We start from the raw sequence: 115343 nt of genomic DNA, 5'->3' as shown, positions 1-115343 counted from the left end.
AATTTAAAGCAATTGCTGACCGTACCGTAAATAATTTATGGAAAACTGGTCAAATGGACGCTTTATATAAGAAATGGTTCTTATCACCAATCCCACCAAAAAATACTAATTTGAACATGCAACCAAGTTCATCTTACAAAAAACTTAAAGCTCACCCAACAGATGCAGGAATCTAACCAGATCCTTTTGTCCTAAATTTACTTGTGCAAGTGTAAAACTTCATTTGCACAAGTGGTCTATTTTCTAAGATATTCATTTAAGGGGCAAACATGTCAGTCGGCTCGCTAAACTGGACTATATTCTGTGCGGAGTCTAATGAATATGGTGTCGATAAAGCCGCATGGGCAGAATCAGTTTGTAAAGTCATTGGTAGCTCTAGCTACAATGCCTATTCTGAGGCGCCCACATGGTTACAAATGTTAGGTTCTGGTGTCTTTACTATGGTATGGACTGCCGTTGTAGCCTTTCTTATCGCATTTTTATTAGGTTCTCTCCTCGGGGTAATTCGTACTTTACCCAATAAACCGCTTGCTTTTATCGGCAACTGTTATGTCGAAATATTCCGTAATATTCCTTTAATTGTACAGTTATTCTTCTGGGCTTTTGTATTCCCAGAGTTCTTACCAGATAGTTTAAGTGCCGGAAGTGGGGACGTCGTAGCAGGTGGTTGGTGGAAAAATATTTTAAATCATCATCCTGCTGTTATTGGTGTTTTTGCTTTGGGTTTATATACCGCAGCACGTGTTTCTGAGCATGTAAGAGCGGGGATTAACACGGTTTCTCGTGGACAAAAATTTGCAGCTTCTGCAATGGGTTTCACAACAGCGCAAAGTTATCGTTATGTGATTTTACCAGTTGCATACCGTACGGTATGGCCAACCATTACTTCAGAAGCAATGAACGTCTTCAAGAACTCGGCAGTTCTATATGCACTAAGCGTTTTGAACTTCTTTGCTTATACTAAAACCATGCGAGAAGAAACTTCTCAGGACATTATTATTCTTATTCTGTCTACACCGGTTTATTTAATCATTACCTACACAATTAAATTTGTGATGGCATGGATTGAAAAACGCATGGCTGTACCAGGTTTAGGTTCGGGAGGAAAATAAATATGGATTTTTCTCTATTACATAACCCTGATGTTATTGCTGCATTAAAAGAAGGTTTTATCTTCACGCTTACAGTAACGGTGCTTGCGATGATGGGGGGGATCCTGATTGGAACTCCATTAGCAATGATGCGTTTATCTAACAGCACCATTGCAAGTAACTTTGCGAAATTTTATGTCGATCTGTTTCGTGGTATCCCATTAATTCAGGTCATCTTTATTTTCTATTTTTTGTTGCCGAAAATATTTGAGTTTCAATCTGATACTTATTGGGGGCCATTATTTTCGAGTGTAGTGACTTTTGCTATTTTTGAAGCTGCATTTTTCTCGGAAATTGTACGTTCCGGTATTCAGTCTATTTCAAAAGGTCAAGTCAATGCAGGCTACGCTTTAGGGTTTACCTATGGGCAATCCATGCGTTATGTGGTGTTACCGCAGGCCTTCCGTAATATGCTCCCAGTATTACTCACTCAAACTATTATTCTCTTTCAAGACGTGTCATTAGTTTATGTGATTAGTGCACCAGACTTCTTAGGTCGTGCAGATACATTGGCTAATACCTATGGTCCTGAAACGAAAGCAACATTCTATTTAATCGTCGCTGTGGTGTATTTCTGTAGCTCGTTTGTGCTATCGCAATTAGTCAAACGTTTACAGAAAAAAATTGCCATCATTCGCTAATTGGAGATTTTAAATGCCAATGATAGACATCCAACATATCTCTAAATGGTATGGTGATTTTCAGGTTTTAACAGATTGCACGACGAGTATTGAAAAAGGTGATGTCGTTGTTGTTTGTGGGCCATCTGGTTCAGGAAAATCAACACTCATTAAAACAGTAAATGCGTTAGAACCATTTCAACAAGGCGATATTATTGTTGATGGAGTTTCTCTGAAAGATCCCAAAACGGATCTTGCTAAATTCCGTTCACGTGTAGGAATGGTATTCCAGCATTTTGAACTTTTCCCACACATGACTGTTTTGGAAAATCTAACCATTGCTCAAGTTAAAGTGTTAAAGCGTTCAGTTGCTGAAGCGCGTGAAAAGGGGCTTAAGTATTTAGAACGCGTTGGGTTACTTGCTCATAAAGATAAATTCCCAGGTCAACTCTCTGGTGGGCAGCAGCAACGCGTTGCAATTGCTCGCGGATTATCGATGGACCCAGTCTGTATGTTGTTTGATGAACCTACTTCGGCACTCGACCCTGAAATGGTAGGTGAAGTTCTTGAAGTTATGGTGCAACTTGCTCATGAAGGTATGACCATGATGTGTGTGACCCATGAAATGGGCTTTGCTAAACGCGTATCTAACCGCTTAATTTTCATGGATGAAGGGAAAATTCTTGAAGATTGTCCAACCAATGAATTTTTTGATAATTTAGAGGCTCGTCATGAGCGCGCTAAACTTTTCTTACAGAAAATTCAAGCCATGCACTAATACCATTAATAAAAAAAGAGCCTTTTGAAAGGCTCTTTTTTTACATCCAGATTTTAGAAACTATATTTTGCTAATAAATTTATGCGGGAGTAATCACCTTTATCATCTGCAAATGTTTTGCGCTGGCCATAAGTATATTCTGCACCTAAGTCAATGTTCTTAACAGGGTTCCAAATTAGGTTAACCAGTGCATTATAAATTTCTTTGTTATAGCTGGTGTTGGTTAAATTGCTATTTGCATAGATGCTATCATCTTTATATTGAATACCGCCTATTGCAAAGGTAGAGCGGAGGATAGGGCTCCATTTACGTTGATAGCCGATAACTGCACTATCAAATTCAGCTAAATTAATATCCTGAGTTGTTGTGTCATAGGCATAAGCTGAGTTGCTATAAAGTAAATAGCGGCCATCTCCTTTAACATGATAGTAATTAGCAACCAAGCTATCTTGAGGCGTTAAATCATATTTACCACCTATACCGACACCCCAACCAAATTTTTCTTCAGAAGTGCTATCTTTGGGAGCTACACGGTTTTCATGAGCAAGACCATGTAATTGTAATAGGCCTTTATTATCTGTAGTTTTAAAATCATATCGTGCTGTTAAAGCAGGAAAGCGGCTTCCACCAGCAGCGTTACCAGCTTTTTCAACATCGCCGCCTTCTAAAGCAACTAATATTTTTTGTTGTGCATCAATCGGCTGAGTATAACGGACTTGTACAGTACGTGTTGTTCCTGTACCAATAGCACCATTAAAATCTACTGTTTCTGGTGATGTATCTGTATTTACAAAAGGTGAGGTCGTTTGACCAGCTAACCATTTTCCTAAAGACATATAAGCATGGCGAACACGGAAGGTACCATTACCATTATCGCCATTTCCACCCATGAAATCGGCTTCAATTTTTCCAGTTAAATCTCCGTACTGAGTAGGTCGAGTGATGTCTAGACCAATTCTTGAAGTTGCAGCAGATACATTTAGTGAGTCTTGTTTCGGATCATCTTTATTTAATGGATAGTTAGCGCCATTTGAAATGCTGCTATTTGAACCTTTAAAGTCATAGGTTGCATCTGCGCGGACACTACCATAAAGCTTAACTTGGGTTTGTCCATCCGTCATTGCCATCCAACCTGGTTTTGATACAGGAGGAGTAGCTGGTGCTACGGGAGTTGTTGCTGGAGCACTAACCGATAAAACTGTTTTTTGTTGATCAGATAGTTTCTGGACGAGTTGTTTCAACTCCTTTACTTCATCACGTAAAGCATTAACTTCTGCATCAGTAGCCGCGTGAGCAGGCATAACTACACCTGTTAGGCTGACAGTACTCATCGCAAGAACTAAAGTTTTGATTTTTTTCACAAGCATTCCCCACATCGGATAAAGTTTTCCCATATGTGCATAACAAAAACAGTGCCAACTTTTTAAAATTATATAAAGTTATTGATTTTATTAAAGAAACTGTAGGGTTTCTAAGATGCGATGGTCTTTCTTTGAGGCGGTAAGGAAAATGTTGAAGAGATATAAGGCGATAAACGATTGCAAATGCGCTATAAACGTCATACCACTGCACAGTTAACAGGCACAGTGTTGACTCAAGATATTGAAGTAAAGCTTAATTCTTTTTTTAATTGAGTTTGATTTTTAAAGTAGACTTAGCTTTAGGATATACTGTTAACCTAAAAGAGAGCTGATTGGAGAAAAGAATGGAGTTAGACCGTTTTGATAAACAAATTCTGGAAATTTTGTCTCATGAAGACCTGAATTTGAATGAGCTCTCAGAACGGATTAATCTTTCAGTTAGCTCTGTTCATCGCCGCATTAAGCATTTGATTGAAGCTAATGTCATGGGGCAGCTTAAAAGAGAAATTAACTTTAGCAAATTGGGTTTTACCTTGCATATTTTGCTACAAGTCTCTTTAAGTAAACATGATAGTGAGACCTTCGATAAATTTCTTTCTGAAATTGAAGCGATTCCTGAAGTTACAAATGCATTTTTAGTGACGGGTCAAAGTGCTGATTTTATTCTTGAATTAGTGGCACGTAATATGGATGACTACAGCGAAATTTTATTAAGACGTATTGGTAAAATTGACAATGTGGTTGCTCTACATTCGAGTTTTGTCATTAAAGAGTACAATGTGTTTAACTGTTATAACTTATTAAATAAACTATAAAAAAACGCACCAATCGGTGCGTTTTTTAATTTCAATGTTTGGTTTAAGCATCTAATTGAGCTAAAACTTCATCTGAGAATTCAACATTTGTATAAACGTTTTGTACATCATCAAGATCTTCAAACATATCGATCATTTTAAGAATTTGTTTTGCTTGGTCAATATCTGTAATTTCAGCTTTTGTTGATGGGCTCATTACAACTTCTGCGTTATCAGATTTTAAACCTGCAGCAGCAAGAGCATCTTGAACTTCACCAAAAGTTTCTGGTGAGGTGATAACTAAAATTTCATCTTCTGAAACTTCAATATCTTCTGCACCTGCTTCCAAAGCAACTTCCATGATTTTGTCTTCTAAAGACACATCTTCAAAAGTAATTTCGCCACGTTTAGTAAATAGGTAAGATACAGAACCCGCAGTTCCTAAGTTACCATTGGTTTTACTAAAGCAGTGACGTACATCTGGAACTGTACGGTTAAGGTTATCTGTCATTGTTTCAATAAGGACAGCAACACCACCAACACCATAACCTTCGTAAGTTACTTCTTTTAAATCGTCATTGTCTTCACCACCAACACCGCGTTGGATTGCACGGTTAATGGTGTCACGTGTCATGTTGACAGAAAGTGCTTTTTCGACAACAGCACGAAGGCGAGGGTTGCTAGCAGCATCTCCACCACCAAGTCTGGCAGCAGTCACAATTTCACGAATATATTTAGTAAAAACTTTACCGCGACTTGCATCTTGTTTAGCTTTACGATGCTTAATATTGGCCCATTTAGAATGACCCGCCATGGAAGTGAACTCCAAAAATTAAAAAATGCAAAAGTGACAGAATATTATCATAGGCATGGTTTTCTTGAAAACTGTTGTCCTATGTTTTGTTAACCAATTAAGTAAGCTTAGAAGTCCTAAATTTAAATAAAAAATAGTCCCTAAAGTTGTTACAGAACAAATTAGTTAATCTTCACATCAATATCATATTGCGCGTAAAGTTCTTTAATTGTTTCAAGATCTTTTTGCAAATCGGAAGGGTAAATCTTACCTAAAATACCACCTTTCTTTGTTCTTGCATTTGCATACATAAGTACAATTGGAACATTCGCAGCTTTTGCAATATGCCAGAAACCTGTACGAATAGGCTTACGCTCAGATCCATCTTTTGCACGAGTTGCTTCGGGGGCAATCACTAAATTAAAAGTATCATTATTTTGAAATTTCTCGACCATTTGAGACACAATATCTTTGCTTGCTTTACGGTCTACCGGAATACCACCTAGTTTTTCAAGTATGGGCTTCATTGGCCCTTTAAAAAGCTCTTTTTTAATTAGCGTATGAATTTTTAAATCTAATATTTGAAACATAGCGATTGATAAGATCGCATCTAGGTTAGAAGTATGCTCAAACCCAATAATAACTTGTTTTTTCTCAAGAATTGTAGGATCTACATCATAGGTCCAACCAACTGCTTTGAAGATAGAATTGCCTAAAAACTTTTTCATAGAGACGTGGGAGACAATAAGGTTGCGGAATTCTAATATGAGTTGGTCTAAAAAGGTAGAAAATTATCAACATGTTAAACTTTATTTATTTTAATTTTTAAATTGAAATATTTAATAAAATTTATATTTATTAATATTATATTTTAACTCCGTAATAGAAAAATATATAATGAATCAATTCAAAGTAATCTTTTATATATTAAGAATACTATGAATTTTCGGTTTTAATTAAATACTCGATATATCTCCATTTTTTTACAGGATCAATCAATTCTTTATCAATGGTTCCATCAATAATAATCCCATCAATAATCGAGATGATGATATGAGTAAGCGGAGTAGGGTCTTTAATATCTAACTCTACTAATAAACTATTGAGTAAATTGATAAGCCAATTTGTATATTCTTGAAATGGTTCACGAATTGAGGTGTATTGTTTAGATACTTCAATAAATGCCTTCTTAAACAAGCAACCATTAAAGTTTTCGCTATTAATCCAGTCAATATACCAGTTAAAAATAAGATGTATTTTTTCAAGCGGCTCAGCATCTGGATGTAAATTTAATTTTTCATAAATTGAATTTTGTATATTAATATTTCGATGATGTAGACATTCCATGATTAAACTTTCTTTGGAAGGAAAGTATTTATAGAAAGTCATCTTCGCGACGTTTGATTCAGCAATAATTTTATCTACGCCTGTAGCGTTATAACCGATTTGGTTAAAAAGATCTAAAGCAGTATTTATAATATCTTCTTTTTTTGACATTACTGTTCCATATAGTTAAAACTAATTATTACTTTACATAGATTTTAAATTTTTAATCAAATTGATCATAATCAAAAACATAATTTGATTCAAGTTAATATTATAAAAATAATAAGCATTATTTTTAACTTTTTTTAAATATTCTATTTGATTTCGTATGATTTTAATTCTAATATGGATTTTTGATAAAAGGAGTTTTATTTTTGGTATAACTCTTTGTTTTTAAAATAAAATATGGAAAACCAAAGAACTTTAATAAGTTTAACGAGCGTGGATTATGCCTAAAAAATTTGAGAACTTTAATAATCCTAGGAAAAAGGCACTCGCAGGGATGAAACAAAGCATTTCAGCTGAACTTTGGGATAAAAATCTTAACTTTTTAACTCAATTAAGAGCGAAGATTGCGCAGCATCCGGTATCTCATCATCCTGCAATTGAAACTTTAAATAATGGAGAGATTAATAAAGAAAATTTAAAGCGTATTCATTTGGAATATCGCCATGCAATCGTACAAACATTCACAGATGCTTTATTAATGGCTCAGTATCAAACAAAGCAATTAGAGCCTAGATTGCATGCAGGGGCAAAAATGTTCCCACGTTTTCTTTTAAGTCTGAATATATTTGATGAGTTTGGATTTAGACCCGGAGCTGACCGAGATGGTTACTATCAGGGAAACCCTGAATATGCTCATTATCCATTATTCGAAGATGTGCTTAATGATTTTGGGGTAACTGAGGAAGAGCGCCGAAGTTATAAACCAACCAGCATTGCACATCAAGTAAGAGAATTTTTAGAAAACTCTTATAACGACTATAAAGCTGTTTCCGCTTTACTGGCAGTAGCCGAAGAAGAAGTTATTTTATATAGTCCGCCTTTGCGAAGAGCAACCAGTGCTGTTGGTATAGAGGTTGAGGGCGGTGGGTATTACCATGTTCATGGTGTATCCGAAGATGAAACTGCTGAGGCAGCAGATGATGATCATGAAGAAGATTTATGGTTTATTTTGATGCAAGCTTGTACAGAAGAAGACTATGTTCATTTAGAAAACTTATGTCTTGAATATTGTGATTTATGGGAAAAGTTTTGGGATATTCAAATGGAAAACTCGAAATCAATTCCTAAACAGAATCTGGCTTAAGAATATATTAAATAATTAACTCAATAATTTATAACAATCATAAATACTAAAGGGAATGTTTAAAAATATGGAAATAGGAAAAGATCTTTTAAAGTTTAAGCGACCAATTTTTGAATAATGTAGTGATATTCAGCAGTAATTTAAGATGCGTAAAATTAAAGAACCCCAAAAACTATAGGTTTTTGGGGTTTGTATTTGGTGGGCCCACACAGACTTGAACTGTGGACCAACGGATTATGAGCGGAGACAGTTTCTTTCATTTTTATTATACAAAACAATTGTTTGTATTTCATGGAAATGATTGAAGCGAATAGAGGCAAAGAGACCGCAAATAAATTTGAAAGTGTAAGAAAATTAAGGCTTTTGGCTTTTCTAAAACGAAGATGAGCCAAATGTGAGTTTTTCTACGTATAGAATAATAAGCTATTTTTTATGTAAAGAACTCACGAAAACCTCAAAAAGACCGTTGTCTACTACCGTCCCGCAAAGATAGACCGCAGAAATGCAAAGATTTTTTATAGACCGCAAAGATCCTAGTCATTTGATTTAGCTACAAGAGTATGTTGGCGGCAATCAACTTAAACCACTACGAATAAGTAAGCACATAAAAAAGCCTGTTCTAGGGTTAGAAACAGGCCAGTCTCTTGATAACTTTACAACTAATTATATTGGCTCTATGGTATAGGTGGTGGAAATATCGCTGGAATTATATGTGATTCCACCACTTATTCCTTTTGACGTAAATTAATGAATAATAGTACTGCAAAATAAAAAGAGCAGATAACTACTTCCTTTGAGCAATAAAAACACCAATAATAATTCGCTTAAAAATTCTTTCCTACTTGAGAAATTAAAATGAATACAACAAATCAAAGAGCTTTAATTGTTATGGGTGCAGGTGCATCCGTTGAATATGGCATTCCCATTACCAGTGCATTTACCAATGATATCACTGACAAAATCAACAATAATGATTACTTCAAAAAACAAGGTATCACCGAAGTTTATAACTACGTAAAAGATACACTTGTAAGATATTATCAAAATGAAGGTGATGCACACTTTGAACGTATTTATCATGCATTGCATGAGCTGAATGCACATCATTACTTTGAAGGGGCCATAGCCAAATTTTCGCCAGTCATGGCTCCATTCTTTGAAACACAACACACATTTAGTCAAATACAAATCTTAGGCGCAACAAAAGCGATTATTGAAATTATTTACACCCAAGCGTCTATGGTATGTGACACTAACACGATTGATTTAGCACCTCTTAAAAACTTTTTTGACAAAGTTCAGCAACAGTATGTCCCCCGAGTTTATACCACCAATTATGACAACTTTATCCATAAAGCAACTGAAGGGAAGTACTTCACAGGTTTTACTCGAAAACTTGGTGATTTGAATTTATTTGATGGAAAATCATTTTTTGAACACTGGAATGATCCAAGTCTTTTTTACTTACACGGTTCAGTTCATATGGGCTTTCCTCCTCCTTTCACCCCTGAAATTGAAATTGGTGATATCACATGGTTTGAAGATACCAGTGAAGCATTAAGGCATGCTTTTATTACCGCTTCAGGCGTACCGCGTATGGATGGCTCAACGATTGAACGAACCTCTATCATTACAGGTTTAGAAAAACTGGGGCGATTACAACAAACCCCATATGCTTATTATTATTCTGAATTCTCAAGAGATGCGATGGCAGCAGATGTTATTTTCGTAATAGGTTCAGGTCTTGCGGATCTACATATCAATAAATGGATTCTTGAAGCGCGACTTGCTAATCCAGAAACACCTATTGTTTTTGTGGGTTATTGGAAAGATGGTGAAATGGGGACTGGTAGTGATTTAGAAATCTCATTAACTCATGATTTACGTATCGAAGTGTTTGGATGCCCATCTGACCAACAAGAGTGGAATGATTGGACCATCTTTAAAAAGAATAATGCAGCAGTTTGGAAACGCGGGTTTCAATCTTTTCTAAATCAAAATGATGATTTTAATGATCTACTCAACCAGATCAAATTAAACTAATCTACTTATTGGTTAAGAATATTTTAAATTTCAGACAATAAATTCCTAGATTTAAATCACCTCAAAAAGATTCATATTGAATTAATTAAATATGAATCTTTTAAATTATTTAAGTCATTCATATATCCTATGTGTATAAATACCAATATTGTAACCGTATGCTTGAGACTTTTAATTTAACTTTATGGTCGAATAAAAGTTTGAACTATTAAACTATCAGTATCTTTATTCAAATCAACCTCGAGCCCTCTAGGATTATTTATACGCCCTTCAGGATCATATACAAAACAAATCAATGCATCACAATCAGGATGGGTTTGATATCTATGAATATCCTCAATAAGCTGGCTACCGATCTCTTTTGAGCCAAGTCCTCTACGAGTTTTTTTAATTTCCACTACAATTCGTTCAGACTTTAGAAGAAAATCTACTCTTGTTGACTTCCCAGCATTACTTGGTGCCCATTCTTCAGGGCGTATATCTTCAAAATTTAAATGAAGTAAAGCATGAAAGAGATCTTGAACATCATATTCATCTTGGATATCAATAGTCTCTCTATCACTATAACGTGTACGTAATTGTCTAGCTACTAGATGAAAACGATCACATATATTTCGAATTATCTGAATTGGACTTATAGTATCAGACGCTGTACTAATATCACCTGATTCTATTTCTTCTCTCACAGCTTCAAGTACACCTATTCCAGTACTAATTGAGCCTCTATGTGGTCGTTGTACCTTATCTTGAAACTCTATGTAATAAGGACTTGTTGATGAAAACTGACGTTCTAGAAATGATAAAGATTGTGTTTTCCAAGTTGTGAATAGACCTGTATCACAAGTTGGAAAACCTATAACATTTGGAGGATTAGGCTTATGCGATGCTAATACTCCTTTACCTTTTTCAATTAAATGAGATACTTTTTCTGAAACTCTCATAGATACTCCAACATATTTTTAATGCTCCTGAATTATTTGATTATAGTTATTTTCAAAAAGATATGAGGGGTATTTTTTATACTGCTCAATCACTGGTAGACACTCGCTCAGTTATTGTAGATAAGGCTATAAGTGATTTAAAATGAGTTAGGTTCTATTCATAAATATTAAAAAATTAGGAGATTTTGAAATGAAAGTTAGTGAGATAGTTAAAGATTGGGGCGGATTTGAAAAATTAATACAAGATATACATCAACGTGAAGATCTAAAGGTTCAACATAACGTTACTTTGACTGGGCAATCAGGTGCTACAAGACAAATTGATGTTTTATTGGAGCATTCACATGGTCCATATCACTATAAAACATTAGTCGAATGCAAGCTTTGGAATAAAAAAGTTGAACGAGCAAATATTGATGTTTTATATGCAGGGATGCTGGATTTAAATGCTTCAAAAGGGGTTTTTTTTTACAACAAAAGGATATCAGAAAGGAGCTGAAATCTATGCTCAATCAAAAGGTATAAATATATTTGTTGTTAAAGAGGTAAGTGATGAGGCATGGGGAAATCCTGGTAGAATAATTAATCTAAACCTCCAAATTATTCAAAAGGCAATTGATACTGTTGAACCGAAAGGAACTCAGGCTGTCTTTTTAAAAGAAAGTCAGAAAGAGTTAAATTTAGAAATTCATATTGATTCTGATTCACAAGAAAAACATAGTCAAATTCTTTCAAAACATAAGGAAAAATTTAAAACTCTTGAAGAATTATTAAATTTTTATACTGAAGATGCTTTAGCTAAATATCAAGATAATCCTCTTTTAATAAATAATGGAGAGGAATGTACTAGATATGTTAGAACAGTTCTTAATTTGAAATTTCAGAACCATTAGAAGTACTTAAAGATGATGTAATTCTTTTAATTCCTGAGATAGTCCTCACAGTTTCACTAAAAATAAATCAGTCACCACTTCTTATAGATAGAAGTAATAATTACTTATATGCATTGTCTGTAGTTGATTATGTGAATGACCAAAGTTTTTTAGTTTCAAAATTAAAAGAAGCAGAATATCCTGAATGGCAAACAGTAAAAGAAAAAAATCCTTCTGATGAAAAGCTATTAAAAAATGGAGCTATCTTAACCGTTGGAATGCATGGTTTTTTTGATATAGCAGAGACATATCAACTAGAACGGATATAAACCACTTTATTAAACAAAGTGCGATACTTTGAGGCAGGATAATCATCGCGTTCCTCCCATTTAGATAAATACAAGAGCAACAGTACAAAGCTTTGTTGGTAGATCATCATTACAGACTCGAATCGCTTTGGCTATAGATTTGCATTGAGGGTAGGGAAGAACTTCAATGACTTGAGATAAAATATCTAGTTTTGGAGAGTATTTTTTCATGGTCACTCCTTTATTGGTTAAAGACCATGAAAATAATATTTCCTTAAAATTATTCTAAATACAGTCGATACTAATTTTAGAAAATTTTGTTTTTAAGTTTCTGATAAAATTTATATTAAAGATCATCTAGACGGAAGAAATAATGCAACGAATAATTGATAAAGCTGTGAAAGATTTGATAGAGATTATCAATAATAAAGAATCCCCAAAAGATGTTGCATGGCAATTTATATTAGAAGAATTAGAGGCGGCCAGAAACTCTCCTGTAGATTTCGTTCATCAACGAATTTCTACTTTCTATATAGAACATCATGAATATAAAGATGCAATGAAAAGAAGTTGGAGTGATGTTGATGGACCTGGTGGACCACAACAATATTTAGTCAATATATGTCTAGCTTTATTAAGTCAAAAAATAAATAGTGAAGTTATAGCCTCATTACGTATTTCAATAGTTGAGTATATTTTAGCTCACTATAAATTTGGTCGATATTTTACTAATGATCTAACTGATAAAAACTCTTGTTACATAGACTTATTTTTTCCAGAAATTAACGGGATAGAAAAAAACCCAAATTTCGTAGCACTTTTAGATGATAAATATTGTGCTGTTAGAAAGGTTATAAACAAATGGGCTATTGGATTTATAGATAGAGATAATAAATTTAAAAAAGAGTTTCAAAGTACGTTTAATTCTACATTCTGGGAGTTATATCTTTTTCAGGCCTTTAGAGATTTTGGAATGCAGATTGATTTTTCTGAACAAAGTCCAGATTTTACAGTAAAAACGATTACAGGGCGTACTCTAAATATAGAGGCAGTTACTGCTAATAAGGCAGATAATACAGAGCCCGAGTGGAGCAGTAAGAGAAATTTAAAGAACCGTTCGAACTTTCTAAATTTTTCATGTATTCGTATATTAAATTCATTGAATTCTAAGCATAAAAGATATCTTAATTATTATTCTTCACTATCACATGTAGAAGGAAATCCGTACATTATTGCTTTAGCACCATTTGAACAACCGAATTTTTTCATACAAAATAATGAAGCTATAATTCGTGTACTATATGGGCAAGGAGTGCGGCGTACTAGAAATCAGTTTGGTGAGTTAGTGTGTGAAGTAGAATTTACACCCACTATTTCAAAAGAAAATGGGGCAATACTAGAACTTGGTATTTTTACGAATCAAAAGTATAAAGAAATTAGTGCTATTATATTTTCGACTACTGCGACCGTTTCTAAGGCAATTGTACAATCAAACATGGAAGGAACAGTCAGAGTAAGTCGTTTTGATTCTAAACAAGGGCTAAGAACTGATTTAGTTCCAAATGATAAACATGTCGAGACTCATCTAGATGGTTTACAAATTTACCATAACCCCTTTGCGGAAAATCCTTTAAATCCTGAGGACTTTTCTAAATATGAAGTTTCTCATTATTTTTATGATCTTGATAAAAAAGTAATTGATAATAGGCAGAGAAATTATACGATAGTTTCACGAATATTTTTTAATGATTGATTCCAATTTATTAAGTAGTTATTAATAACGATATACCTAGTATGATCTCTGCATAAACTATTTTCGAGCAAAACTCACCACACCTTAATCAGAAACACGCTATGTAGAGAAGAGAAATCAGGTAAACAGCAGAAACTCCAAATTCCCCCAAGCCTCTTCATTTTCCACATGCTTTACGCCTAGATGACCTAGATAAATCATCTTCATCGTAAATCGAGTGGAAAGACGAAGAGCTTGAAAACGATAATTGGGGAATGCATTTACATGTTGAAGATAGACCAACGGACTATCGAACGGATGGACCACAAAATAGGCCGAAAAATCTAATGTTCTGAAAATAGAAGACATTAAAAAACCTCATAACTCAAAGAATTACGAGGTTCGAATTTGGTGGGCCCACACAGACTTGAACTGTGGACCAACGGATTATGAGTCCGCTGCTCTAACCAACTGAGCTATAGGCCCTATAAGTAAGAAAAGCTTTTAATCTCAAGGCTTTTCAGTGCTTGCAATACTAATCAATTTTTTTATTAAACACAAGTATTTTTCAAAAGTAGGCGCAGTAGACCTGAAAAATATTTTGCTATATTGTTAATTATCACAAGCGATAGGGATTCTAGCTTATGAGCACTTCACGAGTAAAGCTAACTAAGCCATTTATCGATCAACTTAAACTCATTCCAGCAATTTATCGCGACAGTGAGATTATTGGCTTTGCTATTCGTGTAAATAATTCCTATAAAACCTATATTGTAGAGAAGAAAGTAAAAGGTAGATCAATACGTTGTAAATTAGGAGACTACGAAAACATTACACTCGAAGAAGCACGTATACTTGCCCAGCAAAAGTTAAAAGATTTATCTGATCCCAAACATTCAACTATCAAGAATAATAAAATATTAAAAAATAATTTAGATAAGAAAAATTATCAGCCCGACTTAAATGAAGCTTTCCAGACTTATATAAATCACCATAACCTAAAAGAAAGGACATTAGTTGACTATAAAGAAGTCATAGAAAAATACTTAGTAGACTGGGGGGAGCTTAAACTAATTCATATTACTGAACAGATGATTGAAGATAAGTATGTCCAGTTATCTAAAAGTAGTTATGCAAAAGCGAATCTATCTATGCGGGTATTGAGAGCTGTTTATTGTTTTTCGGTTAAATATTATCAAGATAAAAATAAAGAAACAGTCATACCTATGATGAACCCAGTTACTTTTTTAAATTCGAAACAACTTTGGCAAGCGGTTCCACCTCGAAATAATTATATTGATAGAGAAAATTTAACAAAATGGGTCCATGCAATTATTGAATATCAAGGTCGGGGCCAAGAAAATGAAACAAATAAGGACTTTTTATTAACACTTGTTTTAACAGGGCTCTTTAGAAATGAGTGTGAATGTTTACGTTGGGAAGATCTAGACTTGGACGAAGGTAGCCTCTCTTTTATAAATACTTATAATAATGAGCGCTATAAAATTTATATGGGTGATTTCCTTTGGCATTTAATGAAAAAACGTAAAATGAAAATTAGGGAAGAATGGGTGTTCCCATCTGTGAAGTCTAAAACAGGACATATTGTTAATATTTCAAAATTCCGAAAAAAAATAGAGGAGCAGTGTAATATCACTTTTACTTTTCAAGATTTACGTAGAACATTTAATTTTGTTGTAGATCACTTAAGTGATAAACCACTATTTATTAGAAAGGCAGATGAGAAAGAGAAAATGCCAGAATCTATCAATGTGGCTCACGATATGCGCAATAGAATGAATAGGGTAGAACAAGTTGTTCTTGGCACCTATAGAGATGAATTTATTAAATCTATCACTACCCATCTATAAAAATTTTGAACTTTCTAAACTAAAAATGAGAAGACTTTCTCTTTTAAAATTAGTGTAATTTTATAGTAAGTTTTGTCTGTAAAACACAGAATGATTATTCTTTCACACTTCCTACAACTATTTGTAATTGATGAATTTTATACTTGACTAAAACACTTGGAATTTATACAGTAGTGGAGTATTTTTGATAATTATTATTATTGCTTAGTCCTGAAATACAGTAAGAAGCCTATTCGCTATGAATAGGCTTTTTGCTTTGTTTTTAAATGATAACTAAAGTCTAAATCTCTTAAAAAATTAATTTAATAAAATCAATTAAATAGTTTTTAGGTGTTTTTTTAATAAATTGAAAAAAATTGACACGTAAATTTTCATTATGAACAAAACTGATTTAAATAGTAGTCAAAGTGAAACATACCTAAATGCTAAGTTTAATTTTCACTAAACGAGGCATAGGAGTGTCATCATGTTAAAAGCAATGTTTTTCTTCAGTGCAGGTGCAATGTTTGGCTATTGTTATAAATATAAGAATGATAAAGCCGAAGCTGATAAATCTAAATAAGCACTGAAAAACCGCCTATATGGCGGTTTTTAATGAGCAGCATTAGATAAGTTTGCTTGAATAATTTGTACAAGCTCTCTTGCTGCTTTTGATAAGGGTTTATCTTGGAGCCAGATGAGATAGATAGATAGAGGTAAATGATTTTTTGTATTTTTAAAATCTAGTTGAACTAAATGTCCTTGCTCAATTTTTTCTTTTATTAAAGATAAAGGAAAATTTCCCCATCCCAAACCAGCCTCGACCATATGAATGGCAGTTTGTAAACTGTTGGTTTTCCAATACATGGCCCCAACGATGGAACGTGAGTCCTGCATATTTAATTCACTACTTGCAACCACAATTTGCCGAACATTAATTAATTCTTCGATAGAGATTAACTTATTCTTTTGTTCTAAAAGTGGATGATGAGCAGAAATTGTGGCGACTAGAGTTTCATTCATCACCAATTGCAAACTTTCACGCATTTTTATATTGAGATCTGAACCTGCAAGGCAAAGACTAATATTTTCTGTATAGAGCAAATTTAGAATATCGTCTTGTGGAGCTGTAATAATCTCTATGTTAAGTAAGGGAAATTTGTCAGCCAGTTTCTTTATGGCTTTAAAAAGTAAATCGGTATTCGCATCTGAAACAACACCAATTTTTAGTTTACTTTCAAGCCCTAATGAAAGTTCATAGGCATGGGTGCCTAATAGCCTAAGTTGCTCAGCAATAATTCTTGCTTGAGGCTCTAATGCTAAAGCTGCCGAAGTAGGAATAACTTTACGGTGAGTACGTTCAAACAGGGGGTAACCAAGTTCTGCCTCGATATTGGCAACAGCCATGCTCACTGCTGATGGTACTCGATTTAACTTACGCGCCGCTGCCGAAAAAGATCCTGTATCTAATACAGTTAAGAAAAGCTCTATATTTTCGCTATTAAAATTCATTTTGATATCAGTAGAACTGAAAGCTGTTAACTTTATGTGTGATTTTAACTGAAACTAAAATAAAAAGAAGTAAGAAAAGATGATTGGTTATGCAAGGTTTAAAGCGTCGTATTGTTTATGTGTCCTCATATGAAATTATTGGAATGGTGATTTCATCAGTTGGTTTAGCTCTTCTCGCTGGCGATAGTGTAGAGCATACTGGTCCGCTCTCAGTCATGATTACGACCATTGCGGTAACATGGAACTTTATTTACAACATTCTTTACGAAAAATGGGAAGCCCGCCAAGAAAATAAGTCACGTACGGTTAAACGTAGAATCGTACACGCGATCGGATTTCAAATCACTTTAGTGATATTCTTAATTCCGCTTATTGCATGGTGGATGGATATTTCTCTCGTTGCAGCATTCTGGCTAGATGTTGCCTTTATTATCATCATTCCAATTTATACATTTATATTTAACTGGACCTTCGATAAATTATTCGGATTACCTGTTTCTGCACAGATTAAGCCTATTCAAGAATAGACAAAATTTCAAAGAGATATCAAAGTATTGATCTATTAACTTTGATATCTCACCTGAAATTATTTAATTTGTTCAAGCTCAAGATTTTTTGAAACTTTTATTTGAGCTCTTTTTGCTAGTACATAATATAAAATTGCAGTCGATAACAATCCAACTAACCATGATAAATCAATACCACCTAATATCTCAGCAATTTGTCCTTTGTATAATTTACTGTCAATAAAGGGAAGCTGAAGTAATATTCCAAGAAAATAGCAACTAATACCAATGGTGTTCCAGCGGCCATATTTTCCATTCGGGTCATATAGTGCGTCTACATCACATTCTTCTTTAGAAATAAAATAATAATCAACTAAATTAATTGCACTCCAAGGAATGAAGAATGTCAGAAGAAATAAAATAAAAGCTTTGAATGCACTTAAGAAAGTATGTTCACCTACAACTGCAATTAACGTCGAGATTAAAACCATTGCAAGAACAATGATAAGTCGGGTTAGTTTTGAAATTTGTCCAGTTGGTTTAAAGCTATTCCAAATAGTCGCTATACACATAAAACTGCCATAAGCATTGAGTGTCGATAAAGTGACCTTCCCAAAAGCAATACTAAAATATAAGAAAGTAATGATGAGAGCGATGGGATTCATACCTACAACATACTGAACTTCATTACCAACAAAACTACCATTTGAGACCTGAGCAATTAATACACCAAGTGTCATGGAAATTTGTGAACCGATCAAAGAGCCAAGACCAACTGCCCAAAATACCCGAGTTGAAGAGGTTTTTGTTGGTAAATAACGCGAGTAGTCGGCAACATAAGGCCCGAATGAAATTTGCCAAGAAGCCGAAAGAGAAACTGCTAATAGAAATGATGACCAGCTAAAGTGGCGTACAGCAAGCAATTCTGAAAAATTCGAGAGGGCCAAAATTTGAGTAAGAATAATAACAAAAGCAATTAAACCGATAATGCTTGCTACTTTTCCTACCCAATGAATTAACCGATAGCCAATCGTTGCAAATGTAATAATGAAACAAGCATAAATTAAAATACCTGTTGTATTACTGACTTGTGTAAGGTGTGCAAGTGCTTTGCCTGCGAGTACTTCACCAGTTGCGGTAAAGCCAATATACATCAGGCAAACCAGAATAATAGGAATACATGCGCCATAGACTCCAAATTGCACCCGACTCGAAATCATTTGGGGAAGGCCAAGTTTTGGTCCCTGAGCTGCATGCAAAGCCATAACAGCCGCACCAAAGCATTGTCCAATAAATAGTCCAATGATTGACCAAAACACATCACCGCCTAATACGACGGCTAAAGCACCCGTGACAATCGCTGTAATCTGTAAATTAGCACCAAACCAAAGGGTAAATTGGGCGAATATACTGCCGTGTCTTTCATTTTCAGGAATAAAGTCAATACTGCGGTTTTCAACAAACCTATTTTTAGATGTTCCTGTTGCTGAATCCATATAACACTCTCCTTATCCTTTAAGAGCTTTTCTTTTATTTGAGTCTATTTTGTACAAACAAATACAAACATGTATATACAAGTAATTCTAGAAAGAAGCAATGGGTCAGTGAAATCACTCTTATAAAATTTTTACGTCTATAAGTTTAAATACAATGGAAAATTCAACGGGGCTATAATCATTTTTATAAGTATGAAAATGTTTAATCAAAAAGTTAATTTCATAAAAAAGCCCTCCAATGAGGGCAGATAGTCAGACTTCAGCATCAAGAATGGTCTGAAAAAATTCAGGTAGTTCTGAAAATTGAACTAATTGAGTTTTATCATCATGCTTATAATAGTATTGATAATGCGGTGTTTCAAAAGCACTATCGAGATATTGAGTTGCATCGGAAAATTGGGCTTTCGCAACAGGTTTGTCTTTTTTAAATTTAACAATAATAGGATTTACAGAGTTTAATTTAACGGGTACACCATTTTCAAACTTGGCAGTTTCAATGAGTAAAGAGATTTTAAAGTCACCAAATACAGCACAAAATTGGCCTCCTTTTTCTGTTTTAATTTCACGATCGTGAAACAGTTCTTTAAATAAATCTTTTAACGATTCTCTGTGCTTGTCTAAGGCTAATTGAAAATCATGATCTTGCTGTTCTAGTTTCTCTTGCTCTTCTTTTAGCAATTTGGCCTGTTTTTCGATTGTTGTAAAATCCAAATTCATCTTAATTTCTCCTTGTTGTGTTTTTAAAACTATATATGGCAACCAATTGTTAAGTTTTAAAGAAACATACATTCTTTGTTACAACGCAATAATTAAGATGAATTTGTGTGATCACTATTTCGTACAAGGCTTAGCCATAAGTGTCGGACGCTTGATTTGAATAAATCCTCCACTACTTAGCACGCCTAGCATGACTAAAGCAGTCCCTATAAGTTGCCAGATATTAAGAGCTTGACCAGCCAACAGTGCCACCAACATACTAAAAACTGGAACAAAATTAAAAAAGATTGATGCTCGGCCTGCGCCTAGTTTTTGAATGCCATTAAACCAAAATAAATAAGCAATCATGGTAGAGCAGATAATGACGTAACCCATTGCCAAGTGTGCAGTAATAGGTGCCATAACAACTGCTTTAAATGGATGTTCGAAAATTAGACTTAATATGATTAAAGTCAAAGCACCGAACAACATAGAGAAAGTGGTAGTTTCTAAAGGCGTAGCATTTTTTACATAACGGCGTGATAACACGTTGGCTAAACAAAAACTGATACCACCGAGTAAGATGAATAAGTCACCGATTGCTATTTTTAAATGAAGTAGCGTTGAAATATGTCCATGACTAATAACAAAAAGGACACCACTTAAACCAAATACAACACCAATAGATTTAGGAAGTGTTAATTTTTCTCCATCAAGCAAAATTGCTAACAGTAGAGTAATCAATGGCGTAGTTGCCATGATTAAAGCACCATTGACTGCTGATGTTGTCTGTAAGCCATAGAAGCAGCCTATATTAAAACCAGCAATACCTATAATTCCAATAAGCAGATAGATAAATAAATTCTGTCGTAAAACGTTCCAACGCAATTTTCCCATGGCCGCAAAAACAATAAATAAGCCAAGACTTGCAAGCGTAAAACGTTCAGCTGCTGCTGAAAGAGGAGGCATCGATTGGATAATATAAGACATCGCATTAAATGCTGAGCCCCAAAAAAGCATCGTTATTACAACACCTGTGTAGGCATAAACCATCGTTTTATTCATGATAGGGCTCCGAAAAAGAATGTCTCTATTCTGAGTAATCACTTAAAGGTGTACAATTCCATATTAATTCATCTCTGATGTGAAAATTTGCACAATGATAGATTGGGAAAATTTACATTACTTTTCAGTTTTTTCTGAAGAAAAATCACTTTCAGCTGCGGCAAGAAAGTTAGGGGTTGACCATGCCACTGTTGCAAGAAGAATCGCTCAGTTAGAACAGAATTTAAAATTAAAATTAGTCGATCGTAGACCTCGCACTTACGTTTTAACATCGGAAGGCGAGCGGCTTGCCCAAGTAGTGGCACGTATGATGGAAGAGACGTTTTCTATTGAGCGGCTTGCTCTGGCTGGACAGCAGGAGGTTACGGGGACTGTTTCTATTAGTATGCCTCCATTAACGGCTGCTCATCTAATCATGCCTCATCTCGGAAAGTTTTATCGTCATTATCCTCAATTAAAACTGCGTGTACTTGGAGATGTTCATTATGTATCTTTGCAGCATAGAGAGGCTGATATTGCAGTAAGGTTTGGGCGACCTAAAGATGAATATTTAGTTGCTCGTAAAGTCGGAGAAATCCCTTTTGGAATATATGCTACTCCAAGTTATTTGGCTTCAACGAACCAAGAAAATTATGAGTGGATTAGTGTGGAGGTCGGTGGTGTACATGGACAGAAACAACAAAAATTAAAAGAGAAATTGAATAATAAAGATCCGCTCATGGTTACTAATCATCCTGAGTTGCAATGGAGAGCAGCATGTGGGGGAGTAGGTTTAGCTGTGCTACCTGACTTTTTAGGTCAACAAGGCAATTTGATAAAATTACCCGATAATGATCCGATGAGCGCTGAAATTTGGTTGGTCATACACGAAGATCTACGGAGTAGTCCTGTGGTAAGGGTAGTGATGGATTTTCTTTTAAATTGTTTTGAACCATTTAGAGTTTAATTTTAAATTTTCTTTAACTCTGTTTTTCCTTATGTATCTATCAAATAAAAAGATTCTTTATTCGTCGGGAAAAATCCCTGCATCTTCTCGTGCTTGTTTTAAAGCTAGAAAAAAGCATAGTAGAAAAAGTAATCCAATAAAAAATAAGAAAAAATCTAAATGACTAATACCTATACCAATTCCGAAAGCCCCTAAACTTAATAATAAAATACAAAAGATTTTCCAAAAAATAAGCATGCGGTTTTATAGTAAAAACTTGAAGTTAGGCTGTAATTGAAGAATATTTCTAGATTTGTTTATGTTTTTTTTCTTATAGGTTATGTAAAGCTTTATAATTTATGGAGTTACATACTATGAAGGTTTGCTTTTATGTCAAACTATCTACTTGAGAGATTTTTTAATTATATTTCACATTAATCTCTATAAAATTCATATTTTCTTAATTAATAGAATGATAATTCTTTAGAAAGCCTGTAGAATAGGAAGTCTAAATTTTATTTTCAATTAATTTTTGTTTAAAATTAACCGGTTAAATGGTTTTATCAAACTTTTGTTAAAAAAAAGACTTGATATTTAAGCTAAATTTTGAAATTATAGTCATGCAAATTGTGATCTATTTCCCACAATTTGTATTTCAGGTTAAGTGGTTATCACTAATGCTCATGAGCTTTATTCGCTTATGAGCATTTTTTTAGCTTATTTATTAGTAAAATTTAAAAAACAATTCATATTAAAATTTATTTTTTTAGTATTAATTAAAAATTATTCCTACAATTTTTTAATTCAATATATCTAACTATGTTCCGGTCAGAGTCATTACTTAGAATGTACCAAAACTATTCTAATCATATTGAATCGTGACTGTGGCATTAGCTTTGACTTCTCCAGCGGTGACATTGGCAGCAGTTTGGTAGTAACGTGCAGTTAAGGGGACATCATATTGAACGGTTTGGTTAGAGCCTACAGTACCAATCCCTAGTTTATTTCCTTTTTGAATCGTGTTGTTTGCACCGTTCATATTCCATAGAAGCTCTACACCAACGCCGTTTGCTTTAGTTGATTCAGCAGCGCTGTTGTTAATGACCTGACTGTTTGAAGTGTCAGAATTATAGTCAAAGCTTAAACTTAATGTGTTACTTGTAGGTACACCCGAGTTATTTTCGCCACCATTACACAGAATGGATAGGTTAAAGTTTTTCTCGCCTTGAGTTGATCCGATAGCTCTAAAGCTTGATTTTGTCACAGTAGGAAGTTCGACAACCGTATCTACGCCATTTTGGATTTCACAAGATGATGATGCAATGAGAATAGGTGCACTTCCTAATACTGTGGTTGTTAAGAACGGGCGATTTTGTTGTCCTGTTACATAATAAGTACTATAACGACCAGCCACTAATGCTCCAGAACCTGTAGTGGCAGCGGTTTTAATTACTTCCAAGACAATATAACCTGGAGAAAGTGTATATGTTGTATGAGGCGTCAATGTAAGTTTATAAGGGTAATAGCCAGAAGCGTTTGAAGAGTCTGTTACTTCACGGTAAATTCGAATGCCTATACCCGGAATATTTGTAGCATAAACATTATTGCCTATAGGACTAATTGGATAATTTAGAGGTAGAGCCGCTGTAATTTGGTCACCGGGGCGGTTACACGTTGCAGTAGAATTATTGGGTGAAATGGTAAAAGTATTCTTTTGTAGAACTGTCCCGATTGGATCGGTCGGACGAACTACAATAGTACCAATCGTTATTGGAATATCCACTGTGGTAAAACCTTTACTTAAAGTACAGTTTGCATAGGCTTGGTTATAAATAAAGAAACTCGTGATTAATAAGCCACTCTGTATAAGCATTTTTTTCATTTGCAGATTGCCTCTGTCATAATAATTGATTGTTTTTCCTGTGAGATTTTTGATTGAATGTCATATTCAAGTTGACATTCTTCGGTATTACTTTCTCCCCATTTCACATAAAGATGATCATGGGTCAGAGGAGTACGTAAATAAATGCGACTACCTTGAGCTACCATTCCAACCACTTCATTATTCTGGTTAAAAACTTGTGCCGCGAATGGCAGATGACCACCATTAGGCGTTTGGGTATTAATAAAGAGTGCGTACCCCGTTTTTGTTGAGAAATCGACTTTGGTTATTGATCCTGCATAAGGTGCAATACGGTGACTTGTTTCTGAAAGTTCAACATTTGATGGCATTCCTTGAGGGTCAAGGCTAATGTCATTCAAACGATACGGGGTAACATAAGGAATAACTGCATAACCTTGTTTATTAATGCTTAGACCAGACGTGTTGCCGACTCGCGCACCGGTGGCTTCGGGTGCATAGACCAATACCATGGTTTGCACTTGATCTGGTCCAAATAAAAGACCTTTAGAATGGGCAACTACACTTCCGTTTAAATTGACCATTTCCTGTTGATATGCGTCGGATTGACTAAATGATGCACCTACAGTTGTGTAGTTGGTCCGGTAGGTACCATTAATATTTGCGCTGGTTTGACCTTGATCTTGATATGAAATGGATGAGCCATATTCAAAACGGTTTCCGATATAACCGCTCATCCCTAAAGTCTTACTATCTTCTGAAATAGAACTATTAAAGTTAATTGTGTTTTTCTTAATTTTAAGTGGAAAAGATAGGGACAATAAATATTGCGTTTCATGACCTGACCGTTGATTTTCTAAGTCTAGCTCATGAGTCATTGCGGAAATACTGTAGGTTAAATCTCTAAATTGATTGCTATATCCAAATTGAAATTGTTGATTACGATGAGGTTGATTCCAGTAACTAATCCATGAACCTACCAAATAAAAATTGCCCCATTGATGTGGAAGACTTTGATTTAATGTGACCTGAAATTCACTTTTTTGTTTACCTACAGAAAAACTATCGATATTTCGTTGTTGTAAATCTTGAATTAAAATTGAATCTCTTAATTTTAAATAATTTTCGGTTGAGTATCTGTAGGTTGCCAAAGTTAAATTTGTATTCGTTGGCGTAAATAATCGATTATAACTTAAACGGTAACTTTGCCCTTTAAGTGTAGGCTTTTGGTCAAAATCAGCATTCGATTGAGTTGCATCAAATGCAATTGCACCAATTGGAGTTGCAAATGCGCTACCTATGAGAAAAGACTGGTAGTGCTCGGTTGCCTGAAACCCTGCATAACTTGTTAAATAGTTATTAATGCCTCTTTGATATTTCCCTTGTACCAGCCATGGATTTAAATTGATATTGGCATCTCTAAACTGTCCCAGAGTAAAAGAATAACGGCTCATCTTTGGGCGTAGCATCTCTACTACAGAAGCGTAGGGAATAGAGAACTTTTGAATCTCTCCATTGGTCTCGTATATAGAAACTTGTAGTTCACCACCAAAACCTGTCGGGTAAAGATCGTTAATTTCAAAACTTCCGGGTGTAACAGTAGCTTGATAAATTAAATTTCCCTGTTGGCGTACTTCAACTTTCGCATTGGTCTTTGCATAACCCCGAATTTGTGGAGCATATCCAAGCATACTGTTAGGCAGCATGCGGTCATCACTTGATATGTTAATTCCACGATAAGGTAGGGCATCAAAAAAATTACTATTGGTAAAGTAATCACCTAAAGTAACAACACTATTAAGCTTAGGAAATGCTTTTTGGGCATAAGTATTATTTGATGTATAGGAAGAAGTCTTTTCTGAGATTTCGTTATGATCTTGCCATTTCCACTGCCCAGTATGGCGTAACTGCCAGTCATAGAGATTTATCCCGACATTTGTACCCATAAAAGCATGATTTGTTTCATGGTCATTACTTACAATACGGTAGGCAGAAGCATTGTATGCAAAAAAAGCAGCGTTTATACCACGATCCCATAAACGTGGGTCGACGTATCCTTGAGCATTTTTTTGTAAAGCAACTTGAGGGATCGAAATATCAAGTCTTAAACGAGAAGTATCAAATTGATAAAAAGCATCGTTGACCCATTTTTCTAAATCACTACAGGTAGGTAAATTATTTGCTTCCCGATGAAGAATTTCTGATTTAACCCCATATTCTAAAAGCATATCTGCGGTAAAACAGGTTTTTGCATTTTCATTGGAACTTGTAGTTTTAAAAACAAACTTTCTTTTACCTAACCATTGTCCATTAATATATACATCAAGACTATATTCGCCCGGTAAAATAGGATTGCCGTATTTAAATCGACCAATGTCGATTTTCTGTGCATTTCCTACTAAAAAGTTAGTATCAAAGTCTGCTTTTAGTATATTTTGCCCACTCATATTATCTGATGCATATGCGACTAAGGGCACATTAATCGCTATGCTTAATACTAGATAATAACTAGTGCGCTTTTTAAAGCATGTGCTGAGCATGAACCATTCTGACATAGTCTTTATGCCTATTCATAAATAGGTGTTTAAGTTTTTAAAAAGATAGATAGGTTTAGAACTTTATTGTTTTTTCAATTCGCCCGCCGTAATCATTTATATAAACAAAGCTCATATTCGTTATATTGCTATTTTTAAGTTTTATCTGATCTTCTGAAAATGGAGCAATCATCAGACCTTGTTTTAATAAGTCTGTTTTTTGATGATTCTGTTCTTGAAAAATTGAGCTTATTGTAATGTAAAAGGGAGTAGGGTTTTTAATAAACAATGTTTCCCCGTTTTTTACCCACTGGATTTTTTCACTAAAAGTATCAATATTTTCTTTTAAATTTACTGGTCGATAAAAGAATTTAATTCGTGAACGAATCGCTAATTGAAGAAAATTATTAGGTAATGCTTCATTATTTTCTTGTTTTTTCCCTTCTGGTCTTGGGGGAATATCTAATACATTAAGCCAGAAAACACTTTCTTTATTTTGGTTTAATTGAGACGCATTGGGTAGCGCAGTAATTCGTAAAGTTTGACCTTTAGATGGTTCGATGCGTGAAATAGGAGGTGTAATAATAAAGGGTACATTCGACTCATCGGGAGTCGATTTAGCATTTCCGTCATCAATCCAAGCTTGAACAAGAGAAGGAGCTGTACCATTATTGCTGAGCTGTAAGCTGACTTCTCGGGCGTCCGATGGGTATATTACACGTGTACCATGAAGTACTATTTCAGCATGTCCTGTAGTAGCAATTACGGCTTGAAGACAAGCCATTCCCCAAAAAAATTTACGACCACGAAAAAGCATGAGTCATATTCTCAATAACAAATAATAGATGAGATATAGCTTCTATTTAATAATAGAAGCTGGTTTTAAATTATTGATAAATAATCGTGTATTTTACTTGTGAAGTTACAGTACCAGCAGTAGATGCACCAGTCGCATAATATTCAGCATAATAATTAAGATCAGCATTACCACCAGCAGAAACATTTACCCATTGAGAGTTATCCTGTGCACCTGAAATTCCTTTAGCAAGTACAGGAATTACTGCATTATTGCTCCCTAATAGTTGAATATTGACATTAGCAGCTGCACCAGAGGTAGCTTGGTTTAATAAGCGGCCAGTATTAAAATCGACAGTTGCGCCTGGTTCAAAATAAGTCGCAACTTTTCCAGCTGAAGCACAATTGGTTAAATTGATTTGAAAAGGAGTGCGACCAGCAACATCACCTGCATTTTTTAAAGATTGAGATGATACTGTAGGTAAATTCACAGTAAGGTTTTTATCACCTGTATCAATTGTACAAGTATTATCAGTTACTAAACCATTAATAGTAATTGTACCGTCCGCTGCTTGTGCTGCTGTAATATTAAAAAGCGTAGCTGTCGCTATAAAAATAAATTTTTTCATGAAATCCCCGAAATATCCTATAAGTATAGATTGCTTACTTTTCAGTGCTTTTATTCTGATCAAGTAGTGCGGTGGAAATATAGCACCTTTCAATTAAAAAACAAGAATAACATTATATTTTTATATATTTTTATTGATTATTTTTTAATAAATAAGTTTATTTTAATTGTGATTTATACCATTTGGTAAAATACATTAAATTTATTTTATTTAAAATAAATTGATAATGAGTTTAATTTAAGTTGTTGAATTTAATTAATTTAAGTTTTTCTTTAAAAAGAAATATAAAATGTATGTTTCCTTATTTATTTAAGTAATTGTTTTTTAATGATAAAATTGTTTTGTTTATATTGCTTAAAGATATTTATTTTTTTAAGAATTTTTTAAGGTTTAATTCCTAGTGTTTTAGTTGTAATTCAATAAAAGATCGTCTGGAGTTTGTTTCCATGAACAGCATGAAATACAGTTATAAACCAAATTATTTTTTCTTTGCTCATAAATTAGTCTTATTTTTAAAAGACTATTTACTTAAACATCCTACAGAACAGAATACGACGTTTAACTTACAAACAATTTATGATGTCTTTAGCCATGACTTGGCATCTAGTACAACGAATTTAGAAGGCATTTTAAATATTGTTGATGAGTATGTTCTAGAAACTGAAGAAGGGCTGTTGCCACTGATTAGCAGACACTCAATCAACTTAAAAAGTCATGTACTTTCTTTAGAGTTTTCACCTAAGGCGTTAACTAGCTTGTTGTCAGGTCACTCATTGGTAAACCCTAAAGCTGCCTAAGGAAATTTCTTTTAAGCTCTGAATATCTCGGATAAAATTTACTTGGTTTTTTTATTAGAGTTATTCATGAGCAAAGACTATAAAGCTTTGACTTATATCGCGGATGAAAATATTTCAGATACCATTCTATGGCTTTTAAACCACCAAGATGTTTTTGAATCTTTTCAGTTTGATGTATTGAGCCAAGAATTATCGGTTACACATGCGGCAGGTAGGGATATTATTCGAGTTGGAACCTTTCTGAATGCTACTTATGGAATATTAGTCACTTCTGTATAAATGGAAAAGCCCTGAATGATCAGGGCTTTTCTATTCTTGATGCTGTTAAGCACTCATTGCATCTACTGATAGGTCAGAAACAGTTGGTTTTGGCTTTTCAGCAGTTAAACCAAGTTTGTTAAATAATGCTTGGTCTTTACCTTCACCTGCATTTGGAGTGGTAAGCAATTTATCACCCGAGAACAGAGAGTTCGCACCAGCCATAAATGCTAAAGCTTGATCTGAATCACTTAAGGATTCACGACCTGCTGATAAACGGATATAGCTATGTGGCATAACAATACGTGCTACAGCAATTGTACGAATCCACTCAATGACATCTAGTTTTTCAACATCAGCTAGTGGTGTACCTTCAATTGGAACTAGCATGTTAATTGGCACAGATTCTGGATGAATAGGTAAGGTCGCTAGTTCATGCAATAGGCCGATACGATCTTCACGGCTTTCACCTAAACCAACAATACCACCACTACATACTTTCATACCTGCTTGACGCACATAGTCCAAAGTATTTAAACGGTCATCAAAAGTACGAGTACTAATAATGTGAGAATAGTACTCACGAGAAGTATCAAGGTTGTGGTTGTAATAATCTAGACCAGCATCTTTTAGGCGTTCTGCTTGTGATTGGTTAAGCATACCTAAAGTCATACAGGTTTCCATACCTAATGCTTTAACTTCACGTACCATTTCTAAAACATACGGCATATCGCGTTCATGTGGGTTACGCCAAGCAGCGCCCATACAAAAACGAGAAGAACCTGAATCTTTTGCAGCTTTTGCTTCGCTAATTACTTTTTCAACAGCAATACGTTTTTCTGCTTCTAATTTTGAATCGTAATGTGCAGATTGAGAGCAATATTTGCAATCTTCAGGACATTTACCCGTTTTAATCGATAAAAGGGTGCTGACCTGAATTGTATTGGCAGTGAAGTGCTCACGGTGTACTTGTTGAGCCTTAAAAACTAAATCCAAAAAAGGTTGTTCATATAGAGCTTGGATTTCTTCACGAGTCCAATCATTACGTAGAGTCATTGTCATATCCATGATGATGGCATTAATTCACTGTACATAATCATACAGAATTCGTATTAAAGCTATAGGGCAAAAAACATCATTTTTTTAATTTGATAGCTGAAGTTGATTAAGTTGCTGCTCAATTGCCCAATCAATATGCACATTGACGATTTCGTCATGTAAATTTTTGCCTTTGTGTAGTTGATCTACAATTTCTTCTGAATATGGCGCATTACCCATTCCAATAGCGATATTGCGTTTAAATGATTGATAACCTGTGCGACGTATTGGACTACCTTCGGTATTGGCTAAAAAAGTAGCTTCATCCCACTGCCAAATCTCGAGCAGACTAATGTTATCTAAACCATGTCTAGGGTCGAAATCGGTAATAGAAGCTTTTTTTGCAAAGCTATTCCAAGGGCAGATTAACTGACAGTCATCACAACCAAAAATTCGGTTACCAATACCTGCACGCAGTTCTTCAGCAATAATTCCTTTATATTCGATAGTTAGGTATGCAATACAACGTCTAGCATCGAGCATATAAGGTTCGACAATCGCCTGCGTTGGACAAATGTCGATACACGCGCTACAAGAGCCACAATGTGCTGTTGCAGGTTCGTCAAAAGGTAGGTCGAGTGATGTAAACAATTCACCTAAAACGAAAAAAGAACCCGACTTTTTATGAATGAGCAAAGTATGTTTACCCGTCCAACCCATTCCAGCACTTTCAGCTAGTGATTTTTCAAATATAGGCGCCGAGTCAGCAAAAGGGCGTGACTCAAAATCTCCTACTTTTTCACGAATTCGTGTTGCTAAAGTTTTCAATCTACCACGCATCACCTTATGGTAATCACGGCCACGTGCATATCGGGCGATAATGGCTGAGTTCGGTTCAAGTGGTACATATCGTGGCTTTGGCGATTCCACCAAATAATTCATACGTACGCAAATAATACTTTTTGTGCCCGGAACTAATAAGGTCGGATCAGCTCGCTTTTCTAGGTTTTCTTCTAGATAAGTCATATCTGCATGATAACCACGTTCAAGATACTCTAAAAAACGTGGCATTTGCTCTTGAGCATCTGGTTTTGCGATGACACAATCAGCAAAACCCAAGTCTAATGCTTGAGCTTTGATCCATGCTTTTAATTCATGAGGATCAAGTTGTTGCACTGCAATGCGTGATGTGTCGGAAGATGTCATAAACCAAAATGCAAGAGGATAATAATATGCAGGCGGTAGTTTACCATAGCGATGATATTCGAGCATGGGAGCAGCGCTGGTTTGCTGCACAAAACTCATCATTAGGCTTAATGCAGCAGGCAGCTTGGTCAATCACTCAACAGCTCATCGCAATTTTTGAAAACCAAAATCTTAAGAATATTGCCGTCTGGTGCGGACAGGGTAATAACGCAGGTGATGGCTATTTTATAGCAAGTTATTTAAAACAAGCTGGATTTCATGTAGAGATATTTGCGGCTGAGTCGGGCGACTCAACTGATTTACAACATGCCGTCGATTTTGCGAAGGAAAATGATGTTCAGGTTCACCAAAGTTTCGAGGTGAGTAAAACCTTTGATTGCCATATTGACGCATTATTTGGGATTGGTTTAAACCGTCAGTTAAATGATGATTGGCAAAATGCTATTCAACAATTTAATGAACAAGTTGGACTAAAAATCTCGATTGATATACCAAGTGGTTTGCATGCAAATACAGGACGTGTCTTACCTTCAGCAATAAAAGCTGACCATACTTTTGCTGTTTTAGGTCTTAAGGCAGGATTATTTACTGGGCAAGGTAAAGAGTACGTAGGGCAAGTTCATTTAATTAATTTGATTCCGGTAGATCAAGAGCTAAAACCTTTAGCTTATTTAACACCTATAAGTATTAAACTTCCTAAACGTATGGCTTTTGGGCATAAAGGAAGTTATGGACATGTTTTGGTGATCGGTGGGCATGAGCAAATGGGTGGCGCTGTCATTATGGCTGCTGAAGCTGCTTTTCATGCGGGGGCAGGTAAAGTGACTGTGATTTGTCATCGCAACCACCATCAGGCCATTTTGTCACGAGCTCCTAATATTATGCTCCGTGATATTAATGAGCTCGAAGAAAAGGACATCAAAGATATTTTGTCTCAAGTCGATGCAGTATGTTTTGGAATGGGACTGGGCCGTGATGAATGGGCACAGCAAATTTATCAGCAATGGTTTAATTTATTAAATCAGAGTACACATCTAGAAACTGTTTTAGATGCAGATGCTTTATGGTTTCTTGCCAAGCAGCCTGAAAAATTGGGTGCACACGTTTATGCGACGCCTCATCCAGGAGAAGCTGCTACCTTACTGGGTTCTTCTACAGCGGAAATTGAAAATGACCGAATTGCTGCAATTTATGCGTTGCAACAAAAATATATGGGTCAATGGGTGCTTAAAGGGGCTGGTAGCTTAATTTTAGAGAATAACTTGTACATGTGTACCCAAGGTAATGCTGGTATGGGAACTGGTGGAATGGGGGATGTATTAGCAGGTATGATCGCGAGCTTAAAAGCCCAGTTCCACAAAGGTATTGCATTACATGAGATAGTGACTCTGCATGCCCAAGCAGGTGATGAACTTGCAAAACACGGCATGCGTGGTTTACAAGCTTATGAAATGAATCAGGCAATTACTCAAGTCGTGAATCAATAAAGCTTTAACGTCTACGGCTACTCGAGCGGCTCCGTCCACGTGCCATACCACCTAAAGCATTTAAGACCGAAAGCTTACTCATACTTCCCGATGCATGAGCATGGCAAATGGCAGCCGCAAGGGCATCGGCTGCATCGGATTGCGGTTTAATGGTCAGATTAAGTAATCGCATAACCATCATTTGTACTTGTTCTTTATCTGCGGCGCCATAACCCACTACAGATTGTTTAATTTGACGAGCAGTATATTCTGCAACCTGTAAATCTAAATTAACTAATGCGGCTATGGCTGCACCACGGGCTTGTCCTAGTTTTAAGGCAGAGTCTGGGTTTTGGGCCATAAAAACTTGTTCAACAGCAGCTTCTGTTGGGCCATGAAATTTCACAATTCGCTCAACGCCAGCGAAAATACGCTTTAAGCGCTCTGGCATTTCTTGAGTTTCTGTTCGGATTGTACCGGCATCGACAAAACGCAGTTTACTACCATCTTTTTCAATGATTCCATAACCTGTTAAGCGTGAACCTGGGTCAATTCCAATAATCAATGCCATATGAAGACTTGTATAAATAGTTTAGAGAGTATTGTTACATAGCCAAAACGGTTCTGCATGGGTAATTTAAAGAATGCTGTGATGAACGGTTATTTTTCGGTTTTTATCGTACCAATTTATATTTTTAAAATCATTTGATGTAATTCTATTTTAGTGGAATACTTATCTATAATTGTGGAATAGAGTCTGATGAATGGACGATATTAATATACGAATTGCACATCGTATACGAGAGTTACGTTTAGCCCGTGGGTATACTTTAGACGTACTTGCAGCCCGATGCCAAGTCAGTCGTTCAGCTATTTCTTTAATTGAAAGAGGGGAAACGAGTCCAACAGCAGTCGTGCTTGAAAAACTAGCCAATGGACTTGAAGTACCCTTAACTCAAATTTTCACGAACGAAGCAACTAGTTCATCTCCTCAACCATTTATTCACCGAAATGAACAAGCTGAGTGGCGAGATCCGGAAACTGGGTATGTTCGCCGTACCGTATCACCACCAAATTTAAAACTACCATTTCAAATTGTTGAAATTGAATTCCCGCCTCATTCTCGAATTACGTATGAAATGAGTGAAAGCTCTAAAGTAGTACAACAGCAACTTTGGATAGTTGAAGGGCAAATTGATATTCAATTAGGTGAAAATTCTTACGCATTAGGTCAAGGGGATTGCTTGGCTATGCAATTAGATCAACCTGTTATATACAGCAATAATTCATCACAAGTCGCGCGCTATATTTTAGTCGTCTCTAATCAACTCGTGTCTGCTCTTAAGGAAGCTTTATGAACTATTTCCTCGATTCTAATTTTCGCTTAATTGACTGTAATGAGGCAGAACATGCAGCAGCAATATTAGAGATTCTCAATGAGGCAATTATTAACTCTACTGCCCTATATGACTATGTACCGCGCTCGCTTGCTTCAATGCAAACCTGGTTTTCTGTAAAGAGAGAAAATGATTTCCCTATCATTGGGGTTATAAATGAATCGGGTAAATTATTAGGATTTGCTAGTTGGGGAACTTTCAGAGCTTTTCCAGCTTATAAGTATACAGTTGAGCATAGTATCTATATTCATCATGAACATCGTGGCTGTGGGTTGAGTAAAGTTTTAATGCAAGCGTTAATTCAGCGAGCTCAAGAAGCCCAGCTTCATGTACTCATTGGTTGTATTGATGCGACAAATCAAGCCAGTATAGGCCTCCATGAAAAAATGGGATTCACACATGCGGGTACTTTTAAACAGGTAGGTTTTAAGTTTGGACAATGGTTAGACGCTGCTTTTTATCAGTTAATTTTAAATACACCATTTGAACCTGTTGATGGGTAAATTATCAAATTTTTTGTTAGACAATGGCCCAGTTCAATATAAGAAAAACTGAACTGGGGCATAGCGTAGGTTTATAAAATACCTAATTGTTCTAAGCTTTTATAAGTAATCTCTTTTCGAACAGAGCTAGGTATTCCTTTTTTCATTTCTAAATTGAGAGAGAACGCTACAATATTCCCTTTAGGTTGGATCACCCAGCCAGTTAACCAACCCACTTGTGGGTCTACATCCCATCCCCAGCCACTTTTTGCGTATATTTTATTTCCATTTTTTTCTTCTATGAAAAGCATGGATTGAACTTGTTCTTGTACATTTTGACTAAATGAAAGGGTTTTGTTAGCTAACCTATAGGCAAATTGTGCTTCTTGTTGAGGTGTAATTTTTAAAGGGCCGACAAGCCAAAAATTATCGACTTGGGTGCCAATATTAGTATTGCCATAATCTACACGTTTTACCTCAGCAGACATGAGCTCAAGTCCAATACGACGAGCTAAATCTTGATAAACTGGAATAGCAGAAGCCTTCATAGCATCGCCTAGTGTCATATCCTTTTCCCATTCAGGAAAGAGTCGCTTTTTTCCATCCCATTTGAATATTTCTGTTGTGGTTACCTTATGGTGCTCAAGGCCGATTAAAGCATTAAGCATTTTAAAGGTTGAAGCTGGTACGTACTCTGTTGAAGCTCGAGTAAGATCGTTACCATAGCTTTGTTGTGTTTGACCTTGTTGAATAACTAAAACACCAGTTGTATGTGCTTCTTCAAAGATGTCTTTAATTTTCTGCGCTTTTTCATCTGCTTTTAAAGCACTATTATTTGGATTTGCGGTCACTATATAATGCGAGCAGGCAGAAATAAGAAGAGCGCTTGTTACCAATAAGATAGCTTTAATATTCATGCGATTTATAAAATTAAATTTAAAGTTTAGCTAATTAATGTAACTTGAGTGGATCAAATATTAGATATCAAAAATGTAAGTTAGATTTTAGAAAAATGTCGATAATAGATAAAAAAACGGCTAATTTTTGAAAAAATGCAATCTTGTAGAAAAAACACTTGATAAAGTCGTTATAGCACTCATTAATAATAAAGTATGGCTATTTTATTAATTTAGAATCAGTCTTATTGATAGTATTGCAGAATGTTGGTTTAGCGGTGATTTGAAGTTACAAGAAAACATTGTCTAAGCTTTACAGCCTTTTTAATCCTATTTTCAACTGAAAATGGTTTATGGGTTAGATGGTGACACCTGCAATGAATTTTCTTTTTGAGATAGATAAAGTTTTACATGAATTTACTTCTTATTGTGGTTCTGGGCGCGATTGTTGAAATTGCCGTATGGATTGGCGTAGCACAGTTCATCAGTGGATGGTATGTGTTTTTCTGGTTCATTATTGCTTTCTTTATTGGTCTAACGCTTATTCGTAAAAGTACGGCTGGTATTATGCCGCAATTACAACAAATGCAGATGACTGGGCAATTAGGCAGTGATCCAACTGTGACTAAAAAACTAGCATATGCTTTTGCAGGTTTTTTATTGATGGTGCCTGGATTGGTATCAGACGTTTTAGCGCTCTTAATTCTAATTCCGGGCGTACAAACTGCGTTCCGTAATATCGCAATGAGAACACTCGCAAAGCGTCAGCAAGCTATGATGGAAAAAATGATGGGTGGCATGGGCGGTGCTGGCGCTGGTCAAAATCCATTTGCTGATTTAATGCGTCAAATGCAGGACATGCAAGGTCAACAAGGTGGTGGTCAATATCGTGGCGATTCAAGTATTATTGATGGTGAAGCACGAGAAGTTACCCCAGACCATAAGAAAATTGAACATAAAAATAAGGATTAATTAATTCCTTATATAAAAGATAAAAGGCCTAAATCTTAAATGTTTAGGCCTTTTTTAATGTTATATGCGTTATTCATCTGAAGTTTTAGGAGTATCCATGTCAGCTGGTGCTGCTACAGTTTGATTTTCTTCTGACTTGGTTTGAGGTTGATACTTGTTTGAAGGCAGACTTGCTTGCTTGTTTTCAGACTGTTGATATTTCCGGCTTCTATTGGCTCTTTCACGAAAGCCACCTTTATTAATGAGCTGTGTGTGTGACATAGATTGGCCTAGAAAAATAAACTATTTATGCATTTTAGCAAATTCAGCAAAATATCAAAATAAGAAAAATAGTACAGAAAAAATAATATTTAATTTATCTCTTTGTATAATCTAAATTTTTTAAAAATGAACGCATTGTTCATTCAGATTGAATTCTCTTTTCATTTCACATAGGATAAATATAAAGGATGTATAAATTAAAAATTGTAGCAAACCTATTAAAACAACAACGGTTGAAGTGAGGGAAGGAGGGTTACCTATGCTATATCAATATCATTGTGCATGTTGTGACAAAGTCGTGGCATCAACAGATAAATCATGTCCGTATTGTGGTTCACACCATATTCGAAGCCCGTATGGGTTATGGATGTTTTGTGTGATGGCTTGTCTAGCTGTAGTCGTTGTATTCAAAGTTGTCCATGTTTATATCCAGAATCATCAAGATACGCCTACGCAATCGACTTTGTTGGATGTACTAAATGAAGGTGATAAAACTACGAAACAGTAGTAGTGCTTAATTTGCTACATACTTATTCAATAATGTGTGTTGGTTGGCTTATTGCTTAGTTTTAACAATATATAAAAATAATAAAAAAGCCCGCATTGAGCGGGCTTTTAATATATGGGACTTAGAGGCCCGCAGCATCTTTAAGTACTTTAACTTTGTCAGTTTTTTCCCACGTAAATGCAGAGTCTGAACCTTCACGACCAAAGTGACCATAAGCAGCTGTTTGCTTATACATTGGTTGAATTAAGTTAAGCATACGAGTAATACCAAATGGACGTAAATCAAAATGTTCACGTACTAATTGAATAATTAACTCATCAGAAACTTTTGCAGTACCGAAAGTATTGATTGAAATAGAAGTCGGCTCTGCAACACCAATTGCATAACTCACCTGAATTTCACATTTGTCAGCAAGACCAGCCGCAACAATATTTTTAGCAACATAACGACCAGCATATGCAGCTGAACGGTCTACTTTAGATGGATCTTTACCAGAGAATGCACCGCCGCCGTGACGAGCCATACCACCGTAAGTATCAACGATGATTTTACGACCTGTTAAACCACAGTCACCTACTGGACCACCGATAACAAACATACCAGTCGGGTTAATGTGGAATTTAGTAGCAGCATGGAACATTTCAGCAGGAATGATCGGTTTGATAATTTCTTCAATTACAGCTTCTTTAAGCTGAGTTTGACTAATTTCAGGATCATGTTGAGTAGAAAGTACTACTGCATCTAAACGTACAGGTTTGCCATTTTCATAAGCAAAAGTTACCTGACTTTTTGCATCTGGACGTAACCATGGTAATGCACCTGAACGACGAAGTTCAGCTTGACGCTCCATTAAACGGTGAGCGTAAGAAATAGGAGCTGGCATAAGCACGTCAGTTTCACGACTTGCGTAACCAAACATTAAACCTTGGTCACCGGCACCTTGATCTTCAGGTTTTTGGCGATCTACACCTTGTGCAATTTCTGGTGATTGTTTACCAATCATGTTGATGACTGCACAAGTTGAACCATCAAAGCCTAGATCTGAATGGTGATAGCCGATACCGTTAACAGTTTGGCGAACAACAGCTTCTACATCAATATTCGCAGTAGTTGTGATTTCACCTGCAAGTACAACAGCGCCTGTTTTTACCAGTGTTTCACAAGCAACACGTGCGTATGGGTCTTCTTTTAAGATTGCATCCAAAATAGCGTCGCTAATTTGGTCGGCCATTTTATCGGGATGACCTTCGCTTACAGATTCCGAGGTAAAAACAGCGTACTCGCGCATGAAAGTCCTATCTTGGTTATTTCAAAAAGACATAATATGTTACATCGACTTGAGCTTGAGGACCAGTTCATACTGACTAAAAAGCATGAATTTATTTCATTTCTACTATGTTTTAATTGATAAGTGTATCAGTAAAATTGATATAGTCATCTGATAATTAAATATTTTTATAATAGACGACGCTCATAACGCATAAATTTTAAGCATTTGATTTTGCGAAAAATTAATCAACAAAATTTAAACTGTGAAGTGAAATAGTATAAATAAGAAAGATAAATTCATCTTTATAGGCTTTTTATAAACATCAAATGCCTACAACAGTTCATTAGAGAATAGCGATAAAACGTATTGTTTTATGCAACTTAAGAATCTAAATGTTTTTTGAGTAACCAAGAAATAGTTAAAAATAAAGAAATATACAGTGTTGGGGTTTACCCCTAGGCGTTTTTTTAAGACAATATAGCGGCATTGAATGGTTATTCATCTTCTTCTTTTCATCAATCTATTAAAATTGGATTCTGATCTATGACGACCCCTTTAAACGAACGTCGTATTGCAAACGCAATTCGTGTATTGGCAATGGATGCTGTGCAACAGGCAAACTCAGGGCATCCAGGTGCTCCAATGGGGATGGCAGATATTGCTGATGTCGTCTGGCGCGAGTTTTTAAATCACAACCCAACTAATCCACAATGGGCAAACCGTGACCGTTTTGTTTTGTCAAATGGCCATGGCTCAATGTTGCAATATGCTTTGCTTCATTTAACAGGTTATGATCTTTCAATTGAAGATTTAAAACAATTCCGTCAATTGCACTCAAAAACTCCTGGTCACCCTGAATATGGTTATGCACCAGGCATTGAAACAACGACTGGTCCTTTAGGTCAAGGTATTGCAAACGCTGTTGGTTTTGCGTTGGCAGAAAAGACTTTAGCTGCTCAGTTCAATAAAGATGACTTAAAAGTAGTTGATCACTTCACTTATTGTTTCTTGGGTGATGGCTGTCTAATGGAAGGTATTTCTCACGAAGTATGTTCATTGGCAGGTACTTTACAGCTTGGTAAATTGATTGCTTATTATGATGACAACGGCATTTCAATTGATGGTGAAGTAGAAGGTTGGTTCAGTGATGACACTGAAGAGCGTTTCAAAGCTTATGGTTGGCAAGTTCTTCGTGTAGATGGCCATGATGCTGATGCTATTCGTCAAGCAACAGTTGAAGCTAAAGCAGAAACTCAAAAACCAACGATCATTATTTGTAAAACAATTATTGGTTTAGGTTCTCCAAACAAACAAGGTAAAGAAGACTGTCACGGTGCGCCATTAGGTAAAGATGAAATTACCTTGACTCGTGAAGCTTTAGGCTGGACTGAAGAAGCATTTGTTATTCCTGCTGATGTATATGCTGCATGGGATGCTAAAGCAAAAGGTAACGAAGCTGAAGCAGCTTGGAATGAAGTATTCGCTCAATACCAAGCAAAATATCCAATAGAAGCAGCTGAGTTACTTCGTCGTATTAGCGGTGATTTACCAGCAGAGTTTTCAGCTCAAGCAGATGCATTTATTCGCGAAACAAATGCTAAAGCTGAGACTGTAGCAACTCGTAAAGCAAGCCAAAACACATTACAAGCATTTGGTCCTTTATTACCTGAATTATTAGGTGGTTCTGCGGACTTAGCTGGTTCTAACTTAACACTTTGGAAAGGTTGCCAAGGTGTTCAAGAAAATCCAGCTGGTAACTACGTGTACTATGGTGTACGTGAGTTCGGTATGACTGCAATCGCGAATGGTGTTGCATTACATGGCGGCTTCATTCCTTACGTTGCAACATTCTTAATGTTTATGGAATATGCACGTAACGCAGTGCGTATGTCTGCATTGATGAAACAACGCGTGATTCATGTTTATACACATGACTCAATCGGTTTAGGTGAAGATGGTCCAACACATCAACCAATTGAACAAATTGCTTCTTTACGTGGTACACCAAACTTAAATACTTGGCGTCCTGCTGATACTGTAGAAACAGCAATTGCATGGAAATCTGCTTTAGAGCGTAAAGACGGTCCTACAGCACTTATTTTCTCTCGTCAAAACTTGCCATTCCAAACGCGTACTGAAGAACAAATTCAGAATGCAGCAAAAGGTGGTTATGTTCTTGCTCAAGAGAAAGGTGAGTTGAAAGCAATTATTATTGCTACTGGTTCTGAAGTTTCTTTAGCAATGGAAGCTTATGCTCAACTTGAAGGTGTTCGTGTTGTTTCTATGCCATGTGCTGAAGAGTTCATGAAACAAGATGCTGCATACCGTGAAGCTGTATTGCCAGCTCATATCCGTGCACGTGTAGCTGTAGAAGCTGCTCACGTTGACTACTGGTGGAAGTTTGTTGGTCTTGATGGCAAAGTAATTGGTATGACAACTTATGGTGAATCTGCACCAGCAAAAGATTTGTTCCAATTCTTTGGTATTACAACTGAAGCTGTAGTAGCTGCGGTAAAAGAATTAACCGCTTAATGATTTAACTGAGCAGAAGAAAAAAGCGTCCTAACTAGGGCGCTTTTTTTTATAAATCTTAAATATTAAGCTCAGTTTGAATCGAAATATTAGAAGTTAAAAGCTTATGAATTGGGCAGCTTTCAGCAACTTTTAAAAGACGTTTATGTTGATCTTCAGTAAATTCACCCTTTAAAGTAATTTTACGTTTAATGTTATTTTGACCTGCTTCCGGATCAACATTTGGATTTAAGGCTAAATCGACTTGTACATGCTCAAGCTTAATCCCTTTGTGACTTGCATACATTTCTAATGTAATTGTAGTGCAAGCACCTAAAGCTGATAATAAAAGCTGAACAGGGTTCGGAGCTGTATCTTGTCCACCTTTATCAGTTGGTTCATCTCCAAACCATTGATGACCAGATGGATCGGTAAGTGTTACTCGGTAAGGAGTAGAAGTGCTTTGTGCTTGAACAGTGTTAACCATGTTTTACCTTGTTATTTATCAATAAAATCGAAGTAAAAACCAATAAATCTGAAAGTTTCGAATAGAAAAATATCTATACTTTATAATATGGGTTTTGAATAACAACTGTAACGCTTTTATTGTTGCATGGATGAAACATATCGTTTTATAAAGAATAGTGAATTTAATTACTTGATGTATACACTAACGACTATATCAATAAAGGATACGAAAAATGCATCTTAAGACATTAAGCTTCGGTTTGGCAGTGGCATTGGCAAGTACAGTTACATTAGCTGCACCAGTGGACTATAAAATTGATCCAACGCATACAGCGACTGTTTTCTCATGGAATCACTTTGGTTTTTCAACACCAAGCGCTAACTTCTCGGACATCCAAGGTGTAATTAAAGTTGATAATGCTAAACCAGCAAATTCTTCTGTAAATGTGACAATTCCTTTAAGCAGCGTAAATACAAACGTACCTGCTTTAGATAAAGAATTCCAACAAGAAGCTTGGTTTAATGCAGCTAAATACCCAAATATCACTTTCAAAAGTACAAAAGTAGAAACTAAAGACAAAAAGCACTTCAAAATTACTGGTGACTTAACTGTTAAAGGTGTAACTAAGCCAGTTGTACTTGATGCTGTTTTAAACAAACAGGGTGAACACCCAATGGCAAAAGTTCCAGCGATTGGTTTCAACGCGACAACTTCATTCAATCGTTCTGAGTTCGGTCTAGGCAGCTATGTGCCAAACGTGGGCGATAAGATCACTGTAAACATTACGACTGAAGCAACGGCAGCTAGTGCAGCTAAAAAATAAGTTGTAAGTTTTCTAAAAAAGTCCTCAATGATGAGGACTTTTTTAATTAGATTGGTTCTTTTTTATCTGGTTCTATAAAAACTAAAGGTTGAGAAGGATCTACATTTCTTTTTTCGGCTTTTTCTCTTAAAAATTGATAAGTTGGTACTTTCATTTTTGCCTGATCACGTAATTTCTTTTTAATATAAAGAACAAGAGCAAAGCAGGTAGTTGCAACGGTCAACATCATGCCATTCATATAACTCATAATTGAACTTACATAGCCTATTGTGGTTAGACGATGCATCATACGTTCAACTTGGGTACTGCTTTCTATACCCGTAATTGCCCAACTACATAAATGTTCGCAATTATTAATGATCAGATGATAATGGTTTTCGTGCATGCGTGAGCGCATACGCCGTACAACAACTTTTCCTTTGTAACGTGGAGCATCGTAAGAACGTACATGAATTTTTTTGCCATGGGAAAAGGCATCTATTGATGTGATTTCAATAGGACGTTTTTTGATGAAATGTGCTAGGCCCGAATAATGAATAACTCGACCTCTCCCAGCGTAAATACCATGATGGCTATAGCCGAGATGTTTTACAATAAGATGAGCCCCTAAAGGGTAGCGTTTATTTGTTTGTTGCATATTCACGCTGATCCAATAAAGTTTTGATCACTTTTATTAAAAGCTGTTCACATTATAACGAATATGGTTGTGTTCTAGTGTATTGATTAGGTGGAATAAGCGACTTTCGGGTATACATCACATAAAAGCATTTTTACTTAATAAAGTGTTCTTATGAACAGAAAATGACATATGAGGTTTGTCATTAATGAAAATATTAATACTGTGTATTATGAACTTTATAGTTTTTGTGCAATATGCTTTAGCTGTAGAGTATCAACAAATTGAAAATGCTGCCGATGATCAATTTGAAGTCATTGAAATTTCTAATTTAAATCAACTACGTCTGTTTTTGAAGAATCCACAGACTAATCAATATTATAAAAGCTTCGACAATATTCGGCACCAACTCAAATCATGTGAACAGCTTACTTTTGCAATGAATGCAGGAATGTTTCATTCCAACTTTTCTCCGGTAGGGTTGTATATTGAACAAGGGAACGTTATTCAAGCATTAAATGAAGACAAAGGATGGGGAAACTTTTTTTTGCAGCCTAATGGGGTTTTAGCATGGAATAAAAGACAAGCTGTTATATGGACAACTGAACAATATAAAGCAAAGGCTTTTCAACCGGATTATGCGACACAATCTGGGCCTATGTTAGTAATGAACGGGAAAATAAATCCCTTATTTCTAGCAAATAGCGATTCAAAGAAAATACGTAATGGAGTAGGTATAAAAAATAATAAGCTATATTTTGTAATATCTAAAAATAGAGTGAATTTTTATAATTTCGCTGAATTTTTCCAAAAGAATTTAAAAGTAGAACAAGCTCTTTATCTTGATGGTTCTATCTCTAGTCTCTATCTGCAAAAGAATAACCGTAATGATAGAAAATTTTATATGGGACCTATTATTGGTTTAGTCAGTCATGCAATTTGTGCAGTCAAATAAAATGCAAAAAAGCCAGTACAGGACTGGCTTTATAATTAATGAATAGATGGTTTTTGAATGAGTTCATTTAACTCTTTTCGGCTATACCCACGGGAAATAAGAACTTTTTTTATTCCCATAATGACATCTTCATCTGTTGCTTGTGCGAGCGCACTTAGAAGTTGTTCATTAGTTTTACATGAGCAGTCATTTTCAACACAAGCAGTTTGATTCTTATGCTCGTTATGCTGTTGATCTGCTAAGAACAGCTTTTGCCAAAAACTCATAGAGCCTTCATATACAACCTAACATAGATCGAAATATAGCCAATTTAAATTAAAATACAAGTCTCTATAAGTGATAAATCCACCAGTTGAACTAGAGAATTTTCGATAGTAATGGTTGAGTTAAACGAAATTATGACGAATAGATGACTTGATATTTTTTTTAAATTTAAATACTTAATGAAAAAATGTTGAAAAATAAGGAGATATTTAATCTCCTTATAAAATAGTGTTACATTGAAAAATTTTGTTTAAATCTTCTCAAGTAATACACCTGACTCAACATGATGCGTATAAGGGAACTGATCAAATAAAGCAAACTTAGTCACTCGATGAGTTTTTGTCAGCGTTTTTAAATTTTCATATAAAGTGTCAGGATTACATGAAATGTAGATGATACGCTCAAAACCTTGTAAAAGTTTTAAAGTTTCATCATCAATTCCTGCACGCGGAGGGTCTACAAATACGGTATCAAAGTCATAACTTTGAATATCAATATTTGCTTCTTGCAGACGGCGGAATTCGCGCTCACCCTGATAGGCTTGAGTAAACTCTTCAGCTGAAAGACGAGCTACTTGAATATTATCGATCTGGTTTTGTTCAATATTCCATTGAGCCGCATAAACTGATGATTTAGCAAGTTCGGTAGCAAGTACGCGTTCGAATTTTAGTGATAATGGAAGGGTAAAGTTACCGTTACCACAATAAAGTTCTAGCAAGTGTTTTTTCGAACCCTCAGCTGCATCACATGCCCATTGCAGCATTTTTTTGCAAACTTGTGCATTCGGCTGGGTAAAACTGCTTTCAATTTGTTTGTATTTGAATGTACGGTTTAAAAGTTCAAACTCTTCTACAACAAAGTCATCGCCAATAACAACTTTCTGACCTCGGCTACGGCCCATAATTTTAATATTTAGTTTTTCAGCAAGTGCTTTAGCTGCTTGTTCCCACTCCTGATTAAGTTTACGGTGATAAATCAGGGTAACTAGCATTTCTCCACTAAGTGTTGCGAGAAAATCAACTTCAAATAAACGCTGTGAAAGTAAAGGTTCTGCTTTGAGCTCTGCTAAAAGGCGAGGCATTAAATCATTAATGCTTTTGTCTGCAATAGGAAACTCGTCTATGCGAACAACTGTTTTTTGTTTGTCTTCATCGTTACGTTCAAACATGGCATAGAACATATCATTTTCTGTATGCCAGATCCGAAACTCAGCACGCATACGGAAATGTTGTTCAGGTGATTCAAACACTTCTAATGTAGGTGGTGTAAATTCAGAAAATTGAGTAGTAATGCGATCAATTTTAGCTTGAAGTTGTTGACGATAAGAAGAGGTCATAGACAAAGAAAATTTAGACAGAATCAAATAGTGAATGGTATCAAAAAAATCGCGCTTGCAGGAGCCAATTTTAGTCAGATATTCATAAAGAAATAGGGCACTTAAATTAGAGATGATTTAAGACGCGGTTAATAAAATCTGATTTTATTTTTCTATATTGATCATGGTCTAAATGGCTACACTCCAATTTTAATTGATTATATTCTTTCACCAAGAGTGGTGAGTCTATAAGCTTATTTCTAAATATTAAGAAAAATGTGAATACTGAATTGGTTACTACAATTTGAAATGCAACATCATCGTTGTTGAGTGATTCGAGCATACAAAGCTCGTGTGTTCTAAGCGTATTTTGTTTCTCTATAAAATTAAGTGTTTTTAACTGGTTTATTGCGAATTCAAATTGGTCAGGCATAACTTCAATATAAATATCTAGATCACCTTTGGAAATTGCATTAGGTATTGCAGAAGAACCTATATGCTCAACTTTGGCAAATGGGAGAAGTGTGGAAATATCTTTTTTATACGAATTAAAAAGTTGAATACATTTTTGTTGATATTGCTCTGATTCTAAAAAGATCATTATGAAATTCTCTAATCGATAACATTTATATATTTAAAAATAGATTACTTCATTAAACAAAAAAGCCCAAATGCTGAGATTTGGGCTTTTTTAGATAAATTTAGGTGTTAGTCAGACATAGTCATTAAGCTTGCATTGCCACCAGCTGCAGCTGTATTCACACTAATTGCACGTTCAATCACTAAACGTTCAAGTGGAATTGACTCGTTTGATTCAACATGTGTAATGCCAACAATTGCGCCAGAGCGGCTAGCAATTTCTTGTTGTAATGAAAGAACCTCTTCACGACTACCATGGTGTAAAACAGCATCAAAATTATCTGATGTGATGTTTTTAACTGTAGTAATTGCATCAAGAACATCTTTTGGCAACGTTTGTTTATGTTTTGCCAACAATGGACTATTTGGCATTACCGCAGCTTGGCTACCCACTGCAAAAATTGCGAGTAATTGATGTAATTGATTTTGTTCAGTGTCTGCAATTGAAAGCACACGGTGACGCGGCAGAATAATATATTGGTTACTTTCCCCAGTAGGGCCTTGTAACTCATAAAACTTACCTACACCAAATGGTTCAATATCACGATTTGCTTGTGGTAAATGCTGTTTTGCCCAGTTTTGTAAGCTCTGATAAACCTCTCGGTTAAAGCCTTCATATGCAGTTTGTTCATTTTTCATAGCGAATGGTGTTGCCAATACTTTATTTGAACAATTTTGCATTAAGCGATACATGTAAAGCGGACCACCAGCTTTCGGACCTGTACCCGATAAACCTTCACCACCAAATGGTTGAACACCAACAACAGCACCAACAATATTGCGGTTGATATAAAGGTTACCCACTTCAGCATGTTGAATAACGGTTTGGATAGTTTCATCAATACGGGTATGCAGACCCATTGTTAAACCATAACCTTTGGCATTAATACGTGAGATGAGTTGTTCAAGTTCGCCGTATTTATAGGTAATGATGTGTAAAACAGGACCAAAAACTTCGCGTTGTAAGTCATCGAGGTTAGGTAACTCAATTGCTGTTGGTACAACAAAAGTACCTTTGCTCAATTCATTTTGACTAGTTGCACCAAACATCAATTGATGTACTGGATAGCCTTTAGACTTCATTTTTTGGATATGCTGATCAATTGTCTGTTTTGCTTCTTCATCAATAACAGGACCAATATCCGTTTTTAAAATAGCAGGGTTACCTACGATTAACTGCTGCATTGCACCTTTAAGCATTTTAATAACGCTTGCCGCACTATCTTCTTGTACACATAAAATACGTAAAGCAGAGCAGCGTTGACCTGCGCTATCAAATGCAGAACTTACAACATCTAGTACAACTTGTTCAGTTAATGCAGATGAGTCCACAATCATTGCATTCTGACCACCAGTTTCTGCAATGAGAGGAATAGATTGGCCATTAGCAGCCAAACGTTTTGCAACTGTTTTCTGCAAAATTTTTGCAACTTCAGTTGAGCCAGTAAACATGATGCCATCAATGCGTCGATCTTGGCTAAGCTGAGCACCTACTGTTTCACCACGGCCAGGTAATAATTGTACAGCGCCATGTGGAATACCAGCTTCCCATAAAATTTGCACTGCTTGAGCCGCGATTAAAGGTGTTTGTTCGGCAGGTTTTGCAATAACACAGTTACCACTGACTAATGCTGCAGCAATTTGACCAGAGAAAATTGCAAGAGGGAAGTTCCATGGACTAATACAAAGTACAGTACCAAGTGGCTGAATAGTTGTATTTGCGGGAAGATTCTCAACTTGAGTTGCGTAGTAACGTAAGAAATCTACAGCTTCACGAACTTCTGCAATTGCATTGGCATAAGTTTTACCACTTTCACGGCAAAGTAATACCATTAACTCTTGAATACGACTTTCCATAAGGTCAGCTGCACGTTTTAAATATTGTGCGCGTTGATCTTTAGGTGTATTTGCCCATTCAATTTGTATCTGTTCAGCTGCATTCAATGCAATTTCTACATCATTAAGATCAGCTTCTTGTACATACCCAACAATTTCATCATTTTGTGCTGGGTTTGTAATTGCAACAGAATGACCTTGTTCTGTTGAAGCGTTATTTCCTAGTAATGGACGGCTTTGCCAAACACGATTACGTAGTTGTTGAGCTGTGCTATCTAAAGCTTCAAGCGGAGTATCGTTTGCTAAGTCATATCCTTTAGAGTTTTTACGGAGTGTGCCGTACATATCTAAAGGAAGAGGAATTGATGGGTGTTTTAAACCAATTGAACCTTCAAGTTTAGCTGCATTGCGTATATCGTAAATTGGAGACTGAATGAGGTCTTCAACCTTAAGTGTTTTATCGGCAATACGGTTAACAAATGAAGTATTTGCACCATTTTCAAGTAAACGACGAACCAGATAAGCTAACAAAGTTTCATGGTTACCAACTGGAGCATAAATACGGCATGGCACGCCTAATTTATTTTGCTCGCGTGGACCAACAACTTGTTCATAAAGTGGTTCACCCATGCCATGTAAGCATTGGAACTCATATTGACCAGCATAATATTTGCTTGGATCAGCTAAATGATAAATTGTTGCCAATGTCTGAGCGTTATGAGTCGCAAATTGCGGATAGATATATTCTGGCGCTGCAAGTAATTTTTTAGCACAAGCAATATAAGATAAATCTGTATGTACTTTACGTGTGAAGACAGGGTAGTCATCCATACCTTCGATTTGTGCTTTCTTGATTTCGCTATCCCAATATGCGCCTTTTACAAGACGAATCATGAGGCGTTTTTGGCTGCGTTTAGCAAGGTCAATAATATAATCAACTACAAAGAAGCAGCGTTTTTGATAAGCTTGAATAACGAATCCAATGCCTTTCCAGTTCGCTAATTCCGGCTCGAAACAAAGACGTTCGAGTAACTCAAGCGAAATTTCTAAACGCTCTGATTCTTCAGCATCGATATTTAAACCAATATTGTAGTGTTTGGCTAAACGAGCAAGTTCAAATACTTTGCCGTAAAGTTCTTGATGAACACGTTCAATTTGCGCACGTTGATAACGAGGGTGTAAGGCAGAAAGCTTAATTGAAATACCCGGGCCATCATAAACGCCTTTACCATTAGATGCCTTACCAATGGCATGGATAGCTTGCGTATAATCGTTAAAGTAGCGTTCAGCGTCATGGTCAGTTAAAGCTGCTTCACCTAACATGTCATAAGAATAACGAAATCCCTTATCTTCAAGTACTTTCGCATGGTCTACAGCTTCTTCAATGGTTTCCCCAGTTACAAACTGTTCACCCATCATACGCATTGCAACATCAACTGCTTTACGAATAATGCCACGTCCACTACGTGCTAAAAGGCCAGTAAGTACACTTGAAAGACTGGTTTGCTTTGGTGTTTCCATAAGCTTACCAGTTAACATGAGGCCCCATGCTGCAGCATTGACAAACATTAAACTGCTTTGGCCAACGTGTTCTTTCCAGTTACCTTGGTTGATTTTATCTCGAATCAGTAAGTCACGTGTTGCTGTGTCTGGAATACGAAGCAAAGCTTCGGCAAGGCACATTAAGGCCACACCTTCTTGTGAAGACAGAGAGAACTCTTGTAATAACCCTTGAACAATACCTGCTTTCCCAGAAGAGGTCTTACGTTCACGTAAATTATGGGCAAGGTTAAATGCAAGGTCATAAATTTTATGATCTAAATCATCAGATACCGCAGCAGCTTGTAATAACTCTTCTACAGCTTCAGGTTCGGCACGTCGCCAAGCTGTATTAATGCGCTGTTCAAACTCACTTTTATCGTTGAATTCGGTGATATAGCCTTGGTGAGATTTATCCATTTGATGAAAAGTATCCATTGTGTTCATATCTATTTCCGACAACCGACTCTCATAAACTCATCTTGAGTAGAGAGGTTTAGATAATTTATGATTACAGAAGAAACACCGAATAACTCACTATATTTAGCCTATTTTTTAGAGGAAAATTCAGATGAATGGCCCATTATTAAGCCTTGATCGCACTGATTTAAAAATTTTGGATATTCTTCAAACAGATGGGCGAATTTCTAATAGTAAATTAGCCGAAATGGTGAACTTATCTCCAACCGCTGTTATGGCTCGAGTGCAGAAGCTAACAAAAGATGAATTTATCTTGGGCTATGAAGCCAAATTGAATCCAATCAAACTGAATGCAAATTTTTTGGTGTTTGTAGAGGTCTTACTTGATAAAACAACACCTAACGTTTTAGACGAGTTTATTGATGCAGTCGTGCATTATCCAGAAATCGTTGAATGCCATATGGTCAGTGGAGGATTTGATTTTTTAATTAAATTACGAAGTGGCAGTATGGAGGAGTTTAGACGTATTGCTGGGCAGGTACTATGGCAATTACCTGGTGTGAAAGAAACCCGTAGCTACCCTGTGATGCAAGTTGTAAAAGATACTTCAAAAATTAAAATCAAAACGAAAAATAAATAAAAAGGGGCCGAAGCCCCTTTTTATTTTATTCATTTTTATACACTTTCTTTGTAGAGTTTGTCGCCTTGTTCAAAACGATCAGTCACATCAGAGTTTGGCGCTTTTGAAATTAAGCTCACTACAATGATGCTGATAAACGCACAGATAAAGCCAGGAATAATCTCGTAAACCCCAGTGCCTGCGAAAAGATTTTTCCAACCAATCACAACAACAGCACCTACGATCATGCCCGCTAAAGCACCTTCTAAAGTCATACGTTTCCAGAACAATGACAAGATGATGAGTGGACCAAATGCAGCGCCAAAGCCAGCCCATGCGTAAGCAACAAGACCAAGAACTTTACTGTCAGGATTACCTGCTAGCACAATTGCAAGAACTGCAATTGCAAGAACCATGACTCGACCAACCCATACAAGTTCTTTTTGAGATGCGTTTTTACGGATGAAACCTTTGTACAAATCTTCAGTTAGCGCACTTGAACATACTAAAAGCTGACAGCTTAATGTACTCATAACAGCAGCCAAGATAGCAGCTAGAATGATACCCACAATCCATGGATTGAATAAAATTTTAGTCAATTCCATAAATACAGTTTCAGGGTTTTTGCTTACAACTGCTGCAAGTTCAGGGTGTTGCTGGAAATATGCAATACCGAAGAAACCAGCACCAACAGCACCAACTAAACATAAAATCATCCAAGTCATACCAATACGGCGAGCAGCAGGAATTGATTTTACAGAGTCAGCAGCCATGAAACGTACAAGAATGTGCGGTTGGCCAAAATAGCCTAAACCCCAAGCCATTGAAGATAAAACGGCTACCACACTTAAATCTGAAACGATGTTAAATGCATGTGGGCGAGCAGTTTCAATAAGCGTTACAAACTGAGTTGTGTCGCCAATTGCAAGGTAAGTTACGATTGGGGTGAGTAAAAGGGCAAAAATCATTAAGCCAGCTTGGAAAGTATCAGTCCAGCTAATTGCCAAGAATCCACCAATACAAACATAACTGATTGTTGCAATAGCACTTAACCAGATTGCGGTGGTATATGACATACCAAATAAATTTTCAAATAAACGAGCGCCAGCTACCATACCTGAGGCACAGTAAATTGCGAAGAAAACCAAGATAATAACGGCAGAGAAAATACGAAGAATCTTTTTCTTGTCATCAAATCGACTTGTAAAATAGTCGGGCAGAGTGAGTGCATTATTTTGGATTTCAGTATGAACGCGTAATCGACCAGCAACCAGTAACCAGTTAAGCCAAGCACCGATAATTAGACCAATTGCAATCCACGCTTCAGATAAACCAGAAAGATAAATTGCTCCTGGTAAGCCCATGAGTAACCAACCACTCATGTCTGATGCGCCTGCGGATAATGCAGTAACAAAACTGCCTAAACTACGACCACCAAGAATATAATCAGAGAAGTCGCTTGTAGCACGGTAGGCGAATAAGCCAATAAGTACCATTGCTACGATGTACACCATAAACATGATGAGGGTGGGATCAAAATAACTCATAATGGATGTGTGTCCTTATATCCATAATCCGTGATTGTAACCTAATCCAGGTCGCTGTTTTCTTGTACGGCATTTCAAGAGGTTGAGATTCAACCACAAAAGAATTTTTTTGCTCTGTTATCTTTGTGATGTATTTTATGTATTTTTATGTAAACCAATGTAATTCTGGTTACATTATAAATTAAATCAATTTTAATCAATATCTTATAGGGCATGCATAATTCTTATAAACTTTCAAAAATTATAGAAATGGTAAATTTTGAGAATAAAATAGCATGTTTGGTTACAAAATTAGCAATGACAATATATTCACTACAAGAAAAATTGATATGAGTTGAGTATTTTTAAATCAATTTTAGATGAAGAGACTACTCTAAAGACGAAATCTGCAGCAAAAACTATGAAAATATCAGTTCGTCAACTGATGAAATAGCTCTTTCATACCTTCTGTGGCCGTCATATTTAATAGTTTATATTGAGATGGAACACGAGAATGATCTGCTTGGGGATCTATATAGTAGGCTTCAGTGTAATTAGGAATTTCATGAACTAAAGCAGCAACAGGATAAACACTTAAGGTTGAACCAATAACAATGAAAATATTTGCTTTCTGTACTTGCTTTATGGCTTCTTCAAATGCTGGAACTGCTTCACCAAACCAAACTACATGAGGACGAAGTGGATAGCCATTGGGGCAAAAGTCATGTTCTAAGTCTAACTTCCAACCATTAATTTCATAAAATTCAGTTGTATATTGTGCATCTGGTCCCGAGCTTTTTGCTAGTCGAATATTGCCATGTAGATGCAAGACATTGTGGCTACCAGCGCGCTCATGTAAATCATCAATATTTTGAGTAATAACTTGTACATCGAAATGATCTTGTAGTTTGGCAATGTACTGATGAGCTTCATTTGGCTGAGCTTCTAAAATATTTTTACGGCGTTCGTTATAAAACCGCTGGACTAAGGCAGCGTCTTTATTCCAAGCTTCTGGAGTGGCAACTTGTTGTATATCATAATTTTCCCATAGGCCATTACTGTCACGAAAAGTACTAATTCCACTTTCTGCACTCATGCCTGCACCAGAAAATACAACAAGTCTTGTCATGTCAGTGATCCTATTCATCCAGTTTTTAGAGCTGATTTATACATATATAAAAAAACCAGTTTAAAAGTAAACTGGTTTTTATTAAATATTGAAAGCGATGCTATCTTTTATAAGCCTGCTTCATATTCTGCATTTGTTAAAAGTTTTTCAACATCTGCCATGTTGTCTGGCTTGATTTTATAAATCCAGCCTTTCCCGTATGGGTCTTCATTTACAAAATCTGGATCATCTTCAAGGTCTGTATTTACTTCCACTACAGTACCAGAAACAGGAGCGTGGATATCAGAAGCAGTCTTAACTGATTCAACTACTCCAGCTTGTTCCCCAGCTGTTACTTTGCTGCCAACTTCAGGAGTCTCAACATAGACCAAGTCTCCAAGTTCATCTTGTGCATGGTCGGTAATTCCTGTAATAACAAGATCACCTTCAATTTTTACCCACTCATGTGTACGTGCATACTTCAATTCTGAAGGGTGGTTCATGACAACTCCTTAAGCTTGTGTCCAATATTTTAATAACATTATAAATAGGGGTCTTTGCGCCAGTTACTCGGACTACGGCCACTCCAGCGTTTGAATGCACGGCTGAAATTTGCGACATCGGAGTAACCAAGTTCATCTGCAATTTGTTCAAGGCTATAATCTGTACGTGAAAGTAAAGAAGTCGCATGACGATATCGGACTTCATCTACTAATGTTGAAAATGAAGTCCCTTCAGCTGCCAACTGTCGTTTTAAAGTACGATCTGACATATGTAGGTATTCTGCTACATTTTCTATGCTTAAGTAATGTTGTTCAGAATTACTTAAAATATCACGTACGCGCATTGCCAAACGGCGGCGTTCACCCAAAGCAGATAGTTCAGCTTCACATTGGTTAATGGCAATTTGACTGGCGATTGGGTCTGAATTAATTAATTTAAGACCTAAATATTTTTTATCAAAACTAGAAATTAAATGAGGTTGATTAAAGCGAATAGTACTGCTGAGTTTGTTCTTATATTTATCAAAACCTGCTGGTTCTGGAAAATCTAGGTCGACATCACCTGCTAAATCTTCGATACCTGTCATTGCTTTTGCCATTGTCATGATGCCAATGGTTAAGCCTAAAACAATTTCGGTACGAAGTGGTTCTAACTCAATATCACACTGTAATTGTAATGTGGCTTTGGGACCGAATGTAGAAAAATAAAGTTGTAAAAAGGGTAAGCGTAACTGGATAAAACGAGCAGCAAGAGCAATCGCTTCGGTAATATCTTTTGCTGTCATTATCGCGTAGCCAATAAACCCATGAATTGAAATACGCATTTGAGTGCCAATATGGAAACCCAATGTACTTTCACCAGTGAGATTTAAGGCATGTTTAACCAGCTCATTTGCTACAGGTGTTGAAATACGATATTCAGGATCGGCTAATTGCTCACTCGTAAGATGAAAAGGGGCAAATAATGTTTCATCGTTGTATCCCCAACGTGAAACAACATCTAATAGCAATAAGCCATAGACTCCTGGAATACCTTGATCTTGACGAGCTGAGGTAATTTTCATATGCGTTCCGTTGCTCTCATCAATTTTCTACGTGCATTTCTTACACATCTTGTCATGAAATATAATTTGAGTTTATAAAAACTGTTAGACAATCATATCAACGATTCGTTAAACATTCTTTTTAAAGACAACGATTTTTGTCGTTGAAATAAGTAAAACATCCCCATGCTGATTTAAGGCTTGCGTAACGTAACTTACAATACCACGATCCAATTTTGTTTTGGATGGTGTAATCGCGGAAATTTCAGCTTCAACATGAATGCGGTCACCTGGGCGGGTTGGGCGAGGCCAACGTAGACTAGACTCCGAACCCACTAGTCCACCATGAATTGGCATACATTCAGTCCATAAGCGCATCGTAATTGCAGAGGTGTGCCATCCACTGGCAGCAATACCTTTAAAAATGGGATCTTCTTTGGCTAGCTCTTCATCTGTATGGAAAGGCTGAGGGTCATAGTGGCTTGCAAATTGTTTGATTTCATCTAGTGTAATTTCATATTCACGACTGATAAAACGATCACCAATTTTTAAATCTTCTAAATAAAGCATTAATCTTGAACCTGTACTACTTTTTGCTCAATAAGAAAACCGCCAGTTTGACGTTTCCATAATTGTGCATATATACCATCTTTGGCAATTAATTCTTCATGGGTGCCTTGCTCTGCAATTTTACCTTCATCAAGAACAATTAAACGGTCCATTTGAGCAATGGTAGACAAACGGTGAGCAATTGCAATAACTGTTTTATCTACCATCAGGTCATTTAAACTAGACTGAATAGCTGCTTCAACTTCTGAGTCTAATGCACTTGTTGCTTCATCTAATATTAAAATTGGTGCATCTTTTAAGAAAACACGTGCAATAGCGATACGTTGTCTTTGACCGCCTGAAAGTTTAACACCACGCTCACCAACCTGTGCGTCATAGCCAGAACGGCCTTTTAAGTCGACAAGTTGGGGAATAAACTCGGCTGCCTTTGCTTTATGCACAGCACTTTGCATGTCCAGATCAGTTGCATCCGGGCGGCCATATTTAATATTTTCAGCAACTGAGCGATGTAGTAGAGAAGTATCTTGAGTAACTAAAGCAATATTCGCTCTCAAACTATCTTGTGTAACATCTTCAATATTTTGCCCATCAATTAAAATTGCACCTTCTTTAAGATGGTAAAAGTGTAAAAGTAATTGAATGAGGGTAGATTTTCCTGCACCTGAACGGCCAACGATACCAATCTTTTCACCTGCTTTAATATGTAGGTTAAAATGATCAATAACATTTTTATTGTTATAGGCAAAGGTAACATCTTTAAATACGATTTCACCTTGCTTTACTGCAAGTGGTTTTGCATCTGGTTTGTCTTGAATATTGATTTTCTTACCAAGAGTTTGCATACCATCTTGAATGGTCCCAACATTCTCAAATAAAGCTGACATATGCCACATCATAAACTCAGCCATGCTATTCAGTTTTAAAATCATGGCGGTAGTCGCCGCAATTACACCTAATGCTGCTAAGCCTTGCGTCCATAGCCAGACTGCAGTACCAATTACACCTACAAATAAAACAGCAGAGAGTAAATTAATGCTGACTTCAAAAAGAGTACCTAAACGCATTTGCGCATAGACTGTTGACATAAACTCTTTCATTGATGCTTTTGCATACTGGCTTTCACGACCAGCATGGGCAAATAGTTTAACTGTTTGAATATTTGTATAAGCATCGGTTACACGACCAGTCATCACGGCACGAGCGTCAGCTTGTTGCTGTGAAACTTTGCTTAAACGTGGAATAAAGAACCAAGCACTTAATAAAAATAGTCCTAACCAAACCATAAGGGGAATAAGTAAAGTTGGTGAAATCGCACCCAGAACAATACTAACGGTAATAAAGTAAATGCTGACGTAAGCCAACATATCACCCAAAATTATCCAAAACTCGCGTATAGCTAATGCTGTTTGCATGACCTTTGCTGAAAGGCGTCCCGCAAAATCATTATGGAAAAAGTCTAGGCTTTGCTTTAATAAAAGGTTGTGGAAGCGCCAGCGTAAGCGCATTGGGAAAGTACTATATAAAATTTGGTGTTTTATAACAGATTGAATATTAACAAATAAAATATTGGCGAATAAAACACTAATTAAAATAAGGATATTTGATGCATGCTGGCTTAAAAAACTTTCAGGTTGGCTATTACTAAGCCAATCTACTAATTGTCCAATTTTTGAAAAAAGTAAGGCTTCAAAGCTAGCCGCACCAGCTGTACAAATAATCAGTAATAATAAGTATGGGCGTACACCCTCAGTAGCTTGCCAAACAAATGGGAAAAAGCGAGTTGGTAAGGGCTCATCCAGACCTTTGGTTGGATAAGGATCTACAAGTTTTTCAAACCACTTCAGCATGAATGACTACCTTTATACATCAGCTACTTTATTAAAATTTCGCAATTTAATTTGCAATAAAGTCATTTAGATCAAACTCGATAAAGATGTTGATCTGTTGGGTGTGTGGATACACGTCAAAGTCTATGTTGTATATCTTTGGCTAAAACTGACATGATTTAGACAAGACATAAATTTGGAATCGGGAAAAGCCTAAAAGGCATGGTAAAGACAAAAAATGTTTCATTCATTATATCGATAATAATAGATGAAGTGGTGAATGAATTTGGCCAGAATGTAATTTTTATAATATTTTTTAATAAATGATAAAATATTGATATTTACTCTAAGCAGCATGAGCCTTTATCTCATATTGATAAAGGCTCTCATAATAATTACCACATTAAGTCATCTGGAATTACATATGCTGCATATGGATCTTCTTCGTCAGTAGTTTGTTCATTTTTCTCTGCATTATTAATTAAAATAAAGCCTTGCATTTTTTGATCAATTTTTTCAGCCAAAGCCTTTGGAAGATACGCGTATTGATCTTGATCTTTTGCAATGACTAAACTACCTGTTACAAGTGCGTTGTAGACTTGCTGAGATAGGTATACTTTTTTAATTTTATTTTCATCAATAAATTGATATGCAACATCTCCAGCAAAATCTGCAATTTTATGTTGCTTAATCATTTGAATGATTGAAGCCTTTAATGCTTTTTCTTCGAGTTGCTGTTGCTTTTCTAGATTCAAAGCTTGGTCTTTTGCTTGCTTCTCTTTTTGAGCTTTTTCAATATTTGCTTTGATTTCTGCTTCATTACTTTGACCAGTACGCTGTTCATGCTGAGCTTGCTTGGTGAGTTTTTTTGCTTTTTTATTGTCAACTAAACCGGCTTTGAGTAACTGAGCTTGTAAGGCATTTTTAACCATGACTTAATCCGAATCTGAAGAGGAAGAACTATGAAAATAAACGGCCCAATACGAAATACTGAGAGTTAGGCTTAAAATTGCTGGAAGCAAAAATGATTGCAATTTTAAGTAGGGGTGAACTGAAGCAGCAATTATACCACCAATAAGAAAACCTGAAAAAATAAGTAGATGTAAAATTATACGACGGTTTTCAACTTTTAAACCACGTGCCATATAACCAAGCGCAAGACCAAGGTCTGTTAAGACACCCGATAAATGAGTGGTTCTGATAATGGTTCCTTTATAATGGCTAACCATGGCATTTTGTAACCCCATAGCGACACAGGCCCATAATAATCCATATTTAGGAAAATAAGGCAGTAATAACCAGCAAAGGAAAATGAAGAGAGCAACGAGGCTTAAAGGAAGGCCATATCGACGGCCTAATTTAAAATGGCTATTACCTAAAATAAAGCCGCTATAAAATGATCCACATACGTAACACAGTATAACAAGTACTAAATATATGATGTGTTCAAATTGCCAGTTTACCAAACTCATAGCTAGCATACTGACATTACCTGTCATATGCGAAACTGACTGATGTAAAAGGGTGATTAGCCCTAATACATTAATCATTCCGGCATTTATAGCCAGTAAAAAGGCACCAACTTGGAACCAGTTTGGTAAACGTTGAAATGGCATGTTCTCTAAGATTTTTGTTTTGAGCGAATATCAACTGCGGCTGTAAATAAAACATCGGTAGATGAGTTAAGAGCCGTTTCCGTTGAATCTTGTAATACACTAATAATCATACCCACTGCAACAACTTGCATCGCAATTTCTGATGAAATACCAAATAAACTACAAGCGACTGGAATTAAAAGTAATGAACCACCTGCAACCCCAGATGCTCCACATGCCGAAACTGTAGCGACTACAGATAAAATAATCATAGTTGCTAAATCAACATGAATTCCTAAAGTATGGACAGTTGCCAAGGTAAGCACAGTAATCGTAACAGCTGCACCAGCCATGTTAACAGTAGCACCTAAAGGAATAGAAACGCTTGCAGTAGATGGGTTAACACCTAAACGTTCAGCTAAATCGAGATTAACTGGAATGTTAGCTGCTGAGCTGCGGGTGAAGAATGCGGTAATACCACTTTCTTTTAAGCATTTAAAAACAAGTGGGTATGGGTTACCACGAATTGTTAAACCCACCAAAATTGGATTAACTACAAGGGCAACAAAAAGCATTGTTCCTAGTAGAACAGCTAATAATTGTGCATAGCTTTCAAGCGTTGCTAAACCAGCATCGGCAAAAGTTACTGCCACTAAACCAAAAATACCCACCGGAGCAAATGCAATCACTTTATGAATAATCGCGCTCACTGCATGTGAAACATCATGCATCACTTGTTTAGTGGTATCTGAGCTGTGGCGCATTGCTAAACCGAGACCAATCGCCCATGCAAGAATACCAATAAAGTTTGCTTCGCTAATCGCTTGTACTGGGTTTGCAATAAAACTTAAAAGCAAGTTTTTTAATATATCAGCGAGACTACCTGGCGCTTGTAAGTTGTTATGCGAAACAGTATTGAGAAATAAGGTGCTTGGAAAAGATAAGCTTGCTACAACAGCACTAAAAGCGGCTAATAACATACCTACTACATATAATAGTAAGACTGGACGTAAATTTGCACTGTGACCAACCTGAAAGTTGGCAATCGATGAGAGAACTAGGACAAAGACTAAAATAGGGGCAACCGATTTCAATGCTTTAATGAACAGTTCACCAAACAAGCTTAGGTAGGGCGTAACGTTTGGAAATAAGAGAGCAACGCCTATCCCTAAAATAATGGCGATAATAATTTTGGTGACTAAGCTTAATCGAGAAAAGAATTCAAGCATATAAAGGCCTTATTAACCTATTCGTGGCTAAAGGTTGAACAAGCGGAGTATTTTATACTTAAGTGATGTGAATCTTAAGCTTTTTTATACTCACTAATCATATTTATAAAAAATGGTAATATTAAGTATTTGTTTTTAAAATAGTAAAATTTGAATGCTAGAGTAATTAAAATAATGTTTTGCTTATATTACAGACAATAATGGAAATAAGTAAACTTAATTATTGAGGGTTAAGACGAGTTAAGGGAGATATAAAAAGAAATAGAGAGATTATTTTTGTTTTCAATAGATTTGAATGTTAGAAAAACTACGCGAATTTTCAGTCCTCTTTGCTTGGATCATTACCAGCTACCAAGTTGAAAAATCGCATATTTCAGGAATACATTAATATTATTATAATTTTATAAGTTCAGCGCAGTTATTCTATACAGTATAACTGATAAAGCGTATTTAAAATGGAGTGCATCTTATCATCCTTTATGGAGTAGAAAATTTGTTTGCCATCACGACGTGTTGAAACGACATCACTTTTACGTAGCATCATCAATTGTTGTGAAAGGGTGGGTTGGGTGATTTGTGTTTTCTCTTCGATTTGAGAGACATTCAACTCCTCATGAGCTAAGTGACATAAAATTAATAAACGGTCAGTGTTAGCTAAAGACTTTAATGTTCCTACGACTGAATCAGCCGCATTTTTCATTTCTTCAATTTGGAGTCCATCTTTCATACTTTATACCTATATCAATATGGCCGGCATAGTATAGATTGATCTTATGAAAATGAATGTAGCAAAACTAATCAATCCAATTGTTTTTGTTGAAAAGGTTTATAAGTGTAATTGATAAATATATAGCATTATTAAGGTATAACAATAATTTGTAGTTGTTTTGTGTCAAAAGTGTTGCATTGTGTGAGAAGCGTAATTGTTAAGTATAAATGAAACAATGTCAAAGAAAATAAATCCTCTTTTTTGCTCTATCAATAGTTAATTCTGATTTATGTTTAAAAGGGGAATAAAAAAAGATTGAATTTTTACTTTTTAAGGATATAATCGATCCTGTACAGACAGGTCTGTATATTCTAGTTTGGGATGTATAGTCCAAAAAAAACGTCTAACTCTAGACTAGAATGACTTTCAGACGCAGCGTGATGAATAAGAAGAAGATTCAACAATATAAGAAGAATAATATCACGCTTTATTTTTTAGTGTGCAACTTTTTCAAATTCAATAAGTTTCTCTACACGCTTCCAATAGTCATAAATTTTTACTGAGCCATGTTCGACCTGAGCTTGAATGGTCATGCCTTCTAATATATTGACTAATAACAATGCCAGAGGACGAGACTCTTTAATTTCATGCTGGACGAGAAGGTCTTGCATGAGTTGCGTTAACCATATTTTATATAAAGTCGCTGGTTGATGTGTTGAAGGGTATTGTTTTAATACTTCTTCTAAAGCTTTTTGAAACATACAGCCATTAAAGTCTTCGCTATTAAACCAATCTGAATACCATAAGAAAATTGCTTTGATACGACTCAACGGGTCGTTTTCATCTTCTTTAGATATAGCAGCAGTCAGAGAATTCTGTAAAAGTGAGTTTCTTAATAATAAACACTCTTCAATAAGTTTCTCTTTTGAAGGGAAGTATTTATAAAATGTCATTTTTGCTACACCAGACTCACTGATGATACGATCAACCCCTATAGAGTTATAACTATATGAGTTAAAAAGTCTTAAAGCAGTGGTAATGATGTCATCTTTTTTTGACATATTTTAGTAGCCTCACACAAAAAAATTGCTCTTAGCCTAAATGGTCGAGTGTATAAATAAAAAGCACGAACGCACAATTTTACATTGTATTGATTGTTATTGATAGGAAAAAATGGGTTTTTTAAAAGCAATAGAAGTTCAAAGCATAATGCTCTAGATGTGAATTTTATATTTATTGAAAAAATTTCTATGTCTTAATCAGACGTATTAACTAGATAATTTTTTGATGTAGAAAAATAAATTTATACCATAGACATACAGCCATAAAATAGATTTAAAGAATGGTATATTTAAGCATGTATTTATAAAAGAAAAAAGGAGAAATTTTATAAATTCCTCCTTTTAATGTATTTAGGCGATATTATTCTGCAGGTGGCAGTAACATAAGAATTGAATCATTCAATAATTGAACAATATTCTCTAAAATATCTAAACTGCTCAGCTGGTAGTTGAAAGGGATGCTTTCTCCATCTGCAATTGCTTTGAGTTGAGTGGCAAAAGATTCCACAATTGGTAAATCTTCTCCATTACCCCAAAACTTTAAAGCACCATTTTGTTCTGTATAAAGTAGACGAGAAGCTGGTTCAAGCAATAGTTCATAACCTTCTGACAAAATAGCATTGAGATCTTCAATTTCGATTTCGTCTGGTTCAGGAATGTTATCTGGATATTTAGGCTCAGTCATATACGCCATGATGGCAGCATCAAGTACTGATGAGTTTTGCAACTGAGCTAAAACTAAGTCTCTTAAATAAGCCAATTCTTCTTTATTAATTTCACCAACTTGAGGAAGGTTCTTTCTAGCAATATCTACAACTGGATTCTGTAGTAATTCATCAGTCGCAAATTGATCGCTAATTCTATCGATCATGCCTGAAACATTAGGCATACGGAAACCAAATGAGAAAGTTAAACAATCATCTTCGGCAACGCCATAATGTGATAATCCTGGTGGGACATATAATAAGTCACCAGGTGCTAAAACTTCATCAAAATGAACATCGATTTCTGGCAATAGCTTTAATGGTTGATTAGGAACAAGTTCAGTGCTTGCATCACACATTTGGCCTAATTGCCAACGACGGTGGCCATGTCCTTGAACAAGAAATACATCATAAAAGTCAAAATGTTTTCCAACTGAACCGCCTTTAGGGGCATAAGAAACCATGATGTCATCACGACGCCATTGGGGAATGAAAGGAAATTTCTTCCATAAACCCGCTAAATCAAATGAGTAATGATCAACCGCTTGTACCAAGAGTGTCCATAACTTTGGTAATTTTTGAAAGTCACCTTTGGTTAGAGGAGAGGACTTTACATGCCATTCATTTGGATTTTTGTCTTTCTGACGGATAAGACGCGCACTAACATGATCTTCTAAAGCGAACTCTCTCACATCATTTGGCTCCAACATGCCAATGATTTCAGGCATGGCATTACGCACAAGTAATGGTTTTTTCTGCCAATATTCTGTTAAAAACTGTTCAGCAGTAATGCCGCCTAGAACGGTTAAAGGTTCTGTCATAGAGATAACCTATAAATAAGCTAAAAAATATTAAGGAATTTGAAGTTCAAGCTGTCTTAGAATCTGACAAAGTTGAATCATGGGTAAACCCATTAGGGTGGTTTGATCTTGGCCTATCATTTTCTCAAATAGACTAATGCCAAGACTTTCACACTTAAAACTTCCAGCACAATGAAGGGGTTGGTCTAAATCGACATATCTCTCGATTTCAAGACGAGTTAAATTGCGAAATTTAACTTGATAATGTTCAACTAGAGTATGTTCAAAGTTTTTTTCAAGACATTGGACGCTTAAGGCTGTACTAAAAAAAACTGTTCTGGCTGAGTTTGCTGCTAACTGGGCTTTAGCATTTTCAATCGTTAATGGTTTGCCAATAAAATCATGAGGTGCATGTTCTCGCCATGCGACTTGATCTGATCCAATTACAATCGCTTGAGGATTTTTCTGAGCAATCACCTGAGCTTTAGTAAATGCTAGTCTTTTCGCTAAATCATCAGCATGAGTCTCACCACGAGGACTCTCATCAATATCTGGACTAATACAGATATATTCGATTCCCAAACGATTCATCAAATCCTTACGTGTTTGACTACTCGATGCCAAAATAATTTGGGGGTGTTTCATTACACTGCATATTCCATTAATACATCTAATGGGACATAGCTTAATACTGCTTGATGGCAGGCATGAAGTTTGACAGGTGGTGCTTGACCAGCTTGATATGCTTCTACCCAACGAGTTACGCAAATGCACCAGAAGTCACCTGGTTGTAGACCTGGAAAACCAGCTTCAGGTAGAGGCGTAATGAGATCGTTGCCAACTTTTTGCGAAAAATTTAAAAAGTCAGATGTCATTTGAGCACATACGGTATGTTGCCCAAGATCTGTTACAGCTGTATGGCAAAAACCATTTCGAAAATAACCCGTAATAGGGTCAAAACAGCAGCTTGCTAAAGGTTCACCTAAAACATTTAAACGATTGATTTGTGGATCTGGATGAATAGACATAATGGATGAAATATTAAATTACTACCTCTATCATAATCAAAACTTTGGCTTTCTACAGCTTTTATGCAAAAAAACTAACCTTTTTTGATGTAATCATTTAAAATTGGCGCGTTTTTAAAATCATAAAGAGAGCTTTACATGAATTTTCAGCGTATGACTGACCTTAACTTAGCAGGTAAACGTGTACTTATTCGTGAAGATTTAAACGTTCCTGTTAAAAATGGTGTGATTACCAGCGATGCTCGTTTACGTGCAGCACTTCCAACAATAAAAGCTGCTTTAGAAAAAGGCGCTGCTGTAATGGTATTTTCGCATTTAGGTCGTCCTGTTGAAGGTGAACCAAAGCCTGAGCAGTCGCTTGCACCAGTTGCAGCATATTTAACTGAAGCACTAGGCCAAGAAGTTAAATTATTTACTGATTATCTTGATGGTGTAGAAGTTCAAGCAGGCCAAGTAGTTTTGCTTGAAAATGTTCGTTTTAATGCGGGTGAAAAGAAAAATAATCCGGAGCTTGCACAAAAGTATGCTGCTTTATGTGATGTATTTGTGATGGATGCATTCGGTACTGCTCACCGTGCAGAAGCTTCTACAGAAGGCGTGGCACGTTTTGCTCCTATTGCAGCTGCTGGTCCATTATTAGCTGCTGAATTAGACGCACTTGGCCGTGCAATGCAAACACCTGAAAAACCAATGGTGGCTATTGTTGCTGGCTCTAAAGTTTCAACAAAACTTGATGTCTTAAACTCATTGTCTACTATTTGCGATCAACTTATTGTTGGTGGTGGTATTGCAAATACTTTCCTCGCAGCTGCAGGTTACAACGTTGGTAAATCTTTATACGAAGCTGACTTGATTGAAACGGCAAAACAAATCGCTGCTAAAGTAAGTGTTCCACTTCCTACAGATGTTATTGTTGCTGATGCATCTCAAATTAATTTTGAAGATTTCTTAGGTTCTTTAGCAGCAGCACAAGCAGTTGTTAAAAAAGTTGAAGATGTAACAGCAAATGACATGATTTTAGATGTTGGTCCTGAAACAGCTAAAGCATTTGCAAATATTTTAACAACATCAAAAACGATTCTTTGGAATGGTCCTGTTGGCGTATTTGAAGTTGATCAATTTGGTGAAGGTACTAAAGCACTTTCTCTTGCAGTTGCTCAATCTGACGCATTCTCGATTGCTGGCGGTGGCGATACTCTAGCTGCGATTGATAAATATGATGTTGCTGACCAAATTGGCTATATTTCAACTGGTGGTGGTGCATTCCTTGAGTTTGTTGAAGGTAAAACTTTGCCGGCAGTTGCAGTTTTATTAGAACGTGCATAATACATATATGTAAAAATAAGAAGGGGTTGGGTTCAACCCCTTTTTCATGGATAAGTCATTAAATTGTCATATTTCTGAAATAAAATAATGAGCACTAAATCACCAATTGTGGAAAATAGTGATGAATTTAAAACTTACCTTAGCTGCTTTGTTAATTGTTCCAGTGATGTTGACTGCTTGTGCTAAAAAAGAAGAGTCTTCTAAAGCAGGGCAAGATGCTGCTTCTACAGCAGTTGCTGATAAAGTAACTCCTGAACAGCAAGCTACAATTGATTCGCTTGATAAGCCAGTTTTAGATGAAAAGAATACCGATGTGGTTGAAGGTGGCGCGTCTAGTGAGCCGGCTGCTTCAGAAACTCATTAATTTGTTGTATTTTGTTAAAAAGTCCCTGCAAATGCAGGGATTTTTTTTGAAATACTGTGATTTGTTGCTGAATTGAAATAAATGACAAGGTAGAATAAGCCGCACTACCTGGGAGGATATTATGGCACTCATTTCAATGCGCCAGCTCTTGGATCACGCTGCAGAACATAACTACGGCGTACCAGCATTTAACGTAAATAACTTAGAACAAATGCGTGCAATTATGCTTGCCGCGGATGCAACCAATTCACCTGTAATTGTTCAGGCATCAGCTGGAGCTCGCAAATATGCAGGCGCTCCATTCTTGCGCCATCTTATTTTGGCTGCAATTGAAGAATGGCCGCACATTCCAGTGGTAATGCACCAAGACCATGGTACAAGCCCTGATATCTGTCAACGTTCAATTCAGCTTGGTTTTAGCTCTGTAATGATGGACGGTTCATTAGGTACAGATGGTAAAACACCTACATCTTATGAATACAATGTTGATGTAACTCGTAATGTTGTTGCTTTGGCACATGCATGTGGTGTTTCTGTTGAAGGTGAGATTGGCTGTTTAGGTAGCCTTGAAACCGGTATGGCAGGCGAAGAAGACGGTGTTGGTGCTGAAGGTGTACTTGATCACTCACAACTTCTTACTTCTGTTGAAGAAGCGACTCAATTTGTTGCTGATACCAATGTAGATGCATTAGCGATTGCTGTGGGTACTTCACATGGTGCTTACAAATTCACTCGTCCACCTACAGGCGATATCTTGGCAATTGACCGTATTAAAGAAATTCATGCGGCATTACCAAATACTCACCTTGTTATGCACGGTTCAAGCTCTGTACCACAAGAATGGTTGAAAGTAATCAATGAGTTCGGTGGTGATATTAAAGAGACTTATGGTGTACCTGTTGAACAGCTTGTAGAAGCAATTAAACATGGTGTACGTAAGATCAATATCGATACAGACTTACGTTTAGCATCTACTGGTGCAATTCGTCAGTTTATGGCTGAAAACCCAGCTGAATTTGATCCACGTAAATACTTTGCTAAAACTGTAGATTCAATGAAGCAAATTTGTATTGATCGTTATGAAGCATTTGGTACAGCTGGAAATGCTGATAAGATCCGCCCAATTTCTTTAGAGAAAATGGTTGATCGTTATAAATAATTCCCGTTAGGGTTTGATTTATAGAAACCGGTTATGTAAATAACCGGTTTTTTATTAGCCAGATTTTATTCGTAAAAAAACCTGTGATAAACACAGGTTTTAATAGCGGCAAAAAGAACTTACTTTTGTAGATTCTTTTTGTCGAGACTAGGGTCTTTAATCTCTACATATGCATTAGCACGTACTTCTCGTAACCAGCTATCAACTTCGGTATTGAATTGACGCTCACCTAAAATTTGACGTGCCATACGCTCTTGATATTCATGAGTCATATCTTTTTCGCGTTTATCTGTCACTTGTAGAATATGCCAGCCAAATTGAGTTTGGAAAGGTTCACTAATTTGACCTACAGGAATTTCCTGCATTTTTTTGTCAAACTCAGGAACCATCATGCCTGGTGTAACCCAACCTAAACTACCACCATCACGTGCTGAACCTGTATCATTTGAATAGGTTGCAGCAAGCGTAGCGAAATCTTGTCCCGCCTTTAATCGTTTGTAAATGCTGTCAATAATTTGTTTCGCATTTTCAGGACTTACCACTTCAGATGGTTGAATAAGAATGTGACGAGTTTGATATTGCGGTACTAATGCTTTTTGTTCATTTTGCTTACGTTCTAAGAGTTTTAGAACATGTACACCATCACGTACAGAGATTAGATCAGTTGTTTGACCATCTTGGAGTGGAGTAATACGAGCAGCAAGCTCAGCTGGAATATCAGAAAGAGGGCGGAATCCCATATCTGCACCTTCAACTTTTACAGTCGCAGTTGAAAGCTTTTTGAGAGCATTTATGTCATTGCTTTGAGCAAGCTTTGAACGGACTTCCTTAGCTACATTCTGAACTTCTTGAGGGTTGTCTCCAGCAATTCGCATATGAATCACGTGAGCCTGATTACCTAGAGCAGCTTGTCCTTGTGGAGACTTTAAAAAATTGTCGACATCTTGGTCACTAATTTTAATACGAGACATCACTTGTTGCTGACGTAGGCGATTAATTGCTAAATCTTCAGCAATACGGCCTCGTAAGTTTTCATATGTTCCTGGAGCAATTGCATCTAGCTTTTGTTGAAAGGCTTCTAGATTTTTACTGCCAGATTGACTTGCTACTTTTAGTACTGCCTCATTTAGGCTTTTCTCATCAGGTTTAATGCCATAACGTTTTACTTGTTCAAGTTGAGCTTGACGTAAGATGAGTTGATCTAAAACCTGAAATTGTAGGTATTGTTGAGGGGGTACTTCTTTTTTTTGTGCTTGCAATTCGTGAGCAGCTTCAGCCATTCCTTGTTCAAGGTCACTTTTTAAAATTACGCTATTGTCCACAATCGCCACAACTTCATCAGTGGGTTGGGCAAAACTATGCATTGATGAAGATATTAATACAGCAAGGGTTGTTGCTTTAAAAAACTGTTTAAGATGCTTTGCCTTCATTAACGTTGTGTCCAAGATTGATTAATTTTATTAAAACCTAAAACGCGATTTTCAAGTATAGACGCGAGTTTATTGTTTAAACCACCTAAACCTTTAAGCGTAATTTCAGCCATAATCGCGCGTTTCTCGTTAACATTAGGAGATTTTGGATCATCTAAGTCGTTATAGTAAGAACGGCCATAGACTGAGATACCCCAGCAACATGATTCATAGTTAACACCTAATAACAGCTCACGAGCCACATCATTGTCCATGTCATATTGAACAAGACCCATAATACGCCAGTTGTCTTTAATTGGTTGTATAAAGGATGCAACAACTTGATCATAAGTTTCTTGACGACCAGGAATATTTTTGCGATAGAAGTAACCTAAGTTGTATAGGTTGCCTTTGTCACCTGTATAGTAAACTTGGAAGTCTCGCTGAGCGTTATCACCGTTTGACATCCATGCTGAATTTGCTCCAATAGTAAAGTTCTGGTTGAGTTGGCTTGTTAAGCTTACAACTGGTCCTGTATTGCGCTCAGTATCAAATGCATCGGGTTGATTTTGTAGAGTTACACGTCGATCTTCAAAATAATAGCTTTGGCCTACACTTGCACGTAAACGTTCTAAGCCCACCGTATCAAATAAACTATAACTTACACCCAATGATAAGAAATTGTTGTCTTCAAGGCGGTCATGTCCATAGAAGCGGTAAGGGTTAAATAATTGATCGTAATTAACCGATGCTGAAGTTGAGTCAAAGTTTGGATAACTGTTCTGATTTTTATAAGGAGCATAAGCGTAAAAAGCACGAGGTGTAATGGTTTGGAGATATTTACCATCGCGCTCAAATGTCAGACCTGTATCTAAAGTAAACTGGGGTACAACAACTGATTTGGATTCTGAACTAGCATCTAAGTCTTGTGAGGCAATACTGTCTTTGTCATAGAAAGTCTGAATAGAACGTACAGACACTTCAGGGATAACGAAAGCCGCTGGTGTACGATAGTTATAACGTGTTGCGAACTGGTTATAAATACGCGTACCACTACTTTCCTGAGCAGAACCATCATTAATTGATTTTTTGAAGTATGCCGTATCGTTATTAAATTCGTATTGTAAACCTTGTGGGTTACCTGTGACATAGTTTAATAAGAACTGTGGTAAACGGGCATAAGGTTTGTTTGCATCCAAAACTGAAGGGTCTAGCGTTTGGAAATCTTCAACTTTAAGCTGAGCTTTTAAACCTGGAATGCCATGCTGATAGTTTAATTCCCAAGCTCTTCGTAGATTTACATCAGTTTTAGAGTTCGGACTGCTGTCTAAGTCTGCAAAATAATCTTTATCAGATGCATAGTGATATTCAAGGTTGGTAGACCATTGATCATTAATATTCCAATTGTGGAGGAAATTAAAATCTTTACGGTCTTTATCGTTATATTCTTTATCAGATGGAAGAATACCGCCTGATATTACCCCTGCACCAAATCCATCCGTTAAATAGCGAAATTCACCTTTGAGCATAGCTCCACGTTCTGATAGATATCGTGGAGTAATCGTTGCATCATAATTAGGTGCAAGATTTAAATAAATTGGAACAGAAAGTTCACCGCCACCACCACTATTTGAGAAACCCGAGAAACCAAACTGAGGGTTAAGAATACCTGTAGTTCGACGGTCATCAATTGGGAAGTTAAAGTATGGGACTGCTATAACTGGAACATCTTTAACATAGATCTTTGCATTGCGAGTGACGCCTCGACCAGTTTCCTGATTCAGCTCAATTTTATTAGCCTGAATTTTCCAAGCAGGTTTTTGACCTGGTGGACAAGTGGTATAGCTTGCATCATTAAGAACCATTACATTTGGAGATGTTCTTTCGATTTTTCCAGCGTGACCATGTGCATGCTGCTGTTCAGAAATATAAAAACTATTATTTAAATCGCCAGTTTGAGTCTTTAAATTGTAATTAATTTCATCACTTTGAGAGAGTAAGCCGCCTTGGGCTAACTGAACTCGACCTTGTGCATGAGCAAATGTTTGAGTTTTATCGATGGTAACTTTATCGGCACGAACAGTACGACCTTCTTGGTCTATTACTACGTTTCCTTCTAGCTCAGAGTCGCCAGCAGGGTTGTAATGACCGTAATCGGCAGTTACAACCGATGTAGCCTTATCTGCATCTAATGCTTTAGTTTCAGGATTGATTGGTGTAATCCAAGTTCCTTGGCAAAATGCCGAACTCAAATATTTATTATTGCGCAACTGCGCCTCAGGTGCAGATTTATCAACATAATATTGTTGAAAGAATTCCTGCCCTGGATAGGCTTCCTTAATACTCGCCTTAAGTTGATTATTGTCTATGTTGGAGACAACACCAGCTGACTCAGCATAACTTGATTGTATGGAGCCACATAAGAGCGTAAAAATAGCGGTCGCTAAAGGATTAAATTTAAACTGATGCTTCATTGTCTCATTAACCAAGTATGCTAATTCACAATTAATTATTGTCGCATCATAGAGAAAAAGTTTATAAGTGGCTACACTTAACCCTTCAAAAATCTCAGCTTGTTTTAGATTTTATTGCAAATGAATACACAACGTGAACAATTGATACATACATGGCTTACATCTGTTCTTGAAAATGATCAATTTCAGATCGCTTATTTAGCAGGGGATGCCAGCTTTCGTCGTTATGCTCGCATCCAGTTACAAAATAAAACGTATATGCTTATGGATGCGCCTCCTGAAAAAGAAGACTGTGTTCCGTTTGTAACGATTGACGAATTTTTTGCGGGTCATGGGGTTCGAGTACCTCAGATTGTTGCAAAAGATTTAACTCAAGGTTTTCTGTTGTTAGAAGACTTTGGTGATGTACTGTTGTCGACATTATTGAATGATGCAACAGTTGATCAATATTATGAACAAAGCTTTAAGCAGCTCACTCATTTGCAATCGATTAATGGTACTGATCATTTCCCGGTTTATTCTTATGAAAAGCTTGTATCTGAAATGCAGCTGCTAACAGATTGGATGTTGCCATCACTTGGGATTCATCCAACGGCTGAGCAAAAGAAAACTATTGATGATGCATTTCATTTTTTAGCTCATGCTGCATTGGCTCAGCCTCAAGTTATTGTGCATCGTGATTTTCATAGTCGTAATTTAATGAAAATTACCAATGAAGAGGAATTGGGAGTAATCGACTTCCAAGATGCAGTTATTGGTGCTGATACTTATGATTTAATCTCGATTACACGTGATGCATATGTGCAGTGGAACGCTGAGCGTGTTTATCAATGGTTTAAAGTTTTCTATGAACTTTTACCAGCATCGGCTAAACAAAACCGAACTTTTGAGCAATTTAAGCGTGATGCCGATTTAATGGCAATTCAACGCCATATCAAAATTTTGGGTATTTTTGTTCGCTTGTTTGAGAGAGATGGTAAGTCTGGTTATTTAAAAGACTTGCCGCGAGTCATGTGGTATTTACTTGAAGAGAGCTGTGGTTACGCTGAACTTGACGAGTTTATGATATTTATAAATAACATAGTAATGCCTAAATTTATCGAGAAATATGGTCCCTATGAGGTAGCCGCATAATGAAAGCAATGATTCTTGCTGCTGGCTTGGGCAATCGTATGCGTCCACTCACGCTATATACACCAAAGCCTCTGCTTGAGGTGGGCGGTAAGCCACTTATTGTGTGGCATATTGAAAAACTTAAGAATATGGGTGTGACCGAAATAGTCATCAATTCTGCGTGGTTAGCAGACAAACTAATCAGTAGCTTAGGAGATGGCTCTCAATTTGGTGTGGACATCCGTTGGACACGAGAAGAAGAAGGACTAGAAACAGCTGGCGGAATTATTAATGCTTTGCCACTGCTTGGAACAGATCCGTTTATTCTAGTGAATGGAGATGTATGGACCACAATGGATTTTGAAGCTCTACGCGATATTAAGCTAAATGATGATTTGGCTCATCTCGTGTTAGTTGATAATCCTAAACAGCATCCTGAAGGCGACTTTACATTATTGGATGGGCGTGCTTTTGCATTCGATCAAGATGTGAAGGGTGAGAACCTCACTTTTAGTGGTGTATCTGTTATCCATCCTAAGCTTTTTGATGGATTGGAACCTGGTAAACGTCCTTTAGCTCCACTATTAAAGCAAGCGATGCAAAATCAAAAGGTATCTGCTGAAAAGCTTAAGGGTGCATGGGTAGATGTGGGGACGCCAGAGCGCTTAATGGAGCTAGATTTGCAAATTCGTGAAGGCTTCTACGATTAACTGCGTAATCGCTAATCGTTAAATAGTGTTCCACGATGCATAAATGGGTATACTTTGTTTTAAATTTTACTTAGATGTTATCTGTTTATGCATCCATTTTTTCAAGAGTTACAACAGGGTAGTCAAAAATTAGGTTTGTCGCTTAGCGATGAAGCTTTGACATTATTGTTGAAGTATCAAGATGCTTTGGTACTTTGGAACAAAGCTTATAATCTAACAGCGATTCGTGATCCGAAAGAAATGTTAGTGAAGCATTTGTTAGATAGCCTAAGTATTTTGAAAGATTTGCCAGCAGGCCGTTTACTCGATGTAGGTACAGGTGGCGGTATGCCAGGCATGATCATTGCATTATGTCAGCCGGAACGCTCATGTGTATTGCTTGATTCAAATGGTAAGAAAATTCGTTTTTTGAAACAGTTTATTGCTGACCTTAAGCTTAAAAACGTAGTAGCAGTGCAAACACGCGTTGAAAATCAAGATACAATTGATGAGCTTGGCCAATTTGATGTGATTACAAGTCGTGCATTTGCATCGTTAACTGATTTTGTTGATGCTGCGCGTCCATATTTGCATGAGCAGAGTATAATTGCTGCGATGAAAGGACTGATTCCAGTTGAAGAAATGGAAGAGCTTAAGCAGGAATTTTCATGTAAAGTGATTGAACTGCATGTACCAAGACTTGATGAACAACGTCATTTACTTTTACTTCAACGAATTTAAATAAAAAGTATTAGGGTTACCATGGCTCAAATTATTGCGATTGCAAACCAAAAGGGTGGTGTTGGTAAAACAACGACTGCAGTAAATCTTGCAGCATCACTTGCTGTATTGAAAAAACGTGTATTACTTGTTGATATAGATTCACAAGGTAATGCCACGATGGGGTCTGGTATTCAAAAGAATGATCTACTTTACTCAATCACTGATGTTTTATTGGGTGAAGTGCCAATTGAAACTGCAATTCAAAAGGCAGAGGTTGGATATAAAGTTTTGGGTTCAAACCGTGAGCTTTCAGGTGTTGAACTGGCAATTGCCGAACAAGAAGGTCGTGAGTTTATTTTAAAGAATGCTCTGAACGAAATTAGAAATTCTTTTGACTACATTATTGTTGACTGTGCCCCTAGCTTAAGTTTAATTACGGTAAATGCCTTAGCTGCCGTAGATAGTGTAATCATTCCTATGCAATGTGAGTACTATGCATTAGAAGGTTTGGCTGATTTAACCCAAACAATTGATCGTATTCAAAAAGCATTAAACCCTGATTTAGAAATTATTGGTGTTTTACGTACGATGTACGACGCACGTAATGCTTTAACTCGCGATGTATCAGCTGAGTTAGAACAGTATTTTGGTAAAAAGCTTTATGACACCGTGATTCCTCGTAACGTTCGATTGGCTGAAGCGCCTGCACACGGTTTGCCAGTTATTTATTTTGAAAAGAGTTCAAAGGGTGCAGTTGCATACTTAAATCTTGCAGCTGAGATGTTAAAGAAAAGTAAAGTGAAGAAAGGAAGTAAAGTATGAGCATCAAAAAACGCGGATTGGCGAAAGGGCGTGGTTTAGATGCATTACTTGGTTCAATTCAAAAAGAAAAATTACAACTAGAAGCTCAAGCACTTGATCACGGGCAGTTAAAGCAAATTGATGTGAATTTGTTGAAACGAGGTGAATATCAGCCACGTCGTTTTATTCATGAGCATGATTTGCAAGAGTTGGCATCTTCTATTGAAAAACATGGGGTGATGCAACCAATCGTTATTCGTCCTGTAGATGATGAAGCTCATCCTTACGAAATTATTGCAGGTGAGCGTCGTTGGCGTGCAGCACAAATTGCTGGTTTAACTGAAATTCCAGCAATTGTTCGTGATTTAAATGACCAAGTCGCGATTGCTTTAGCGCTTATTGAGAATATCCAACGTCAAGATTTAAACCCAATTGATCAAGCCTTGGCATTGCAACGTTTTCATGATGAGTTTGGTTTAAGTCATCAGGAAATTGCCGATACTGTAGGTAAGGCGAGAACAACGGTGAGTAATTTACTGCGTTTATTAAGCTTGGCTGATGATATTAAAGAGTTTATGCAACAGGGCCAGCTTGATATGGGGCATGCTCGTGCCATTTTGACTTTAAAAGGCAAAGAGCAGCTTGAAGTTGCCCAAATTGTTATCGAAAAAGGATTATCTGTTCGTCAGACTGAACAGTTAGTGCGCGATTGGAATGAGCCTAAACAGGAAAAAGAAAAAACTCCTGTTGCACCAGACATTGAGCAATTAACGCAAAAATTATCTGAGCGATTTGGTGCCAATGTTAAAATTGATCATAACCAGAAAGGTAAAGGTAAGCTTGTTATTCATTATCATTCACTCGATGAGTTAGATGGTATTTTGAATATTTGTTTGCCAGAGTAATTCTAAGTTAGGTCATATATTTCTAATTTATATTCTTGGGGAAGAAAATATGTGGGAACTTGTGAAAGCGGGCGGCTGGTTAATGCTGCCTTTAATTTTGTGTTCAATTTTAACGGTCGCTATTAGTATTGAGCGTTTTATACGTTTAAGACGTTCACAAGTTTTGCCCAAATTACTGATGAGTGATGGTAGTGCAGATGTTTCTCATATCATCACAAATTTGGAGCAGGATACTGCTGCTCAAAACACAGCATTAGGAAATATTCTAAAAGCTGGTTTTGAGCATCAGGAGCATGGAGAGCAATTTGCTCGGGCTCAAATGGAAGCAATGGCTTCTCAAGAAATTTCTTATTTAGAAAAAAATATTAACTTCTTGGGAACTTTAAGTGCTATTGCACCTTTACTTGGGTTACTTGGAACGGTTGTAGGGATTATTGAGTCTTTTCTTGTGATTGATTTTGGTTCGGCAGGTAGCCCAAGCTTAATGATTCCTGGTATTTCAAAAGCCTTGATCACGACAGCGGTTGGAATGCTTATTGCAATTCCTGCTCTTATTTCATATCGCTATTTTCAAAGAGTGGTGCAAAATTACATTGCGGAGTTAGAACAGCAATCTACACTCTTTCATGCATCGTTGTTTTACAAACGTTCTTCAGTTACGCAAGAACATCGCCGTGTTGGTTGATGGGTAGGGAACAAATATGAAGTTTAAACGTTCTCAAGTTGAAGACATTCATATCAATCTAACGCCTATGATTGATTGTTTACTGTTCATTCTGGTGTTTTTATTGTTATCTACCACTTTTAATCAGCCAAGTCGCATCAATTTAACTTTACCAGATGCCCAAGGTGTCCCACCAAAACAGTACGATCATAAAATTGAAGTCGTGGTAGACTCTAGCGGTCATTACGCTGTCAACGGCCAGGCATTATCTAGCAAAGATGTGGCTGATTTGAGCACTGCAATTAAGCAAATTGCTCAAGAGCGCCGTGATTTTATGTTTATCATCGCTGCTGATGCAAAAGCGTCTCATCAGGATGTTATTCGTGTTATGGATGTAGCAGGACAACTCGGTTTTGTTAACATCAATATTAGTACCAAAGTTCCTTCTAGAGGTTTTTCTGAGTGAATCAAGATTTTAAGGTTTATTTGCGTCTCATATCTTATTTAAAACCTTATTGGGGCGTGGCCTTATTAGTTCTTATCGGATTCGGTATGAACTCAGCAACAGAGGTTTCTGTTGCTAAGCTCATTAAATTTATTATTGATGCAATTCAAAATGCGAGTAGAGCGGATCTGGATTGGTTCCCTTTATTAATCATTTTATTGGTATTTTTCCGTGGCCTAGGCCTATTTATGGGTGGCTACTATACTGCTGTTATCTCACGTAGTTTAGTTTTTAGCATTCGCCAAGAAGTTTATGCAAAACTTTTAAGACTACCAGCTCAATATTATCTCGATAACTCTTCGGGACATATCACAGCCAAAATTATGTATAACGTCGAGCAACTGACAGCTGCTTCATCGGAGTCATTAAAAACCATCGTTCGAGATGGCATGATTACGTTAGGATTGTTAGGTTATTTGTTTTATACAAATTGGCGCTTGACCCTTTGTATTATGGTGTTCTTACCTATTATTGGTGTTTTGGTGCGTAGAGCCTCAAAAAGAATGCGTAAACTTTCACTGCAAGTTCAGGACACTATGGGTGATGTTAACCATGTAGTGCAAGAAAGTATTAGTGGTAGTGCAGTTGTTAAAAGTTTCGCTGGTGAAGAGTCAGAACAAGAGCGTTTTTATAAGTCATCTGAAGAGAACTTAAAACGCGGCTTAAAAATGGTGATTGTGCAAAACCTAAATAGCCCAGTTGTTCAAGTGGTCATGGCTTGTGCAATGGCTCTTATTGTATGGTTAGCCTTAAGACCACAAATTTTAGGTAATACAAGTGCGGGTGAGTTTGTTGCATATATTACGGCAGCTGGTCTTCTTTCTAAACCTGTTAAAAACTTAACTGATATTAATGAGAAGTTGCAGCGTGGTTTAGCGGCAGCACATTCAGTTTTTGAATTATTAGATTTACCTGAAGAAGAAAATAGTGGTCAGCTTAAACCTCAGTTGCAAGGTGCAATTCGTTTTGACCATGTTGTACTTAACTATGCTGATGGCACTCAGGCGATTAAAGATTTTTCTTTAGATATTCGTCCAGGTGAAACTGTTGCATTGGTAGGGCGCTCTGGTGCTGGTAAAACCTCTTTAGTGAACATGTTGGTACGTTTCCAAGAAGTCTCAAGTGGTCAAATTTATTTAGATGACTTGCCAATACGTGATATTGAGCTTTCAAGTTTACGTACACAAATTGCGATGGTAAATCAGCAAGTTGTTTTGTTTAACCGAACTGTACGTGAAAATATTGCTTATGGTCAGCTACACGATGCGAGCGATGAAGAAGTTATCGCAGCGGCAAAGGCTGCTTATGCCCATGACTTTATTATGAATTTACCAAATGGTTATGATACTGTCCTAGGTGCTCAAGGGCTAAATCTGTCGGGTGGCCAACGTCAACGTATAGCAATCGCTCGTGCAATTTTGAAAAATGCGCCTATTCTCGTTTTAGATGAAGCTACAAGTGCGCTTGATAACGAATCTGAACATTTTATTCAGCAAGCATTTGATGAGGCGATGCAAGACCGTACAACGATTGTGATTGCTCATCGTTTATCTACAATTGAAAATGCAGACCGTATTGTCGTATTAGATCGTGGACAAATTGTTGAACAAGGTACTCATCAAGAATTACTTGCTAAGCATGGTGCTTATTATCAATTACATCAGCGTAATTTTGAGGACAACTAAGCATGTCTTTAGCCCAGCTGATACAAAATGCATGGAATAAGCAATCAAATTGGTTGGTTGTTTTGCGTCCATTATCATGTTTGTATCGTGCTGGGTTTTTATTGAATCGTCATTTTTATAATTCAGGTTTTAAAAAGGTCTATGACGCGCCTGTACCGGTTATGGTGATTGGAAATATTACAGTGGGTGGTAGTGGCAAAACCCCATTATTAATAGAGCTGGTTAATTACTTAAAACAACATAACGTAAAAGTAGGTGTAATTAGTCGGGGCTATGGTGGAGTTGGTCCTTTTCCTATGTTGGTAACATCGGCCAGTCAGGCAGCTGAAGCAGGAGATGAACCTGCTTTGATTGTACAGTCAACTGGCGTACCTATGGCAGTAGGACCCAATAGACAAGCGGCAATCGAATTATTATTAGCATCGATGAAACTAGATTTAATTATTAGTGATGATGGATTGCAACATTGGGCATTAGGTCGTCAAATAGAATGGATCGTGCTTGATCAAAATCGTGGCCTTGGAAATAGAAAGTTATTACCAGAAGGCTATTTGCGTGAACCTGCTGAACGTTTAAAAACGGGTACAGTAATCGAACATGCATTTGCCCCATCAACAGCAATCCATATGCATCTGGATGCTGGACAACCTTACTTATTGAATCCTTCTTCAGCAACTGAATTATCATTCAATACTCAAAATAATTACCATGCAGTAGTTGGTATTGGTTTTCCTCAGCGCTTTTACCAAACACTTAAAGGTTTAGGTGTAAACCAATTTCAAGAGCATGCTTTTCGTGATCATCATGATTATGTTATTGATGACCTTTTATTTAATGATGACCAACCTATCATTACGACTGAAAAAGATGCGGTTAAGTTGTTGCCTTTACTTGAAAAGCGTCCAGAATTTAAACGGCCTATTTGGGTCGTACCTGTTAAAGCTGTTTTGTCTGAAGAGTGCTATCAGGTTTTAAATCAGCAATTGCAAAAGCTTGATATTCAAATATCTTAGGAAGAAAAAATGAAACACATCGTTATTCCAGCACGCTTCTCAAGTTCGCGTTTGCCAGGTAAGCCATTGTTACTTATTCATGACCGACCTATGATTTTACGCGTAGTAGATCAGGCAAAGAAAGTTGAAGGTTTCGATGATCTGTGTGTAGCAACCGATGATGAACGTATTGCTGAAATATGCCGTGCAGAGGGTGTTGATGTTGTTTTAACAAGTGCTGACCATCCATCGGGAACTGACCGTTTGAGTGAAGTTGCTTGTATTAAGGGGTGGGATGCGGATGACATTATTGTAAATGTACAAGGTGATGAGCCTTTACTGCCAGCTCAACTTGTTCAGCAGGTTGCGAAGCTTCTAGTTGAAAAACCAAATTGCTCAATGTCTACATTATGTGAGCCTATTCATGCTTTAGATGAGTTTCAGCGTGATAGCATTGTGAAAGTGGTTATGTCTAATCAAAATGAAGCTTTGTACTTTAGTCGTGCAACTATTCCTTATGATCGAGATGGTGCTAAACAAGCTGAACCAACTTTACATACCCAAGCATTTCGTCATTTAGGTTTATATGCTTATCGTGTGAACTTGTTACAAGAATATGTTACATGGGATATGGGTAAACTTGAAAAGCTAGAGAGTCTTGAGCAATTACGTGTTTTAGAAAACGGGCATCGTATTGCTATTGCTGTAGCAGAAGCGAATTTACCGCCAGGTGTTGACACCCAAGCAGATCTTGACCGTCTAAATAATATGCCTGTTGAGTCTTTTGAGTAAGTGTTAATTTAATGAATCAGAATGTGACTTCTAAGGTTTATCCGTGGCAACAGACAATGTGGGAAACGTTAACAACACGTTTTCCTAATATTGGGCATGGCTTATTATTTTATGGTAAACAAGGTTGTGGTAAGCATGCTTTTGCCAAGCATTTTTTAGCATGGGTACTTTGTTTAAATAAGCAGCCTCAGGGGGCTTGTGGAGAATGTAGTAGCTGTCAATGGTTAAAATCAGACACGCACCCGAACTATGTTCATATCACGACTGATGAAGAAAATAAAAAACAGAATGCAAAAATTAAAATAGAAAAAATTCGAGATTTATTGCCATTTGTACAGCAAACTGGTGAAGGATGGCGTGTTATTGTCATTGAACCAGCTGAAGCTTTAAATCTTGCATCATCAAATGCACTGTTAAAAACTTTAGAAGAACCCGGTGAGCGCGTTGTTTTAATTTTGTTGGCTGATCACTATTTGAAATTACCAGCTACCATTCGAAGTCGCTTACAGCATTTTGCTTTAGACCGTATTTCATATAAGCAGGCAACATCTTATCTAAATGAGCATTTGGCTGAAATCGCGGCAGTACCACCTGAATTATTGTTAGGTCTTTCTAATGATATGCCTTTGCAAGCAGTCGAAATTGCTACTAGTGATTGGTTTGCGAAAAGACAAACATTTTTAGAAGACTGGACTAAGGTAGTTAACCAAAAAAATATGCCTTTATTTTATTCAGCTAAGTGGCAGAAAGAGCTCAACTTTAGCGATTTTATGATGCTTCTTGAATACTTGTTAGGGGATTTAATTTGTGTCAAGCTGAACCAACCACAGAAAAATATTGATTTACAATTTGATCAATTGGCACAAAACTATAATTTAGAAAGCTTATTCAGTCTTTATGAGGAATTACAGCAATCTAAAAGATTGGTTGAACAAAATGTACAAACACAACTCATCACAGATCAACTTTTTATAAAATTAATGAACGTTTAAGGGGAAACTATAATGCAACCACAAATGGGTGGAATTATTCAGGTCAATATTCCTGATAGAGCAACCTTACAAGCAAGCTATATGGGGTATGTGCAAGGTGGGGGCTTATTTGTGCCATCGAAGCAAAAAGTGAAGATGGGCCAAGAAATTTTTATTTTAGCTACGTTACCAGAACAATCACAAAAAATTCCTTTAACTGGTAAAGTAGTGTGGATTTCACATAAGCAAAGTGGATTTAAACCGCAAGGTTTCGCAATTCAATTGAGTGGTGATAAAGGAATTTACTATAAAGCTGAAGCTGAGCGGATTTTAGCTGGTAGTATGTCTTTAGATCGTCCAAGTTATACCATGTAAGCAGATAGGAAAGTACAGTGTTTGTTGATACCCATTGCCATTTAACAATGTTAGATTTAACGCCTTATAACGGTGATTTAGATCTTACACTTGCTGCTGCACGAGCAGAAGGTGTCTCTAAGTTTATGGCAATTTCAGTTGACCTTGATGATCATGTTGCTTTAGCTGAAATCGCAAAGCGTCATGAAGATGTTGGGTATACGGTGGGTGTGCATCCTTGTGAGGATGTAGATACTATGGCTCGAGCAACGACTGAGTATTTGACTGAGTTAGCTCAATCAGAAAAAGTGTGGGCTTTAGGCGAAACAGGTTTAGATTATTACCACAGTACTGACTTTATTAATGAGCAAAAGGCTTGTTTTGCTCGGCATATTCAAGCCTCTAAAAATGTCAAAAAGCCAGTAGTTGTTCATACACGTTCAGCAAAACATGATACGGTGGATATTATTCGAGCTGAACAATCTTCGCATGGTATTTTGCATTGTTTTACTGAAGACTGGGAAACAGCAAAAGCCGTATTGGACTGTGGTTACTATATTTCCTTTTCAGGGATTGTTTCATTTAAAAATGCTCAAGATTTACGTGATGTTGCCAAGCAAGTACCTTTAGATCGACTCTTAATTGAAACAGATAGTCCTTATTTGGCTCCAGTGCCATATCGTGGTAAAACAAATGAACCAAAATACGTACCCTATGTAGCGAAAGCACTTAGTGATGTATATGATAAATCGATTGAGGAAATTGCAAGAATCACCTCGCAAAATTTCGAAAATTTACTCAAAGCGATTTAACTTATAGAAACTATATAAAGAGAGTAATTGCGTGAAGATGGACCGTCAAGCTCAGTTCCGAGCAAGAGAAGCATTAATATTTCAAGTTGCGGAACAGTTGTTGTTAGAAAATGGCGAAGCCGGAATGACACTTGATGTGCTGGCTGCTGAGCTTGATTTGGCAAAAGGCACCTTGTACAAACATTTTCAAAGCAAAGATGAATTGTACATGCTGTTAATTATTCGTAATGAGCGCATGTTACTTGAAATGGTCCAAGACACTGAAAAGGCTTTTCCAGAACATTTGGCTTTCTTTATGTTGCACCATTTGCACCATCCGGAACGAACAGTATTGTTTCATCAAATTGAAGAAAAGCTTTCGATTACTGCTCAAGGTGTACACCATCTTTTTAATGAACTCTATCAAGTGAGAAAGCAGCGCCTACGTATTATTATTCGTATGACTGATCATTATTTAGAGTCAATCCAGAGTCATATGACTACACGAGATTACTTAGCTTCAATCTGGTCGCTCACTCATGGGGCTGCTGCAATTCTGAATTCAAGTTTTTACCAACGTTATTTGGGTTCAAGAGATACTTTAAGAGTAGCTTATATTGATCAGGCATTGGCCTTACCGAAACAAGCAGTTGAGCAATATGCTTAATAGGTCGATATGAAATCGAAATCATTTCAATCACAAAAAGGCTTTACTCTTATAGAAGTGATGGTGGTCATTGTGATTATGACAATTATGACCTCACTTGTTGTCTTGAATATCGGTGGTATAGACCAAAAGAAGGCAATGCAGGCAAGAGAGTTATTTCTACTTGATTTGCAAAAAATTAATAAAGAATCACTAGATCAATCACGTGTATTAGCTTTAGAAACTCATGGTGAGACAGATGTCTCACCATTTTCTTATGAATTATATGAATATCACGATCAAAGTACCTTGCAAGTACAAGATATAAAAAACCAATGGCAGAAATACACTGAATTTAAAACACGGCAACTTCCTACGCATGTGTCTTTTTCTGTAGAACCCTTGGATGGCCAGAATTATTCTAAGGCTAAAAATACCGATTTAGTGGGGGAAAAAACACCTCAACTCATCTGGTTTGGTAATGGTGAAGCCAAGACCGTTAAAATACAATTTTATCTAGAACAAAAACCGATTGGTTCGGAAATACAAATAGATCACTTGGGTAAAATAAATGAAATCTAAAGGCTTTACCCTCTTAGAAGTTATGGTTGCTTTGGCAATCTTTGCTGTAGCAGCTGTCGCTTTAACTAAAGTGGCTATGCAGTACACTCAGTCTACCTCTAATGCGATTTTACGAACCAAAGCTCAATTTGTGGCAATGAATGAAATTGCTATGATGGAGATTAATCAAGAGTGGTTGCAGGGTACTCAAAGTAAGCAAGTAACCTCTCAAGGTGAGACTTGGCAGATTGATAAATCAGCTGAATCGACTGTTAGCCCTAATGTTCAAAAAATTGATGTACAAATTAGCTTATATGATCCGGATAAGGGAAAAGTACAAAACGGTATTACTCATATGGTCTTTTTTAATTATCCAGTGAAAGCAAAATAATGATAAAAAATAAATATTTTCACTATCGTAGCACAGCTGCGCATCTTGCGGCACGATCAGGAGTTGTGTCGACTGGCTATTCAGAGCATAGCTCTTCGTTTTGCGCTCAGACAAAGTGTAGCTTTAAAGACCCTCACACTCGAAACATGGTTTCTCGTCTTGCGGCGCGATCGAGCAGTGTTCGATTAACTCGCGCCTCAGGATTTACGTTGGTTGAGTTGTTGGTTGCTATAGCTATCTTTGCGGTTTTATCTTTATTAGGGTGGAAAATTTTCGATTATCTACTCAAGGTTCGTGATCGCAACGCTGTACATGAAGTGCATTTATTTGAGTTACAAGACGCTTATCAACAAATCCTTCGTGATACTTTGCAAATTATTCCTCTATCGGCAAATCAGGGTGGACAACTTCATCCAGCTTTAGAAATCGATAATCAAATTTTGCGTTTTAGCAAAGCAGGGGTAACTGATCCTTTAAAACAAGGGCTCTCACCGTTTGAACGAATTGAGTATCGTTATGATGCGGAACAAAAAAAACTATATCGTCTTAAATATACCAATTTAAATACTTCGAATAGGGAGCAGCCTTTATCGAGTACCTTGTTAAGTCAAGTTGATCAATACCAAATTATGGTTTTGACTCCGCAAGAGGTAACAAAATGGCCCGAGGTTAATATTGATCCAACAAAGCCTAACGAGTTAAAAAAATTACCGAAAGGAATAAAAATCCAACTTACGGTAGCGGGAGTAAGTTATGAATGGATCTATAGCTTAAATCAAGGCAACTTGGCCCTTTCTCAGCAAGGTGGTTCATAATGGCTACTTATAAACACCAACGGGGTGTTGCTTTACTGACAATACTCATTATGGTCGCCTTAGCTACAATTTTAGCTGCTTCAATTGCTAAGCATCAAAATAATACTATGGAAAATACGGCTTACTTAATGCGTCAAAATCAGTCTCTACTCTATGCGAAAAGTGCAGAAGCATTTTTCTCGGAATTATTAATTCAAGATGCAAATAATGCAGGTGGAGTGGATCATTTAAAGGAGACATGGGCTCAACCTATGCCGCCGTTTCCAGTAGAAGATGGTTCTGTCTCTGGGCGTTTACTTGATGAATCGGGTAAATTTAATTTAAATAATTTGACCAACGGGGAAGGTGCCGTAAATGAAGACGCTAAAAGTTGGTTCGAGCGTTTGCTCGTAAGAGTGGGTTTACCTGCTGAGTTAAGTCAAGCTGTAATTGATTGGCAAGATCCAAATGATGAACCGGCTGGACCAATGGGAGCAGAAAGTAGTTATTATCAAGGTTTAGATCCAAGCTATATGGCTTCAAATGCTAAATTTCATCGTATTGAAGAGTTAAAACTAGTTAGAGGCTTTGATGGGAAAAAATATGATCTGATCGCCCCATATATTTCTGCTTTACCAGAAAATACAAAGTTAAATATTAATACTGCTTCACCATTGGTTTTAGCAAGTATTGATGAAAAATTAGATGTTGGGGCGATCGAAAAAGAATTGCAGGTACGACAGCAAAATTTGAAGTTCTTCCAAAATGTTGATGAATTATGGCAATTGAGTGCTTTTTCAGCGGTTGATAGCCAAAAGAAAAAGCAGGCAAGTGGTCTTATTGATGTTAAATCCAACTTCTTTCAAGCTCAAATTGAAGTTGTTCTAAATAATAGGAAGCGTCAGTTTACTAGTGCTTTAATGCGAAAAGATAAGCAAGTATATGTCTATTCAAGAAGTTTGGCTCCATTTAACTAAATAAATTTATTGATATTTTTTTTGAGTCTGTAATACTTGAAACTTATTAATAAAAGGGATGGGGTCATATTTCTGTATAGACAGTATTTAAAGTAAAAATCAATATCTTCAAAATTCCTTCACATCTCTTATCATACTTTTTGCTAATTGTTTCTATTTGAAAAGTGGTGCGAAGTTTTTATCTTTTGCTTTATAATAATGTTCTTAGAAGGAATGATCGATTTGGCACATGTTAATTCGTAAGTTATTTAAGTTTGAAAATGCACATATAGTACGTAACTGTACATCGGATCGTTGTAAGCGATCGATTCATGGGCATAGTTATAAAGTCGAGTTATTACTTAAAGCTTCGAAATTAGATCATGGACAAATGGTATATGATTTTGGACTATTAAAAGGTGTCATTAAGGACCTTTTTGATAGTTTTGATCATGCGATTTGTTTCTGGGAAAAAGATGATCCGCAATATATCGATGCTTGTAAAACTTTTAGTGCACGTTGGATTTCTTTACCGGTGTCGCCATCAGCCGAGCAATTTTCTCGTATCTTCTTCTATCTAGCTCAGCAAGTATTAAAATCAACCGTCACCCAAAACGGGGAAGGCGATGTTGAAGTTTATTCAGTGATTGTTCATGAAACCGATACGGGGTATGCCCAAAGTTTCCTTGAAGATATTCAAAATGAACAAATGGGGTTATTAAACCTTGAAGGAATTGTTTTTTCAGAACAAGTTCAATCTGAATGGACTGATCCACAAATGTATGAAAATTTAAAACAAGGGATTAAGTTTCAGAATCCACATGTTAACTTACAAGTAGAAGTGTAAGTTAACTTACTTTTGTTTTAGAAATGAAAATTGATCTAGGATGACATTAATGCAATTAACTGAGCAACAGCAAGACAAACTCAGTAAAGTTCAATTAGAAGAAAGCTGGAAAAGATCATTAACTCCATTTTTGCTGAGTCCTTATATGGATAGTTTGCGAGACTTTCTGTTTCAGCAGAAGCAGGCTCAAAAAACAATATATCCACCAAGTAAACAAATTTTTAGTGCTTTAAATATTACGCCGTTAGACCATGTGAAAGTCGTTATTTTAGGTCAAGATCCATATCATGGACCTAATCAGGCAAATGGCTTAAGTTTCTCTGTGCAAAGAGGTGTTGCATTACCTCCATCTTTGCGTAATATTTTTCATGAGTTAAATACAGATTTAGGTGTACCAGTTTCACGCCATGGTGATTTAACCAAATGGGCCGAGCAAGGTGTACTTTTATTAAACAGTGTACTTACTGTAGAAGCAGGACAGCCCACATCACATCAAAAACAAGGTTGGGAAGAGTTTACTGACGCAGTAATTGATGTTTTAAATGAACAACGCGAACACATAGTTTTTATTTTATGGGGTGCTTATGCACAACGTAAAGGACAACGTATAAATAGAGAAAAACACTTAGTTTTAACTGCTGCACATCCATCACCACTTGCGGCTAATCGTGGTGGTTTCTTTGGATGTAAAGTGTTTTCAAAAACAAATCAATATTTGAAACAACATGGCATTGAGCCCATAGACTGGCAATTGGACGCATGATGAACTCTCCCAATGTAAATAGCTATCATCCGGATTTGGTAGTTGAAGAAGCGAAAAATGGTTGGCGTATCGTACGTTTGAATCGACCTAAATCATTACATGCTTTAGATGAATCAATCGTAACGGCTTTATTACGAGTATTTGAAGACTTCCGTGATGATGAGCGAGTAAAAGCAATTTGGTTGGATTCGACAACACCAAAAGCTTTTTGTGCAGGCGGAGATGTACGTAAATTACGTCAGCTGGTCATTAATCAAGAAGTAGAAGCAGCAAATAAGTTTTTCCAGCAAGAATATGCTTTGGATTTACTTTTGCATAACTATGCTAAACCTGTTGTTGTATGGGGCGAAGGTTATGTAATGGGTGGTGGGCTAGGCTTGTTCATGGCAGCACCATTCCGTTTGGTTACGCCATACTCGCGTTTAGCAATGCCTGAAATTAACATTGGTCTGTATCCGGATGTTGGAGCCAGCCGTTTCCTTGCTGACCGTGGTCAAATTGGTTTATTTACTGGTTTGACAGGTTCTATTATGACGGCTGCTGGGGCATATAGTATTGGTTGGGCGACACATATTTGTGAAGCACAACGTGATAATGTTCTGCAAAAAGTACTCAATATTAATTGGGCTCACTATCCTGCAGGTGATTTCCGTGCGATTGATGATACTTTAAATAGTTTGCATCGTCCTGTGGCAGCTGGACCTTTGCAAAATTCATTAGATGTTATTCATAGCGTTTGTCGTGGTTCAAGTTTTGAACAAGACTATCAAGCCATCGTAAGCTTACGCGATGCAAGCAGTGATTGGTTGCGTCAAGCCAGTGAAAACTTACAAAAGGGTTCACCGAGCACAGCGGCTATTACTTGGTTGTTATGGCAATGGGGTAAACAAGTACATTCTTGGGACGAAGTTTTTGATCTAGAAGCGCAAATCTCTGAATGGAAAATTCGTCACCCTGATTTTGTGGAAGGTGTACGTGCTCGCTTAGTTGATAAAGATTTATCACCAGAATGGAAAGCTTGTGAAGACCTTACATTAAGAGGTATTTTGGCTGATGATCCGCCAATAACGACTATTGATAGTTGGAATGCTTTACTTAGACAATATGGTGTAGTTTCATAATAAATAAATGTCTAAATTTAGTGATGAGTACTGGATGCAGCTTGCTTACGAGCAAGCTGAATTGGCAGCCAAGCAGGGGGAAATTCCTGTTGGGGCTGTAATCGTAAGTCAAAATAAATTAATTGGAGCAGGGTTTAATGCTCCAATTGGTTTGTCTGATCCTACTGCCCATGCGGAAATTCAAGCTATTCGTTCGGCTTGTGAGTCATTGAAAAATTATCGTTTACCCGAAGATGCGACTTTGTATGTTACGCTTGAGCCATGCACGATGTGCGTAGGGGCTTTAGTACATGCAAGGATTAAACACGTTGTATTTGGGACAACAGAGCCTAAAGCTGGTTCACTCGTGAGTACACGTCAATTATTAGAACATGGTTATTACAACCATAAATTTACTTTTGAGCATGGATGTTTACATGAAAAATGTGCTCAACAGTTAAGTCTTTTTTTTAAGCAAAGACGTGAACAAAAGAAACAAGAGAAGCAACAAAAAACGTCCTTAAATGATTAAAAAATGTCATAGGGTTATGGCAAACTAGCGCCGTTTCATTGACATGATTTATTTAAATAAGGAACTTTCATGCGTAATGTAATTACTATACAAAAAGAATTTAATGCTCCTCTTAGTGATGTATTTAACCTGCTTTCTAAACATGCAACTTACAACAAGGCATTTGCTCCACTACAAGTTGTACGTGTGAAAGACTCGGCAGATCCTGAAAGACCAGATGGAGTGGGATCTGTTCGTCGTATGGGGTTTGGTGCGATTAAACCGCTTAAAGAAGAAATCACTCATCTCGAAGAAAACAAGCGTATTGAATATAAATTGATTGATAATCCTTTAGTTAAACACCATTTAGGTCGTATCGAGTTTTCTGAAATTACTCCTTATATTACTTTGGTTACTTATCGTATCGAATTAACGGCAAAAGCCCCCGTTGTAAGTAAATTAATTCTTGCACAGCTAAAACTAGCGATTACACTAGGCTTTTCGAGATTAGCTAAAGCATTTGCTTCTTAGTGAGAGTTCAATGACAGTTCAAATTATTACTATTGATGGTCCGAGTGGTTCGGGTAAAGGAACATTAGCGGCAAAACTTGCTGCATATTATCAATTTCATTTACTTGACTCTGGCGCCTTGTATCGTTTGTTAGGGTTGTCATTACATAAACATGATTTATTGGAAAAATTAGATAGCCATTTAGATGAGTGTGTGAACTATGCTCGTCAGCTTAATATCAAGTTTGAAACTTCAGCAGAGGGAACATTGGTTTTCCTTGATGGAGAGGATGTATCGCAAACCATTCGTACAGAGCGAGTTGGTGAATATGCATCTAAAGTTGCTGCAATCCCTGAGCTAAGACAAGCACTCTTTGATCGTCAAAGAGCATTTGCACAAACTCCAGGTTTAGTTGCAGATGGCCGAGATATGGCAACATCAATTTTCCCGGAAGCCAATGCAAAAATTTACCTAACAGCTTCGGCTGAGTCTCGTGCTGAGCGAAGAGTAAAACAGTTGCAGGGCATGGGGCTAGATGCTAAAATAAACGACATTTTAGCTAATATACAAGCGCGTGACAAAAGAGATATGGAGCGAGAAGTTGCTCCTCTCAAGCCAGCCGCAGATGCTTATATTATTGATAGTTCGGAATTAACGATCGATCAAGTATTTAAGTTAATGGTTGACTATGTCAATAGCCGTACTGTTAGCAACTAAGATTATCAGTTGACGCATAGCTTGATCAGTCTATAAAGACTATGTTGATACTTAACTAAACCGGCCTTGTCTGATCCAAGACCGCTGAATTTATCAGGTATATCATGACCGAATCTTTTGCAGCCCTCTTTGAAGAAAGTGAATTAAACCTCAACGTTGAAAAGGGTGCAGTCATCCAAGGTGTTGTTGTAAACATCGATAGCGACTGGGTTACTGTTGACACTGGCCTTAAATCAGAAGGCATTGTTGATCGTGCTGAATTTTTAAATGAACAACGTGAACTTGAAGTTCAGGTTGGCGATACTGTTGACGTAGTTGTTGAAGCTCTTGACAACGGTATGGGTCAAACAGTTTTATCACGTGAAAAAGCTAAACGTGCTGAAACTTGGACTAAACTTGAAAAAATCTTTGAAGATGGCGAAATCGTTACTGGTGTTATCTCTGGTAAAGTTAAAGGCGGTTTCACTGTTGACATCGGTCCTGTTCGTGCGTTCTTACCAGGTTCATTAGTTGACACTCGTCCTATCCGTGACACTACTCACCTTGAAGGTAAAGAGTTAGAGTTTAAAGTAATCAAACTTGATGCTAAACGTAACAACGTTGTTGTATCTCGTCGTGCTGTTATGGAAGCTGAATCTTCTGCTGACCGTGAAGCATTACTTGCTCAACTTGAAGAAGGTCAAACAGTTACAGGTACTATCAAGAACCTTACTGATTACGGTGCATTCGTTGATCTTGGCGGTATTGATGGTCTTCTTCATATCACAGATATGGCTTGGAAGCGTATCAAGCACCCTTCAGAAGTTGTTGAAGTTGGTCAAGAAGTTACTGTTAAAGTACTTAAATTTGACCGTGAGCGTAACCGCGTATCTTTAGGCCTTAAACAATTAGGCGAAGATCCATGGTTAGCGATCATGAGCCGTTACCCTAAAGGTTCTATCGTTAAAGCACGTGTTACTAACTTAACTGACTACGGTTGTTTCGCTGAAATCGCTGAAGGCGTTGAAGGTTTAGTACACGTTTCTGAAATGGACCACACTAACAAAAACATCCACCCATCTAAAGTTGTTCAGATCGGTGACGAAGTTGATGTTATGGTTCTTGAAGTTGACGAAGAACGTCGTCGTATCAGCCTTGGTATCAAACAAACTCGTGCTAACCCATGGGAAGAGTTTGCTAAGTCTCATGAGAAAGGCGAAAAAGTTTCAGGCACAATCAAGTCTATCACTGACTTTGGTATCTTCATTGGTTTAAATGGCGGTATCGACGGTCTAGTTCACTTGTCTGATATTTCTTGGAACGAGCAAGGCGAAGAAGCTATCCGTCGTTACAAGAAAGGTGACACTGTTGAAGCAGTTATCTTGTCTGTAGACGCTGAAGGTAACCGTATCAGCCTTGGTATCAAGCAATTGAACAGCGATCCGTTCAATGATTTCTTAGCTGCTAACGAACGTGGTGCTTTAGTTAAAGGTACTGTGACTGCAGTTGATGCTCGTGGCGCAACTGTTAAGTTAGCTGACGAAGTAGAAGCTACTCTTAAAGCTTCTGAAATCAACCGTGACCGCGTTGAAGATGCGACTAAATTCTTAGAAGTTGGTCAAGAAGTTGAAGCGAAAATCATCAACGTTGATCGTAAATCTCGCTCTATCAACTTGTCTATCAAAGCGAAAGACGAAGCTGAAGAGAAAGAAGCAGTTGCTAACTTACGTACAGCATCAGCTTCTCAAGAAAATGGTCCTAAGACTATTGGTGACTTGATCAAAGCACAAATGAAGTAATAAGGTAACAAAGTACAGTTTCATGTAACGAAATTGTACTTTTTATACAAATTACTGTAAACGGTAGCGTAGTATTCAACATACTGCGCTACCGTTTTGTATTTAAACAGGTTATTATCAAACGACTTAGAGTAGTAATAAATAACGAGGTCGTAGATGACTACTGAAGCTCTTAATAAGTCTGATTTGATTGAACGCATTGCGCTAAAAAATCCACACTTGGCTGAACCATTAGTGGAAGAAGCGGTTAAAATCATGATTGATCAAATGATCGAAGCTCTTTCGACTGACAATCGTATTGAAATCCGTGGTTTTGGTAGCTTTGCTTTACACCACCGTGAACCTAGAGTTGGTCGCAACCCAAAAACAGGTAAGTCAGTAGATGTTGCAGCGAAGGCTGTTCCACATTTTAAACCAGGTAAAGCACTCCGTGATGCAGTGAATGAATCTGGAAAATAAATAAAACTCATAAGTGGGGTGCCTATGCGTTATATTCTAATTGCATTACTCATTATTGTATTTGGCTATTCTTTAGCACTTGTTTTGCAGAACCCAACAGAACTTCCTGTTGATTTATTATTTACTCAAGTTCCTGCAATGCGTTTAGGTTTATTATTGCTGCTTACCTTGGCGCTTGGAATTGTAGTTGGACTTTTATTGGGTGTACAAGTTTTCCGCGTTTTTCAAAAAGGTTGGGAAATTAAGCGCCTTAGAAAAGATATTGACCATTTGAGAAAAGAACAAATTCAAAGTGCTCAATTGGCAGCAGCAGAAGCAGCTGCAAATGTAAGACATGAAAAAACTGTGGTAGATATTTATCCCCAAGATAAAAACTCTACTCCGTTATAATTATTCTTGGTACTACTCTTTATCTAGGTATAAAGAGTAGTATTTTGCTTCCTATATTTCCTCATTATCTATCAAATTTAAAATCAATATTTTCTTATTCAAAAACTTGTCTCAATAGATTTCTTTATTAGTAGCTGACTTGTCTATTATAATAGCCCTGATTTTATATGATGGAAGAAAGTCTCTTGAGTATCATTGTTGCGTTGGATGCTAAAAGCCAATATGACGCTTTAAAAATTGTTGAACAACTTGATCCTACGTTATGTCGCGTAAAAGTAGGTAAAGAGCTTTTTACTCATGAAGGCCCATCTGTTGTAAAAAAACTTCAAGAAGAGAATTTCGAAGTTTTCCTAGATTTAAAATTCCATGATATTCCTAATACTACTGCTCAAGCTGTATGTGCTGCGGCAGATTTGGGTGTATGGATGGTGAACGTACATGCATCAGGTGGCCGTAAAATGATGGAAACCTGTGTAGAGCGTTTAAAGGCTGGTAATTATCAAACTCAGTTAATTGCAGTAACAGTTTTAACTTCAATGGGTCGTGAAGACTTAAAAGATATTGGATTGGATATTGAACCTGTAGAGCAAGTTAAAAGATTAGCTAAACTGACTAAAGATAGTGGTTTAGATGGTGTAGTTTGTTCTGCTCAAGAAGCTAAAATTCTCCGTGAATTAATTGGGCAAGATTTCTCTTTAGTTACTCCTGGAATACGTCCAGAGGGTAGCAATGCAGATGACCAAAAACGTATTGTGACTCCAAAACAAGCAATGCTTGATGGTTCTACTCATTTAGTTATTGGTCGCCCGATTACTAAAGCAGAAGACCCAACTCAAATGTTGAAATCAATTCTTGCTTCAATTGCTTAAACGTTTAAAAACACAGTAATTAAAAGTGGAGCGAGCAGGCTTAGAAGTAAGCCACTCATCATGGCATGTGGTACATAATGTGTGCCACATGACTGTTTTACCATAGCTAATGTTACATCCATCGAGGTGGCGCCAGCGCTTGAAATTGCTGGACGTGGAAAACGCCATCCCATTGTGTACATCAGCAATATTGCCACTATTTCTCTAAATAGGTCTGTGAGTAAGGCAATCCCACCTAACTCAGCTGAATGTAATTGTGTAAATAAAATACCTGACATTGAATACCAACCATAGCCTTGGGCTAAAGCCAGCATTTCATTAAGTGTAAAGTGATCGCCTAGTAAGAAATAGTTGAGAAAACCTGCTATGCATGAACCTATAAAGGCAGCCAAAGGTACAATAAGAATTTTCCAACTTAACCATGTACGGTTGAAATGAGTAAAAGCAAGTTCGATTCCGATTAAAAAAATAAAAAGTAATAGTAAATACCAGCTATTAAATGGAATATGAACATTTAACCGAGTAAAAAGAACACCTAAAATTACGCCGACAGTTAAAGCTAGAAATGCCTTGGCAATATTTTTTAGAGCATTTATAAAAAGCTGAAGTGAAATTTTTCCTTTAACGCTTTCTTTATCAAATATTGTATAGGCAATTAAACAAGTAAAAAAAGAACCGAGAGAGGTGGTAAGTGCAATTAATAGAGCAGGTGGGAGTATAGTAGAAGGATTTTCAATTTGATCAAGTGCAAGTGTTAATTCTAAAGCGACACTTGCTAATAAAATATAAGAGAAATAAGGCAGAATTTTAAAAATAAACTGCCGAATATTTAATGAAAGTTTAGGACCTAGAAAATAACCAAAAGCTAATACAAGAAAAATTTGAATAATGAGGCTAACAGATTGCATATAATAATAAATAGATTGTTATCAACCCATCTATTATGTATCGAACATATTATGCTGCATAGCTCTTAGAGCATTTATTTAATAGCAAATAATCTTTGGGATTCACTTTACGGGTTTCTAACCAATATTTCCAAGTATAAGTTGGCCATAAAGAGAAGTTCTTCCCATCGGCAGCCTGATACCAACTATTACAGCCACCTGCTTGCCATACAGTACCTTGAAGTTGTTTCTGTATTCTTTCATTGAAGCTATCTTGAACTTCCGGTTTAATTTCTATCGCATGTTGACCAGATTTATCGACAAGTTCAATCAGTTGTAAAATATAATTAACTTGTGACTCGATCATAAAAATAACTGAGTTATGACCTAAAACAGTATTTGGTCCGACGAGTTGGAATAGGTTAGGAAAATTCTTGGTCATAATTCCATAATAACTTTCTGCACCATCTTTCCAAGCCTGTTTTAATTCAATTTGATTAAGACCAACACAAGTAAAATGTTTTAAGTAAATGCGTGGATCTGTAATAAAGCCAGTTCCATAAATCAGACAATCAATAGGTCTTTCTTTTCCATCTTTTGTGATAATGCTGTGCTCTTTAATTTCTTGAATACCATCCGTCACTAATTCAACATTTTTACGGTTAAATGTCGGGAAGTATTTATTTGAAATGAGAATGCGTTTACAACCCATCACAAAGTCTGGTGTGAGTTTCTTAGCTAATTCTTTATCTTTGACTTGGAAACGTATGAAAGCCTCAGCTAATTTTTGCCCATATTTCATGATTTGCGGCTGAACTATAGGAACAACACGTGATTCATTACTCCAATAAAGGCGGCTGCGATGAATTTTTCTGTAAAGATTAGATGTTTTAAATAGAGTTTTACTCAAACTGGAGTATTTACGTTCATCTCGTGGAATAACCCATGCGGCTGTTCTTTGAAAGACATATAGTTGTTTAACATCTTTGGCTATTTCAGGAATATATTGAATTGCGCTACCACCTGTACCAATAGATGCGACTGACTTTCCGTTTAAGTCATAGTCATGTTCCCATTGTGATGAGTGAAAGACTTTACCTTTAAACTTTTCGATACCACGAATATGAGGGATTTGTGGAATATGTAAGGGTCCAGAGGCAAATACTAAAAATTGTGCTTCGAGAGAAGGTTGGTTTGTAAAATCTAACGTCCATACATGGCGCGTTTCATCATACTGAACATGATTAACTTCATGATTAAATTTACAGTAGTTTTTAATTTGATATTTTTTGGTTATATCTTGAATATAATCAAAAATTTCCGGTGCTTCCGCATAACGTTTTGACCAGTCCGTTTTAGGTGCAAAAGATAGAGAGTACATATGTGACTGGACGTCACATGCAGCTCCCGGATATCGATTTTCTCGCCATGTTCCACCAACGTCATTAGATTTTTCTAAAATAAGAAAATCTGTTTGTTGATTCTGTAATAGACGAATAGCCATTGCAAGGCCACCGAATCCAGCACCAATAATTGCGATTTTAGTTTTTTGAATAGCGTTTTGTTTTGCACTGAGCATTGTAAACCCTGCATATGCTGTAAAGAGGATTGTAAGCAAGCCTAACGTTTTTTGATCAGTTTAAACATGATTGTATCGACGTGAAAATTGATAGATTCGGCAATTAATTTTATTACTTCTTTATAGTAAAACATTTCAGTCTAGAGAAATTGATTGAAGAATGAAACGATCGGCACTTGGTTTAATCTATTTAATTCAAGGAATGCGCAATGCGGGCATTGATGTCGACTCACGTTTGGCAGATATCGGTATTAAAGTAGATTCCTTGGACCCCAGTTCAACAATTCATGACAGTTTAGAATGGGATATTCAACAAATTATTAGTGAAAATGTTGATCCTGAAAAAGGATTATTCATTGGTCAGCACTATGCATTAGCAGGTTATGGCCCTTTGTTAATGCTACTTGTAACAAGTCAAGATATACAAACCGCCTTAGAAAAAGGCATAAAGTATCAAAAACTTACTCATTTATTTGGTACTTTGAGCTTACAAGAAACTGAAAATCATATTATTTTGAACTATTTACCTGTCGATTTAAAAACAGAAATCGGTTTGCTTCGTGCCCAATGTGAAATTTCGGGGACCTATAAGTTTATTCAGGATATTTATACCATGATGGGCTTAACCATGCCTCATATGCGGATAGATGTACCGTTTCCCAAACCAAATAATACAGATACCGTTGCTCAATATTTCTCATATTATGGAGATGATCTGCATTTTAATTCTACACATGCAGCATTTAGCCTAAGTAAGAATGTGCTTGGAATAAAAATTCCTTCGGCAGATATCATTACTCATCGTATCTATGAAGCTAAATGTATTAAAGAAATAAAACGATTAAATGAGCAAGATCATCAAATACCACCCATTATTCAATATGTGCAAGATTATCTAGAGCTACAACAAGGAATTATCCCGAGCATGGCGGAAACCGCTTTTGCTTTAAAAATGCCTGAAAGGACATTAAGGCATCAATTGCAGCAGCTTAATACGAGTTATAAACAAATTCGTGAACAGATTATTAAGAATAAGGCGCTTAAACTTATGGAATATAAAGAATATTCAATAGAGGTTATTGCTGAATCGCTTGGCTATTCTGAACCTGCAGCTTTTAATCATGCATTTAAAAGATGGTTTGGGCAGAGCCCTCGGCAATATGGAAAGGAGTTTTACTGAGCATAACTCTTGATGCTAAAAGCTAATGTGGTCGGACAAAATGTTCGTTATACTCTCTTCAGTTAAAATTGAAATAAAATGATATGTTAAATTTAAAATCTTCTCATAGTACTGCATTTACCCCTTCTTCCCCAGCAGAGCGCTATGCTGAGGCATTGGCTTCAGGCCAATTCATGGCAGATGAAGCACAAGCACAGGCAGTGCAAGAATTAGATCGTGTATGGAAAGAACTTTTAAATCGTTATAAGGCCTCTAAAAAAGCTTTCCGTCGTTTCCGTCGTCAAACCTCACCAAAGGGTGTATATATGTGGGGCGGTGTAGGGCGTGGCAAAACTTGGCTTATGGATCAATTTTACGAATCTGTGCCGTTTCGCCGTAAAACACGTATGCATTTCCACCACTTTATGCAACACGTTCATAAAGAATTAAATAAACTTTCTGGCCAACGTAATCCACTCGATATCGTGGCTGATCAAATCTATAAAGATGCTGTTGTTATTTGTTTCGATGAGTTCTTCGTTTCAAACGTAACAGATGCAATGATCTTGAGTGATTTATTCCAGAAGTTATTTGTTCGCGGTGTGACGCTCATTGCAACTTCAAACATTGCACCAGACGGTTTGTATAAAAACGGGATTCATCGTGATCGTTTTATTCCTACAATTGAAATGGTTAAAAAGAACTGTGTCGTTTTAAATGTAGACGCAGGTGTGGATTATCGTTTACGTGTTTTAAAACAGGCTCAATTGTTTAAATCACCACTGGGCAATGAAGCTCAAAACTGGATATCAGAGCGTTATACAGCTTTAACTCATACTCAAACGAATTCTCATGAGCCGATTGTGATCAATAACCGTGTTGTTGAAACGCTAGGTCACACAGAAGATGTTTTATGGTGTGAGTTCTCTGAACTTTGTTTAAAGCCGCGTAGTCCTGCAGACTTTATTGAAATTGCCAATATCTATAATACTGTTCTAGTGAGTAATGTTCCGCACTTAACTGACTTCTTGTCAGAAGGTACACGTCGTTTTATTTATCTAGTCGATGAATTTTATGATCGTGGCGTGAAGTTACTTTTAACTTCTCAAGACAGCATTATTGATATCTATCAAGGCGAGAAATTGGCTTTTGAAATTGAGCGTACTCGTTCTCGTTTGTTAGAAATGCAATCAGATGAGTATTTGCATTCTGAGCATCGTCATATTGATGCTAATAAAACTTCTTAAGAAATAAGATATAAAAGAGCGCTCTAAATAGGGCGCTTTTTTTACAACAAAAATAGATAAATTTAGCTAAATAATACTTTTTCATTGTGCAAAGTTTGATATAACTAAATACGCTTTAGAAAAAATAAGATAGTGAAACTTTTTGTATGTTAACAAAAAGTCTAGTTTCAGTATCTTTCAATATTGAATAAATTGTTGGGAAACCTAGTTAGAATTTTAATATTTTCCTATATAGAAAAATTTATCTTTGTCAATAGTTTTGCAAGGGAAAATGCTTACTATTTAGGAATGTGATATTAGTATTCAGCTTAATTTAAATCGGTATACTAGGTTTCTCTTGGTATAAAAAGTAGCAACTTCAGGAAAGACAATGACTGCACGTATTCAAAAAGGCAAGTTAGCGATTGCTAAAGAACTTTACGATTTTATCGAAAATGAAGCTTTACCAGGTTCTGGTTTAGATAGTGAAACTTACTGGAAGAACTTTGAGCAAGTTGTTGTCGATCTTAGCCCAAAAAATAAAGCGTTATTGGCTAAGCGTGATGAATTACAAGCAAAAATTGATGAATGGCACCGTAATAACAAATTTGAATTAGGTGCTTATAAAGCGTTTTTAACTGATATTGGATATTTACTACCAGAAGTTGAAGATTTTCAGATTACTACTGAAAACGTAGATGAAGAAATTGCATTATTAGCAGGGCCGCAGTTAGTAGTACCTGTACGTAATGCACGTTATTGCTTAAATGCAGCAAACGCACGTTGGGGTTCTTTGTACGATGCACTTTACGGCTTCGATGTAATTTCTGAAGAAGGCGGTGCTGAAAAAGGAAAAGGATATAACCCTGTTCGCGGTGCAAAAGTGATTGAGTTCGCTAAGAATTTCTTAAATGAAGTTTTCCCGCTTGCACAAGGCTCACACGCAGATGCAACTAAATATGCAATTGAGCAAAATAAACTTGTTGTAACTTTAAAAGATGGTTCAAAAACAGGTTTAGCTCATGAAGCTCAATTTGTTGGTTTCAATGGTGAAGAAGCAAATCCTTCAGAGGTTGTACTTTTAAGTAATGGCTTGCATGTCATTATTGAAATTGATGCAAATAGCCCAATTGGTCAAACTGATTTAGCAGGTGTTAAAGATTTAACACTTGAAGCTGCGGTTACAACGATTCAAGATTTGGAAGACTCTGTTGCAGCTGTAGATGCAGAAGAAAAGGTTGAAGGTTACCGTAACTGGTTAGGTTTAATGAAGGGTACACTTCAAGAATCTATCGAAAAGAATGGTAAAACAATTGTCCGTGCATTAAGCAAAGATCGCGAAATTAAAAACTTAATTGGTGGAACCACAAAACTTCATGGTCGTTCACTTATGTTACTTCGTAATGTAGGTCACTTAATGACGAACCCAGCGATTTTGGTAGATGGTGAAGAAATTTTTGAAGGTATTATGGATGCATTGGTAACTCCATTGTTATCAGTTGCTGATATCCGTAGTACGAACGAAAATAAAAACTCTCGTAAAGGGTCTATGTATATTGTTAAGCCAAAAATGCATGGTCCAGAAGAAGTTGCTTTTGCTGTTGAATTATTTGAACGCGCTGAGCAAGCCCTAGGTTTACCAGCGAAATCTTTAAAAATCGGTATTATGGATGAAGAACGCCGTACATCTGTAAACTTGAAAAACTGTATTGCTGCAGCTAAAGACCGCACTATCTTTATCAACACTGGTTTCATGGACCGTACAGGTGATGAAATCCATACTTCTATGGAAGCTGCACCAGTTGTTCGTAAAGAAGCGGTTAAAACACAAAAATGGATTGCTGCTTACGAAAATCGTAACGTTGCAATTGGCTTGAAATGTGGTTTACAAGGTAAAGCTCAAATTGGTAAAGGCATGTGGCCAAAACCAGATAGCATGAAAGATATGTTGGCAACTAAAGCTGCTCATCCAAATGCTGGTGCTTCATGTGCTTGGGTTCCATCACCAACTGGTGCAGTACTTCATGCGATGCATTACCATCAAGTAAATGTAAAAGCGCGTCAAGATCAGTTAAAAGCTGAAGAAATGTTGTCATTAGATGACCTATTAACACCTCCATTTGCACCTGATACAAACTGGTCAGCAGAAGAGATCAACAATGAACTTGAAAATAACTGCCAAGGTATCTTAGGTTACGTTGTTCGTTGGGTTGACTTAGGTGTAGGTTGTTCGAAAGTTCCTGATATTAACAACGTGGGCTTAATGGAAGACCGTGCAACATTACGTATTTCTTCTCAACACGTTGCGAACTGGTTACGTCACGGTATTGTGACTCGTGAACAAGTTGAAGAAGTGCTTAAACGCATGGCAAAAATTGTTGATGAGCAAAATGCGAATGACCCATTGTATAAACCAATGGCAGCTAACTTTGAAACAAATATTGCTTTCCAAGCAGCTTCTGACCTTATCTTTAAAGGTTGTGAACAGCCTTCAGGTTATACTGAACCGTTATTACACGCTGCTCGTTTGAAGTTAAAAGGTTATACAGGTGACTAATTTTAACCTGTTATAAAAAAGCCTCTACGGAGGCTTTTTTATTTTCGGTATATTTTATGCTTATAAAGTACAGACTTATAGTTAAAAGGTTTTGATATTGATTAACTTAAAAAATCTTAATCGTGAGAATTGGATTCAATGTGCAAAGTTGTCGTTGGATGAATCTCAAAAGGACTATGTTGCACCAAATGTATATTCTATTGCTGAGACTTGAATATTTCGCTTCAAAAAAAAACGCTAACTGAAGATTCAAGTTAGCGCAGGAGTTAATAGAGTTAAATAGATTGAAACGCAATATTAGTTACTGCTCACAATTCCAATTTTAGTGACACCTAAACGCTGTGCTGTAGCCATAACCATTGCTACATTTTTATATTCAGCCATCTGGTCTGGTTTGAGTTTGATCTGGTCTTGATCTTTTTTGGCAACAATACCTTGAAATAATGTCTCTAGAGCCTTGCGGTCAGAAACCTCTTGGTTATTCCAAAATACTTTGCCTGCTGCATCAATTCTTACATCAATCACTTCAGGTGGCTTTTCATTTGTTGGTGGCGGTGTGCCATTTGGCAAATTAATATTAATCGCGTTGTTTGGTGCAGGTATGGTAATAATAAACATAATAATGAGTACCAACATGACATCAATAAGAGGTGTCATGTTGACTTCCAACATTACATCATCGTCATTATTTGAACCGACATTCATACCCATAAGATTCTCCTTAAAGTAATTACGGGGAGGCTGGAGGGGTAGTAACAAAGGCAATTTTGCCAATACCAGCTTGTTTGGTCGTACTAATGACCTGATCTATCGCTTCAAAATGAGTAAGCTGATCTCCTCGAATATGTACCTCCGGCTGCGGTCTTTTTTGTGCCACAGCCTGTAATTTTGCTAACAATATTTCTTTATTAGGTACATAACTTTCGTTCCAGAAAATATCTCCTTTCTTATTTACTGAAAGTTGAATATTTTCAGGTGTAGTTGCGTACGGCGTATTTTTTTCTTCTGGCAGTTTCACCGGAACTGTATGAGTAACTACCGGAATAGTAATAAGAAAAATAATAAGTAAAACCAACATGACATCAACTAGAGGCGTCGTGTTAATTGTTCCAATCATTTCGTCATCATCTTCAGAACCAACACTCATACCCATAATGTTTGCTCCTGATTATTTAATGCTGCGGTTAACTGAATTATTGGTATTAATTTCACCGCTTAATAAAACTGCATGTAAATCTGAACCAAACGAACGGACGTTTTCCATTACTGCTTTATTGCGACGAGTCAACCAGTTGTAACCAAGTACAGCCGGTACTGCGACTGCAAGACCAATAGCTGTCATAATCAGAGCTTCACCAACAGGTCCTGCAACTTTATCAATAGACGCCTGACCTGAAATCCCGATAGCTGTTAACGCGTGATAGATTCCCCAGACTGTTCCGAATAGGCCCACGAAAGGTGCCGTAGAACCTACAGTTGCTAAAAAGGCTAAACCCCCACCTAAATGGTTTTGTACTTTTTCAATTGCACGTTGTATTGAAATGCTCACCCAAGTATTGAAGTCAATACGTTCTAGTAAAGAACCGCCGTGTGACTTAGTTGAGTTAATACCTTTTTCTGCAATAAAACGATATGCACTACTTTGTTCTAGACCATCAGCAGCATTATCTAGAGAAGTAGCCTCCCAAAAACTTTTTTCTGCCTCTTTACCTTGGCGTTTTACTTTTGCTTGTTGTAAGAATTTAGAGACAATGATGTACCACGTACCGATAGACATCAGTACGAGTATAAATAGGGTAGATTTAGCAACTAAATCACCTTCACGCCAAAGAGCTTCCAGACCATAAGGGTTTTTAACAGTTTCACTGCTTGCAGGCTTTGGAGGTGGAGTTGGTGTATTTGCGTTTGAAGTTGCTTCTGTAGTTGCGGTTGCAACAGGAGTATTGCTCGTTTCTTCTGCAAAAACTGTACTTAATGGGAGCAATGAGCATGCTGTGATTAAACTTGCAGAAGCGAAACGTACGAGTGGTTGAGTTGATTTTTTCATCATATTATCTCCAATATTTTTAATTTCTTACTAATTCAATTGTTTATTCAATTACGAATGGATATTCAATTTCATACCAGTCCTGCTGAGGCACGCCATCTTTCATTGCTGGTTTGAACGTACATAAGCTGTAAGCTTTAGTTGCCGCTTTATCTAAGGTTTTGCTACCACTCGATTTTTTCACTTTGGCATCAATCACTTTGCCGGAAGTATCAACTAAAACACGTATGCGCACCGTACCTTGTTCTTCATTCATCAGTGCTTCACGTGGATATTCCGGTTTTTCACAACCTGCGGAACCTTCTGAAACGCCACGAGTCACGCCGGTTGGTTTAGGTGCTGGTGCGGCTGCCGCTGGAGCAGGTGCTGCAACTGGACTTGGCGATGGTGTACTAGGTGCAGCTGGAGCAGGAGTCGCAACTTTAGTTGGCTGAGCTACTGGAGTGGTTTTTTGTACCGGCGTCGCTACTTTCTCAACCTGTTTAGGCGGCTCAGGAACCTTGGCAACCTTTTCGACCATTTTGGGTGGCTCTGGTGGTTTTTCCTTAGGTTTTGGCTCCTCCGGTTTTGGTGGAGGTGGCGGTTTAATATCCTGAATAATTTGTAATTCCACAGGTTTTTCTGCTGGTTTTTGAATATTGTTTGCTAAACCTGACATCAGAATATAGGCAACAAGAAGATGCAGAAAAAGTACTGCGGCAATACCAATAAGGCGTTTGGCAGATTTATTTTCTATGTCTGTAAAAGTCATGCCCATAGTTACTCCTGAAACTGTAGACAAACAATTTTTTAAAATGACTGTTTGGCTAAGAATGAGTATTTGTTCTGCAAACTAACTTTTTGAGGGTTATATTTGCAGAACAACCATTTAGAACTTATATGTACCTCGTACAAAGTAAGTACGTCCTAAAGGATCTGCGTAACGTGGGTCATATCCCATTTGGAAGTTATCAATTACGTTAGAAGCAGGTGGATCTTCATCAAATATATTTTTAATGCCTGCTGTTAACTCTAGGTTTTTAAAGCCTTTGTAGGTCCCTGAAATATTGTAGGTTGTATAGTCACTTACTCTATGGTTTTGATCATTCGCGTTTTGATCTTGATAACCGCGTGAGAAGTTCTGTTGTAGATTTAAAGCCCAGTTCTCATAGTTCCAGTTCAGGTTGGCAGTATGTTTCCAGCGTAAAATAATCGATTGATAATCTAAGCCGCTATATGACCCTGCAACACCTTTCCAGTCACCATCTGGTTCTGCTTGATATTTGTAGTCAGTGATATATGTACCATCAATATTGAAACCAAATCGGCCTGTGGCAGTCATTGGTGAAACCCAACTTAAGCCCACATCAAAACCAGATGTTTTAATACCACCTAAATTTTGTTGTGTAGTAATAATATAATTTAGTGAACCGTCAGCATTACGTACAAATTTGTCTCCATATTTCACAGGATCTGCAAATATAGCTGCTTCGGATAGTGTGGCAATTTGTTTATCTACTTCTATATTGAAGTAATCAAGAGTGAAGGCTAAATTTTTAACAGGTTCAAATACTAAACCTGCTGTAAAAGATTTAGATTCTTCTGGATTTAAACTCTTATTCCCACCGTTTTGACGTTTGAACTGCATATTACAGTCGCGTTCTTGTTTACCACCAGGTTGTACAACTCCTCCAGGACAAAGTGCTGGGTCGTCATATGTTGCACCAGTATTTGTGACAGAGTTCGGGCCATTAACCTCCCAAAGTGTAGGAGCTCTGAAACCTGTACTATAAGTGGTACGGAACATTAACTGTTTAATCGGCTCCCAACGAAGTGCAAATTTTGGATTGAACGTATCACCAAAGTCATTGTAGTCATCATATCGAGCAGCAATTTGAGCTTCTAAAGTTTTGTGCAGTGGAATATGAAATTCGGTAAATACCGATTTGATATTACGATCGCCCTTATTTTCTGGTTCGTCTGGATCAGTACCCGTACTAGGAGCTAGTCGAGCAACATCCGCAACTACCTTTGAAGTCCAATCTTCATAACGATAGCTTGCCCCAACAGCGAACCCAACATCACCTGCTGGTAGTTTGAAAATTGGTCGACTTGCTGTGAAATCAACTGTGGTTGTGTCTAGGTTAGCTTTTAAATATTTGCCCTTAACACCGAGTTGATCCCATACACCAGCATCTTCAGCGTTCTGAGGTCCGAATGGATTTAAGGTGCCATTGTTTAAAGCTTCTTGAGTTTTGTCATAGTTTAAATAGCCACTCAAGATTGCATCGGAGGCACTGCTATGTGCATAGGTAACCCCTGAATTGATATCCCAACCATGTGTTTCACCTTCAATACCCGCAAATATCCGGTGTGATTGATTAATACTATTACTTACACGATTACCAGCTTGTGAACGTAAATAAAGATCGATAGGACCCGATGCTCCAGCAAGAGCAGGGGTTATCCCATTTCCTGGGTAATATTTACTGTTAGGGTCTAGACTTAAATCAAAAAATACGTCTGGTGCGACTGAAGTGGTGACCTCATTTCTTGCATATAAATATTCGGCAATTGCATTAAAATTATCGTTGAGTTTAAAAGTCGCACGGCCCATTACAGAAATGTCTTCTGTTTTTGGAACAATTCCAATAACCGCTTGGCTGTTATATCTACAAGTTTTGCCATCAGGACTGCTGACTAAAGGGTTATCACTACAACCTATAGATGCATAAGGATTGCCTAAACCTGGAACATTGGCAGGGAATGAACCACTACTGGTTTTATTTACACCTAATTCAGGTAATATGCCTCCGCGTCGACTGACTTTACGATCTTGGGCCATGACATCATCACCTTTTCGGTAATCGACAACTCCAAAAACGTTATAGCCATTTTCCTCTAAGTCACCAAAACCGCCGAAAATGCTATAGTCTTGTTGATCTCCACCTTTTTCTTCTGGTTTTTGATATCCAGCGGTTAGGTTAAGACCCGTAAACTGCTTTTTAGTAATGAAGTTGATAACCCCACCGATTGCATCTGTTCCATAAATGGAAGAAGCACCATCACGTAAAACTTCAATACGGTCTAACATGGCGAGTGGAATAATATTTAAGTTTGTCACCCCACTATCGTATGCATTAGCAGCTAATCTACGACCATTCAGCAAAATAAGTGTCTTGTTAGCACCCAAAGCTCTCAGGTTTGCTGCTGACCCCACAGTTTTACTAGCGCCCACATTGCTAGCAGTTACGAAGTTTGATTGGTTTGCACTAATCTTGGCTAAGGCTTCTTCAGTTGATGTTACCCCTTGTTTTAAAATTTCATCAACTTTTACAACAGTAATTGGTGAAGCACTTTGAGCAGCAACGCCTTTGATTGAAGAACCTGTAACGGCAACTTTCACAACTTTTGCTGGTTTATCATCATTACTTGTTTGTTCAGTTTCTGCTGCTTGTGCCATGGTAAGACACATCATGCTTAAACTAAGGGTACTTAATTTAAGTATTGTCTTGCCGATCTTGGGGGTTACCTGAGATCGAACATTGTATTTTTTTTTCATCGTGGACGTGATCCCTTTTTGTTGTAGTTAGCGATATTGCTGGAATGTTTTTAAGCAAAGCAAGTGCCAACTATATATTTTTCTTTTTTTAGTTTATGCAAAATATTGATAAATATTGATTTTATTATGTTTGAGGGCAGTGCCTCTGTTTCTTTTGAAGTTAAATAAAATTTTCCGTTTGGCAAATTTTTTTATATTGGCTAAAAGTTTCAAATTTAGTTGTATAAAAAATATACATTAATGGATACTTCACATACTTAATAAATAAAAATGTATCGTTTTAGAACTTTATTATATGTAATGTTATACTATTTGTTGTAAGATTTTTTTATATAATTTTATTTAATTATCAGTATATTAAGTTAATATTTTCTCTTAAGTATAAATGGATTAATATGATGCATATTGAATCTTTAATGTATTTTTTTTGTGCATTTAAGGTGTTAAATGATTAACATATACAAATATAATATTTGGCAAAAAGTAACTTTTATTTATATAGTTCAAACGGATTTAAGTACCTAATAAAAATATGAATTTCGAATAATCTTAAATATTTTATTATGAATACTCATAGATGGCATGAAATTCGCTTTATATTCAGTAGTTACAAAACTCTGGGTACTTGAATTTATTTTTCCATTTGATCAAATAAAAAGATGATAAAGGAAAGTGAATTCCAAATCCCAAATAGGCCTATCTGCTGAAAAAAGAACTTTTCTTATGCGGATTTAGATGTTACTCAAAAGGTTAATATCTTTTAAAAAAATTAGTTATGTGGATATGAACTTGAAATTAAAAATTTTTAAGCTCGCCATTTTAAGTTTGGCTATTACATCAGTTCCATGTGCTTACGCAATTACGCCAGCACAACCCAATAAGATTTTGCATGTTGCCTATGAAGCACCTGATGACGGTTTTGACATGGTTAAAACCACCAATTTCTATAGTGCAAGTATTGCAGAAGCTATTTTTGAACCTCTACTCAAATACGATTATTTAGCACGTCCACTACAACTAGTTCCTTATACGGCTGAAAGCATGCCGAAGGTTGAGCAAGACGGTAAAGTTTATATATTTAAAATTAAGCCAGGTATTTATTTTACGGATGATCCTGCCTTTAAAGGCAAGCGCCGTGAATTGGTGGCCGAAGATTATGTTTATTCAATTAAACGTATTTTAGACCCTAAAAATAGAGCACCTTCCGTTTCTTTTCTGGATGGAAAATTAGTGGGTGCTGATGCAGTTGTAGCTCAAGCAAAGAAAACTGGAAAGTTTGATTATGCCGCGCCAATTGCAGGGCTTAAAGCGACTGATCGATATACCCTACAGTTTACCTTAACTCGCCAAGATTTTAATTTTCCTTATATTCTTGCCTATATTACGTTTGGTAGCGTTGCTAAAGAGGTTGTTGATTATTACGGTGATCGTATTGGCATGCATCCAGTAGGTACCGGACCGTACATGTTAAGTAAATATGTTCCAAGAAGTAAGGTCGAATTGGTTGCCAATCCTGATTATCGTGGTTTCGTCTGGAATTTTAAGTCAACAGGAACGCCTTGGGACAACCAACTTGTTAAGGAAATGTCTGGAAAGAAAATGCCGCAAGTTGGCAAGGTGGTGGTCAGTATCATTGAAGAACAACAATCAAGATGGTTAGCTTTTCAATCGGGTCAATTAGATTTTGACAAACTTACAGCAGATGCCGTTCCTCAAGCGTTAGATGGAAATCAACTTAAAGCTTCTTTTCAAAAAAGAGGCATTAAACATTTTCCATATAAAGAACCTGAAATGACCTATACCATGATGAATATGCGTGATCCGGTTATTGGTGGTTTTAGTCCAGAAAAAATTGCGCTTCGTCGAGCAATTACTTTGGCCTATGACCAAAAAGAAAGCATAAAACAGGCATATAAAGGTCAGGCAGTGAGAGCAGAAATGTTTATACCTGAAGGTGTAAACGGATATAACCCGAAGTATAAAAGTAGCGTAGGATATAATCCGCGGCTAGCAAATAAACTGCTTGATTATTATGGTTATAAAAAGGGGGCTGATGGCTATCGAACCTTACCAAATGGCAAACCTTTAGTTTTAAAAATTAATAATGAAAATAGCTCAGCATCAGTTATTCATTCTGAACTCTGGAAAAAAAATCTAGACGCGATTGGGATTCGTGCTGACTTTAAAGTAAGTAATTTTGCAGATAACTTAAAAGCCGCAACTCAATGTAAATATATGATGTGGAGCGGGGCATGGATTGCTGACTATCCCGAAGGAGATAATTTTGCACAATTATTATATGGACCAAATGCTGGACAGGGAAACCATGCTTGTTATCAGTCTAAAACATATGATGCTCTTTATACTCAGGCCATTCATTTACCACCGCAACAACGTCTACCATATTATGAAAAGCTTAATCGCCAGATTGAAGCTGACAATCCTTGGATTATTCATGTAACTCGAATTCGTAATTGGTTGATACGACCACAAGTTCAGGGATTTAAACCCCACCCGATGATGAATACAAACTGGCAATATCTTGATATTACCCCTATTAAAAAATAATTTTAGATAAAGATCATCATGACTGAAAATTTAAGACTAAAGCTCAAGCACTGTAGTGTAGGCCTATTATTTGCTGGAATGGCATTAACAGGTGCCACGACTATTTTTGCAAAAAGCCCAGCCGATCCGAATAAAGTTTTACATTATACGTTCCCAACAGCTGAAACAGGTTTCGACCCAGCTTATATCCATGACTTATATTCGGCACATGTAACTACTTCGATATTTGAAACTTTATATACCTATGACTATTTAGCAAGGCCAGCAAAGCTTATTCCCCAAATCGCAACCGCTATGCCAGAAGTGAGTGCAGATGGTCTGACTTATACTATTCACATAAAAAAAGGTATTTATTTTACACCGGACCCTGTTTTTAAAGGTAAACCTAGAGAGTTAACGGCTTACGATTATGCGTACTCTTTTAAGCGTTTATTGGACCCAAATTTACGTTCGCCAAATAGCTGGTTGTTGGAGAACAAAATTGAAGGTATGGATGCTTTAGTACAATCAGCCAGTAAAACAGGAAAGTTTAACTATGATCAAAGTGTGAGTGGTTTACAAACACCTGATAAGTACACCTTGGTTATTCGGTTAGTGAAGCCTGATTATAACTTTCCGTTATTACTGGCACATGACCCTACAGGGGCTGTAGCGCGTGAAGTTATCGAAAAATATAAAGATAAATCTGGCTTTGTTATGGGGCATCCAGTAGGAACAGGACCTTATATGCTCAGTAAGTGGGTGCCTGCTTCGCGTATTGTTTTAAAAGCGAATCCTGATTATCGCGGTTTTACTTGGAACTTTGTAGCCAGTAGTGCTGAGGACCAAGCAATTGTGAAACGCCTCAAAGGTAAACAAATGCCTCAAATCGGCACAATTGATATTCAGGTAATGGAAGAAAACCAGTCACGATGGTTGGCATTCCAGCGTGGTGAAGTTGATATCATTCAACTTGAAGGTCAATTAGTCTCGAAAGCTATTAAAGACGGCAAGTTAAGACCTGAACTTGCAAAAGATGGTGTGCATTTATCGCGTATTGTTGATCCGGAAATTAGTTACAACTATTGGAATCTTAAGAATCCTGTTGTCGGAGGAATGAGTAAAGAAAAAATTGCTTTACGCCGTGCAATTGCAATGTCTCGTTCAATAGATCAAGAAATTAAATTAGTACGTAATAGTGATGCTGAGCGTCTACATTTTCCAGTACCGCCAGGTGTGGTGGGTTCTGATCCGCAATATAGAAGCAGTACCCCATATTCGGTAAAAGCAGCAAACTTACTATTAGATCGATATCACTATAAAAAAGATGCATCAGGATGGCGTACACAACCAAATGGCAAGCCTCTGGTCATTGAATATATGGCGCGTAATGACAGTATTGGTCAGCAAAGCGCTGAGCTTTGGAAAAAGAACTTTGACAGTTTGAATATCCGTATGATGTACAAGCCTATGCTCTTTTCAGACCTCATTCGGGCACAAAAACAGTGTGACGGAATGTTTGGCTCTTCTGCATGGATTGCCGATTATCCAGATGGCGATAATTTTATGCAGAATTTTTATGGCCCCAACACTCATATGACCAACTGGTCTTGCGGTTCAATACCAGAGTTTGATCAATTATACCGTCAGTCTCAACAGATTAAGCCTGGCCCAGAACGCGACGTGATTTATCGAAAAATGACACGTTTGTTAGAAGTGTATATGCCAGTGCAAGTGTTGTATGCACGTTATAGAAATATGTTGGCTCAACCACGAATCATTGGATATAAGAAGCATCCGATTTTACATGCTGAATGGATGTACTTCGATATTGATACAAATACGAAATCTAATCATTAAATGAAAAAAATTGGAGATACGATGAAAAATAACACACTGAAAATGACTACATTATGTATGTTGACGATAGGTATAAGTCAATTTGCATCGGCAGAGACAACACGTGCAACCTTACCATTACTTAAAGCAGAGCAACTCCCAGCATGGTGTGATTCTAATTTAAAAAAAATCCAGCAAGAGATTTCAAACTTTGAAAAAACACCTGTTAAAACTGATGTTGCCGCTGCTCCAATATTAGCAAAGTGGGACAAAATTTTTGCTCATCTTGAAGATTTTTCAGGACCTGTCGGTTTATATAGTAATGTAGATCCAGATGCGAAATTACGTAAGGCAGCCGAAGATTGCGAAATTAAAATTAATCAGTTACATACCGATATATTTCAAAATTCAAAATTATATAACGTAATTAAAAATACAAAAGCGACTGATCCGATAGATAAAAAATACCGTCAGGATATTTTGGATCAGTTTGAAGACACAGGGGTTCAATTAGAACCAGCCAAACGTGCAAGAATGAAAGCGATTCTTGATGAATTGACTAAACTCGAACAAGAATATAGCCGTAATATTCGTGATAACCCTGAAAAACTTGAATTTACGCCTGAAGAGATGAAAGGTCTGCCAGAAAGTTATATTTCAGGGTTAAAGAAAAATGCCAATGGTAACTATCTATTAGGTTTTGAGTATCCTGAATATCGTCCATTTATGGAACTGGCAGATAATGATGATGCCCGAAAAAGATATCAAATCGCCTTTACACGACGTGGTACTGAACAAAACTTAAAATTACTCAAACAAGCAATAGATTTGCGTTATGAACTGGCGCAGTTATTTGGAAAAGCAAGTTATGCAGATTGGGCGTTAAAGGATCGTATGGCAAAAACGCCCGAAGCTGTAAATCAGTTTTTGGCAGAAGTACAAAAAACGGTGGCACCACTTGAGCGCAAAGAAGTAGAAGAGCTCCGTGCATTTAAAGCACAAACTTTAAAAACACCATTAGATAAAACCGAGATAACACGTTGGAGTGAAGCTTACTGGAGTGAGAAACTGCGTAAGAGCAAATATCAAATTGATCAGGAAAAGCTTCGTGATTATTTCCCGACTTTAGCGGCACAAAAATGGTTATTTGCAATTTCATCTGACCTTTATGGCATTGATTTTAAACCTGTCAAAGTGAAAGCATGGCAAAGCGAAGTTGAGTATTACGATGTAGTCGATAAAAAGACAGGAAAGCTTCTCGGTGCTCTATATATGGATAAATTCCCTCGTGAAGGGAAATATGGTCATGCTGCCGTTTGGGGAGTATATGGTGGAAGTACTTTAACTAACCGCTTACCCGTGTCAGTACTTGTCACAAACTTTAACCGTAAAGGTTTAAATAGTGACGAGTTAGAAACTTTTGTTCATGAATTTGGTCATGCCTTACATGGCATTTTATCTAATACCCGTTATGCAAGTCAGTCTGGAACTTCTGTAGAGCGTGATTTCGTAGAAGCGCCATCTCAAATGTATGAAGAGTGGGCACGCCGTAAGGAAACTTTGTCTAAAGTAGCTGATTATTGTGATCCAGCATGTCCACGAGTTGATGATGAATTAATTGCCCGTTTAAAAGCAGTACATAACTATGGGCGCGGTTTACGTTATGCACGTCAAACGCTTTATGCGCAGTACGATATGGCACTTCATACGGCTGATGCCTTAAAAGTAAAACCCTTAGAAACTTGGCAAAAAATGGAAGCGGCTACAGCTTTAGGATATGTGCCAACAACAGAGTTTCCTGGACAGTTTGGACACTTAATGGGTGGCTATCAAGCGGGTTATTACGGTTATATGTGGTCTGAGGTTTTAGCTCTCGATATGCTTTCTGCTTATGGTGACAACCTAAATAACCCACAAGTCGGGCAACGTTACCGTCAAACCATTTTGTCACAAGGTAGCCAAAAACCGGCAGCTGAGTTGGTTAAAGATTTCCTTGGTCGTGATCCTGACAATAAAGCATTCTTTAATGAAATTACCGGACAACGGGTTAAATAAGGAATTATCACTATGCTGGCATATGTTATTCGGCGGTTATGGCAGATGATTCCAACCATGTTGGGAGTAGTACTGTTTATCTTTATTCTTTTTAACTGGGTCGGTGGAGATCCAGCTTATATTTTGGCAGGTAAGATGTCTAATCCTGAGCAGATTGAAAACATTCGTAAGCAGCTAGGTGTCGATCAGCCTTATTACGTTCAGCTCTGGATTTTTATTAAGCAGATTCTCACTTTTGACTATGGTGCAAGTTGGAGTACGGGGGAACCGGTTTCACAAATTATTTTAACCCGCTTGGGGCCTTCACTAACGCTTTTAATTCCACTCACTATTTTACAAACCGTTATCTCAATTGGCTTGGCATTGGCTGTGTCGGCTGTACGTGGCTCTTTAACAGATCGTATGGTCATGATGTTATGTACTATTGGCATGTCGATTAGTATCTTGGTTTATATTATTGTTTTTCAATATGTTCTGGCTTATCAGTTAAGTTGGTTCCCAGTGCAGGGCTGGAGCGATAATTTTACCGATAATTTATTTAAGTTCGCCTTACTTCCAATTTTAATTATGTTGGTGGTGAGTATTGCACCTACTTTACGTTTATACCGTAGTTTTGTGCTTGATGAAATTAACCAAGATTATGTTAGAACGGCACGGGCTAAAGGTGTAGGGGAAAGCCGAATTTTAGGTGTGCATGTTTTACGTAATGCCTCAATTCCTATTATTACCGATGTGATGGCGACTTTGCCTGCGTTGCTCATAGGTGCATTTTTAATTGAACGTTTTTTTGGTATTCCCGGTATTGGTCGAGAAGTAATTATCGCAGTTGAGCGAAGTGATTTTCCTGTGATTAAAGCAATTACAGTCTACATTGCAGCTGCAACCATGATTTTTAACTTGATTGCCGATTTAGTCTACAAAGTGGTTGATCCACGTGTACAGTTGAAGTAGGTGGGTTATGCTAAGTGTTCTATCAAAAAGAAAATTACAAACCCAGACAGCGCCTGCTTCAGCGGGTTTATGGCGTCTTGCAATGCGTCGCCTTCGGGCTGACAAAATTGCAATTGCATCACTCATTGTTGTGCTGTTCTATCTGGTCGTATTACTACTATCATTTACGGGAGTGATTGCATCGGACTGGAATAAAGAAGTTGCTGTCAGTTATGCACCTCCTACATTTATAGGTGCAGATAAAACAAATGAAGCTTTGCAAAAGACAGCTGCTGTAGATGAAGAGTTACCGGAAAATCCAGTCGATCCTTTAAAAGATGTCATTCACCAACTCAAGGCTGAAATTAAACAAGAAAAGACCTCTGGAAGTGCAATTGATTATTATGGTGTAGTTGATCCGTTAGCAGATGATATGAAAGCAATTGATCAGCAACTAGGTGGACATTTACTCGATCAGCAAAGTGAACTTAAAAGTACGCTTATATTTGGAGCTGACAAATGGGGACAAGATGTCCTTAAAAAGACCATTAAAGGTGCCGAAACCTCAATTATTGTAGGGCTAGTTTCTGCATTACTCGCAGTGACCTTAGGCACATTATTAGGGGCAATTTCAGGTTACTTTGGTGGTTGGGTAGATGACATCCTTAACTGGTTTTATAACATTTTTACTTCCATTCCATATTTATTATTAGTTCTTGCGATAGCTGCCGTACTTCAACAAAAGGGCATTTTATCTATTGTTCTAATTTTAGGTTTAACGGGCTGGACAGGTGTTTACCGTTTAATTCGTGCTGAGTATATGAAACATACCTCACGTGAATATGTTCTGGCTGCCAAGGCAATTGGTGTTGGACATTTTCGCCGTATGTTCATTCATATTTTTCCTAATGTCAGCCATATTGCTTTGGTTCAAATGTCAATTTTGGTGGTTTCTTTTATTAAATCGGAAGTTATTTTGAGCTTCTTAGGCTTCGGTGTACCTGTCGGCGTAGTGTCTTGGGGCAGTATGTTAAATGAGGCGCAAAGTGAACTTCTTTTAGGAAAATGGTGGCAGCTTGTCGCAGCCTCTGTCGCAATGGCTGTTTTGGTTACGGCATTTTCAATGTTTACTGATGCACTGCGTGATGCATTAGATCCAAAACTAAAATAAGAGGAAAACCTAATGTCAGAACAACAAAAAAGTGTCCCTTTACTCCACATTGAAAACTTACGTGTAAGCTTTAAAGGTGAAGACAAGCAGTATATCGAAACTGTTAAAGGAATCTCCTTTAATATTCCAGCAAATACCACTGTCGCTTTAGTTGGTGAGTCGGGTAGCGGCAAGTCAGTTACTTCTTTGGCAACTATGGGCTTACTACCTGTAGGTCAAAGTAAAATTGACGAAAAAAGTAAGATTGTTTTTGAAGGTCAAGACTTACTCAGCTTATCCCGTAAGGATATGAGAAAAATCTGTGGTAAAGATATTGCCATGATTTTTCAGGAACCAATGTCATCATTAAATCCCGTTTTTACGGTAGGTAATCAAATCGCAGAAGTGTTGTGTTTACACATGGGTATGAGTCGTAAACAGGCCCGTCAACGTGTTTTAGAGTTACTTAAAGAGGTCGGGATACCTTCACCAGAAACTAAGATTGATGCTTATCCTAACGAGCTGTCTGGTGGTCAACAGCAACGTGTCATGATTGCAATGGCGATTGCTTGTGAACCTAAGTTACTGATAGCCGATGAACCGACTACGGCACTTGATGTCACCATTCAAAAACAAATTATTGATCTGCTTGAATCA

The 115343-nt window shown here is 36.8% G+C and carries 115 protein-coding genes, 1 tRNA gene and 1 pseudogene (2 of these 117 cut by a window edge); 66 read left to right on the top strand and 51 right to left on the bottom strand.

The genetic code is table 11. From position 1 onward, the window contains the following. The 4 genes from RMA95_RS14250 to RMA95_RS14235 form a co-directional block, all read left to right on the top strand. Positions 1-176: the 3' end of an amino acid ABC transporter substrate-binding protein gene (locus RMA95_RS14250; protein ID WP_002049815.1), read on the top strand. 718 nt of this gene lie to the left of the window's left edge; the window shows 176 of its 894 coding nt (coding positions 719-894); the start codon falls outside the window, past its left edge; its stop codon occupies positions 174-176. 93 nt (positions 177-269) lie between these two features. Next, positions 270-1112 carry an amino acid ABC transporter permease gene (locus tag RMA95_RS14245; protein ID WP_004709206.1) on the top strand — a complete coding sequence of 281 codons (843 nt, stop codon included), beginning with the start codon at positions 270-272 and terminating at the stop codon, positions 1110-1112. 2 nt (positions 1113-1114) lie between these two features. Then, positions 1115-1792 (top strand): amino acid ABC transporter permease, encoded by a 678-nt coding sequence (locus RMA95_RS14240; protein WP_002049960.1) that lies wholly within the window; start codon positions 1115-1117, stop codon positions 1790-1792. Between the two features lie 13 nt (positions 1793-1805). Then, the gene (locus RMA95_RS14235) at positions 1806-2549 is read left to right on the top strand and encodes an amino acid ABC transporter ATP-binding protein (protein ID WP_002049786.1); all 744 of its coding nucleotides are present in this window, start codon (positions 1806-1808) and stop codon (positions 2547-2549) included. 53 nt (positions 2550-2602) lie between these two features. Here the strand turns inward: RMA95_RS14235 and RMA95_RS14230 are convergent, their stop codons facing one another. Further along, positions 2603-3910, bottom strand: coding sequence for a DcaP family trimeric outer membrane transporter (locus tag RMA95_RS14230; protein ID WP_311071429.1), 1308 nt, complete (start codon positions 3908-3910; stop codon positions 2603-2605). Between the two features lie 344 nt (positions 3911-4254). On the opposite strand from RMA95_RS14230, the gene RMA95_RS14225 reads away from it, so the two are divergent. Then, the gene (locus RMA95_RS14225; protein ID WP_311071427.1) at positions 4255-4725 is read left to right on the top strand and encodes an Lrp/AsnC family transcriptional regulator; all 471 of its coding nucleotides are present in this window, start codon (positions 4255-4257) and stop codon (positions 4723-4725) included. A 43-nt stretch (positions 4726-4768) separates the two neighbouring features. On the opposite strand, the gene RMA95_RS14220 is transcribed toward RMA95_RS14225, so the two are convergent. The 3 genes from RMA95_RS14220 to RMA95_RS14210 form a co-directional block, all read right to left on the bottom strand. Then, a complete protein-coding gene (locus RMA95_RS14220; protein ID WP_263613538.1) occupies positions 4769-5518 on the bottom strand; it encodes a YebC/PmpR family DNA-binding transcriptional regulator in 750 nt (249 codons plus the stop codon). 161 nt (positions 5519-5679) lie between these two features. Further along, entirely contained in the window at positions 5680-6225 is a 546-nt protein-coding gene (locus tag RMA95_RS14215; RefSeq protein WP_311071426.1) for a 1-acyl-sn-glycerol-3-phosphate acyltransferase, read from the bottom strand. Between the two features lie 208 nt (positions 6226-6433). After that, the gene (locus RMA95_RS14210; RefSeq protein WP_263613540.1) at positions 6434-6994 is read right to left on the bottom strand and encodes a TetR/AcrR family transcriptional regulator; all 561 of its coding nucleotides are present in this window, start codon (positions 6992-6994) and stop codon (positions 6434-6436) included. Between the two features lie 277 nt (positions 6995-7271). Here RMA95_RS14210 and RMA95_RS14205 point away from each other — a divergent pair, with 277 nt between their 5' ends. Continuing rightward, positions 7272-8135 carry a hypothetical protein gene (locus RMA95_RS14205; protein ID WP_311071423.1) on the top strand — a complete coding sequence of 288 codons (864 nt, stop codon included), beginning with the start codon at positions 7272-7274 and terminating at the stop codon, positions 8133-8135. 855 nt (positions 8136-8990) lie between these two features. Further along, entirely contained in the window at positions 8991-10178 is a 1188-nt protein-coding gene (locus RMA95_RS14200; RefSeq protein WP_191106515.1) for an SIR2 family protein, read from the top strand. Between the two features lie 182 nt (positions 10179-10360). Here RMA95_RS14200 and RMA95_RS14195 read toward each other — a convergent pair whose 3' ends face one another. Next, entirely contained in the window at positions 10361-11119 is a 759-nt protein-coding gene (locus RMA95_RS14195; RefSeq protein WP_191110139.1) for a hypothetical protein, read from the bottom strand. A 190-nt stretch (positions 11120-11309) separates the two neighbouring features. Between RMA95_RS14195 and RMA95_RS14190 the strand changes: the two genes are divergently transcribed. The 3 genes from RMA95_RS14190 to RMA95_RS14180 all read left to right on the top strand — a co-directional run bounded on the left by RMA95_RS14190 (position 11310) and on the right by RMA95_RS14180 (position 12320). Beyond that, positions 11310-11618, top strand: coding sequence for a restriction endonuclease (locus RMA95_RS14190; RefSeq protein WP_311071419.1), 309 nt, complete (start codon positions 11310-11312; stop codon positions 11616-11618). Next, positions 11566-12012, top strand: coding sequence for a hypothetical protein (locus RMA95_RS14185; RefSeq protein ID WP_311071417.1), 447 nt, complete (start codon positions 11566-11568; stop codon positions 12010-12012). The genes RMA95_RS14190 and RMA95_RS14185 overlap by 53 nt, the downstream gene beginning before the upstream one ends. Before the next feature lie 131 nt (positions 12013-12143). After that, a complete protein-coding gene (locus RMA95_RS14180) occupies positions 12144-12320 on the top strand; it encodes a hypothetical protein (protein ID WP_311071415.1) in 177 nt (58 codons plus the stop codon). A 60-nt stretch (positions 12321-12380) separates the two neighbouring features. On the opposite strand, the gene RMA95_RS14175 is transcribed toward RMA95_RS14180, so the two are convergent. Further along, positions 12381-12530, bottom strand: coding sequence for a hypothetical protein (locus RMA95_RS14175; RefSeq protein ID WP_191106513.1), 150 nt, complete (start codon positions 12528-12530; stop codon positions 12381-12383). 142 nt (positions 12531-12672) lie between these two features. On the opposite strand from RMA95_RS14175, the gene RMA95_RS14170 reads away from it, so the two are divergent. Beyond that, positions 12673-14052, top strand: coding sequence for a hypothetical protein (locus RMA95_RS14170; RefSeq protein WP_191106512.1), 1380 nt, complete (start codon positions 12673-12675; stop codon positions 14050-14052). Between the two features lie 388 nt (positions 14053-14440). Here RMA95_RS14170 and RMA95_RS14165 read toward each other — a convergent pair. Then, positions 14441-14517 (bottom strand) — tRNA-Ile (locus RMA95_RS14165). Between the two features lie 158 nt (positions 14518-14675). Here RMA95_RS14165 and RMA95_RS14160 point away from each other — a divergent pair. Then, positions 14676-15902, top strand: a complete 1227-nt coding sequence (locus RMA95_RS14160; protein WP_311071413.1) for an integrase family protein — start codon at positions 14676-14678, stop codon at positions 15900-15902. A 591-nt stretch (positions 15903-16493) separates the two neighbouring features. Here the strand turns inward: RMA95_RS14160 and RMA95_RS14155 are convergent. Continuing rightward, the gene (locus tag RMA95_RS14155; RefSeq protein ID WP_263613543.1) at positions 16494-17393 is read right to left on the bottom strand and encodes a LysR family transcriptional regulator; all 900 of its coding nucleotides are present in this window, start codon (positions 17391-17393) and stop codon (positions 16494-16496) included. Between the two features lie 89 nt (positions 17394-17482). Between RMA95_RS14155 and RMA95_RS14150 the strand changes: the two genes are divergently transcribed. Beyond that, positions 17483-17920, top strand: coding sequence for a PACE efflux transporter (locus RMA95_RS14150; RefSeq protein ID WP_311071410.1), 438 nt, complete (start codon positions 17483-17485; stop codon positions 17918-17920). 59 nt (positions 17921-17979) lie between these two features. Here the strand turns inward: RMA95_RS14150 and RMA95_RS14145 are convergent, their stop codons facing one another. From RMA95_RS14145 to RMA95_RS14135, 3 genes are all read right to left on the bottom strand, one after another. After that, the gene (locus RMA95_RS14145; RefSeq protein WP_311071408.1) at positions 17980-19395 is read right to left on the bottom strand and encodes a cytosine permease; all 1416 of its coding nucleotides are present in this window, start codon (positions 19393-19395) and stop codon (positions 17980-17982) included. A 252-nt stretch (positions 19396-19647) separates the two neighbouring features. Continuing rightward, entirely contained in the window at positions 19648-20112 is a 465-nt protein-coding gene (locus RMA95_RS14140; RefSeq protein ID WP_004702108.1) for a hypothetical protein, read from the bottom strand. A 114-nt stretch (positions 20113-20226) separates the two neighbouring features. Then, a complete protein-coding gene (locus RMA95_RS14135; RefSeq protein ID WP_311071406.1) occupies positions 20227-21156 on the bottom strand; it encodes a DMT family transporter in 930 nt (309 codons plus the stop codon). Positions 21157-21250: 94 nt separating this feature from the next. Between RMA95_RS14135 and RMA95_RS14130 the strand changes: the two genes are divergently transcribed. Then, on the top strand, positions 21251-22102 hold the full coding sequence (locus RMA95_RS14130) for a LysR family transcriptional regulator (RefSeq protein WP_263613548.1): 852 nt from the start codon (positions 21251-21253) through the stop codon (positions 22100-22102). Between the two features lie 57 nt (positions 22103-22159). On the opposite strand, the gene RMA95_RS14125 is transcribed toward RMA95_RS14130, so the two are convergent. From RMA95_RS14125 to RMA95_RS14105, 5 genes are all read right to left on the bottom strand, one after another. Further along, entirely contained in the window at positions 22160-22339 is a 180-nt protein-coding gene (locus RMA95_RS14125; RefSeq protein ID WP_263613549.1) for a hypothetical protein, read from the bottom strand. A 604-nt stretch (positions 22340-22943) separates the two neighbouring features. Continuing rightward, positions 22944-23963 carry a fimbrial protein gene (locus RMA95_RS14120; protein ID WP_311071403.1) on the bottom strand — a complete coding sequence of 340 codons (1020 nt, stop codon included), beginning with the start codon at positions 23961-23963 and terminating at the stop codon, positions 22944-22946. Then, on the bottom strand, positions 23960-26497 hold the full coding sequence (locus RMA95_RS14115; protein WP_311071401.1) for a fimbria/pilus outer membrane usher protein: 2538 nt from the start codon (positions 26495-26497) through the stop codon (positions 23960-23962). The genes RMA95_RS14120 and RMA95_RS14115 overlap by 4 nt, the downstream gene beginning before the upstream one ends. A 55-nt stretch (positions 26498-26552) precedes the next feature. Further along, a complete protein-coding gene (locus tag RMA95_RS14110; RefSeq protein WP_311071400.1) occupies positions 26553-27293 on the bottom strand; it encodes a fimbria/pilus periplasmic chaperone in 741 nt (246 codons plus the stop codon). A 70-nt stretch (positions 27294-27363) separates the two neighbouring features. Continuing rightward, positions 27364-27900: a fimbrial protein gene (locus tag RMA95_RS14105; RefSeq protein WP_311071398.1), complete on the bottom strand. Its 537-nt coding sequence runs from the start codon at positions 27898-27900 to the stop codon at positions 27364-27366. Between the two features lie 446 nt (positions 27901-28346). Here RMA95_RS14105 and RMA95_RS14100 point away from each other — a divergent pair, with 446 nt between their 5' ends. Together RMA95_RS14100 and RMA95_RS14095 are read left to right on the top strand one after the other, a co-directional pair. Continuing rightward, positions 28347-28697 (top strand): hypothetical protein, encoded by a 351-nt coding sequence (locus RMA95_RS14100; protein WP_263613554.1) that lies wholly within the window; start codon positions 28347-28349, stop codon positions 28695-28697. Between the two features lie 66 nt (positions 28698-28763). Beyond that, positions 28764-28976, top strand: coding sequence for a hypothetical protein (locus RMA95_RS14095; protein ID WP_002050123.1), 213 nt, complete (start codon positions 28764-28766; stop codon positions 28974-28976). A 45-nt stretch (positions 28977-29021) separates the two neighbouring features. Here RMA95_RS14095 and bioB read toward each other — a convergent pair whose 3' ends face one another. Together bioB and queG are read right to left on the bottom strand one after the other, a co-directional pair. Beyond that, positions 29022-30011 (bottom strand): biotin synthase BioB, encoded by a 990-nt coding sequence (gene bioB / locus RMA95_RS14090; RefSeq protein WP_002049782.1) that lies wholly within the window; start codon positions 30009-30011, stop codon positions 29022-29024. An 87-nt stretch (positions 30012-30098) separates the two neighbouring features. After that, positions 30099-31199, bottom strand: coding sequence for a tRNA epoxyqueuosine(34) reductase QueG (queG, locus tag RMA95_RS14085; RefSeq protein ID WP_311071393.1), 1101 nt, complete (start codon positions 31197-31199; stop codon positions 30099-30101). A 26-nt stretch (positions 31200-31225) separates the two neighbouring features. On the opposite strand from queG, the gene RMA95_RS14080 reads away from it, so the two are divergent. Beyond that, the gene (locus RMA95_RS14080) at positions 31226-32686 is read left to right on the top strand and encodes an NAD(P)H-hydrate dehydratase (protein WP_311071392.1); all 1461 of its coding nucleotides are present in this window, start codon (positions 31226-31228) and stop codon (positions 32684-32686) included. A gap of 4 nt (positions 32687-32690) precedes the next feature. Here RMA95_RS14080 and ruvC read toward each other — a convergent pair whose 3' ends face one another. Further along, a complete protein-coding gene (ruvC, locus tag RMA95_RS14075; protein WP_002121356.1) occupies positions 32691-33236 on the bottom strand; it encodes a crossover junction endodeoxyribonuclease RuvC in 546 nt (181 codons plus the stop codon). A gap of 193 nt (positions 33237-33429) precedes the next feature. On the opposite strand from ruvC, the gene RMA95_RS14070 reads away from it, so the two are divergent. Both RMA95_RS14070 and RMA95_RS14065 read left to right on the top strand, forming a co-directional pair. After that, positions 33430-34023, top strand: coding sequence for an XRE family transcriptional regulator (locus RMA95_RS14070; RefSeq protein WP_311071389.1), 594 nt, complete (start codon positions 33430-33432; stop codon positions 34021-34023). Beyond that, on the top strand, positions 34020-34565 hold the full coding sequence (locus RMA95_RS14065; RefSeq protein WP_311071387.1) for an N-acetyltransferase family protein: 546 nt from the start codon (positions 34020-34022) through the stop codon (positions 34563-34565). Before RMA95_RS14070 ends, RMA95_RS14065 begins: the two co-directional genes overlap by 4 nt. A 71-nt stretch (positions 34566-34636) precedes the next feature. On the opposite strand, the gene blaOXA is transcribed toward RMA95_RS14065, so the two are convergent. After that, complete coding sequence (gene blaOXA, locus RMA95_RS14060) at positions 34637-35461, bottom strand: class D beta-lactamase (RefSeq protein WP_311071385.1); 825 nt, start codon at positions 35459-35461, stop codon at positions 34637-34639. 390 nt (positions 35462-35851) lie between these two features. Between blaOXA and RMA95_RS14055 the strand changes: the two genes are divergently transcribed. After that, positions 35852-36412, top strand: coding sequence for an FxsA family protein (locus tag RMA95_RS14055; protein WP_311071383.1), 561 nt, complete (start codon positions 35852-35854; stop codon positions 36410-36412). 69 nt (positions 36413-36481) lie between these two features. Here the strand turns inward: RMA95_RS14055 and RMA95_RS14050 are convergent, their stop codons facing one another. After that, positions 36482-36673 carry a hypothetical protein gene (locus RMA95_RS14050; RefSeq protein WP_311071381.1) on the bottom strand — a complete coding sequence of 64 codons (192 nt, stop codon included), beginning with the start codon at positions 36671-36673 and terminating at the stop codon, positions 36482-36484. Between the two features lie 259 nt (positions 36674-36932). Between RMA95_RS14050 and RMA95_RS14045 the strand changes: the two genes are divergently transcribed. Beyond that, positions 36933-37181 (top strand): hypothetical protein, encoded by a 249-nt coding sequence (locus RMA95_RS14045; RefSeq protein WP_263613561.1) that lies wholly within the window; start codon positions 36933-36935, stop codon positions 37179-37181. Positions 37182-37302: 121 nt separating this feature from the next. On the opposite strand, the gene metK is transcribed toward RMA95_RS14045, so the two are convergent. Continuing rightward, positions 37303-38469, bottom strand: a complete 1167-nt coding sequence (gene metK / locus RMA95_RS14040) for a methionine adenosyltransferase (RefSeq protein WP_311071379.1) — start codon at positions 38467-38469, stop codon at positions 37303-37305. 525 nt (positions 38470-38994) lie between these two features. Between metK and tkt the strand changes: the two genes are divergently transcribed. Further along, positions 38995-40983 carry a transketolase gene (gene tkt / locus RMA95_RS14035; protein WP_311071377.1) on the top strand — a complete coding sequence of 663 codons (1989 nt, stop codon included), beginning with the start codon at positions 38995-38997 and terminating at the stop codon, positions 40981-40983. Between the two features lie 58 nt (positions 40984-41041). Here tkt and RMA95_RS14030 read toward each other — a convergent pair whose 3' ends face one another. Continuing rightward, on the bottom strand, positions 41042-41449 hold the full coding sequence (locus RMA95_RS14030; protein WP_311071375.1) for an OsmC family protein: 408 nt from the start codon (positions 41447-41449) through the stop codon (positions 41042-41044). A 214-nt stretch (positions 41450-41663) separates the two neighbouring features. Between RMA95_RS14030 and RMA95_RS14025 the strand changes: the two genes are divergently transcribed. Further along, positions 41664-42254, top strand: a complete 591-nt coding sequence (locus RMA95_RS14025; RefSeq protein ID WP_087605545.1) for a YceI family protein — start codon at positions 41664-41666, stop codon at positions 42252-42254. Between the two features lie 46 nt (positions 42255-42300). Here the strand turns inward: RMA95_RS14025 and RMA95_RS14020 are convergent, their stop codons facing one another. Further along, entirely contained in the window at positions 42301-42891 is a 591-nt protein-coding gene (locus RMA95_RS14020) for a lecithin retinol acyltransferase family protein (protein ID WP_087605546.1), read from the bottom strand. A gap of 187 nt (positions 42892-43078) precedes the next feature. On the opposite strand from RMA95_RS14020, the gene RMA95_RS14015 reads away from it, so the two are divergent. Continuing rightward, positions 43079-43825 (top strand): phosphodiester glycosidase family protein, encoded by a 747-nt coding sequence (locus RMA95_RS14015; protein ID WP_311071371.1) that lies wholly within the window; start codon positions 43079-43081, stop codon positions 43823-43825. Between the two features lie 35 nt (positions 43826-43860). On the opposite strand, the gene RMA95_RS14010 is transcribed toward RMA95_RS14015, so the two are convergent. The 4 genes from RMA95_RS14010 to putA form a co-directional block, all read right to left on the bottom strand. After that, positions 43861-44091 (bottom strand): hypothetical protein, encoded by a 231-nt coding sequence (locus RMA95_RS14010; RefSeq protein ID WP_002050077.1) that lies wholly within the window; start codon positions 44089-44091, stop codon positions 43861-43863. Between the two features lie 248 nt (positions 44092-44339). Beyond that, on the bottom strand, positions 44340-45425 hold the full coding sequence (gene trmA, locus RMA95_RS14005; protein WP_311071368.1) for a tRNA (uridine(54)-C5)-methyltransferase TrmA: 1086 nt from the start codon (positions 45423-45425) through the stop codon (positions 44340-44342). Between the two features lie 106 nt (positions 45426-45531). Next, on the bottom strand, positions 45532-46005 hold the full coding sequence (locus tag RMA95_RS14000) for a GrpB family protein (protein WP_311071367.1): 474 nt from the start codon (positions 46003-46005) through the stop codon (positions 45532-45534). 107 nt (positions 46006-46112) lie between these two features. Then, positions 46113-49865 (bottom strand): trifunctional transcriptional regulator/proline dehydrogenase/L-glutamate gamma-semialdehyde dehydrogenase, encoded by a 3753-nt coding sequence (gene putA / locus RMA95_RS13995; protein ID WP_311071366.1) that lies wholly within the window; start codon positions 49863-49865, stop codon positions 46113-46115. Between the two features lie 124 nt (positions 49866-49989). Here putA and RMA95_RS13990 point away from each other — a divergent pair, with 124 nt between their 5' ends. Continuing rightward, on the top strand, positions 49990-50478 hold the full coding sequence (locus RMA95_RS13990; RefSeq protein ID WP_019458967.1) for an Lrp/AsnC ligand binding domain-containing protein: 489 nt from the start codon (positions 49990-49992) through the stop codon (positions 50476-50478). A 35-nt stretch (positions 50479-50513) separates the two neighbouring features. On the opposite strand, the gene putP is transcribed toward RMA95_RS13990, so the two are convergent. From putP to RMA95_RS13920, 14 genes are all read right to left on the bottom strand, one after another. Then, positions 50514-52004: a sodium/proline symporter PutP gene (putP, locus tag RMA95_RS13985; RefSeq protein ID WP_311071364.1), complete on the bottom strand. Its 1491-nt coding sequence runs from the start codon at positions 52002-52004 to the stop codon at positions 50514-50516. Positions 52005-52413: 409 nt separating this feature from the next. Continuing rightward, positions 52414-53121, bottom strand: coding sequence for an NAD-dependent deacylase (locus RMA95_RS13980; RefSeq protein WP_311072289.1), 708 nt, complete (start codon positions 53119-53121; stop codon positions 52414-52416). A 98-nt stretch (positions 53122-53219) separates the two neighbouring features. Further along, the gene (gene gcvH, locus RMA95_RS13975; protein WP_077164031.1) at positions 53220-53594 is read right to left on the bottom strand and encodes a glycine cleavage system protein GcvH; all 375 of its coding nucleotides are present in this window, start codon (positions 53592-53594) and stop codon (positions 53220-53222) included. A gap of 38 nt (positions 53595-53632) precedes the next feature. After that, complete coding sequence (locus RMA95_RS13970) at positions 53633-54658, bottom strand: AraC family transcriptional regulator (protein WP_263613570.1); 1026 nt, start codon at positions 54656-54658, stop codon at positions 53633-53635. A 108-nt stretch (positions 54659-54766) separates the two neighbouring features. Further along, positions 54767-55207: a MaoC family dehydratase gene (locus tag RMA95_RS13965; protein ID WP_000966086.1), complete on the bottom strand. Its 441-nt coding sequence runs from the start codon at positions 55205-55207 to the stop codon at positions 54767-54769. Then, complete coding sequence (locus RMA95_RS13960; RefSeq protein ID WP_311071361.1) at positions 55207-57054, bottom strand: ABC transporter ATP-binding protein; 1848 nt, start codon at positions 57052-57054, stop codon at positions 55207-55209. Before RMA95_RS13960 ends, RMA95_RS13965 begins: the two co-directional genes overlap by 1 nt. 374 nt (positions 57055-57428) lie before the next feature. Beyond that, positions 57429-57965, bottom strand: coding sequence for a DUF2058 domain-containing protein (locus tag RMA95_RS13955; protein ID WP_263613572.1), 537 nt, complete (start codon positions 57963-57965; stop codon positions 57429-57431). A 3-nt stretch (positions 57966-57968) separates the two neighbouring features. After that, positions 57969-58649 carry a YoaK family protein gene (locus RMA95_RS13950; RefSeq protein ID WP_200001960.1) on the bottom strand — a complete coding sequence of 227 codons (681 nt, stop codon included), beginning with the start codon at positions 58647-58649 and terminating at the stop codon, positions 57969-57971. A gap of 5 nt (positions 58650-58654) precedes the next feature. Continuing rightward, complete coding sequence (gene sstT / locus RMA95_RS13945) at positions 58655-59857, bottom strand: serine/threonine transporter SstT (protein WP_311071359.1); 1203 nt, start codon at positions 59855-59857, stop codon at positions 58655-58657. Between the two features lie 418 nt (positions 59858-60275). After that, on the bottom strand, positions 60276-60584 hold the full coding sequence (locus RMA95_RS13940; RefSeq protein WP_263613574.1) for a metalloregulator ArsR/SmtB family transcription factor: 309 nt from the start codon (positions 60582-60584) through the stop codon (positions 60276-60278). A 476-nt stretch (positions 60585-61060) separates the two neighbouring features. After that, on the bottom strand, positions 61061-61627 hold the full coding sequence (locus RMA95_RS13935) for a TetR/AcrR family transcriptional regulator (protein WP_311071357.1): 567 nt from the start codon (positions 61625-61627) through the stop codon (positions 61061-61063). A gap of 361 nt (positions 61628-61988) precedes the next feature. After that, the gene (locus tag RMA95_RS13930; RefSeq protein ID WP_311071355.1) at positions 61989-63152 is read right to left on the bottom strand and encodes a cupin domain-containing protein; all 1164 of its coding nucleotides are present in this window, start codon (positions 63150-63152) and stop codon (positions 61989-61991) included. Positions 63153-63182: 30 nt separating this feature from the next. Further along, positions 63183-63776 (bottom strand): Maf family protein, encoded by a 594-nt coding sequence (locus RMA95_RS13925; protein WP_311071353.1) that lies wholly within the window; start codon positions 63774-63776, stop codon positions 63183-63185. Continuing rightward, positions 63776-64159, bottom strand: a complete 384-nt coding sequence (locus RMA95_RS13920; RefSeq protein WP_002050020.1) for a DUF2237 family protein — start codon at positions 64157-64159, stop codon at positions 63776-63778. The genes RMA95_RS13925 and RMA95_RS13920 overlap by 1 nt, the downstream gene beginning before the upstream one ends. Positions 64160-64297: 138 nt before the next feature. Between RMA95_RS13920 and RMA95_RS13915 the strand changes: the two genes are divergently transcribed. The 3 genes from RMA95_RS13915 to fba all read left to right on the top strand — a co-directional run bounded on the left by RMA95_RS13915 (position 64298) and on the right by fba (position 67008). Further along, positions 64298-65485, top strand: coding sequence for a phosphoglycerate kinase (locus RMA95_RS13915; protein WP_311071352.1), 1188 nt, complete (start codon positions 64298-64300; stop codon positions 65483-65485). A gap of 121 nt (positions 65486-65606) precedes the next feature. Beyond that, complete coding sequence (locus RMA95_RS13910) at positions 65607-65849, top strand: hypothetical protein (RefSeq protein ID WP_263613579.1); 243 nt, start codon at positions 65607-65609, stop codon at positions 65847-65849. A 121-nt stretch (positions 65850-65970) separates the two neighbouring features. Next, positions 65971-67008 (top strand): class II fructose-bisphosphate aldolase, encoded by a 1038-nt coding sequence (fba, locus tag RMA95_RS13905; RefSeq protein WP_002121428.1) that lies wholly within the window; start codon positions 65971-65973, stop codon positions 67006-67008. Between the two features lie 119 nt (positions 67009-67127). Here fba and RMA95_RS13900 read toward each other — a convergent pair whose 3' ends face one another. Then, positions 67128-68438 (bottom strand): peptidylprolyl isomerase, encoded by a 1311-nt coding sequence (locus RMA95_RS13900; RefSeq protein ID WP_311071349.1) that lies wholly within the window; start codon positions 68436-68438, stop codon positions 67128-67130. Further along, the gene (locus tag RMA95_RS13895; protein WP_263613581.1) at positions 68438-70891 is read right to left on the bottom strand and encodes an LPS-assembly protein LptD; all 2454 of its coding nucleotides are present in this window, start codon (positions 70889-70891) and stop codon (positions 68438-68440) included. Before RMA95_RS13895 ends, RMA95_RS13900 begins: the two co-directional genes overlap by 1 nt. A 120-nt stretch (positions 70892-71011) precedes the next feature. Here RMA95_RS13895 and RMA95_RS13890 point away from each other — a divergent pair, with 120 nt between their 5' ends. From RMA95_RS13890 to pyrF, 28 genes are all read left to right on the top strand, one after another. After that, positions 71012-72025 carry a phosphotransferase gene (locus tag RMA95_RS13890; protein WP_311071346.1) on the top strand — a complete coding sequence of 338 codons (1014 nt, stop codon included), beginning with the start codon at positions 71012-71014 and terminating at the stop codon, positions 72023-72025. Further along, a complete protein-coding gene (murU, locus tag RMA95_RS13885) occupies positions 72025-72714 on the top strand; it encodes an N-acetylmuramate alpha-1-phosphate uridylyltransferase MurU (RefSeq protein ID WP_311071345.1) in 690 nt (229 codons plus the stop codon). The genes RMA95_RS13890 and murU overlap by 1 nt, the downstream gene beginning before the upstream one ends. An 87-nt stretch (positions 72715-72801) precedes the next feature. After that, complete coding sequence (gene rsmG / locus RMA95_RS13880; RefSeq protein ID WP_032007248.1) at positions 72802-73434, top strand: 16S rRNA (guanine(527)-N(7))-methyltransferase RsmG; 633 nt, start codon at positions 72802-72804, stop codon at positions 73432-73434. A gap of 21 nt (positions 73435-73455) precedes the next feature. After that, positions 73456-74238, top strand: coding sequence for a ParA family protein (locus RMA95_RS13875; RefSeq protein ID WP_002050124.1), 783 nt, complete (start codon positions 73456-73458; stop codon positions 74236-74238). Continuing rightward, positions 74235-75122 carry a ParB/RepB/Spo0J family partition protein gene (locus RMA95_RS13870; RefSeq protein WP_019458986.1) on the top strand — a complete coding sequence of 296 codons (888 nt, stop codon included), beginning with the start codon at positions 74235-74237 and terminating at the stop codon, positions 75120-75122. Before RMA95_RS13875 ends, RMA95_RS13870 begins: the two co-directional genes overlap by 4 nt. Positions 75123-75171: 49 nt before the next feature. Next, complete coding sequence (locus RMA95_RS13865; RefSeq protein ID WP_311071340.1) at positions 75172-75807, top strand: MotA/TolQ/ExbB proton channel family protein; 636 nt, start codon at positions 75172-75174, stop codon at positions 75805-75807. Between the two features lie 16 nt (positions 75808-75823). Continuing rightward, positions 75824-76252, top strand: coding sequence for a biopolymer transporter ExbD (locus RMA95_RS13860; protein WP_000669682.1), 429 nt, complete (start codon positions 75824-75826; stop codon positions 76250-76252). Further along, entirely contained in the window at positions 76249-77976 is a 1728-nt protein-coding gene (gene msbA, locus RMA95_RS13855) for a lipid A export permease/ATP-binding protein MsbA (protein ID WP_263613587.1), read from the top strand. Before RMA95_RS13860 ends, msbA begins: the two co-directional genes overlap by 4 nt. Positions 77977-77978: 2 nt before the next feature. Next, positions 77979-78989 (top strand): tetraacyldisaccharide 4'-kinase, encoded by a 1011-nt coding sequence (gene lpxK, locus RMA95_RS13850; RefSeq protein ID WP_311071338.1) that lies wholly within the window; start codon positions 77979-77981, stop codon positions 78987-78989. Positions 78990-78998: 9 nt separating this feature from the next. Next, complete coding sequence (kdsB, locus tag RMA95_RS13845) at positions 78999-79760, top strand: 3-deoxy-manno-octulosonate cytidylyltransferase (RefSeq protein WP_263613589.1); 762 nt, start codon at positions 78999-79001, stop codon at positions 79758-79760. An 11-nt stretch (positions 79761-79771) separates the two neighbouring features. Beyond that, entirely contained in the window at positions 79772-80752 is a 981-nt protein-coding gene (locus RMA95_RS13840) for a DNA polymerase III subunit delta' (protein WP_311071337.1), read from the top strand. 12 nt (positions 80753-80764) lie between these two features. Beyond that, positions 80765-81106, top strand: a complete 342-nt coding sequence (locus tag RMA95_RS13835; RefSeq protein ID WP_001183024.1) for a PilZ domain-containing protein — start codon at positions 80765-80767, stop codon at positions 81104-81106. Between the two features lie 17 nt (positions 81107-81123). Then, on the top strand, positions 81124-81897 hold the full coding sequence (locus tag RMA95_RS13830) for a TatD family hydrolase (RefSeq protein WP_311071334.1): 774 nt from the start codon (positions 81124-81126) through the stop codon (positions 81895-81897). 37 nt (positions 81898-81934) lie between these two features. Beyond that, complete coding sequence (locus RMA95_RS13825) at positions 81935-82543, top strand: TetR/AcrR family transcriptional regulator (RefSeq protein WP_000375838.1); 609 nt, start codon at positions 81935-81937, stop codon at positions 82541-82543. Between the two features lie 9 nt (positions 82544-82552). Beyond that, positions 82553-83104 carry a type II secretion system protein gene (locus RMA95_RS13820; RefSeq protein WP_263613592.1) on the top strand — a complete coding sequence of 184 codons (552 nt, stop codon included), beginning with the start codon at positions 82553-82555 and terminating at the stop codon, positions 83102-83104. After that, on the top strand, positions 83094-83474 hold the full coding sequence (gspI, locus tag RMA95_RS13815; RefSeq protein ID WP_019458993.1) for a type II secretion system minor pseudopilin GspI: 381 nt from the start codon (positions 83094-83096) through the stop codon (positions 83472-83474). Before RMA95_RS13820 ends, gspI begins: the two co-directional genes overlap by 11 nt. Continuing rightward, positions 83474-84289 (top strand): type II secretion system minor pseudopilin GspJ, encoded by an 816-nt coding sequence (gene gspJ / locus RMA95_RS13810; protein WP_077168510.1) that lies wholly within the window; start codon positions 83474-83476, stop codon positions 84287-84289. Before gspI ends, gspJ begins: the two co-directional genes overlap by 1 nt. Continuing rightward, positions 84289-85245, top strand: coding sequence for a type II secretion system minor pseudopilin GspK (gene gspK, locus RMA95_RS13805; protein ID WP_311071329.1), 957 nt, complete (start codon positions 84289-84291; stop codon positions 85243-85245). Before gspJ ends, gspK begins: the two co-directional genes overlap by 1 nt. A gap of 229 nt (positions 85246-85474) precedes the next feature. Beyond that, positions 85475-86071 carry a 6-carboxytetrahydropterin synthase gene (locus RMA95_RS13800; RefSeq protein ID WP_263613594.1) on the top strand — a complete coding sequence of 199 codons (597 nt, stop codon included), beginning with the start codon at positions 85475-85477 and terminating at the stop codon, positions 86069-86071. A gap of 49 nt (positions 86072-86120) precedes the next feature. Continuing rightward, complete coding sequence (gene ung, locus RMA95_RS13795) at positions 86121-86834, top strand: uracil-DNA glycosylase (protein ID WP_263613595.1); 714 nt, start codon at positions 86121-86123, stop codon at positions 86832-86834. Continuing rightward, a complete protein-coding gene (locus tag RMA95_RS13790; protein WP_151739649.1) occupies positions 86831-87955 on the top strand; it encodes an enoyl-CoA hydratase/isomerase family protein in 1125 nt (374 codons plus the stop codon). Before ung ends, RMA95_RS13790 begins: the two co-directional genes overlap by 4 nt. A 7-nt stretch (positions 87956-87962) precedes the next feature. Then, complete coding sequence (gene tadA, locus RMA95_RS13785; protein ID WP_311071326.1) at positions 87963-88466, top strand: tRNA adenosine(34) deaminase TadA; 504 nt, start codon at positions 87963-87965, stop codon at positions 88464-88466. A gap of 69 nt (positions 88467-88535) precedes the next feature. Continuing rightward, positions 88536-88976 carry an SRPBCC family protein gene (locus RMA95_RS13780; protein ID WP_032047936.1) on the top strand — a complete coding sequence of 147 codons (441 nt, stop codon included), beginning with the start codon at positions 88536-88538 and terminating at the stop codon, positions 88974-88976. Positions 88977-88986: 10 nt separating this feature from the next. Then, the gene (gene cmk / locus RMA95_RS13775; protein ID WP_284083715.1) at positions 88987-89673 is read left to right on the top strand and encodes a (d)CMP kinase; all 687 of its coding nucleotides are present in this window, start codon (positions 88987-88989) and stop codon (positions 89671-89673) included. A gap of 104 nt (positions 89674-89777) precedes the next feature. Beyond that, positions 89778-91451, top strand: coding sequence for a 30S ribosomal protein S1 (gene rpsA / locus RMA95_RS13770; RefSeq protein WP_002050239.1), 1674 nt, complete (start codon positions 89778-89780; stop codon positions 91449-91451). A gap of 156 nt (positions 91452-91607) precedes the next feature. After that, on the top strand, positions 91608-91910 hold the full coding sequence (locus tag RMA95_RS13765) for an integration host factor subunit beta (RefSeq protein WP_002050043.1): 303 nt from the start codon (positions 91608-91610) through the stop codon (positions 91908-91910). 24 nt (positions 91911-91934) lie between these two features. Beyond that, positions 91935-92300 carry a lipopolysaccharide assembly protein LapA domain-containing protein gene (locus tag RMA95_RS13760; protein ID WP_263613598.1) on the top strand — a complete coding sequence of 122 codons (366 nt, stop codon included), beginning with the start codon at positions 91935-91937 and terminating at the stop codon, positions 92298-92300. 170 nt (positions 92301-92470) lie between these two features. After that, a complete protein-coding gene (pyrF, locus tag RMA95_RS13755; protein WP_263614967.1) occupies positions 92471-93169 on the top strand; it encodes an orotidine-5'-phosphate decarboxylase in 699 nt (232 codons plus the stop codon). Here pyrF and RMA95_RS13750 read toward each other — a convergent pair. Both RMA95_RS13750 and RMA95_RS13745 read right to left on the bottom strand, forming a co-directional pair. Next, positions 93166-94077, bottom strand: a complete 912-nt coding sequence (locus tag RMA95_RS13750) for a lysine exporter LysO family protein (RefSeq protein ID WP_311071323.1) — start codon at positions 94075-94077, stop codon at positions 93166-93168. The genes pyrF and RMA95_RS13750 overlap by 4 nt on opposite strands. Positions 94078-94126: 49 nt before the next feature. Continuing rightward, positions 94127-95674, bottom strand: a complete 1548-nt coding sequence (locus RMA95_RS13745) for an NAD(P)/FAD-dependent oxidoreductase (RefSeq protein WP_311071321.1) — start codon at positions 95672-95674, stop codon at positions 94127-94129. A gap of 121 nt (positions 95675-95795) precedes the next feature. On the opposite strand from RMA95_RS13745, the gene RMA95_RS13740 reads away from it, so the two are divergent. The 4 genes and pseudogenes from RMA95_RS13740 to RMA95_RS13725 form a co-directional block, all read left to right on the top strand. Next, positions 95796-96815, top strand: coding sequence for an AraC family transcriptional regulator (locus tag RMA95_RS13740; RefSeq protein WP_263613601.1), 1020 nt, complete (start codon positions 95796-95798; stop codon positions 96813-96815). Between the two features lie 83 nt (positions 96816-96898). Further along, positions 96899-98041: a cell division protein ZapE gene (gene zapE / locus RMA95_RS13735; RefSeq protein WP_311071319.1), complete on the top strand. Its 1143-nt coding sequence runs from the start codon at positions 96899-96901 to the stop codon at positions 98039-98041. Between the two features lie 370 nt (positions 98042-98411). After that, complete coding sequence (locus tag RMA95_RS13730; RefSeq protein WP_311071317.1) at positions 98412-100577, top strand: malate synthase G; 2166 nt, start codon at positions 98412-98414, stop codon at positions 100575-100577. Between the two features lie 97 nt (positions 100578-100674). Then, positions 100675-100788: pseudogene (locus RMA95_RS13725) on the top strand (GNAT family N-acetyltransferase); the annotation flags it as partial. Positions 100789-100874: 86 nt separating this feature from the next. Here RMA95_RS13725 and RMA95_RS13720 read toward each other — a convergent pair. From RMA95_RS13720 to RMA95_RS13700, 5 genes are all read right to left on the bottom strand, one after another. Then, positions 100875-101288 (bottom strand): biopolymer transporter ExbD, encoded by a 414-nt coding sequence (locus tag RMA95_RS13720; RefSeq protein WP_311071315.1) that lies wholly within the window; start codon positions 101286-101288, stop codon positions 100875-100877. A gap of 19 nt (positions 101289-101307) precedes the next feature. Further along, positions 101308-101730, bottom strand: coding sequence for a biopolymer transporter ExbD (locus RMA95_RS13715; protein ID WP_000525862.1), 423 nt, complete (start codon positions 101728-101730; stop codon positions 101308-101310). Positions 101731-101745: 15 nt separating this feature from the next. After that, positions 101746-102627 carry a MotA/TolQ/ExbB proton channel family protein gene (locus tag RMA95_RS13710; protein WP_311071312.1) on the bottom strand — a complete coding sequence of 294 codons (882 nt, stop codon included), beginning with the start codon at positions 102625-102627 and terminating at the stop codon, positions 101746-101748. Between the two features lie 40 nt (positions 102628-102667). Further along, positions 102668-103381 (bottom strand): TonB family protein, encoded by a 714-nt coding sequence (locus RMA95_RS13705; protein WP_311071310.1) that lies wholly within the window; start codon positions 103379-103381, stop codon positions 102668-102670. A gap of 111 nt (positions 103382-103492) precedes the next feature. Then, a complete protein-coding gene (locus RMA95_RS13700; protein ID WP_311071308.1) occupies positions 103493-106165 on the bottom strand; it encodes a TonB-dependent receptor in 2673 nt (890 codons plus the stop codon). 777 nt (positions 106166-106942) lie between these two features. On the opposite strand from RMA95_RS13700, the gene RMA95_RS13690 reads away from it, so the two are divergent. The 6 genes in view from RMA95_RS13690 to RMA95_RS13665 are tightly spaced (at most 15 nt apart) and all read left to right on the top strand, a layout consistent with a single transcriptional unit that may run on beyond the window. Then, on the top strand, positions 106943-108733 hold the full coding sequence (locus tag RMA95_RS13690; RefSeq protein ID WP_311071306.1) for an ABC transporter substrate-binding protein: 1791 nt from the start codon (positions 106943-106945) through the stop codon (positions 108731-108733). 15 nt (positions 108734-108748) lie between these two features. After that, on the top strand, positions 108749-110572 hold the full coding sequence (locus RMA95_RS13685) for an ABC transporter substrate-binding protein (protein ID WP_311072283.1): 1824 nt from the start codon (positions 108749-108751) through the stop codon (positions 110570-110572). Then, a complete protein-coding gene (locus tag RMA95_RS13680) occupies positions 110573-112606 on the top strand; it encodes a M3 family metallopeptidase (protein ID WP_311071304.1) in 2034 nt (677 codons plus the stop codon). It abuts the gene before it with no gap. A 12-nt stretch (positions 112607-112618) separates the two neighbouring features. Further along, the gene (locus RMA95_RS13675) at positions 112619-113557 is read left to right on the top strand and encodes an ABC transporter permease (RefSeq protein ID WP_004709076.1); all 939 of its coding nucleotides are present in this window, start codon (positions 112619-112621) and stop codon (positions 113555-113557) included. Positions 113558-113564: 7 nt separating this feature from the next. Next, the gene (locus RMA95_RS13670) at positions 113565-114707 is read left to right on the top strand and encodes an ABC transporter permease (RefSeq protein ID WP_311071302.1); all 1143 of its coding nucleotides are present in this window, start codon (positions 113565-113567) and stop codon (positions 114705-114707) included. A 12-nt stretch (positions 114708-114719) separates the two neighbouring features. Further along, positions 114720-115343: the 5' end (the start) of an ABC transporter ATP-binding protein gene (locus tag RMA95_RS13665; protein ID WP_311071300.1), read on the top strand. Its footprint extends 1107 nt past the window's final position; only the first 624 of its 1731 coding nucleotides appear in the window; the start codon lies at positions 114720-114722; its stop codon lies beyond the right edge, outside the window.

This window comes from Acinetobacter sp. V110_1, assembly GCF_031798975.1.
In the GTDB taxonomy this organism is placed as follows: Bacteria; Pseudomonadota; Gammaproteobacteria; order Pseudomonadales; family Moraxellaceae; genus Acinetobacter; species Acinetobacter nosocomialis_A.
The sequence above is the reverse complement of the archived record's forward strand: the minus strand, read 5'-3'. Positions and strand labels throughout refer to the sequence as shown.

Bases quoted from the DNA above. Each gene is read 5' to 3' on its own strand.
- RMA95_RS13990 (WP_019458967.1), top strand. From the start codon at position 49,990: ATGAATGGCCCATTATTAAGCCTTGATCGCACTGATTTAAAAATTTTG.
- RMA95_RS14215 (WP_311071426.1), bottom strand. From the start codon at position 6,225: ATGAAAAAGTTTTTAGGCAATTCTATCTTCAAAGCAGTTGGTTGGACC.
- RMA95_RS14145 (WP_311071408.1), bottom strand. From the start codon at position 19,395: ATGGATTCAGCAACAGGAACATCTAAAAATAGGTTTGTTGAAAACCGC.
- RMA95_RS13950 (WP_200001960.1), bottom strand. From the start codon at position 58,649: ATGCCATTTCAACGTTTACCAAACTGGTTCCAAGTTGGTGCCTTTTTA.
- RMA95_RS13720 (WP_311071315.1), bottom strand. From the start codon at position 101,288: ATGGGTATGAATGTCGGTTCAAATAATGACGATGATGTAATGTTGGAA.
- RMA95_RS13740 (WP_263613601.1), top strand. From the start codon at position 95,796: ATGAAACGATCGGCACTTGGTTTAATCTATTTAATTCAAGGAATGCGC.
- RMA95_RS14240 (WP_002049960.1), top strand. From the start codon at position 1,115: ATGGATTTTTCTCTATTACATAACCCTGATGTTATTGCTGCATTAAAA.
- metK (WP_311071379.1), bottom strand. From the start codon at position 38,469: ATGCGCGAGTACGCTGTTTTTACCTCGGAATCTGTAAGCGAAGGTCAT.
- cmk (WP_284083715.1), top strand. From the start codon at position 88,987: ATGACAGTTCAAATTATTACTATTGATGGTCCGAGTGGTTCGGGTAAA.
- gspK (WP_311071329.1), top strand. From the start codon at position 84,289: ATGGCTACTTATAAACACCAACGGGGTGTTGCTTTACTGACAATACTC.
- RMA95_RS14125 (WP_263613549.1), bottom strand. From the start codon at position 22,339: ATGCTTATTTTTTGGAAAATCTTTTGTATTTTATTATTAAGTTTAGGG.
- RMA95_RS13940 (WP_263613574.1), bottom strand. From the start codon at position 60,584: ATGAAAGATGGACTCCAAATTGAAGAAATGAAAAATGCGGCTGATTCA.
- RMA95_RS13670 (WP_311071302.1), top strand. From the start codon at position 113,565: ATGCTAAGTGTTCTATCAAAAAGAAAATTACAAACCCAGACAGCGCCT.
- RMA95_RS13890 (WP_311071346.1), top strand. From the start codon at position 71,012: ATGAATACACAACGTGAACAATTGATACATACATGGCTTACATCTGTT.
- RMA95_RS14170 (WP_191106512.1), top strand. From the start codon at position 12,673: ATGCAACGAATAATTGATAAAGCTGTGAAAGATTTGATAGAGATTATC.
- RMA95_RS13730 (WP_311071317.1), top strand. From the start codon at position 98,412: ATGACTGCACGTATTCAAAAAGGCAAGTTAGCGATTGCTAAAGAACTT.
- RMA95_RS13800 (WP_263613594.1), top strand. From the start codon at position 85,475: ATGTTAATTCGTAAGTTATTTAAGTTTGAAAATGCACATATAGTACGT.
- tadA (WP_311071326.1), top strand. From the start codon at position 87,963: ATGTCTAAATTTAGTGATGAGTACTGGATGCAGCTTGCTTACGAGCAA.
- RMA95_RS13865 (WP_311071340.1), top strand. From the start codon at position 75,172: ATGTGGGAACTTGTGAAAGCGGGCGGCTGGTTAATGCTGCCTTTAATT.
- RMA95_RS14020 (WP_087605546.1), bottom strand. From the start codon at position 42,891: ATGCAACAAACAAATAAACGCTACCCTTTAGGGGCTCATCTTATTGTA.
- RMA95_RS14000 (WP_311071367.1), bottom strand. From the start codon at position 46,005: ATGATCTTTTTAGAATCAGAGCAATATCAACAAAAATGTATTCAACTT.
- RMA95_RS13765 (WP_002050043.1), top strand. From the start codon at position 91,608: ATGACTACTGAAGCTCTTAATAAGTCTGATTTGATTGAACGCATTGCG.
- RMA95_RS13965 (WP_000966086.1), bottom strand. From the start codon at position 55,207: ATGCTTTATTTAGAAGATTTAAAAATTGGTGATCGTTTTATCAGTCGT.
- putP (WP_311071364.1), bottom strand. From the start codon at position 52,004: ATGAGTTATTTTGATCCCACCCTCATCATGTTTATGGTGTACATCGTA.
- RMA95_RS13675 (WP_004709076.1), top strand. From the start codon at position 112,619: ATGCTGGCATATGTTATTCGGCGGTTATGGCAGATGATTCCAACCATG.
- RMA95_RS13935 (WP_311071357.1), bottom strand. From the start codon at position 61,627: ATGTCAAAAAAAGATGACATCATTACCACTGCTTTAAGACTTTTTAAC.
- RMA95_RS14200 (WP_191106515.1), top strand. From the start codon at position 8,991: ATGAATACAACAAATCAAAGAGCTTTAATTGTTATGGGTGCAGGTGCA.
- RMA95_RS13715 (WP_000525862.1), bottom strand. From the start codon at position 101,730: ATGGGTATGAGTGTTGGTTCTGAAGATGATGACGAAATGATTGGAACA.
- RMA95_RS13680 (WP_311071304.1), top strand. From the start codon at position 110,573: ATGAAAAAAATTGGAGATACGATGAAAAATAACACACTGAAAATGACT.
- RMA95_RS13790 (WP_151739649.1), top strand. From the start codon at position 86,831: ATGATGAACTCTCCCAATGTAAATAGCTATCATCCGGATTTGGTAGTT.
- RMA95_RS14210 (WP_263613540.1), bottom strand. From the start codon at position 6,994: ATGTCAAAAAAAGAAGATATTATAAATACTGCTTTAGATCTTTTTAAC.
- fba (WP_002121428.1), top strand. From the start codon at position 65,971: ATGGCACTCATTTCAATGCGCCAGCTCTTGGATCACGCTGCAGAACAT.
- RMA95_RS14225 (WP_311071427.1), top strand. From the start codon at position 4,255: ATGGAGTTAGACCGTTTTGATAAACAAATTCTGGAAATTTTGTCTCAT.
- RMA95_RS13960 (WP_311071361.1), bottom strand. From the start codon at position 57,054: ATGCTGAAGTGGTTTGAAAAACTTGTAGATCCTTATCCAACCAAAGGT.
- RMA95_RS13910 (WP_263613579.1), top strand. From the start codon at position 65,607: ATGAATTTAAAACTTACCTTAGCTGCTTTGTTAATTGTTCCAGTGATG.
- RMA95_RS14175 (WP_191106513.1), bottom strand. From the start codon at position 12,530: ATGAAAAAATACTCTCCAAAACTAGATATTTTATCTCAAGTCATTGAA.
- ung (WP_263613595.1), top strand. From the start codon at position 86,121: ATGCAATTAACTGAGCAACAGCAAGACAAACTCAGTAAAGTTCAATTA.
- trmA (WP_311071368.1), bottom strand. From the start codon at position 45,425: ATGACCTCTTCTTATCGTCAACAACTTCAAGCTAAAATTGATCGCATT.
- RMA95_RS13760 (WP_263613598.1), top strand. From the start codon at position 91,935: ATGCGTTATATTCTAATTGCATTACTCATTATTGTATTTGGCTATTCT.
- RMA95_RS14130 (WP_263613548.1), top strand. From the start codon at position 21,251: ATGATAGATTGGGAAAATTTACATTACTTTTCAGTTTTTTCTGAAGAA.
- RMA95_RS14160 (WP_311071413.1), top strand. From the start codon at position 14,676: ATGAGCACTTCACGAGTAAAGCTAACTAAGCCATTTATCGATCAACTT.
- RMA95_RS14220 (WP_263613538.1), bottom strand. From the start codon at position 5,518: ATGGCGGGTCATTCTAAATGGGCCAATATTAAGCATCGTAAAGCTAAA.
- RMA95_RS14110 (WP_311071400.1), bottom strand. From the start codon at position 27,293: ATGCTTTTTCGTGGTCGTAAATTTTTTTGGGGAATGGCTTGTCTTCAA.
- RMA95_RS13955 (WP_263613572.1), bottom strand. From the start codon at position 57,965: ATGGTTAAAAATGCCTTACAAGCTCAGTTACTCAAAGCCGGTTTAGTT.
- RMA95_RS14115 (WP_311071401.1), bottom strand. From the start codon at position 26,497: ATGTCAGAATGGTTCATGCTCAGCACATGCTTTAAAAAGCGCACTAGT.
- RMA95_RS13895 (WP_263613581.1), bottom strand. From the start codon at position 70,891: ATGAAGCATCAGTTTAAATTTAATCCTTTAGCGACCGCTATTTTTACG.
- RMA95_RS13705 (WP_311071310.1), bottom strand. From the start codon at position 103,381: ATGGGCATGACTTTTACAGACATAGAAAATAAATCTGCCAAACGCCTT.
- zapE (WP_311071319.1), top strand. From the start codon at position 96,899: ATGTTAAATTTAAAATCTTCTCATAGTACTGCATTTACCCCTTCTTCC.
- RMA95_RS13820 (WP_263613592.1), top strand. From the start codon at position 82,553: ATGAAATCGAAATCATTTCAATCACAAAAAGGCTTTACTCTTATAGAA.
- RMA95_RS13930 (WP_311071355.1), bottom strand. From the start codon at position 63,152: ATGACAGAACCTTTAACCGTTCTAGGCGGCATTACTGCTGAACAGTTT.
- RMA95_RS13915 (WP_311071352.1), top strand. From the start codon at position 64,298: ATGAATTTTCAGCGTATGACTGACCTTAACTTAGCAGGTAAACGTGTA.
- RMA95_RS13840 (WP_311071337.1), top strand. From the start codon at position 79,772: ATGAATCAGAATGTGACTTCTAAGGTTTATCCGTGGCAACAGACAATG.
- RMA95_RS14120 (WP_311071403.1), bottom strand. From the start codon at position 23,963: ATGAAAAAAATGCTTATACAGAGTGGCTTATTAATCACGAGTTTCTTT.
- RMA95_RS14150 (WP_311071410.1), top strand. From the start codon at position 17,483: ATGCAAGGTTTAAAGCGTCGTATTGTTTATGTGTCCTCATATGAAATT.
- RMA95_RS13710 (WP_311071312.1), bottom strand. From the start codon at position 102,627: ATGATGAAAAAATCAACTCAACCACTCGTACGTTTCGCTTCTGCAAGT.
- RMA95_RS13920 (WP_002050020.1), bottom strand. From the start codon at position 64,159: ATGTCTATTCATCCAGATCCACAAATCAATCGTTTAAATGTTTTAGGT.
- RMA95_RS14010 (WP_002050077.1), bottom strand. From the start codon at position 44,091: ATGAGTTTTTGGCAAAAGCTGTTCTTAGCAGATCAACAGCATAACGAG.
- RMA95_RS13780 (WP_032047936.1), top strand. From the start codon at position 88,536: ATGCGTAATGTAATTACTATACAAAAAGAATTTAATGCTCCTCTTAGT.
- gspJ (WP_077168510.1), top strand. From the start codon at position 83,474: ATGATAAAAAATAAATATTTTCACTATCGTAGCACAGCTGCGCATCTT.
- RMA95_RS14070 (WP_311071389.1), top strand. From the start codon at position 33,430: ATGGACGATATTAATATACGAATTGCACATCGTATACGAGAGTTACGT.
- RMA95_RS14190 (WP_311071419.1), top strand. From the start codon at position 11,310: ATGAAAGTTAGTGAGATAGTTAAAGATTGGGGCGGATTTGAAAAATTA.
- RMA95_RS14095 (WP_002050123.1), top strand. From the start codon at position 28,764: ATGAGCAAAGACTATAAAGCTTTGACTTATATCGCGGATGAAAATATT.
- RMA95_RS14245 (WP_004709206.1), top strand. From the start codon at position 270: ATGTCAGTCGGCTCGCTAAACTGGACTATATTCTGTGCGGAGTCTAAT.
- pyrF (WP_263614967.1), top strand. From the start codon at position 92,471: ATGGAAGAAAGTCTCTTGAGTATCATTGTTGCGTTGGATGCTAAAAGC.
- rsmG (WP_032007248.1), top strand. From the start codon at position 72,802: ATGCATCCATTTTTTCAAGAGTTACAACAGGGTAGTCAAAAATTAGGT.
- RMA95_RS14185 (WP_311071417.1), top strand. From the start codon at position 11,566: ATGCTTCAAAAGGGGTTTTTTTTTACAACAAAAGGATATCAGAAAGGA.
- RMA95_RS13825 (WP_000375838.1), top strand. From the start codon at position 81,935: ATGGACCGTCAAGCTCAGTTCCGAGCAAGAGAAGCATTAATATTTCAA.
- putA (WP_311071366.1), bottom strand. From the start codon at position 49,865: ATGAACACAATGGATACTTTTCATCAAATGGATAAATCTCACCAAGGC.
- RMA95_RS14030 (WP_311071375.1), bottom strand. From the start codon at position 41,449: ATGGTTAACACTGTTCAAGCACAAAGCACTTCTACTCCTTACCGAGTA.
- kdsB (WP_263613589.1), top strand. From the start codon at position 78,999: ATGAAACACATCGTTATTCCAGCACGCTTCTCAAGTTCGCGTTTGCCA.
- RMA95_RS13900 (WP_311071349.1), bottom strand. From the start codon at position 68,438: ATGAAGGCAAAGCATCTTAAACAGTTTTTTAAAGCAACAACCCTTGCT.
- RMA95_RS13700 (WP_311071308.1), bottom strand. From the start codon at position 106,165: ATGAAAAAAAAATACAATGTTCGATCTCAGGTAACCCCCAAGATCGGC.
- RMA95_RS14015 (WP_311071371.1), top strand. From the start codon at position 43,079: ATGAAAATATTAATACTGTGTATTATGAACTTTATAGTTTTTGTGCAA.
- RMA95_RS14105 (WP_311071398.1), bottom strand. From the start codon at position 27,900: ATGAAAAAATTTATTTTTATAGCGACAGCTACGCTTTTTAATATTACA.
- RMA95_RS14050 (WP_311071381.1), bottom strand. From the start codon at position 36,673: ATGTCACACACACAGCTCATTAATAAAGGTGGCTTTCGTGAAAGAGCC.
- RMA95_RS14205 (WP_311071423.1), top strand. From the start codon at position 7,272: ATGCCTAAAAAATTTGAGAACTTTAATAATCCTAGGAAAAAGGCACTC.
- gcvH (WP_077164031.1), bottom strand. From the start codon at position 53,594: ATGAACCACCCTTCAGAATTGAAGTATGCACGTACACATGAGTGGGTA.
- murU (WP_311071345.1), top strand. From the start codon at position 72,025: ATGAAAGCAATGATTCTTGCTGCTGGCTTGGGCAATCGTATGCGTCCA.
- RMA95_RS14155 (WP_263613543.1), bottom strand. From the start codon at position 17,393: ATGAATTTTAATAGCGAAAATATAGAGCTTTTCTTAACTGTATTAGAT.
- RMA95_RS13875 (WP_002050124.1), top strand. From the start codon at position 73,456: ATGGCTCAAATTATTGCGATTGCAAACCAAAAGGGTGGTGTTGGTAAA.
- blaOXA (WP_311071385.1), bottom strand. From the start codon at position 35,461: ATGAATATTAAAGCTATCTTATTGGTAACAAGCGCTCTTCTTATTTCT.
- RMA95_RS13970 (WP_263613570.1), bottom strand. From the start codon at position 54,658: ATGAAAATTACCTCAGCTCGTCAAGATCAAGGTATTCCAGGAGTCTAT.
- queG (WP_311071393.1), bottom strand. From the start codon at position 31,199: ATGACATCTTCCGACACATCACGCATTGCAGTGCAACAACTTGATCCT.
- RMA95_RS13835 (WP_001183024.1), top strand. From the start codon at position 80,765: ATGCAACCACAAATGGGTGGAATTATTCAGGTCAATATTCCTGATAGA.
- tkt (WP_311071377.1), top strand. From the start codon at position 38,995: ATGACGACCCCTTTAAACGAACGTCGTATTGCAAACGCAATTCGTGTA.
- RMA95_RS14080 (WP_311071392.1), top strand. From the start codon at position 31,226: ATGCAGGCGGTAGTTTACCATAGCGATGATATTCGAGCATGGGAGCAG.
- RMA95_RS13750 (WP_311071323.1), bottom strand. From the start codon at position 94,077: ATGCAATCTGTTAGCCTCATTATTCAAATTTTTCTTGTATTAGCTTTT.
- RMA95_RS14195 (WP_191110139.1), bottom strand. From the start codon at position 11,119: ATGAGAGTTTCAGAAAAAGTATCTCATTTAATTGAAAAAGGTAAAGGA.
- RMA95_RS13870 (WP_019458986.1), top strand. From the start codon at position 74,235: ATGAGCATCAAAAAACGCGGATTGGCGAAAGGGCGTGGTTTAGATGCA.
- RMA95_RS14065 (WP_311071387.1), top strand. From the start codon at position 34,020: ATGAACTATTTCCTCGATTCTAATTTTCGCTTAATTGACTGTAATGAG.
- RMA95_RS14235 (WP_002049786.1), top strand. From the start codon at position 1,806: ATGCCAATGATAGACATCCAACATATCTCTAAATGGTATGGTGATTTT.
- RMA95_RS14055 (WP_311071383.1), top strand. From the start codon at position 35,852: ATGAATTTACTTCTTATTGTGGTTCTGGGCGCGATTGTTGAAATTGCC.
- gspI (WP_019458993.1), top strand. From the start codon at position 83,094: ATGAAATCTAAAGGCTTTACCCTCTTAGAAGTTATGGTTGCTTTGGCA.
- RMA95_RS13925 (WP_311071353.1), bottom strand. From the start codon at position 63,776: ATGAAACACCCCCAAATTATTTTGGCATCGAGTAGTCAAACACGTAAG.
- lpxK (WP_311071338.1), top strand. From the start codon at position 77,979: ATGTCTTTAGCCCAGCTGATACAAAATGCATGGAATAAGCAATCAAAT.
- RMA95_RS14025 (WP_087605545.1), top strand. From the start codon at position 41,664: ATGCATCTTAAGACATTAAGCTTCGGTTTGGCAGTGGCATTGGCAAGT.
- sstT (WP_311071359.1), bottom strand. From the start codon at position 59,857: ATGCTTGAATTCTTTTCTCGATTAAGCTTAGTCACCAAAATTATTATC.
- RMA95_RS14140 (WP_004702108.1), bottom strand. From the start codon at position 20,112: ATGAATTTGGATTTTACAACAATCGAAAAACAGGCCAAATTGCTAAAA.
- ruvC (WP_002121356.1), bottom strand. From the start codon at position 33,236: ATGGCATTGATTATTGGAATTGACCCAGGTTCACGCTTAACAGGTTAT.
- RMA95_RS13860 (WP_000669682.1), top strand. From the start codon at position 75,824: ATGAAGTTTAAACGTTCTCAAGTTGAAGACATTCATATCAATCTAACG.
- bioB (WP_002049782.1), bottom strand. From the start codon at position 30,011: ATGACTCTACGTAATGATTGGACTCGTGAAGAAATCCAAGCTCTATAT.
- RMA95_RS14135 (WP_311071406.1), bottom strand. From the start codon at position 21,156: ATGAATAAAACGATGGTTTATGCCTACACAGGTGTTGTAATAACGATG.
- RMA95_RS14045 (WP_263613561.1), top strand. From the start codon at position 36,933: ATGCTATATCAATATCATTGTGCATGTTGTGACAAAGTCGTGGCATCA.
- RMA95_RS14100 (WP_263613554.1), top strand. From the start codon at position 28,347: ATGAACAGCATGAAATACAGTTATAAACCAAATTATTTTTTCTTTGCT.
- rpsA (WP_002050239.1), top strand. From the start codon at position 89,778: ATGACCGAATCTTTTGCAGCCCTCTTTGAAGAAAGTGAATTAAACCTC.